This is a genomic window from Streptomyces varsoviensis (genome assembly GCF_000718635.1).
Taxonomy (GTDB): domain Bacteria; phylum Actinomycetota; class Actinomycetes; order Streptomycetales; family Streptomycetaceae; genus Streptomyces; species Streptomyces varsoviensis.
In genome coordinates this window covers 173,015-268,175 of sequence record NZ_JOBF01000016.1, presented here as the reverse complement: position 1 = coordinate 268,175, position 95,161 = coordinate 173,015, and the positions used below count along the sequence as shown (strand labels likewise).

The window sequence follows — 95,161 nt, the reverse complement described above, 5'->3', positions numbered from 1 at the left end:
GGGGGCGGGGGGCGGGGCAGGGGGTGTCGGGGGGTGTCAGGGGTGGGGGCGCGGCTGGGTCTGTCAGGGGTGGGGGCGGTGGAGGTCGAATGGGGCCGCGGAGGGCTGGAGGGGGGTTGGGTGGAGCCTCGATCGGGCTGTACGGAGGTCGGGCGGGGCCCGGGAGGGCTGTACAGGGACCGGTTGAAGCCTCGACCGGGCCGTCCGAAGGCCGTGTCGAGCCCCGACCGGGCCGTACGGGCGCTGGACTGGGCCCGAGGGAGCTGACGGTCGGGCTCGCGGGTGGCGGGCGGGTGCCTCAAGGGTGGGGGGTCAAGACGAGCTTGCCGAAGACGGGGGTTGATTCGAGGCGCTCGTGGGCGCGGCGGGCCTCGGTCAGTGGGATCTGTTCGTCGATGACCGGCCGGAGGGCGCCGGCGGCGGCTTGAGCGAAGAGGCTGGCCGCCGCCGCGCCCGCCGCCTCGGGGGCGACGGACCGGAGGCTGAAGGCGACGAGGGTCGGCGAGCTGTGGTAAGTGGTGAGGAGGCTGCCGAGAGCCGCCGCTTCCGGCGCCCCGCCCGCCGCTCCGCAGAGCACGTACCGGCCGTTGGGCCGCAGCATCTCGATGTAGCGGCCGAGGTCCGGGCCGGCGACCGGGTCGACGATGACGTCGTAGGTGTCCGCGCTGCCGTCCTCGCCCGCCGTGCGGTCATGTACGTGCGCGACGCCGAGGTCCCGCAGGCGTTCTCCGCGCTCGGGCGAGGAGGTGATCGCGGTGACCGTGCCTCCGGACCGGGCGGCGAGCTGAGCGGCCATCAGTCCGATGCCGCCGCCGGCGCCCCTGACCAGGACCCGCTCGCCCTCCTCGACGGCCGCCCGCTTCAGGCCCAGGGCCGCGACCAGGGCGTTCACGCCGAGGGCGACGGCGTCGGCCGCGCTGACGGACTCCGGCAGACGTACGAGGCCGCGGGCGTCGGCGACGACGTACTCGGCGTAGGCGCCGGAGTCGGCCAGTGCGAAGACGCGTCGGCCGATCCAGTGCTCCTCGACGCCCTCGCCGACCGCGACGACGGTGCCCGCGGCCTCCGTACCCGGAACGAAGCCGGGCTCGGACAGCGGCTGGTAGTGGCCGTCGCGCGCCATGACGTCGACGTAGCCGACGCCTGCGGCCTCCACCCGGATGAGGGCCTGGCCCGGTCCGGGCCGGGGCTCGGGGCGGTCGACGACCCGCAGTACTTCGGCGCCTCCGAACGACGGGACGATGACAGCCTTCATGGCCACTCCTCTTCGTAAAAAACGCCACTGAGTGCCAAAAGCCTATCAGTGGCTCACTCGCTGGTAGAGTGACCGCATGCCCCACCCCTCCGCGCCGCCCGCGGGCCGGCAGCCCACCGCCGCCTCGCTGCGAGAACGCAAGAAGCAGCGGACCCGGGACGCTCTCATCGACGCCGCCCTGCGCCTTTTCCAGGAGCGGGGGTTCGCCGAGACGACGCTGGACGAGGTGTGCGCCGAGGTCGAGGTCTCCAAGCGGACGTTCTTCCGCTATTTCGCCGGCAAGGAGGAGGCCGCGCTGGCGCCCAGCCATGAGCTGTGGCTGGTCTTCCTGGGCGAGGTCGCGTCCCTCACGCCGGGCGGCGGCACCGTCTTCGCGGCTCTGCGGGAAGCCCTGTTCGCCGCGTTGGAGCGGATGACGGCGCCGGGCTGGGCGGAACGGGCCGCCGCGGGCCGGCGGCTCGCCGAGACCTCGCCCTCGGTCGCCGCGTACAGCCTCAGCTTCTGCGACCGGATCAGCGACGAGAGCCGGCGGACGCTCGCCGTCCGGCTCGACCTCGACGATCCGGAGGACTTGCGGCCGCGCCTGGCCCAGGACTTGCTCGTGGCCGCGTTTCATGCCGCCATGGAGCGGTGGGCGCGGCAGCCCGGCCCGAAGACCGTCTCCGGTGGGCCTGCTCGCGCCGGTGAGGGCCGCTCACGCCGGCCGGGCCTGCTCGCGCCGGTGAGGGCCGCTCACGCCGGCCGGGCCTGCTCGCGCCGGTCAGGGCCGCTCACGCCTGCTGGGGTTGTTCGCGCCGGTCAGGGCAGCCCGCACCGGTCGAGGTCGCTCGCACCGGTCGGGACCGCTCACGCGGGCCAGGGCGGGTGGCAGGGCGGTGTGGTCAGGGCGCTGACAGCCGGGCGGCGATGCCGTCCAGGACGTATGTGAGACCGGTGTCGAAGACGGTGTCGGCATCGCGGGCAGCGGCGTCCACGACGGCCTCGGAGAGGGTGGGGTAGCGGCCGGTCGCCAGCATGCGGCCGATGTACGGGCCCGCGGCGGCCTGCCATTGCTGCTCGTCCGGGCCGGTGGTCCGCTCGGCCCGCGCCTCGGCGACCTCCTTCCTGACCGCCCCGACCAGGTAGGCGTCCACCGCGTCGACGGCGGCCAGGACCGTGTCGATGCCCTCGAACCCGGGGGCGCGGCGCAGCGCCGCCAAGGACGCCTCGAAGTCGGCCAGCGCGTTCGGCCCGAGGTGCGGCCGGCCGCCGAGCAGATCGGCGAACCACTCGTGCCGGAGGGCCGCCACCCTGCTGCGGTGGGCATGTGAGCGCAGGTCACGGCGCCAGTCCCCGCCGGGCGAGGCGGGCCCGGCCGACGGCTCGGGCGCGATGATCTCGCCGTAGACAGCGTCGACCATCAGGTCGAGCAGTTCCTCTTCGGTGGACAGGTAGCGGTACAGCCGTACCGGCCCCGTGTCGAGCGCGGCGGCGACCTCGCGCAGGGACACCGCGTCCAGCCCGCCGGCGTCCGCCAGCTCGACGGCGGCTCGTACGATCCGGTCCCGGCTCAGCAGGGACGGCTTCGGCCGGCTCCGAGGCTCGGGGCGTTCCCATACGAGCGTGGGCGTGGCGGCCTCGGGCGAGTCGGGCGCAGGGGCTTCGGCGGCTGGGGCCTCGGCTGCGGGCGTCTCGGCCTCGGCCTCGGGGGAGTCGGCCATGGGCACCCCGGCCTCGGGCCGCTCGGGTGCGGTCCGCCGTCGTGCCCTCATCACGCCTCGTCCTCCGCCTGGTCGTCCTCCGCCGGGCTCCGGCTGCTGCGGCTGCTGCGGCTGTCCTGTCGTCCCGCCGGCCTGCTCTCCTGCTCTCCTGCTCGCGATTGTCCGGTGGCGACGATACAGCGCGACTGTTCGACGCGCGGTCCGGCGGTCGTTACGCCGCCGGGGTGCCCTCCGGCCAGCTATAGCGGTGTTCGGGGCGGCCTGTTTCGCCGTAGCGCAGGGTGAGATGCAGCCTTCCCGAGCACTCCAGTTGTTTGAGGTAGCGCTGGGCCGTGGAGCGGCTGAGGCCGGTGCGCTCGGCGACCTCGTGTGCCGACAGGGGGAGGGAGGCGTCCGAGAGGGCCCGGCGGATCAGTTCGGCGGTGGGTGCGGAGTGGCCCTTCGGCAGCGGGGTGCTGGCCGCGGCGGCGCGCAGGGTGCCGAAGATACGGTCGACTTGATCCTGGCCCGCCTCCTGGGCGCCGTCGAGGGCGCGGCGGAGCTGGGCGTACGCGTCGAGCTTGACGCGGAGCCCGGCGAAGGTGAACGGCTTGACGATGTACTGGAGCGCCCCGAAGCGCATGGCCGTCCGCACCGTGGCCACATCGCGGGCCGCCGTCACCATGATCACGTCGGCGGGGTGTCCGGACTGCCGGAGCCGGCGGACCAGCGACAGGCCCGTCTCGTCCGGCAGATAGTGGTCGAGCAGCACCAGGTCGACGCCGCCGCCCTCCAGCACGGCCAGCGCCTGGGCCGCGTTGTGCGCCGTGCCCCGGACATGGAAGCCGGGCACCTTGGCCACGTACGCGGCGTTGACGCGGGCGACGCGGAAGTCGTCGTCCACGACCAGGACCTCGATCATCGGTTCGCTCCTTCGAGTACGCGCAGCGCCTCCGGCAACTCCACCGTGAACACCGCGCCGCCGCCCTCGCGGCAGGTCACCTCCGCCGTACCGCCGTACCGTTCCGCGAGCCGCCGCACCAGGGCGAGGCCGAGCCCCCGCCGCCGGTGGGAGGGCGGTTCCTTGGTGGACCAGCCGTCGGTGAAGACCAGCTCCCGCGCCGCCGCCGGGACGCCGGGGCCGTTGTCGGCGACGCGCAGGCACAGCGTGGCCCCCTCGGCCCGCAGCTCCACTTCGACGAAGGGGCCCTCGCCCTCGCCTTCGCCGTCGCCCTCGTTCTCGTCCTCGCTCACCTTCCGCCGTACGCGCGCCCCGGCCGCGTCCAGCGCGTTGTCGACCAGGTTCCCGAGGACGGTGACCAGGTCGCGCGGGTCGACCACCCGGTCCGGCAGATCGGTGGCCGGCGAGATCCGCAGCGCGGCGCCGCGCTCCGCCGCGATCGCGCTCTTGCCCACCAGCAATGCGCTGACCAGCGGTTCCCGTACGCGCTCGGTCACCTGCTCGGCGGTCGCGCGGTGCGCGCCCGCCACCTCGGCGACGAACTCCGCGGCCTCCTCGTACAGCTCCAGCTCCAGCAGCCCCACGATGGTGTGCAGCCGGTTGGCGTGCTCGTGGTCCTGGGCCCGCAGCGCCTCCGTGAGGCCGCGGGTGCCGTCCAGCTCCCGCCCCAACTGCTCCAGTTCGGTACGGTCGCGCAGCGTCGCGACCGTACCGCCGTCCGCCGTGTCCATCCGGTTGGCGACCAGGACCCGGCCGCCGCACACCGTGAGCAGGTCCGTACCCGCCACCCGGCCCGCCAGGACCTCCGTCGTACGGCCCGGCGGCAGCACCTCGTCGAGGGGGCGGCCGGTGACGCGGGCGCCCGGCGCCAGGCCGAGCAGCCGCTGCGCCTCGTCGTTGACGAGCCGGACCCGGCCCCGCCGGTCGAGCGCGACGACCCCCTCGCGGATGCCGTGCAGCATCGCCTCCCGCTCGTCGAGGAGCGCCGAGATCTCCGACAGCTCGATGCCGTGAGTGCGCCGTCGCAGCCGCCGGGAGGCGACGAGGGCGGCCAGCGCCCCGACGCCCAGGGCCGCGCCCGCGTATTCGAGGACGCCGGGGACGCTGTGCAGGAGCAGGGCGCGCACGCTGTCGTAGGCGATGCCGACCGAGACCGCGCCGACGACGGCGCCCGTGGAGTCGCGCAGCGGGACCTTGCCGCGCGCGGAGCGGCCGAGCGTGCCGCGGTCGATGCCGGTCCACTCGTGCCCGGCCAGCGCCTCGCCCGGGTCCGTGGAGACCGGGCGGCCGATCTCGGCGGGGGTGGTGTGGGAGTAGCGGATGCCGTGCGCGTCGACGATGACCACGTAACTGGCGCCGGTCGCGCGCCGCACGCGCTCGGCCGCGCCCTGCACCGGGCCGTCCACGGCGGGCCGGGTGGTGAGCATGGCCCGGGCGATGCCCGGCTGGGCGGCGGTGGTCTGGGCGATCGCCAGGGCGCGCCGCGCCGCCTGCGCGTCGAGCTGGTCGCCGAGCGGGGCGAGGAAGAGGCCGGCCGCGAGGACGGTGACGCCCGTCGTGATCAGGAGCTGTACGAGCAGCACTTGGGCGAACACGCGGCGGGGCCACCGGATGCGCATGCGTGCCCCTTCCTTGCTCTTCCCTGCCGTTCCTTGCCGGGCCCTGCCGTGTCCGGTTCCTTGCCGGCCCTGCTGTGTCCGTCGTCCCCTGCCGTGTCCGCCGTTCCCTGCCGTGTCCGCCGCTCTCGACGTTCCCGCCGTTTTCTGCCCTTCCCCGGCGGCCCGAGGCCGCAAGTGCTGTTGTAGCGCGAGCAAAACGAGCAGAACAGGGTTTGCGCGCTCAAGCCGCACAGTGCTCACAAGACTCCCGCCGCGCCGCGGGTCCCGCCTAGCCTCCAGCCCCAGTCGCCCCGCACGGGACCGCGGGGCAGGGAGGTGGGCGATGACCACGCACAGCGACCCGGGCCCCGGCGCCGCCCCGGCCATCGAACTGCGCGGCGCGAGCAAGGTGTTCCGTACGCCCTCGGGCGCCGGGCACACGGCCGTACGGGATCTCGGACTGACCGTGCGGCAGGGCGAGTTCGTGGCCGTGGTCGGCCCGACCGGCTGCGGCAAGTCGACCACGCTCACGCTGGTGAGCGGCCTGGAGGAGCCGACCGAGGGACAGGTGCTGATCGGCGGCGAACCCGTCACCGGCATCCGGCCGGAGGTCGGCTTCGTCTTCCAGCAGGACGCCGTCTTCCCCTGGCGCACGGTGCTCTCCAACGTCATGGCGGGGCCGCGGTTCCGCGGCGTGCCCAAGGCGGCGGCCAAAGAGCGGGCCCGGGACTGGCTCGGCCGGGTCGGCCTCGCCGCCTTCGAGGACCGCTATCCGCACCAGCTCTCCGGCGGCCAGCGCAAGCGCGTCGCGCTGGCCCAGACCTTCGTGGGCGAGCCGCGGATTCTCCTCATGGACGAGCCGTTCTCGGCGCTCGACGTGCAGACGCGGGCGCTGATGTCCGACGAACTGCTGGAGCTGTGGGGCGGCGCCTCGGCGCCGGACACCGCCGCCTCGGTCGTCTTCGTCACCCACGACCTGGAGGAGGCGATCGCGCTGGCCGACCGCGTCGTGGTGATGACGGCGGGCCCCGCCACGGTCAAGGAGGTCTTCGCGGTCGATCTGCCACGACCGCGCCAGGTCGAATCGGTGCGCCTGGAGCCGCGGTTCATCGAGATCTACCGGGAGATCTGGTCCTCGCTCGGCGAAGAGGTCCGCATCACCCGGGAACGGGGGGCCGGCCATGCCGCGTGAGCCGCTGGAAGATTCGCTCGCCGCGTCCTCCGCGCCGGGGCCCGAACCCGCTGTTGTCCCGGAGCGCGAGCGGGAGCGGGAGCAGAAGCCGGAGACGCAGCAGAAGCCGGAGCCGGAGCCGCAGCAGAAGCCGGAGCCGCAGCCGAAGCCGAAGTCGGAGAAGGGCAGTACGGGCCGTGGCGACGGCATGAGCAGCGGTACGGGCCGTACGGAGGCCAGGGCGCGCGCCGCCCGTACCCGCCGGCTGCTCGTCCATACGGCGCGTGCGCTGCTGCTCGTCGCGGTGGTCGCCGCCTGGGAGCTCATGGCCCGCACGAACGTCATCGACCCCTTCAACTTCTCGATGCCGTCGAAGATCTGGGCGCAGATCGTCCAGTGGGTGCAGCACGGCACCGCGCAGGGCTCGCTGGGGGAGCAGATCTGGTACACGCTCTACGAGGCGCTGCTCGGCTGGCTCATCGGCGTCGCCGCGGGCGTGCTGCTGGGGATCGCGCTCGGCCGGATCTCCTTCCTCGCCGATGTGCTCGGCCCGTACATCAAGGTGCTCAACGCGCTGCCGCGGATCGTGCTCGCGCCGATCTTCCTCATCTGGTTCGGCCTCGGCCCGGCCTCCAAGGTGGCCTCGGCCGTGGTGCTGGTCTTCTTCCCCGTCTTCTTCAACGCCTTCCAGGGGGCGCGCGAAGTGGACCGCAACCTGGTCGCCAACGCCCGCGTGCTGGGCGCGAGCAACCGGCGGGTCACGCTCCACGTGGTGGTCCCGTCCGCGACCTCTTGGATCTTCACGAGTCTGCATGTCAGCTTCGGCTTCGCGCTGATCGGCGCGATCGTCGGCGAGTACATCGGCGCGACGAAGGGGATCGGGCTGCTGGTCTCCGCCTCCCAGGGCACGTTCAACGCGGCCGGGGTCTACGCGGCGATGGTCATCCTCGCCGTCGTCGCGCTGCTCGCCGAGGGGCTGCTGACCTTCGCGGAGAAGCGGCTGTTCCGGTGGAAGGCGGGCGGCGGCTCCGGCGCTGACGGCTGACGGCCGGCCCAGGGGCGCGGAGCCCGGGAGCCGCCGAGTCCGGCCCTCGGTCTCCGCTCTCCATGCCCCCGGTCTCCACTCTCCATGCCCCCGGTCTCCGCTCTCCCCAGCAACTCCCCCCTCATGGTTCACACCCCAAGGACACGATGATGCGCACTCTCAGCAGGATCTCCGCGGCCGCCGTCGCCGGCGCGCTGTGCCTCGCCCTCGCCGCGTGCGCCAACGACGCGCAGGTGGGCGGCGGTTCGGGCGGCGGCTCCGGTGGCGGGTCGGGCGGCGCCGACCAGGTCAAGATCATGGTCGGCGGCCTGGACAAGATCATCTATCTGCCGGCCATGCTCACCCAGAAGCTCGGCTACTTCAAGGCCGAGGGCGTGGACGTCCAACTGCTCACCGAGCCCGCCGGTGTGCAGGCCACCACCTCGCTGGTCGCCGGGGACGTACAGGGCGTCGTCGGCTTCTACGACCACACGCTCGACCTCCAGGTGAAGGGCAAACACGTGGAGTCGGTCGTCCAGTTCGCGCGGACGCCCGGCGAGGTGGAGGTGGTCTCCAAGAAGGCCGCGTCCAGCCTCGGCTCCCCGAAGGACTTCAAGGGCAAGAAGCTCGGGGTGACCGGCCTCGGTTCGTCCACCGATTTCCTCACCAAGTACTTGGCCGTCAGAAACGGCGTCGACGTCAGCGAGATCACGCCGGTCGCCGTCGGGGCGGGCCAGACCTTCATCTCCGCGCTCCAGCAGGGCTCGATCGACGGCGGCATGACCACCGACCCGACCGTCGCGCAGGTGCTGGCCAAGGACGTCGGCACGGTACTCGTCGACATGCGCACCCCCGAGGGCTCCCGGGCCGCGCTCGGCGGCCTCTACCCCGCCGCGAGCCTCTATATGAACACCGAATGGGTCGACGGCCACAAGGCGACCGTGCAGAAGCTCGCCAACGCCTTCGTCAAGACGCTGAAGTGGATGCGGGCGCACACGCCCGAGGAGATCGCGGCCAAGATGCCCGCCGACTACGCGCAGGGCGGCAAGGAGCTGTACGTACGGGCGATCAAGAGCACCCTGCCGATGTTCACGGAGGACGGGGTGATGCCCGCCGACGGCCCGAGGACCGTGCACGAGGTGCTCAAGGCGTTCAACCCGACCCTGAAGAACGCGTCGGTGGACCTGGAGAAGACCTACACCACGGAGTTCGTCAAGAAGGCCGGCTGAGGACCGCCGTTGCGGCACACCTCGTCCCGGACCCGCTCCGGGCGTTCGGCGGCGACCTCGTACACGCCCGTCACATCCATCCGGGCCGGGGTGCCGAGCGGGCTGCCGCAGCTCTCGGGCCGGGGCGGGTCCGCCGCGCCGCGCTCGACCGCGACCCACCACTGGCGGCCGTCGAGATGGCCGACCGTCACGGTCCACGAGGGCGCCGCCCCCTCGGTCCGCAGGACCATGAGCGCGTCGGCGCCCTTCTCGCCGGTCAGTTCCCGCACCGCCAGCTCGGCGGCCTGCGCCGGGCGCTCCCACGCGGACCGGCCGCGGCAGCCGTCGGTGACGATCCTGCCCTCGCGCACCCCCTCGACGGCCTCCCGTACGGCGGTCGCGGTGGCCCGCCCGTACGCGTACCCGTACGGCAGCACGACGAGCGTCGGCGAGAAGCGGTGGCCGCCGATGTGGGTGATCTCCCAGACCGCGGCCGCGTCCGAGGCCGCCAGCTCGGCGGCGAGCGGCCGGCCCAGCAGGGCGCAGCAGCGGTCCCGCTTGCCGTTGGTGCAGACGAGTACGAGCGGGTCGCCGAGGTACGGGCGCCAGTCGTACGGGCCGCGCAGCCCGCGCTCGTCGCCGGCCCCGAGCGCCGCGAAGTCCAGCCCTGTCAGGTGCGCGGGGTCGGTGATCTCGGCCGTACGGATCCAGGAGCCGCCCGGCAGGGTGTGGGCCGCGAAGACCCGGCGGGCGGCCGGTTCGCGGCAGTCGGCCGTACGGGCGGGGCGGCGGATGAGCGCGACGCGCACCCCGTGGGGTTCGGCGGCCTTCTCCAGGGCGCGGCCGAGGGCCGGTTCGAGGCGGCTGGAGGTGAGGGCGTCGGCGCCCCAGGGGCCGGGCTGTTCGATCAGCAGCCAGGTCCGAGCGGTGGCGGCGGTGCCGGCCAGCGGCTCGGACAGGTCACGGGAAGCGGTCGCGCACGTGCTCACGTAGGTAAGCCTAACCTGATCTGGCGGGCGGGGCTTACCACTTGGCGAGGGGCGCGCGGGGCGTATGAGGCGCGTCGGGGGCATGGTCGCCATGGGCCGGGGCGGGAGGCTCACGGGCCGGGGTGTGCCACCGCGCCCTCCGGCGCCCCCGCCGCCACGCCCTTCCCGCGCCCTTCACCACGCCGCCCTCGGTGCGCCGGCGGCTCTCACGGCAGCGGCCGGGGCTCTCACGGCAGCGGCTGCGGCGGGCGCGGCCCGCGGTACTGCCCGCTGGGGCGCATGCGCATGGGGCGCTCCTCGTACTCCTCCAGGGCGTGCGCGATCCAGCCCGCCGTACGGGCGACGGCGAAGATCGTCTCGCCCGCCTCCACCGGCATCCCCGTCGCGACCGACAGCACGCTCAGCGCGAGGTCGACATTGGCGTGCAGCGAGGCGTGCCGGGCCGTGGCCGCCACCACGTCCTGCGCGGCCGCCAGCGCCTCGGCGGCCCTCGGCACCCGCGCCAGCATGTCGAACAGCGCCCGCGCGCGAGGATCTTCGCCCGGGTAGAGGCGGTGGCCGAGCCCCGGCACCCGGCGGCCCGCGCGCAGATGGTCGGCGACGACGGCCGCCGCGCTGCCGCGCTCCAGCACCTCGGCGAGCATGCGGTGCGCGAGCCCGCTGGCGGCTCCGTGGAACGGGCCGTCGAGCGCGCCGAAGCCCGCCGACACGACGGCGTACGGGTGCGCCCGCGCGGAGGCGGCGACGCGCGCGGCGAGCGTGGAGGCGGCCAGGTCATGGTCGATCAGCAGCACCAGCGCCGCCTCCAGAACCCGTAACGACGGCTCGTCATATGGCCGCGCGGTCAGCCGCAGCCACAACCGCTCCACGAACCGGCCGCCTTCCCCGCCCGCCGCCGTCCCGACGAACCGGCCGCCTTCCCCGTCGGCGGCCGTCTCGACGGGCCGGCCGCCTTCCCCGCCCGCCGGCGTCCCGACGAGCCGGTCGCCTTCCCCGTCGGCCGCTGTCCCGACGAGCCGGCCGCCTTCCCCGTCGGCCGTTGCTCCGGCGACCCGGCCGTCCTCACCGTCGGCCGCCGCTCCGACGCGCCAGTCGGGCTCACGTGACTCGCGGGCCTCGCGGGTCTCACGGGACCCCAGTGCCGTGGCGCCCCGCTCCCCGGAGCCCCCGCCCGCTTCGCCCACGGGGCGCCCCGCGGCCGGCAGCGCGTCGACCAGGGTCGGGATCAGGCCGCGGGCCGCGTCCAGTACCGCGTCGGGGGAGAGGTCGAAGCGCAGCGGATCGGCCGCGGCGGCGGCGATGGCCGCGACCCGCAGCCGGTCCATCGGCCCGCTGTGCGCGGGCAGCGCCGCCACCGAGCGACGCGCCGCCGCCAGCGCTTCGGCGGGGGCCGTGAACCGGGTGCCGGGGCGCATCCGGCCGGTCCACAGCCAGTCGGCGACCTCCTCGTAGGAGTAGCGCGCGGCGAGTTCCGTGGCGTCCACGCCGCGGAAGTAGCAGCGGTCGGCGTCGATGAGCGTGATGCCCGTACGGACCACCAGATCGCCCCCGGAGGGGGCCGCCGCCTCGCGCCGGCCGCCGCGCCGTATGAGCGCGTCGACCTCCTTCGCGTCGAAGGTGGAGCCGCGCCCGCCGGGGCGGCGGTGGCTGGTGAGCTGGCCGCGGCTGACATACGCGTAGACCGTCTCGGGCTTCACGCCGAGGCGTTCGGCGGCTTCCCGTGTGGTCAGCCGCTCTTCGCCCGGCGCCGCGTCGGCCCTGCCGACCCCGACAGGCCCGACTGGCCCGACAGGCCCGGCAGACCCGACAGACCCGTCAGGACTGGCAGCGCCATCTGCCCCGTCCATCTCTTGCTCCACCATGCGTTACACCGTATCGACAGCGATTGGCCATTGATTCAATCAACATTGACAGTGAATGAGTCAAGCATAGACAGTCAGATCAAGAGACGAAACAGAAGAAGCAGAGGAAGCAGACAAGGAGATCCACCATGCCGACCACCGCGGCCGACCCGGCCAACTCGGCGGCCGACCCGGCCAACGGGGCCACCGGGACCAACGGGGCCAACAGGACCAACCCGGCCAACGGGGCCAACGCGCCGATCGACGTACCCCGCGGCCTCGCGGGCGTCGTCGTCACCGAGACCGCGCTGGGCGACGTACGAGGGCGCGAGGGCTTCTACCACTACCGCCAGTACTCGGCGATCGAACTCGCCGAGAACCGCGGCTTCGAGGACGTCTGGCACCTGATGTGCCACGGCTCCCTCCCCGACGCCGAGCAGCGCGCCGCGTTCGCCGCCGAGACCGCCGCCCTGCGCCACCTGCCCGCCGACGTCCGTGACGCGCTGCCCGCGATCGCCCGGTCCTGCGCGCTCACCGGCCCGCTCGCGGGACTGCGCACCGCGCTCTCGCTGCTCGGCGCCGCCTCCGGCGGCCGCCCGCTGTACGACATCGACGCCGACCGCCGCCGCGCCGACGCCCTCGCCGCGTGCGCGGCCGTGCCCACCCTGCTCACCGCGCTGCACCGGCTGGGCCAGGGGCTCGCGCCCGTCGAACCGCGCGACGACCTGTCGTACGCGGCCAACTACCTGTACATGATGACCGGTACGGAACCGGAGCCGGAGCGCGTACGGGCCATCGAGCAGTACCTCGTCTCCACCGTGGACCACGGCTTCAACGCCTCCACCTTCACCGCCCGCGTCATCGCCTCCACCGGCGCCGACCTCGCCGCCTGCCTCGTCGGCGCCGTCGGCGCGCTCTCCGGCCCTCTCCACGGCGGCGCGCCCAGCCGCGCCCTGGACACCCTCGACGCCATCGGCACCCCGGACCGCGTGGACCCCTGGATCCGCGAACGCGTCCTGGCGGGGGAGCGGATCATGGGGTTCGGGCACCCCGTCTACCGCACCGAGGACCCGCGCTCCCGCATGCTGCGCGGTGTCGCCGAGCGGTTCGGCGGCCCCCTGGTCGAATTCGCCGTGCACGTCGAGCGGCGCGTCCTGGAGATCCTGGCGGAGCTGAAGCCGGGCCGGGAACTGCACACCAATGTGGAGTTCTACGCCGGCGTCGTCATGGAGCTGTGCGGCGTGCCGCGCTCGATGTTCACCCCGACGTTCGCGGCCGCCCGGGTCGTCGGCTGGAGCGCCAATATCCTGGAGCAGGCGGAGGACTCGAAGATCATCCGCCCGGCGGCCCGCTACGCCGGCCCGCCGCCGCCCCAGCCGGTGCCCGCCGTGCGCTGACGACGATGGAGACGCCCCCTTGGCCAAGCGACAGATCCCGGTCATCGTGCTCGCCGGATTCCTCGGGTCCGGCAAGACGACCCTCCTCAACCACCTGCTCCGCAGGGCCGGGGGCAGCCGGATCGGCGCGGTCGTCAACGACTTCGGGAGCGTCGAGATCGACGCGATGACCGTCGCCGGGCAGGTCGACTCGATGGTCTCGCTCGGCAACGGCTGCCTGTGCTGCGCCGTCGACACCAGCGAACTGGACGACTACCTCGACCGGCTGGCCCGCCCGGCGGCGCGCATCGACGTCATCGTCATCGAGGCGAGCGGCCTCGCGGAGCCCCAGGAACTCATCCGCATGATCCTGGCCAGCGAGAACCAGCACATCGTCTACGGCGGGCTGGTCGAGGTCGTCGACGCCGCCGAGTTCGCCCGCACCCGCGCCGCCCACCCCGAACTCGACCGCCACCTCGGCCTCGCCGACCTCGTGGTCCTCAACAAGGCGGACCGCGTCGCGGAAGCGGAGCGTACGGACCTGCTCGCCACGCTGGCCGGGCTCGCCCCCGGCAGACCCGTCCTCCCGGCCTCGTACGGGCGCGTCGACCCGGAGCTGCTCTTCGACCGCCGCCCCCGGGAGGACCGTCTGGAGGCGGTGCGGCAGCTCTCCTTCGAGGACCTGGTGGCCGACGACGGCGATGACGACCACGCCCACGACCACGAGCACGCGGACCACAGCGGCCACCTGCACGCCGCGTACGACAGCCTCTCCTTCGTCGCCGACGCCCCCATGAACCCGCGCCGCCTGCTGGACTTCCTCGACAGCAGGCCGCCCGGCCTCTACCGCATCAAGGGCTTCGTCCGCTTCGACGTGCCCGGCAGCCGGCAGAAGTTCACCCTGCACGCGGTCGGCGACTTCCTGCGCTTCTACCCGTCCCCCTGGGCACGCGACGAGGAACGGCTGACCCAGCTCGTACTCATCGGCTCCGGCATCGACACCGAAGCCCTCCGCAAGGAACTGGAAGCCTGCCGGGACACGGAGGCCGCCGCCCAGGCAGCGGGCGAGGAGACCATGTGGGGCGTACTGCGGTACGTACAGGACCCCGAGGAGCAAGGCGACCCCCAGGAGCACCACGAACCCGCCCCCGGCGCCCACGACGATCTGGGCGAACGGGCGGACGTCTGGCCGTAAGGGGTCGGGGCGTCGCCCGGCCCCACGGCACGGCGGCCGGGCCTCCCGCACAGAGAGCCCGGCCGCCTGCTGTCAGAGCGCTGCTTACCGCCCGCCTTCTGCCCGACGCGCCCCTACACCGGTCCGGCGACCGCCGCGACCGCCTTGGGGATCGGGACGCCGGAGCCGTCGCGGCGCGGGTCGATCTCCGGGAGCTCCACCGGGGCGCCGTTCGCGGCCGCGGCCCGCGCGGGTGTCGCCCCCGCCCAGGCGGTGACCAGGCAGTCCTCGCCCTTGAGGAACCGCTGGCAGCGGACGCCGCCGGTCGCCCGCCCCTTGCGCGGGTACTGGTCGAACGGCGTCAGCTTCGCGCTCTGCATCGAGTCGACCAGCGTGCCGTGCGAGCCCGCGACCGTGAAGACCACCGCGTCCGCGGCCGGGTCGATCGCCGTGAAGGAGAGGACCTTCGCGCCCGCGCTCAGCTTGATGCCCGCCATGCCGCCGGCCGGCCGGCCCTGCGGCCGCACCTGGCCCGCCGGGTAGCGCAGGAGCTGCGCGTCGTCCGTGATGAAGACCAGGTCCTCCTCGCCGGTGCGCAGCTCCACCGCGCCGACGATCCGGTCGCCCTCCTTGAGGCCGATGACCTCCAACTCGTCCTTGTTCGCCGGATAGTCGGGGACCACGCGCTTGACGACGCCCTGCTCCGTGCCGATCGCGAGGCCCGGCGAGGACTCGTCCAGGGTGGTGAGGCAGACCAGCCGCTCGTCGTCCGTGAGGGACAGGAACTCCGCGATGGGCGCGCCGCCCGAGAGGTTCGGCGCGGCGGCCGTGTCCGGGAGCTGCGGCAGGTCGATCACCGGCAGCCGCAGCAGCCGGCCCGCGGAAGTCACCGCGCCCACGTCGCCCCGCGCCGTCGCGGGCACCGCCGAGACGATCGCGTCGTGCTTGACGCGCTTGGCATCCTCGTCGAACGACAGCTCGCCGTTGGCCGTACGGGCCAGCAGCCCCGTCGAGGAGAGCAGCACCCGGCACGGGTCGTCCGCGACCTCCAGCGGCACCGCCGCCACCGGCGCGCCTGCCGAGGCCAGCAGCACCGTGCGCCGGTCGGTGCCGAACTTCTTGGCGACGTCGGCCAGTTCCGAGGAGACCAGCTTGCGCAGCTCCGCGTCGGATTCGAGGATCGCGGTGAGCTTCTCGATCTCGCTGTTGAGCCGGTCGCGCTCCGACTCCAGCTCGACCCGGTCGAACTTCGTCAGCCGCCGCAGCGGGGTGTCCAGGATGTACTGCGTCTGGACCTCGGACAGCGAGAACCGCGCCATCAGGGTCTCCTTGGCCTTCGCCGCGTTCTCGCTGGAGCGGATGAGGCGGATGACCTCGTCGATGTCGATGAGCGCGACCAGCAGCCCCTCGACCAGGTGCAGCCGGTCGCGCCGCTTGGTGCGCCGGAACTCGCTGCGCCGCCGGACGACCTCGAAGCGGTGGTCGACATAGACCTCCAGCAGCTCCTTGAGGCCCAGCGTCAGGGGCTGGCCGTCCACCAGCGCGACGTTGTTGATGCCGAAGGACTCCTCCATCGGCGTCAGCTTGTAGAGCTGCTCCAGGACGGCCTCCGGGTTGAAGCCGTTCTTGATCTCGATGACCAGCCGCAGGCCGTGCTCGCGGTCGGTGAGGTCCTTGACGTCCGCGATGCCCTGGAGCTTCTTCGCCCCGACCAGGTCCTTGATCTTCGAGATGACCTTCTCGGGGCCGACCGAGAACGGCAGCTCCGTGACGACCAGGCCCTTGCGGCGGGCCGTCACATTGTCGACCGCGACCGTGGCGCGGATCTTGAAGCTGCCGCGCCCCGTCTCGTACGCGTCCCGGACCCCGGACAGGCCCACGATCCGGCCGCCGGTGGGCAGGTCCGGCCCCGGCACGTACTTCATCAGCGTGTCGAGGTCGGCGCCCGGGTGCTTGATCAGATGCCGGGCGGCGGCGATGACCTCGCCCAGATTGTGCGGCGGCATGTTCGTCGCCATGCCGACCGCGATCCCCGACGCCCCGTTGACGAGCAGGTTCGGGTAGGCGGCGGGGAGGGTGAGCGGCTCCTGCTCGCTGCCGTCGTAGTTCGGCGCGAAGTCGACGGTGTCCTCGTCGATCGAGTCCGTCATCAGCGACGACGCCGCCGCCATCTTCGCCTCGGTGTACCGCATGGCGGCCGGCGGGTCGTCGTTGCCGAGCGAGCCGAAGTTGCCGTGCCCGTCGACCAGCGGCACGCGCATCGTGAACGGCTGCGCCATGCGCACGAGCGCGTCGTAGATCGAGGCGTCGCCGTGCGGGTGCAGCTTTCCCATCACCTCGCCGACGACGCGGGCGCACTTCACATGCGCGCGCTCCGGGCGCAGGCCCATCTCGTTCATCTGGAAGAGGATGCGGCGGTGCACCGGCTTCAGCCCGTCGCGCGCGTCGGGCAGGGCGCGCGAGTAGATGACGGAGTAGGCGTACTCAAGGTAGGAGCCCTGCATCTCGTCGACGACGTCGATGTCGAGGATGCGCTCCTCGAAGTCGTCCGGCGGCGGGGTCTTCGTGCTGCGGCGGGCCATCGCGGCTGCGGCTCCTTCTTGTAACCGGTACGGGGTGGTGACGCCGACCATTGTGGACCGCCCCACTGACAACCCCGACCGCGACCCGTCCGTAAGGGCGGTCCTCGGCGGGAACTTCGCCAGATGTCAGCGCGCTTGCATACAGTGACAGGACCGATTTGAACGCGGGACATCACGCGGGTCATCACGCAGCGAAGGGACGTACATGCCCATGGGTCACACGGCCACGCAACAGGCCGGTACCAGCGGCCTGACAGCGACCGAGCACCGCCTGGCCAATGGCCTGAGGGTGGTCCTCTCCGAGGACCACCTGACCCCGGTCGCCGCGGTCTGCCTCTGGTACGACGTCGGTTCCCGCCACGAGGTCAAGGGCCGTACGGGCCTGGCTCACCTCTTCGAGCACCTGATGTTCCAGGGCTCCGCGCAGGTCAAGGGGAACGGCCACTTCGAGCTGGTGCAGGGCGCCGGCGGCTCCCTCAACGGCACCACGAGCTTCGAGCGCACCAACTACTTCGAGACCATGCCGGCCCATCAGCTGGAGCTCGCCCTCTGGCTGGAGGCCGACCGGATGGGGTCGCTGCTCACCGCGCTCGACGAAGAGTCCATGGACAACCAGCGGGACGTCGTCAAGAACGAGCGCCGCCAGCGCTACGACAACGTGCCCTACGGCACGGCGTTCGAGAAGCTGACGGCCATGGTCTACCCCGAGGGCCACCCCTACCACCACACGCCCATCGGGTCCATGGCCGACCTGGACGCCGCCTCCCTGGAGGACGCCCGGGCCTTCTTCCGTACGTACTACGCACCCGGCAACGCGGTCCTCTCGGTCGTCGGCGACATCGACCCCGAGCAGACCCTCGCCTGGATCGAGAAGTACTTCGGCACCATCCCCCCGCACGACGGCAAGCAGCCGCCCCGCGACGGGACCCTGCCCGACACCATCGGCACGGAGCTGCGCCAGGTCGTCGAGGCGGAGGTGCCCGCCCGCGCCCTGATGTCCGCCTACCGCCTGCCGCACGACGGCACGCGCGAGGCGGACGCCGCCGACCTCGCCCTGACCGTCCTCGGCGGCGGCGAGTCCTCCCGGCTCCACAACCGCCTCGTCCGCCGGGACCGCACCGCCGTCGCCGCCGGCTTCGGGATGCTGCGGCTGGCGGGCGCGCCCTCCCTCGGCTGGCTGGACGTCAAGACGTCCGGCGGGGTCGAGGTGGCGGACATCGAGACCGCGGTCGACGAGGAGCTGGCCCGGTTCGCCGCCGAGGGGCCGACCCCGGAGGAGATGGAGCGGGCCCAGGCCCAGTTGGAGCGCGAGTGGCTGGACCGGCTTGCCACGGTCGGCGGGCGCGCCGACGAACTGGCCCGGTTCGCCGTGCTGTTCGGCGACCCGCAGCTCGCCCTGACGGCCGTGGGCCGCGTCCTGGACATCACCGCGGCGGAGGTGCGGGCCGTCGCCGCGGCCCGGCTGCGCCCCGACAACCGCGCGGTCCTCGTCTACGAGCCGACCGACCAGGCGGAGCCCGGAGAGCCCGCGGAGGCCGGACCGGCGGACCCGGAGCAGGCCGACGAGACCACCGTGAAGAACACAGCAGAGCAGGAGGCGGGCCAGTGAGCGACGCCGTGGCCACCACCACCATGCATTTCCACCCGCAGCCGCGGCCCGGCGCCGCCACCCCGTGGGCCTTCCCGGCCCCCGAGCGCGACCAGCTCCCCAACGGCCTCACGCTGCTGCACTGCCACCGCCCCGGCCAGCAGGTCGTCGCCGTGGAGGTCAACCTCCAGGCGCCGCTGGAGGCCGAGCCGGCCGGGCTCGACGGCGTCGCCACGATCATGGCGCGCGCCCTTTCCGAGGGCACCGACAAGCACTCCGCCGAGGAGTTCGCCGCCGAGCTGGAGCGGTGCGGCGCCACCCTCGACGCGCACGCCGACCACCCGGGCGTCCGCGTCTCGCTGGAGGTCCCGGCCTCCCGGCTGCCCAAGGCGCTCGCCCTGCTCGCCGACGCCCTGCGCGCGCCGGCCTTCGCGGACAGCGAGATCGAGCGGCTCGTGGGCAACCGCCTCGACGAGATCCCGCACGAGCTGGCCAACCCGGCCCGCCGGGCCGCCATGGCGCTCTCCAAGCAGCTCTTCCCCGCGGACGCGCGCATGTCCCGGCCCCGCCAGGGCACCGAGGAGACCGTCCGGAACATCGACGCCGCGGCCGTACGGGCCTTCTACGAGGCGCATGTACGGCCCGCCACCGCGACCGCCGTGGTCGTCGGCGACTTCACCGGCGTCGACCTGGCCCAGGACCTCGCCGACACGCTCGGCGCGTGGACCGGCGGCACCGCCGAGCCGTACCCCGTGACGCCCATCACCGCCGACGACACCGGTCGGGTGGTGATCGTGGACCGCCCCGGCGCCGTGCAGACCCAGCTCCTCATCGGCCGGATCGGCCCCGACCGGCACGACCGCGTCTGGCCCGCCCAGGTGCTCGGCGCGTACTGCCTCGGCGGCACCCTCACCTCGCGCCTGGACCGCGTGCTGCGCGAGGAGAAGGGCTACACCTACGGCGTGCGCTCGTACGCCCAGGTGCTGCGCTCCTCCGAGCCGTCGGCCCTCCAGGGGGCCACCGGCGCCTCCCTGCTGGCCATCAGCGGCTCGGTGGACACCGAGTCCACCGGGCCGGCGCTCGCGGACCTGTGGGCCGTGCTGCGGACGCTGGCCGCCGAGGGGCTGACGGACGCCGAGCGCGATGTCGCCGTGCAGAACCTCGTCGGCGTCGCCCCCCTGAAGTACGAGACGGCCGCCGCCGTCGCCGGGACGCTGGCCGACCAGGTCGAGCAGCACCTCCCGGACGACTTCCAGGCCCAGCTCTACGCGCGCCTCGCGGAGACCGGCACGGTGGAGGCGACCGCGGCCGTCGTCAGCGCCTTCCCGGCCGACCGGCTCGTCACGGTCCTCGTCGGCGACGCCGCGCAGATCCAGGAGCCGGTCGAGGCGCTCGGCATCGGAGAGGTGACGGTCGTCTCCGGCTGAGCGCGCCGAAGGCCGGCCGACTGGAACGAGCGGGGCCGGGCGGGCCGACTAGAACCGGCCAGGACGGCTCCGGGACGGCCGGGGCTCATAACGGGACAAGGAGCGTTCCATAGCGGGACGAGTGGGGCGCGAGGGACCTTCGGGACCCTCGCGCCCCGCTGTATGTCCGGTTTATAGGAGTGGTTGCACGTCTGCCGTGTGGCGTGGGCCACAAAATCGCGCTTCTGTTTGCCGATTGAAAGAAGCCCCGTTTAGCGTCATGGCGGTTGTCCGTCACCCATGAGTCGCAGCCGCGGCCCCGGGCAGCCATCGCCGAGTCCCCAATGGCGCGAGCCAGGGGAGCCGGGGACCCATACGTCCCTGGGGTGAATCGGGCCCCTTCCCGGAGGGACCCGTAGGAGACCTTCCTGCTCCGAACCCGTCAGCTAACCCGGTAGGCGAGAAGGAAGGAAAGGATCAGCCTTACCTATGGCGTTCACCCGTGCCACCGGGAAACACCGTCGTCCCAGCCGCGCCGTGCGCGTCGGCGCCAACGCGGCGGGCGTCGCGACCCTGGCCGCGACCGGCGTCGTCGCCGGCCTCGCCTCCCCGGCCCTCGCCTCCGGCGGCGACCACGCCGCCCCCTCGGTCGAGGACACCGGCCTCATCCAGGCCGTCGTCATGAGCAACGACGTGGCCGACAACATCGGCGCCCAGGCCCAGACCCAGGAGCACGCCGCCGCCCAGGCGGCCGCCAAGGCGAAGGCGGAGGCCGAGGCCAAGGCGCAGGCCGCCAAGGCCAAGAAGCGCGCGGAGGAGGCCAAGCGGAAGGCCGACGCGGAGCGCGCCGCCAAGGAGAAGGCCGCCCGGGACGAGGAGCGCCGTCGGCTCAACACCTTCGTCTCGCCGATCGACGGCTCGTACGTCTCCACCGCCTACAAGGCGTCCAGCGGACTGTGGTCCTCCGGCAGCCACACCGGCGTCGACTTCCACGCCGGAGAGGGCACCTCCGTGCACTCCGTGGGCGCGGGAACCGTCGTCGAGGCCGGCTGGGGCGGCGCCTACGGCAACAACATCGTCATCAAGATGAACGACGGCACGTACACGCAGTACGGCCACCTCTCCTCCATCGGCGTCTCCGTCGGCCAGACGGTCACCCCGGGGCAGCAGATAGCCCTCTCGGGCTCCACCGGCAACGTGACCGGCCCGCACCTGCACTTCGAGGCCCGTACGTCGCCCCAGTACGGCTCGGACATCGACCCCGTCGGGTATCTGCGCGCGCACGGCGTCAGCCTCTGAGCGGCGGCCTCCGCGTACGGGAGGACCATATCCGGACTCCGCCGAAGGCCCCGGCCCCACCCGGCCGGGGCCTTCGGCGTGCCCGTAGGGCGGCCGGGAAACGGGGCCCGGGTGCACAGAGACACAGAGACATGGAGACACAGAAGGGCCGCGGCGACCGTGTTCGGTCACCGCGGCCCGTCGCGCGGCGGCGCCGCGCCCGCGAAGGCGGATCAGACGGTCTCCGGAAGCTCCTCAAGCCCCTCGGCGACCAGCTTCGCGAGGCGGTCGAGCGCGGCCTCGGCGTCGTCGGCCTCCGAGGCGAGAACGATCTCCTCGCCGCCCTGGGCGCCCAGGCCCAGCACCGCGAGCATGGAGGCGGCGTTGACCGGGTTGCCGTCGGCCTTGGCGATCGTCACGGGGACGCCCGAGGCGGTCGCGGCGCGGACGAAGATCGACGCGGGGCGGGCGTGCAGCCCCTCGGCCCAGCCGACGGTGACGCGGCGCTCAACCATGGTGTTGCCCTTCAAGTCGTATTGGTTGTCTAGACCAGTCTCTCACGGTGTCGACGCCCCTCCGCTGGTGACGTCGGGCACCCTGCCGCCCCCACTGCCATCCTCCATTGTGCCGCCCTGCCCGCCCTTGCTTCCTTTCACCCTCTTCCGGCCTCTTTCATCGGCTTTCACTTATTTCATCCCTCCTCGCCTGCCGCGCCCCGCCCCCGCGGCACCCGCCGCCCGCCTCGCCCCGCCCCGCCGGCGTACGCGAGCGGGGCCTTGTCAGTGCCCGGTCGTACGCTGGCCCCATGCACACGCCGTCGGAGCAGGCCGCGTACCCGACCCACTGGGAAGCCGATGTCGTGCTGCGCGACGGCGGCACGGCGCAGATCCGGCCGATCACCGAGGCCGACGCGCAGCGCCTGACCAGCTTCTACGAGCAGGTCTCGGACGAGTCGAAGTACTACCGCTTCTTCGCCCCCTACCCGCGCCTGTCCGACCGCGACGTCCACCGCTTCACCCACCACGACTACGTGGACCGCGTCGGGCTCGCCGCCACGGTCGGAGACGAGTTCATCGCCACCGTTCGCTACGACCGCATCGACGCGCGCGGCATGGCCGCCACCGCGCCCGCCGACGAGGCCGAGGTGGCCTTCCTCGTCCAGGACGCGCACCAGGGCCGCGGCGTCGCCTCCGCCCTCCTGGAGCACATCGCGGCCGTCGCCCGCGAGCGCTCGATCCGCCGGTTCGCCGCGGAGGTGCTGCCCGCCAACACCAAAATGATCAAGGTCTTCACGGACGCCGGGTACACCCAGAAGCGCTCCTTCGAGGACGGCGTCGTCCGGCTCGAATTCGACCTGGAACCCACCGACCAGTCCCTCGCCGTCCAGCGCGCCCGCGAACAGCGCGCCGAGGCCCGCTCGGTGCGGCGGCTCCTCGCCCCCGGCTCGGTCGCCGTCGTCGGCACGGGCCGCGAGCCCGGCGGCGTCGGCCGAACCGCCCTGCGCAACATCCTGGAGGGCGGCTTCACCGGCCGCGCGTACGCGGTCAACCGGGCCTTCCCGGAAGGGGCCTCGCGGCTGCGGCCCGAGGACGTGCCCGCCTACCGCTCGGTCGGCGAGATCGAGGAGACCGTCGACCTGGCCGTTGTCGCGGTCCCCGCCGACCAGGTGCCCGCCGCCGTCGCCGACTGCGGGGAGCACGGCGTCCAGGGCCTCGTCGTCCTCTCCGCCGGATACGCCGAGAGCGGCCCCGAGGGCCGTGACCGCCAGCGCGAGCTGGTCCGCCAGGCCCGCTCGTACGGCATGCGCGTCATCGGCCCCAACGCGTTCGGCCTCATCAACACCGCGCCCGGAGTCCGGCTCAACGCCTCGCTGTCGCCCGAGATGCCGGCCGCCGGGCAGGTGGGGCTGTTCTCCCAGTCCGGGGCCATCGGCATCGCCCTGCTCTCCGGGCTGCACCGGCGCGCCGCCTCGCTCGCGGGGGTCTCCACCTTCGTCTCCGCCGGCAACCGCGCCGACGTCTCCGGCAACGACTTCCTCCAGTACTGGCACGACGACCCGGAGACCGCCGTCGTCGTCATGTACCTCGAATCCATCGGGGACCCCCGCAAGTTCACCCGGCTCGCCAAGCGCACCGCCGCGGTCAAACCGGTCGTCGTCGTCAAGGGCGCCCGGCACGGCGGCACCGCGCCCAGCGGCCACGCCGTGCCCGCGACGCGCATCCCCGACGCCACGGTCTCCGACCTGCTCCGGCAGGCCGGCGTCATCCGCGTGGACACCGTCACCGAACTCGCCGACACCGGGCTGCTGCTCGCCTCCCAGCCGCTGCCGGGCGGCCCCCGGGTCGCCATCCTCGGCAATTCGGACTCCCTCGCCCTCCTCACCTACGACGCCTGCCTCACCGAGCGGCTCCGCCCGCTCCCGCCGCGCGACCTCACCACGTCCGCCGGACCGGACGACTTCCGCGCGGCGCTCGCCGACGCCCTCGCCGACGACCTGTGCGACGCCGTCGTCGTCACCGCCATCCCTTGGGTCGGCGACGCCTCGGCCGCGCAGCTCGCGTCGGCCCTGCGCGAGACGGTGGCCGCCGCCCCGGCGGCGAAGCCGGTGGCCGTCGTCCACCTCGAAATACCGGGCCTGGCCGACGCGCTGGCCACCCCGCGGGACGACCCGCAGGCCGCGCCGGGCGCCGCGGCCCCGGGCGGCATCCCCTCCTTCCCCGCCGCCGAACGGGCCGTACGGGCGCTCGCCCAGGCCGCGCGGTACGCGCAGTGGCGCAAGGGGACGGCCTCTCCCGGGCGCGTCCCTGAGTACGACGACATCGACGAGGCCGGCGCCGCGGCCGACATCGACGTGCTGCTCGCCGCGCACGGGGCGGCCACCCACGGCGGTACCGCGCGCGGCGAGACCGCGGACGGCAAGACCGCCCGAGGCGAGGCCGCGGACGCAGAGGCCGCGTACGGGCGCACGGCGCGGCCGACCGGCGCCGCCGCCCCCGCACTCGGCGCGGCCCCCGCCGCCCCCCGCTCCGTGCAGCTCTCCGCGGCGGACACCCAGCGCCTGCTGGCCCGGTACGGCATCCCGGTGCTGCCCGCCCTGCCCGCGCCCGGCCCCGACGAGGCCGTACGGGCCGCCGGCCGGCTCGGCTACCCCGTCGCCCTCAAGCCCACCGCGCCCCATCTGCGCCACCGCGCGGACCTCGGCGGGGTCCGCCTCGACCTCGGCGGCGAGAACGAACTGCGCCGCGCCTACGCCGAGCTGACCGAACTGCTCGGCAAGCCGGAGGAGCTGCGGCTGGTGGTGCAGTCGATGGCCCCGCGCGGCGTGGACACCGTCATCCGGGCCACCATCGACCCCGCCGTCGGCGCGGTGCTCTCCTTCGGGCTGGCCGGCGCCCCCTCCCTGCTGCTCGGCGACACCGCGCACCGGCTCGTACCGGCCACCGACCGGGACGCCGCCGAGCTGATCCGGTCCATCCGGACGGCCCCGCTCCTCTTCGGCTGGCGCGGCACCACCCCCGTGGACACCAAGGCGCTCGAAGAACTCCTGCTGCGCGTCTCCCGCCTCGTCGACGACCACCCCGAGGTCGTCGCCGTCGACCTCGAACCCGTGGTCGTCGCCCCGCACGGGCTCCAGGTGCTGGGCGCGACCCTGCGCCTCGCGCCCCCGCCCGTCCGCACCGACCTCGGCCCCCGCCGCCTGCCCGCCTACTGAGACCCACACGCCCCGTAGGATGGGCGTATGGCGAAGACCGGTACGACGACCCAAGGGCTGCGCGCGGCGATCGAGCGCAGCGGCTACTACCCGGCCCTCGTGGCCGAGGCGGTGGAGGCCGCCGTGGGCGGTGAGCCGGTCGTGTCCTACCTGGTTCACCAGGAGACGACCTTCGACTCCAACGAAGTCCGCCGGCACGTCACGGTCCTCGTGCTGACCGGCACCCGCTTCATCGTGAGCCACACCGACGAGCAGGCGGCGGACGGCACGTCCCCGTCGCCCTACGCCACGACCTCCACCGAGTCCGTCAAGCTCGGCCGGATCTCCTCGGTGGTGCTCAGCCGCGTCGTGGCCAACCCCGAGTCGTACACCCCCGGCACGCTGCCCCGCGAGGTGGTGCTGACCATCGGCTGGGGCGCGGTCTCCCGCCTCGACCTGGAGCCCGCCGCCTGCGGCGACCCCAACTGCGAGGCCGACCACGGCTATACCGGCTCCTCCACCGCCGACGACCTGAGCCTGCGCGTCAGCGAGGCGGGGGACGGGCCCGACACGGTGCGGCAGACGCTGGCGTTCGCGCAGTCCCTGTCCGAGGCGACGGCGGCGACCGGCCGCTGATGACTGGTTACGCCTCCGGCCCCGCCACCTCCTGGCAGGACCCGACCCCGCTCGACCCCCGCACCGCCCCCCTGCCGCGCTACGGCGCCGGCGCCCTGTCCGACCTGCTGCCCGCCGTCGCCGCGGGCCTGGAGGTCCCCGGCCTCACCTCCGGGCTCCAGCTCGAACCGGCCGACCGCGTCTGCGTCTTCCTGATCGACGGCCTCGGCTGGGAGCTGCTGAAGGCCCACCCCGCCGAGGCCCCGTTCCTGCACTCGCTGCTCGGCAGCTCCATGAACGGCACCGGGCAGCCGATGACCGCGGGCTTCCCCTCCACCACGGCGACCTCGCTGGCCTCCGTCGGCACCGGGCTGCCGCCGGGCGCGCACGGCCTCCCCGGCTACACGGTCCGCGATCCGGCCGCCGGCCAGTTGATGAACCAGCTCCGCTGGCGCCCCTGGACCGACCCGTACGCGTGGCAGCCGTACCCCACGATCTTCCAGCTCGCCGACGCCGCGGGCGTGCACACCTGCCAGGTGTCCGCCCCCGACTTCCAGCACACTCCGCTGACCAAGATCGCGCTCAGCGGCGGCACCTTCCACGGCCGGGAGCTCGGCGAGGACCGCATGGACCTCGCCGCCGACCGGCTCGGGGCAGCGGGCCGCTCGCTCGTCTACACCTACTACAGCGAGGTCGACGGCAACGGCCACCGCTTCGGCGTCGACTCGGACGAATGGCGCGGCCAGCTCATGTACGTCGACCGGCTCGCGCAGCGCCTAGCCGAACAACTGCCGCCCCGCTCGGCCCTGTACGTCACCGCCGACCACGGCATGATCGACATCCCCTTCGACCCCGAGTCGCGCGTCGACTTCGACGAGGACTGGGAGCTCGGCGCCGGCGTCGCGCTCCTCGGCGGCGAGGGACGCGCCCGCCATGTGTACGCGGTACCGGGCGCCGCCGGTGACGTACTGGCCTGCTGGCGCGAGGTGCTCGGCGAGCAGATGTGGGTGGCGGGCCGCGACGAGGCCATCGAGGCCGGCTGGTTCGGGCGGCCCGGCGACGGCGTGGACGAGCGGGTGCGCGGCCGGATCGGCGACGTCGTCGCCGCCGCCCGCGACGACATCGCCATCGTCGCCTCCCGGACCGAGCCGAACGAGTCCGCGATGGTCGGGCTGCACGGCTCGATGACCCCCGTCGAACAGCTCGTACCCCTCCTCGAAGTCCGCACCTGAGCCCCGCCCCCGCCCCGCCGCCGGACGGGGCGCCCGCACGCCTCCGCACGACCGAAAGGCCCTCGCCCCCTCATGCCCGAGCTGGTGTTCTTCAGCGGAACGATGGACTGCGGCAAGAGCACGCTCGCGCTGCAGATCGAGCACAACCGCTCGGCCCGCGGCCTGCAAGGGATGATCTTCACCCGTGACGACCGGGCGGGGGAGGGCAAGCTCTCCTCCCGGCTCGGCCTGGTTACCGAGGCCGTCGAGGCCGCGGACGGCTTCGACTTCTACGCCTACGTCGTCGCCCACCTCTCGGCGGGCGGCCGGGCCGACTACGTCATCGCCGACGAGGCCCAGTTCCTCGCCCCCGAGCAGATAGACCAGCTCGCGCGCGTCGTCGACGACCTCGCGCTCGACGTCTTCGCGTTCGGCATCACCACCGACTTCCGCACCAAGCTCTTCCCCGGCTCCCAGCGGCTCGTCGAACTCGCCGACCGGATCGAGGTGCTCCAGGTCGAGGCGTTGTGCTGGTGCGGGGCCCGGGCCACGCACAACGCCCGCACCGTGGCCGGCCAGATGGTCGTCGAGGGCGCGCAGGTCGTCGTCGGCGACGTGGCCGGGGCGCAGGACACCGTGGGGTACGAGGTGCTGTGCCGCCGCCACCACATCCGCCGGATGACGGCGGCGGCCGCCGGGGCGGGTGCGCTGTCGCCGGACGTCCTGCCGGTGGACGCCGAGGCGCGCGGACCGTACGCGCCGGAGCACGCCTGACCCCGCGCATACCTGAGCGCGCCGCCGCACGGGGCGGGGGCGCGCCTCGTGCCCGTACGGCGTCATTGCTCCTACGAGGCCCCGTGGCCGTACGGACGCCTCGTGCCCGTACGCACGTCTGTTTCGCGCCCGTACAGCGGCCCGCGCCCGTCCGGCGCCCTGCCCGTCCCGTACTGCCCTCTCCCGTCCCGTGCGGTGCCGTACGGCCCTTCCCGCTCCGGGGCCGCTCAGCCGGCCTGCGGGGCGGGGATGTCGCTGCGGAGCAGGGAGAAGACCGCGCCCTCCGGGTCCGCGACCGTGGCGAGCCGCCCGAGGGGGGAGTCGCGGGGCGGGGCCAGGACCTGGCCGCCCAGCTCGGTGACGCGACGGGCCGCCGCGTCCGCGTCCGCCGTCTCGAAGTACGTCATCCAGCGCGGCCCCTGGTCGCGCGGCAGGGCGTTGCCGACGCCGTGGATCGCGGCGGCCGGCGCGCCGTTCACCTTCAGGGCCAGGTAGTCGAAGTCCGCCGCCACCACGGCCTCGGTGTCGTAGCCGAAGACGGACTCGTAGAACTTGGCGATCATCGTGGTCTCGGCGGTCAGCAGCTCGTGCCAGACGGGCGTGCCGGGCACGCCCGCCCCCTGCGCGCCGAGGTGGCGGCGCCCCTCCCAGACGCCGAACGTCGCGCCGGACGGGTCCATGGCGATCACCAGCCGGCCCTCCTCCTCCGCTTCGAGGGGACCGACGCCCACCGTGCCGCCGCAGCACCTGATCCGCTCGGCCGTGAGGTCGGCGTCGTCGCTGGCGAGGTAGGTCGTCCAGGAGACCGGCAACTGCCGGTCGGGCGGCAGCTCGCCGATGCCGGCGACGGGGCGGCCGTCCTGCTCGGCGCGTACGTACGGCCCGAGCTGCCCCGGGCCCGAGTGGTACGTCCAGCCGAACAGGCCGCTGTAGAACTCCTGTGTCGCGGCCAGGCTGTGCACCATGAGGCTGGTCCAGCATGGCGTTCCAGGGGTGCGCCGAGTCGCTTCCTCGGTCATCGTCACTCTCTCCTCGGACCATCGTGGTGGCCGTGTCACCCGGGCCGGTCTGCGGCGCGGGGGTGGTACGGGGACGGGGCCAGTCCAGATGTTCGCACCGCTTGTCATGGCGGGCGCCCCGGCCGCGCCGGATTTGGCGGGTTCCCCCCGGAGCCTGCCCGAATCGGCATGGCGCATCCGTTACGGCGCCGTTGCCGTCCGGTATCGGTCTCCATCGCCGTCATAGGACCGGACCGCCGGACAGGGGCGCCGGTCGCTGCGCGAGGATGGGCCTTATGAATGCCATCATCACCGCAACCGAACTCGCGAGCGAGTTGGCGGCCGGCCGCCCGCCGGTCCTTCTGGACGTCCGCTGGCAGCATGGCGGCCCGCCCGGCCGCCCGGAGTACGAGGCCGGGCACCTCCCCGGCGCCGTCTACGTCGACCTCGACGGCGAACTGGCGGGCCCGGCGGGGGAGCGGGGCCGCCACCCGCTGCCGGATACCGCGGCCTTCGGCGCCGCGATGCGCCGCGCCGGCGTCTCGGCCGACCGGGCCGTGGTCGTCTACGACGGCGGCCAGGGCTGGGGCGCGGCCCGCGGCTGGTGGCTGCTGCGCTGGACGGGGCATACGGACGTACGCGTCCTGGACGGCGGCCTGGCGGCCTGGACGGCCTTCGGCGGCGCCCTCACCACCGAGGTGCCGGCCCCCGAGCCGGGCGACTTCGAGCCGCAGCCGGGGGCGGCCGGGCTGCTCGACGCCGACGGCGCGGCGGCCCTGGCCCGCCGGGGCGTCCTGCTCGACGCCCGGGCGGGGGAGCGCTACCGGGGCGAGGTCGAACCCATCGACCGCGTCGCCGGCCACATCCCCGGTGCGCTCTCCGCCCCCACGATGGAGAACGTGGCGGAAAACGGCCGGTTCCGCCCGGCCGAGGAACTGGCGGCCCGCTTCGCCTCCCTGGGCGCCACCCCCGGCAGCGAAGTCGGCGTCTACTGCGGCTCCGGCGTCTCCGCCGCCCACGAGGTCCTGGCCCTGGCCGTAGCGGGCGTGCCCGCGGCCCTCTACGTCGGCTCCTGGAGCGAATGGACCGCCGACACCGCCCGCCCGGTGGCCACGGGCGCCGACCCGGGCTGAGCGGCCCGCTTGCCCGGCCGTTGCCCCCCTGTTCGTAAGTACGTACGGGCCATCGGCCGGGCCGGCCGCACTTCGGGCGGTTCCGGGGTTTGTACGGCCCCCGGGGCGTGCTGAGCCCGCCCGTACCGGGCAGGGGAGCCGCGCCGCAGTCCGGATGCACGGGGACGCGGGGTGCCGCATGAGGAGCCCCGGGCCGGATCGGCGACGCTCGTTCCGGCGAGGCCCGGTTCGTACGGCTTTCTGGCCCGGAGCAACTGACTCCGGGCCGGGCGCGGTCCGTCGCCGTCCGCGTCGCTACCGGGCCCTCCGACGTATGCGAGCCCTCGGGCCGGGCGCGGTCCGCTGTCAACCACCGCGCCCTGCGAACACACGCGCCGGCGAACGCGGCGGCCCCTGCTGCCGCAACGATTCCGCACCTGGCGAGCCGAAGCGCGGTGGGCCGTTACTCCTGCTTCTTGCGGCTGGTGCCGAAGACGATCTCGTCCCAGCTCGGGACGGCGGCGCGGCGGCCGGGGCGGACGCCGTCGGCTTCCGCCTGCCGGTCGGTGGTGCCGGTGAGGCGGTCGCGGTGGCCCGCCACCGAGCGCGGCATCAGCACGTCGGCGTAGGCCGAACCGGCGCTGGCGGCCGGGGCGGGCGGTTCGACCGCCTCCGGCTCCTCCTCGTCCGGCTCCTCCGGCGTGTCGCCGGTGGGCTGCTCCGGCACGATCATGTCGCCCCGGAAGCTGGGCACGGCCTCCAGCAGGCTGGTCAGGGAGTCCCGCTCGCGCGGCGCCTCCTCGGCGGGCGGCTCCGGCTCGTCCTCCGCGGCGGACGACGGCGACTGCCGGTCCAGGGCGCGGTCGAGCGGCCGGTCGCGCGGCAGCCGGGCGATGCGCGGCACGAAGGGGAAGCTCGGCTCGGGCGTGTCGTCGCTCTCGCCGATCAGGACGCGGGCCTCGTCGTCCATGGCCTGAACGATCCGCCGCGGCGGGTCGTACGTCCAGCTCGCGGAGCGCATCTCGCCCGCGACGCGGTAGACGAGGAGGACTTCCCAGGTGCCGTCCTCGCGCCGCCAGGAGTCCCACTGGGCGGTCTCCTTCTCGGCGCCGCGCAGCAGCAGCCGCTCCGCCACGGCCTCGCCGAGCTGCGGTCCGGTGTTCTCGCCGGGGCGCCGTACGGGCGTCTTGCGGGCCCGCTCGGCCATGAAGGCGCGCTCCGCGAGGACGGGGCCCTCGAAGCGGCGGACACGGTCGACGGGGATGCCCGCCATCTGCGCGACTTCCTCGGCGGAGGCTCCGGCCCGTATGCGGGCCTGGATGTCGCGCGGGCGCAGGTGGCTCTCGACCTCGATCTCGATCTGGCCGAGGCGGGCGCGGTCGTTGCGCACGGCGGCGCGCAGCCGCTCATCGATCGGAAGCGTGTACTCCGTGCTGTCCGCAGCCTTGAGCACCAGCCGTGTGCCGTCGTTTGAGACGGCCACGACACGCAGTTCGGGCATGGGGACCTCCCGGGTGGTGCCTGCCGACGTCACGTGCGTCGCTGCTTCCGCTAGTCGAGTGTGGCCTGCCCGGGTGCAGCCTGCCACAACATTGCCGAGTTGACCGGCGTGTCGGGTCGGGGACCCGATCCGCCGTTATGGCACGGTTACCGGTTCGCCACTCTCGGTGATCGTGCCATTTGCCCTGAACAGCCGCTACCCGCACCGGTCGGCGTCCTCCGGAGGAGCGCCTTCCGGGGCCCTCTCCCGTCAGTCCGGGCAGCCGGACGGGATACCGGGCCAGGGCTCGCCACAGTACTCCATTCGGGCCACCTGGGTGGATCGGCGCGCCATGGAACCTCTCGCGGGGCAAGGGAGTTGATCGCCCGCCCATTCACCCCTGGGGGTGGTGTGAGTGGCGAGGTTCACACAATCACCTAAATCGGAACTGATCGCCTCGCCCATAAGTCCCTTCTCTGTGCAGGGTGGAGCGAATGGGCAAGCAGAGGCTGGAGATGCAGGTAAAGGACGAAAGCGAGGAAAAACCGCAAGGTAAGCGGTTGGATCTCAGCATCGCCCAGGTGGCCGGCAGTGGCCTGGCCGCCGTGATCGCCGCGCTCCTCGCGGGCAAGCTCGGCGTCTACGGAACGATCATCGGTGCGGGTGTGGTCAGTGTGGTGGCCACCACCGGCGGCACGATTTTTCAGCATCTCTTCCGTCGTACGGGTGAACAGATCCGCGACGTGACCGTGCTCGCGAAGCCGAAGGCGCGCCAGGTGCCCGTCACGGACACGGACCGTGACCGCTGGCCCGGCGCCCCGGCGGGGGACGAGCAGCCGACCACGATGCTCCCGGCGGTCGGCCCGGGCGAGGACCCCGGCACCCCCGACAACCCCGCCGACCCCGACGCCGATCCGGACCGTACGCAACTGCTCAAGCGGGCCGAGGCCACCCAGATGCTGCCGCGCGTCGAGGCGACGCAGATGCTGCCGCGCGCCGAGGACCCCACCCGGCTGCTGCGGCGGGCCGAGGGGGGCGGCCAGGCGTCCGGCCCGGCGGGCCTCTCCGACGAGTTCACCCCGGCCACCACGCACGGCACCCGGCTGCGGCGCTGGAAGAGCCCGCTGCTCCACGCCGTCGTGATCTTCGTGCTCGCGATGGTCACCGTCACCGTCGTCGAACTGGCCACCGGCTCCACGCCGGACGGCAAGAGCGGCACCACCTTCCAGCAGCTCTTCCGCTCGAACGACTCCGGGAACCACGCCCCGTCGTCGCCCTCCGGCACCCCCGGCACCGGCCACTCCTCCGAGGACGGCACCTCCGGCGACGGCTCGACGCACTCCTCGGACGGCGACAGCGACAGCGACCAGCAGGGCGGCGGCAGCGGGAAGGGCGATGAGCCGACCCCGGACGCGACGCCCACGCCCCCCGCGGGCGGCGGCGACTCGACGCCCAGCGGGCAGCCGACCGCCACCCCCACCCAGTCGCAGGGCGGCGGCACCGACCAGGGCGGCACGCACGACGGCACCGGCCCCGGCAAGGGCGGCACGGGCAAGGACAAGGGCGACGGCGGCCAGAACGACGGCAAGTCCGGCGGCGGGAACGGGCAGCCCGACGCCGGCGCGCCGCAGAACGACGCCGCGGCGGCCGGAGCCCAGGGCGCCGGTTCGGGTTCGTAACGCCCTGGCCGCCGATGCTCGGGGTCGTAGGCCCGGCCGCCGGCGCTCGGGTTCGTACGCCCGGCCGCCGGCGCTTGGGCTCGTACGCCCGGCCGCCCGTGCTCGGGCTCGTAACGCCTGACCGCCGACTCGGGTGCGTAATGTCCGGCCGCCGGTTCAGGCTCCCAGGACGCGCCGGAGGTAGTCGTTGCCGAAGAGGCGCTGCGGGTCCAGCCGGTCCCGCAGCGCCCGGAATTCGTCGAAGCGCGGATAGACCCCGGCCAGATATCCGGCGTCGCGGCTGTGCAGCTTCCCCCAGTGCGGCCGCCCGCCGTGCGCCGTCATGATCTGTTCGGCGGCGGAGAAGTAGGCGTGGTGCGAGGTGCCCCGGTACTGGTGCATCGCGAGGTAGGCCGTGTCGCGGCCGGCGGCCGTGGAGAGCGGGATGTCGTCGGCCGGGGCGGTCCGCACCTCCACCGGGAAGCTGATCCGCAGCCGCGAGCGCTCGATCATCGCCCGCAGTTCGCGCAGCGCCGCGACGGCCGCCTCGCGCGGCAGCGCGTACTCCATCTCCAGGAAGCGGACCCGGCGGGGGCTGGTGAAGACCTTGTACGGGATGTCGGTGTACGTACGGGCCGACAGCGCCCGGCTGGAGATCTTGGCGACGGGGGGTATGGTCGCGGGCGCCGTCCGGCCCAGCGCGCACAGGGCCCGGAAGAGGGTGTTGGAGAGGAGCTCGTCCTCGATCCAGGCGCTCAGCGGCGAGGGCGGCGCGGCCGGGCCCGGGCTGCGGTTGTTGCGCTTGGTGTTGCAGTTGCCGGTGTGCGGAAACCAGTAGAACTCGAAGTGCTCGTTCTCCGCCGCGAGCTGATCGAACTCGGCCGTGACCCGGTCGAAGGGCATCGGCTCCTCGCGGGCCGTCAGCCAGAACTCCGGCTCCACGGCGAAGGTGACTGCCGTGATCACCCCGAGCGCGCCGAGCCCCACCCGGGCCGCCGCGAACACCTCCGGGTTCTCCTTCTCGGAGCACGCCAGCACCGAGCCGTCCGCGGTCACCAGCTCAAGACCCCTGATCTGGGCGGCGATCGACGCCGAGTCGCGGCCCGTGCCGTGCGTTCCGGTGCTGATCGCGCCGGAGACCGTCTGCTCCGTGATGTCGCCCATGTTGGTCAGCGACAGCCCATGGGCGCTCAGCGTCTCGTTCAGGCGCTTGAGCGGGGTGCCCGCCGCGACCGTGACCGTCCCGGCCGTACGGTCGATCTCCCGGACCCCGGTGAGGCGTTCGGGCCGGATGAGGAGCCCGTCGGTGGCCGCCGCGGCGGTGAAGGAGTGCCCCGTGCCCACCGCCTTCACCCGCAGGCCGTCGGCCGCCGCCCGCCGGACCGCCGCCGCCAGTTCCTCGGCGCTGTTCGGGGCCACCGTCCGGGCCGGCCGGACCACGACGTTCCCCGCCCAGTTACGCCACGCGCTGCTCGTTTCGGTCATCTGTGCCAGACCCCTCCCGATGCGGCGCCGGCCGCAGCCGGCGGTACCCGAGGAACGCGACCGCGGCCGCGACCGCCCCCGCCACGCCGGGCACCGCGTACCCCGTCTCCGGCCCGGACGCGTCGACCACCCAGCCGGCGATCGACGAGCCGAGCGCGAATCCGACCGCGAGCCCGGTGCTCGTCCATGTCATGCCCTCGGTCAGCTTCGCGCGCGGTACGTGCTGCTCGACGAGGGCCATGGTGGTGACCATCGTCGGCGCGATGGACAGGCCCGCGACAAAGAGCGCCACGGCCAAGAACGTCAGGTTCCCGACCAGTTGGAGGGGGATCATACTCACGGCCATAGCACAGACGCCCAGGAGCCAGCGGCGGGAGGCCTCGCTCTTGAAGTGCACCAGCCCGTAGACCGCGCCGGCCAGACAGGAGCCCAGCGCGCACACCGCCAGCACCAGGCTCGCGGCGGACTTGTGGCCCTCGTGTGCGGCGAACGCCACCGTCACCACGTCGAGCGAGCCGAAGATGACGCCCGTCGACACGAACGCCGCCACCAGCACCTGGAGCCCCCGGGAGCGCATCGCGGTCCCCCCGGAGTGCTCGCCGCGCGGGTGCGGCGCGGGCTCCGTGGCGCGCTGCGCGGTCAGCGCGAAGACGCCGCACACCAGGAAGCAGCCCGCCAGCAGCGGACCCGCCTCCGGGAACCAGGAGGTGGACAGGCCGATGGAGAGGATCGGCCCGAAGATGAAGCACACCTCGTCGACCACGGACTCGGCGCTGTAGGCGGTGTGCAGCAGGCGCGGCGAGTCCACGTAGATCGCCGCCCAGCGGGCCCGGACCATCGCGCCGATGTTCGGCACGCAGCCGACGCCCGCGGAGAAGACGAACAGCGTCCAGTCCGGCCACCGCTGCTGGGCGCTGACCAGCAGCCCGGCGAGGGCCGCCGCGGTGATCAGCGTCGCCGGGCGCAGCACCCGGCGCTGCCCGTACCGGTCCACGAGCCGGGAGATCTGCGGCCCGGCCACCGCGTCGGCGACCGCCGTCGTCGCGGACAGCGCGCCGGCCAGCCCGTACCGGCCGGTGAGCTGGGAGACCATCGTGACGATGCCGATGCTCATCATCGACAGCGTCATCCGGCCGAAGAAGCCGGCGGTCGAGAAGGCCTTCGCGCCGGGTGCTACGAAGATCGCGCGGTAGGGACTGGGCAAGGGGCGGGCTCCACCGGTAAGGGATGTTCGTGGCCGATACAGGTTACGGGGGTCCGCGATCGGCCGCACCGGTATTTTCCGCCCGGTGACGGGGGGTGGCAGGGGCGGGCTGTCAGTGGGGGGTGGCAGGATCGGACGTATGTCGGATCAGCCAGCCCCCGCCCCGTATGACGCCCTCCTCCTGCTCTCCTTCGGCGGACCGGAAGGCCCGGACGATGTCGTGCCGTTCCTGGAGAACGTCACACGCGGCCGCGGCATCCCCCGCGAGCGCCTCAAAGAGGTCGGTCAGCACTACTTCCTCTTCGGCGGCGTCAGCCCGATCAACGCGCAGAACCGCGAGCTGCTCCAGGCGATCCGCAAGGACTTCGCGGAGAACGGCCTCGACCTCCCGGTCTACTGGGGCAACCGCAACTGGGCGCCGTATCTGACCGACACCCTGCGGCAGATCGCCGCCGATGGCCACCGCCGCGTCCTCACCCTGGCCACCAGCGCGTACGCCTCGTACTCCGGCTGCCGCCAGTACCGCGAGAACCTTGCCGACGCCATCGCCGCGCTGACGGCGGAAGGCATCGAGCCGCCGCGCGTCGACAAGCTGCGGCACTACTTCAACCACCCCGGCTTCGTACGGCCCATGGTCGACGCGACCCTCGCCGCCCTCGCCGAACTGCCCGAGGGCCTGCGGGCCGGCGCGCACCTCGCCTTCACCACGCACTCCATCCCGACCGCCGCCGCCGACACCTCCGGCCCGGTGCCCGCGCACGGCGACGGCGGGGCGTACGTCGCCGAACACCTCGACGTCGCCCGCGTCATCGCCGACGCGGTCCGCGAGGAGACCGGCGCCGAGCACCCCTGGCAGCTCGTCTACCAGTCCCGCAGCGGCGCCCCGCACATCCCCTGGCTGGAACCCGACATCTGCGACCACCTGGAGGCCCTGCACACCGAGGGCGTGCCGGCCGTCGTCATGGTCCCCATCGGCTTCGTCTCGGACCACATGGAGGTCAAGTACGACCTCGACACCGAGGCCGCCGCGAAGGCCCAGGAGCTGGGCCTGCCCGTCACCCGCGCCGCCACGGTCGGCGCGGACCCGCGGTTCGCCGCGGCCGTGCGGGACCTGGTGCTGGAGCGGGCCGCGACCGAGCGCGGCGCCGCACCGGAGCGCTGCGCCCTCGGCGCGCTCGGCCCCAGCCACGACGTCTGCCCGGTGGGCTGCTGCCCCGCGCGCACCCCGCGCCCAGCCGCCGCCGGCGCCGACGAGTGACCAGCGCACCCCGCCGCACCACCCGCTCTGGAACCGCACGACCTAGGAGTGCCGTGACCGACCGCCCCCTCAAGGACGAGCTTCTCGCCGTCGCGCTCGAAGCGGCCCGCCGGGCCGGCGAGCTGCTGCGCGACGGCCGCCCCGCCGACCTCGGCGTGGCCGCCACGAAGACCAGCTCCATCGACGTCGTCACCGAGATGGACATCGCCGCCGAGAAGCTGATCACCGACTTCCTCGCCGAGGAGCGCCCCGATGACGGGCTGCTGGGCGAGGAGGGCGCCAGTACGGCCGGCAGCAGCGGCGTGCGCTGGGTCATCGACCCGATCGACGGCACCGTGAACTACCTGTACGGCCTGCCCTCCTGGTCCGTCTCCATCGCCGCCGAGCTGCACGGCGAGGCGGTGGTCGGCGTCGTCGCGGCCCCGATGCGCGGCGAGACCTACCACGCGGTCCTCGACGAGGGCGCGTACGCCGCCGGCGAGCGGGTCCGCTGCCGCCCCGCCCCCGCCTTCGACCAGGCCCTGATCGGCACGGGCTTCGGCTACCTCACCGAGCGCCGGGCCGCCCAGGCCGAGGTGGTCCGCGCCCTGCTGCCGCGGGTGCGCGACATCCGGCGCGCCGGTTCGGCCGCCATCGACCTGTGCGACGTGGCCTGCGGCCGCCTCGACGGCTATTACGAGCGCGGCCTGAACCCCTGGGACTTCGCGGCCGGCGCCCTCATAGCCCGCGAAGCGGGCGCCCGCACCGGCGGCCGCCCCGGCGACCCCCTCTCCGGAGAACTCGCCGTCGCCGCCCCGCCCGGCCTCTTCGAACCCCTCCAGGAACTCCTCGACAATTTGGGCGCCTGGCACGACTGACACCACCCCCGCCGCAGCGGCCTCCACACGGCGTACGAGCCGCCTCACGCCCCGCGGAGCCTCCACCGCCCCCGGGGGGCCGACCGCTGCCCGGCAGGGCGGCGTATGGCCGTATGGACGCCCGTATGGCCGTACGGGGGGCGGGACGGACAGCGAAGCACCCCCGCACCGAATCCGGTGCGGGGGCGCTTCGTGGTGTGGGCGGTGCCGGGCGAGCCGGGCCCTGTGGCAGGGCGGTGGCTCAGGCGGCGGTGACCTCGACGCCGTGCTCGGCGGCCAGGCGGCGCAGGTCGTCCAGTTCTGCCAGCTCGACCTCGACGAGGAAGTCGTCGCCTGCTTCGCGGGCCTGGTCGAGATCGGTCTGAGTGCTCTCTATACGCTGCAGAATTCCAGCGGTAAACGCGTCCATGATGCGCCCCCTCGGCATGGGTCGATGGCACGGGGGTGTGCCGACGGTTCGATCACGTGCGTGGCCCCTGAGCGGCGACAGGTGTGGCGCGCCACAGTCAGGGCGTGATCGCGGGTGTGTGAAGTCGTCCTCCCCAACCCCGCTCGAAGGGAAACCTCGGGGGGCTCGTTGAATCCAGGCATCTTCGAGGACGCGTCGAGGACACACCGCGGACGCGTCGCGGCGGCGTCGGGGAGGCGTCGCGCGGACGGCGCGCGGGCGTCGCGGAGGCGGCGGGCCCCGGAACCACCGGACGTGAACGCCCGCTCGCCCCCCTTACAGCCGGTTTATCGGGCTTGGGGGCAGGATGGAGTGGCCAACAGCCTGGCAGCCTGCCCAAAAAGGGGCCGAACGGAAGGACAGCGCCGTGCGCGTACTCGTCGTCGAGGACGAGCAACTGCTCGCCGATGCGGTAGCCACCGGATTGCGCCGGGAGGCCATGGCCGTCGACGTCGTGTACGACGGTGCCGCGGCCCTGGAGCGCATCGCCGTCAACGACTACGACGTCGTGGTCCTCGACCGCGACCTCCCCGTCGTCCACGGCGACGACGTCTGCCGCAAGATCGTCGAGCTGGGCATGCCCACCCGGGTGCTCATGCTGACCGCCTCCGGCGACGTCAGCGACCGGGTGGAGGGCCTGGAGATCGGGGCGGACGACTATCTGCCCAAGCCGTTCGCGTTCAGCGAGCTGACCGCGCGCGTACGGGCGCTGGGGCGCCGTACGACCGTCGCGCTGCCGCCGGTCCTGGAGCGGGCGGGGATCAAGCTCGACCCGAACCGCCGCGAGGTCTTCCGGGACGGCAAGGAGGTGCAGCTCGCGCCGAAGGAGTTCGCGGTCCTGGAGGTGCTGATGCGCAGCGAGGGAGCCGTGGTCTCGGCCGAGCAGCTCCTGGAGAAGGCCTGGGACGAGAACACCGACCCGTTCACCAACGTCGTCCGGGTGACGGTCATGACGCTCCGCCGCAAGCTCGGCGAGCCCGCCGTGATCGTCACCGTGCCCGGCTCCGGATACCGGATCTGACCCCGCATGGCCTCGACCCCAGCCCCGCCCACGGCGCCGCCGAAACCCGCGTGGGACCCGCGGCAGCCCGTCGTGCGCCCCTTCCCGTGGTTCCGCCCGACCATCCGGATACGGCTCACCCTGCTCTACGGCGGGATGTTCCTGATGGCCGGCATCGTGCTGCTCACGATCATCTACCTGCTGGCGGCCCAGGCCCTGCACGTCGGCAACGAGCTGCCGTTCAAGCTGCTGGGCGGCAGCGTGCAGTCGACCAACGACACCTGCCCGGGCATCTCCGGCAACCTCAAGACGGACCAGTTCAACGAGGTCCTCTACAACTGCATGCAGGACCAGCGCCGGCTCGCCCTCAACGGCCTGCTGCGCCGCTCCCTGCTGGCCCTGCTGGGGCTGAGCGTGGTCGCGTTCGCCTTCGGCTACGCGATGGCCGGCCGGGTGCTCTCCCCGCTGGGCAAGATGACCCGCACGGCCCGCCGAGTGGCCGGTACGGACCTGAGCCGGCGCATCGAACTGGGCGGCCCGGACGACGAGTTGAAGGAGCTGTCCGACACCTTCGACGAGATGCTCGACCGCCTGGAGCGGTCCTTCACCGCGCAGCAGCGCTTCGTGGCGAACGCCTCCCACGAACTGCGCACCCCGCTGGCGATCAACCGCACGCTGCTGGAGGTGCACCTCTCCGACCCGGGGGCCTCCCCGGAGCTCCAGCAGCTCGGCAAGACGCTGCTGGCGACCAATGAGCGCAGCGAACAGCTCGTGGAGGGGCTGCTGCTCCTCGCGCGCAGCGACAACGAGCTGGTGGACCGCAAGCCCGTGGACCTCGCCGAGGTGGCCACCCAGGCCGTCGATCAGACCCGGGCGGAGGCCCAGGCCAAGGGCGTGGAGCTGACGGGCGAGCGGCAGCCCGCCGTCGTCCAGGGCAACGGGGTGCTGCTGGAGCGGATCGCGCTGAACCTGGTGCAGAACGCGGTGCGCTACAACACCCCTGACGGCTGGGTGCGGGTCACCACCGAGAGCCAGCGCGGCCAGGCCGTACTGGTCGTGGAGAACACCGGGCCGGTCGTCCCGGCGTACGAGGTGGACAACATCTTCGAGCCCTTCAGGCGGCTCCGTACGGAGCGCACGGGCAGCGACAAGGGCGTCGGCCTCGGCCTCTCCATCGTGCGCTCGGTGGCCCGCGCGCACGGCGGCCGGATCACCGCGGAGCCCCGGGAAGGCGGTGGTCTCGTGATGCGCGTCGTGCTCCCGGCCTGAGAGCCTGTGTCACAGGCTCTGAGACCTTCTCGCAGGAGTTCGCTTTGGGCGGAATTTTCACGGTCCGCCGACGCCGTGATCATGTGTGATCGATCACATGGGCAAACTTCTGGCCATCCACTCTCCGTGATCGGAAAAGCCGCTGGAAGGCCGGGATAATCCGGGTTTCCAGGGGTCTTGATCACGGGAAGTACTCGTGATGGCGCGTGACAGTGCGACTTTCGGACCGTGTACGGTCCCGATCGCCACCCAACCCGATCACCTCTTCAGGGGTGCGGTTGGGTGTCGATTGAGTAACAGACCTTGATGTGAGGCAAAATCTCCGCCTCAGGTCGGGCACAAGTCCGGCCTCTCACGCGTTACGTGCGCTGAGACACCGCAGACACCCAGAGGGGGAGAGCGACATGGCAACGGATTACGACACCCCACGCAAGACCGACGATGACGTCAACGAGGACAGCATCGAGGAACTGAAGGCCCGGCGGAACGACAAGTCGGCGTCCACCGTCGACGTCGACGAATTCGACCAGGCCGAGGGCCTCGAACTGCCCGGCGCGGACCTCTCCAACGAGGAGCTGTCCGTCCGGGTGCTGCCCCGGCAGGCCGACGAGTTCACCTGCATGGAGTGCTTCCTCGTGCACCACCGCAGCCAGCTCGCCGCGGAGAAGAACGGCCAGCCGATCTGCCGCGACTGCGCGGCCTGAGGGACGGGTCTGCGATGGCAGGCTCGTCCCCGTTCCGGAAGCGGCGCTCCCGGCAGCCCGACCTGACCCCCGAGCTGACCGAGGACGCCGCCTTGCAGCGCGTCATGGCCCAGAACGACGAGCACGACGAGCGAGGCCGCACGGCCTCGCTCGCGGCCGCCGTGGGCCGCGGCGCGAAGATCGGCGCCAAGCGGGGCGGACAGGGCGCCAAGGCGGGCCTGACCGCCATCGCCGACCGCATCATCAACAACGCCCCGCGCATCCCGGTGCGCGACCTCGCCACGCTGCGCGCGCAGTTCCCGGGCCTCGGCCCGGAGCAGCTCGCGGACAAACTGGTGGCCGGCGCGGCGAACGGCACCTCCACCGTCGGCGCCGGCATCGGCGCGGCGGCCATGCTGCCCGTGCCGCCCGCGATGCCCGCCGAGCTGGCGACCGAGATCGTCGGCGTCGCCGCCGTCGAGTTCAAACTGATCGCCGAGCTGCACGAGGTCTACGGCCTGCGGGCCCCCGGCACCGCCCGGCAGCGGGCCGTCGCCTACCTCGGCGCCTGGGCCGACGAGCGCGGCATCGACATCACGGCCCCCACCACCGTCAACGCCGCGCTGGGCGGACAGCTCAAGCGCGAGCTGCGGCAGCAGATCCTCAAGCGCACGTTCCGCAATCTGCCGAACCTCGCGCCCTTCATGGTCGGCGCGGCCGTCGGCGCCGTGCTCAACCGGCGCGACACCCGCAAGCTCGCCGCGAAGGTCCGCAAGGACCTGCGGAGCAAGCAGATCCCCTGGGACGCGCTCCCGCCCTCCGAGGCCGGCCGCGAACTGCCGCCGCCCCCCGGCCACGACACCGGCCGCGAGCTGCCGCCCGGCCCCCGCGCCTGAGAGGCCGCGCCCCCGCTTCGGCGGCGCCGCGATCGGCAGTCCCGCGTCGAAGGAATGGGCCCAGGACGCACGTACGGCCGCCCGGGCCGGGAATCGGGCCTAAGACGCGCGTACGGCCGCGAGAGCCGCCGCCAGGCGCTCCGGTGAGCGCGTGGAGAGGTAGACGTACGGCGTCGGATCGGCCGGGTCGGTGACCTCGACCCGCAGCGCCGTCGGGATGTAGCTGCGCAGCAGCATGAACGCGCGCGGATCGGCCTTGTACGAACGCCAGGCGCGCGCCTCCTCGGCGTCCAGCGGCTCGGGCGTGCCCAGCGCCGTCAGCGGGATCTTCGCGTCCCCCGCCACCAGCGAGCCCGCCACCACCCTGATGCGCGCCGAGCCGTACGAGCTCACCACCACGCCCGCCACCACCGCGCCGCCGATCAGACCGCCGAGGATCGGCAGCGTGCCGAACGGCACCATGATCAGCGCCATCGCGATGCCGACGAGGACCGCGATGAACCACCAGGAGCGCGGCGCGGTCAGCCGCTCTTCGTAAGGCTGCATGCGCTCCAGCTTGGCACGGCAGCGTCCGGCCGCCGCGCGCGCGGGTAAGGTCAGCCCCTGTGAGTGGACGAACGACAGCGCTGACGCCGCCGGCCGACGCCGTGAAGCCGGAGCGGCACCCCGACGCGCCCGCGCCCGGCGAGATCATAGGCACGCACTACGACCGCTGCTTCGGCTGCGGCGACGGGGCGCCGCACGGACTGCACCTGGTGACGCGGGCCGGTGAGGGCGTGCGGGTCACCGCCGAGTTCACCGTCCAGGAGGCCCACCAGGGCGCCCCCGGCCTCGCCCACGGCGGCGTGCTGGCCAGCGCGCTGGACGAGACGCTCGGCACGCTGAACTGGCTGCTGCGGGTGATCGCGGTGACGGGGCGGCTGGAGACCGACTTCGTCCGGCCCGTGCCCGTGGGAACCGTGCTGCACCTCGAAGCCGAGGCCGTGGCCGTGGCCGACCGCAAGATCTACTCCACGGCGACCGGCCGGATCGGCGGCCCGGACGGGCCCGTCGCGGTGCGCGCCGACGCCCTCTTCATCGAGGTGAAGGTGGACCACTTCATGGACAACGGCCGCCCCGCCGAGATCGACGCCGCCCTCGCCGACCCCGACCAGTTGAAGGTCGCGCGCGCTTTCGAGGTGAACCCGTGACCCATGACCCGCTCGATGTGCTGATCCGCCGGGTGGACCCCGCGGTCCCGGTGCCCGCGTACGAGCACCCCGGCGACGCCGGGTGCGATCTCGTCACCACCGAGGCCGCCGTGCTGGCCCCCGGCGAGCGCGCCGTGCTGCCCACCGGAGTGTCGGTCGCGCTGCCCGACGGGTACGCGGCCTTCGTGCACCCCCGCTCGGGCCTGGCGGCCCGCTGCGGGGTCTCCATGGTGAACGCCCCGGGGACCATTGATGCCGGGTACCGTGGAGAGATCAAAGTGATCGTGGTCAATCTGGACCCGCGCGAGAGCGTGCGGTTCGAGCGGCTCGACCGGGTCGCCCAACTGGTCGTCCAGCGGGTCGAGAAGGTGCGCTTCCACGAGGTGGCGGAGCTTCCCGGCTCGGCGCGGGCCGAGGGCGGCCTGGGGTCCACCGGCGGCCATGCCGCCGTGGGCGGTGCAACGGGTGGGAATGGATTCGCTTCGGTCGTAGCCGACCGGGAAGGACAGTGACGTGTTCGGTCGTCGCCGCAAGGGCAGCGAGGAGACCGTCGACCAGCTCGACGACGGCGTGACCCCCGAGGAGCAGGACGGGGAGTCCGGTACGGACGCCCAGGGCGCCTCGGCCGAGGCCCCGGCCGGTCTGCCGCCGGGGCCGCGCCCCGACGGTCCCTGGGACATCAGCGAGGTCCGGGACCCCGGCGAGGGCCGGGTGGACCTGGGCGGCATCTTCGTGCCCGGGGTCGAGGGCATGGAGCTGCGGGTCGAGGTCGCGGGCGACGCCATCGTCGCCGCGACGCTGGTGCTGCGGGACAGCGCGGTGCAGCTCCAGGCGTTCGCCGCCCCCAAGCGCGAGGGCATCTGGCGCGAGGTGCGGGACGAGATCGCGAGCGGCATCACGCAGCAGGGCGGCGTCGTCGACGAGGTCGAGGGGCCGCTCGGCTGGGAGCTGCGCGCCCAGGTGCCCGTACAACTCCCGGACGGCACCAACGGCGTGCAGCTCGTACGGTTCGTCGGCGTCGACGGGCCGCGCTGGTTCCTGCGCGGGGTGATCTCGGGCCAGGGCGCGGTCCAGCCCGAGACGGCGGGGCTGCTGGAGCAGATCTTCCAGGACACGGTCGTGGTGCGCGGCGACGCCCCGATGGCGCCGCGGGACCCGATCGTCCTGAAGCTCCCGGACGACGCCCAGATGATGCCCGACGGCGTGCAGCAGGAGGAGGCCGAGGGCTCGCGCTTCGCGGGCGGGGTGGACCGCCTCCAGCGCGGTCCGGAGATCACCGAGGTGCGCTGACGGGTCCGGGGCGGCGCCGCTCGCGCGTGCGCTGACGGGCTCGGGCCGCGCTGCTCGCGACCGCGCCGACGGGCGGTCGCGTACGGGCGGTTCACCGACCGTTCGGCAGCCGTTCCGCGGCCGGATTTGAACGTTCCGATGGGCCGGATTCCCTTTCGAGGGGTCCGGCCCATCGGCGTTTTCGCAGGTCTGGGACGGCTGCGTATGAATTACGTCAACGAGGCGCTAATGGCCGTAAGGGAGGCGTCAACGGGTCATTCGGGTGCCCGAAACGGAGGTTTCCTCTAGAGGTCCGTTCATATCCGAACCTCTAGGAGCACACGATGGCCGACGTGGCCTTCGTCGTCACCACGATCGCGGTCTTCGCGCTGGTGGCCCTCGTCGCCAAGGGGGTGACGAAGCTGTGACCGCCGAGAACATCGTCGGCCTCGTCGTCGCCGTCGCCCTGCTGGGCTACCTCGTCATAGCCCTCGTCTTCCCGGAGAGGTTCTGAGCACAGATATGAGCCCCGTCCTCGCCGGAGTCCTCCAACTGCTCGCGTTGTTCGTGGCGCTGGCTCTGGTCTACCGTCCGCTCGGCGACTACATGGCCGCCGTCTACAGCTCCACCAAGCACCTGCGCGTAGAGAAGTGGATCTACCGCTGCATCGGCGCGAACCCGACGGCCGAAATGCGCTGGCCCGCGTATCTGCGCGGGGTGCTCGCCTTCTCCGCCGTCGGCCTGCTCCTCCTCTACCTGCTCCAGCGGGCCCAGGGCGTCCTGCCCAAGGGCCTCTCGCTCGGCTTCCACGCGATCAGCCCGGACCAGGCGTTCAACACCGCGGCGTCGTTCGTCGCCAACACCAACTGGCAGTCGTACTCGGGCGAGCAGGCCATGGGCCACGCCGTCCAGACGCTCGGCCTCGCGGTGCAGAACTTCGTCTCCGCGGCCGTCGGCATCGCCGTCGCCATCGCGCTCGTACGGGGCTTCGCCCGCTCCCGCACCGGGAACCTCGGCAACTTCTGGGCCGACCTGGTGCGCGGCACCGTCCGTATCCTGATCCCCATCGCGGTCATCGGCGCGCTCGTCCTCGTCGCGTGCGGCGCCATCCAGAACTTCGCCGGAATCCATGAGATCGGGCAGCTCACCGGCGGTACCCAGCAGGTCAACGGCGGCGCCGTGGCCTCGCAGGAGGTCATCAAGGAGCTGGGCACCAACGGCGGCGGCTACTTCAACGCCAACTCCGCCCACCCCTTCGAGAACCCCAACGGCCTCTCGAACCTCTTCGAGCCGTTCCTGATCCTGGTCATCCCGTTCGCGCTGACCCGCACCTTCGGCAAGCTCGTCGGCAACGTCCGGCAGGGGTACGCGATCCTCGCCACCATGGGCCTGATCTGGCTCGGCTTCACGGCGCTGATGATGTGGACCGAGTTCCACCACGGCGGCCCGGCCCTGCAGGCCGCGGGCGGCGCGATGGAGGGCAAGGAGCAGCGGTTCGGCGTCGGCGGCTCGTCTATCTTCGCGGTCGCCACCACGCTCACGTCCACCGGCGCGGTGGACTCCTTCCACTCCTCGTACACCGGCTTCGGCGGCGGCATCACGCTGCTCGGCATGATGCTCGGCGAGATCGCGCCCGGCGGCGTCGGCTCCGGCCTGTACGGCATGCTCGTGATGGCGATCATCGCGGTCTTCATCGCGGGGCTGATGGTCGGCCGCACCCCCGAATACCTCGGCAAGAAGATCGGCACCCGCGAGATCAAGCTGGCCGCGTGCTACATCCTCATCACGCCGACCCTGGTGCTGGGCTTCACGGCACTGTCGATGGCGCTCGCCGGACCGCCGGACTCGATCCTGAACACCGCGGCGAACTCGGTCCGCGACAGCGGCGCGCACGGCTTCTCCGAGGTGCTGTACGCCTTCACCTCCGGCGCCAACAACAACGGCTCCGCCTTCGCCGGCCTCAACGCCAACACCCCTTGGTACAACACCACGATCGGCCTCGCGATGCTGCTCGGCCGCTTCCTGCCGATGGTGTTCGTGCTGGCCCTGGCCGGCTCGCTCGCCGAGCAGCGGCCGGTGCCCGAGACGGCCGGCACGCTGCGCACGCACAAGCCGCTCTTCGCGGGGCTGCTGGTCGGCGTGATCCTGATCATCACCGGTCTCACCTACTTCCCGGCGCTGGCCCTCGGGCCGATGGCGGAGGGACTGTCATGAGCCCCGTAGACACTTCTGTTGAGGACCCCATGTCCACTTCGACACCCGTACGCACGCCCGAAGGGGGCGCGCCGCCCCACTCGGCGGAGGCGGAGCAGGGCCGCGTCGCCGGCGGCATCTTCGACCCGAAGGCGCTGCTGAAGTCGTTCCCGGACGCGTGCCGCAAGCTCGATCCGCGGGTGATGATCAAGTCCCCGGTGATGTTCGTGGTCGAGGTGGGCTCGGTGATCACCACCGCCCTCGCCCTCACCGACCCCGGCGACTGGTTCGGCTGGGCGATCACCGTCTGGCTGTGGCTGACCGTGCTCTTCGCCAACCTGGCGGAGGCCGTCGCCGAGGGCCGCGGCAAGGCGCAGGCGGACACCCTGCGCAAGGCCAAGACGGACACCGTCGCGCGCCGTCTGAACGGCTCCGCCGAGGAGCAGGTGCCCGGCACCGACCTGCGGATCGGCGACCTCGTCGTCTGCGAGGCGGGCGACATCATCCCCGGCGACGGCGATGTCGTCGAGGGCGTCGCGTCCGTCGACGAGTCCGCCATCACGGGCGAGTCGGCGCCGGTCATCCGCGAGTCCGGCGGCGACCGGTCCGCGGTCACCGGCGGCACCAAGGTCCTCTCCGACCGCGTGGTCATCAAGATCACCACGAAGCCGGGCGAGACCTTCATCGACCGCATGATCAACCTGGTCGAGGGCGCGGCCCGGCAGAAGACGCCGAACGAGATCGCGCTCAACATCCTGCTCGCCTCGCTCACCATCGTCTTCCTGCTCGCCGTCGTCACCCTCCAGCCCTTCGCGATCTACGCCAAGGCCGAGCAGACGATGATCGTGCTCGCCGCCCTGCTGGTCTGCCTCATCCCGACCACCATCGGCGCGCTGCTCTCCGCGATCGGCATCGCGGGCATGGACCGCCTCGTGCAGCGCAACGTCCTGGCGATGTCCGGGCGCGCCGTCGAGGCCGCGGGCGACGTCTCCACGCTGCTGCTCGACAAGACCGGCACCATCACCCTCGGCAACCGCCAGGCCGCCGAGTTCGTACCGGTCAAGGGCGCCACGGCGGCCGAGGTCGCGGACGCCGCCCAGCTCTCCTCGCTCGCCGACGAGACGCCGGAGGGCCGCTCGATCGTCGTACTCGCCAAGGAGGAGTACGGGCTCCGGGAGCGCCACGAGGGCGAGCTGGAGCACGCCGAGTGGGTGCCGTTCACGGCTCAGACCCGGATGTCCGGCGTCGACCTCGAAGAGAACGGGGTGGCCCGCAAGGTCCGCAAGGGCGCCTCCGGTTCGATCATCGCGTGGGTACGGGAGCGCGGCGGCACCGTCGCCGAGGACGCCCAGCGGCTCACCGAGACGATCTCCGAGGCGGGCGGCACGCCGCTGCTGGTCGCCCTCGAAGACGCGGTCGGGGCGCGCGTCCTGGGCGTCATCCACCTCAAGGACGTCGTCAAGGAGGGCATGCGGGAGCGGTTCGACGAACTGCGCCGGATGGGCATCAAGACCGTCATGATCACGGGCGACAACCCGCTGACGGCCAAGGCGATCGCCGAGGAGGCGGGCGTCGACGACTTCCTCGCCGAGGCCACGCCCGAGGACAAGATGGCGCTGATCAAGCGGGAGCAGGCGGGCGGCAAGCTCGTCGCGATGACCGGCGACGGCACCAACGACGCCCCCGCGCTGGCCCAGGCCGACGTCGGCGTGGCCATGAACACCGGCACCTCGGCCGCCAAGGAGGCCGGGAACATGGTGGACCTGGACTCCAACCCCACCAAGCTCATCGAGATCGTCGAGATCGGCAAGCAGCTCCTGATCACCCGCGGCGCGCTGACGACGTTCTCGATCGCCAACGATGTCGCGAAGTACTTCGCGATCATCCCGGCGATGTTCGCGGTGGCCTACCCGGGCCTCGACAAGCTCAACATCATGAGCCTGCACTCACCGCAGTCCGCGATCCTCTCGGCGGTCATCTTCAACGCCCTGATCATCGTGGCCCTGGTGCCGCTCGCCCTCAAGGGCGTCCGCTACCGGCCGATGAGCGCCGACTCCATGCTCCGCCGCAACCTCGGCCTGTACGGGCTCGGCGGGCTCGTCGCCCCGTTCATCGGCATCAAGATCATCGACCTGCTCATCTCCCTCATCCCTGGCATCGGGTGACGTCATGAACAACTCCCTACGCGGCACGGTCCGGCTCCTGGGCGCCGGCCTGCGCGCCATGCTCGTGCTCACCCTGGTCTGCGGCGTGATCTACCCGCTGGTCGTCACCGGCATCGCGCAGACGGCCTTCCACGACAAGGCCAACGGCTCCGAGGTGAAGGCCGCCGGCAGGCCCGCCGGCTCCTCGCTCCTGGGCCAGACCTACACCCTCGACAAGAAGGACAAGGACGGGAACCCGCTGCCCGACCCGAAGTACTTCCAGCCCCGCCCCTCCGCGGCCGGCCCCAACACCGAGAACACCCAGTACAGCCTCACCGTCTCGGGCGCCTCCAACCTGGCCGCCGACAGCAAGGTCCTCCTCGCCTCGGTGGAGCAACGCCGCAAGGACGTCGCCGAGTTCAACGGCGTCTCCCCGGCCGCGGTCCCCCCGGACGCCCTCACCGCCTCCGCCTCCGGCGTCGACCCGGACATCTCCCCGGCCTACGCCAAGCTCCAGACCGAGCGCGTCGCCAAGGCCAACCACCTCCCCGAGGACAAGGTCGCCGACCTGGTCGCCGACCACACCGAGGGCCGCATCGCGGGCTTCCTCGGCGACCCCCGTGTCAACGTCCTCGAACTCAACATCGCCCTCCAGAAGCTCACCAAGAACTGAGCCCTCGGACGGCCCGAGCCCCCGCGGCCCCGAGCGGCGCGGGGGCTCGCACGGCACTCTTGACGTGCCCCCACTGGACCGCGTCGTGCTCGCCGCTACCCGTCAGGGCCTCGCGGGCCTGCTGGGCCGCCGCGACCGCGGCCCGCGCCCGGCTCCGGTGGGGGAGCGCTGAAGCCCCGGCCCCGCGGCCGTACCGCCCCGGCCATCGGCGGCGGCAGCCCCGCTACCAGGCGTCCCCCGAGCGCCAGTCGCACGCCAGGTCGCCGTCGAACGTCAGCTCCGCGGACAGGGGCAGGACGAAGACGCCGCCCTCCTCGTCCGGCAGCCGCTCGATGCCCCGGGGCCCGACGACCGAGGTGGTGCCGGGCCAGAGCCGCCAGCCGCGGGCGGCGTAGAAGCCGACGGCGTCGTCGGAGGCGGAGAGCGCGCCCAGCTCGAAGCCGCCGCGCAGCAGCCGTTCCGCCTCGTCCATCACCGCGGAGCCGTGGCCCCGGCCGCGCTTGTCGGCCCGTACGCCCACGCCCTCCACGTAGCCGGCCCGCACGGCCCGGCCGGCGTGCAGGAACTGGCGGCGTACGACCGCGCCGTGCCCGATCAGTTCGCCGTCCTCCCACAGCAGCACATGTGCCCCGCCGAGCGTGTGGTCCCAGTCCTCGTCCGACATGTCGCCGTCGAAGGCGTCGTCGAGCAGTGCCCGTACGGCCTTCAGGGTCGCCGGGTCCAGATCCGCCGTATGCGCGGTACGTACGTCAGCCATACGGGGCATCCTGGCAGCGCCGGGCGGCAGGGGCAGCCGAATTACGTGCGGCCGGGCCACCCCGGGCAGCGCCCGGTCAGACACCGGGGCCGAGCTCCGGCGGGCCCCCGGCAGAGCCGCGGCCGGAGGCGCGGCACACCCCCGGTGCGCGCCCGTGGCCGTACCCCGGCCGTACCCCGGCCGGACGTGCGGCACGACCCCGGTGCGCCCCCGTGGCCGTACCCCCGCCGCGCCCCGCGGCCTCGGCGTCAGAGCTGCGTCAATACCCGGCCGCACACCGTCCCCCAGGGCATTTGTCCGAATCCTTGGCCGTAAGGTCGACAGTGCGTGGAGATAAACAGGGCGCAGAGTCGGCCCGGGACAGAAAATGGGGCCATGGGACGCGGCAAGCTTCGGATCTATCTGGGGGCGGCACCGGGGGTCGGCAAGACGTACTCGATGCTGTCGGAGGCCCACCGCCGCGTGGAGCGCGGCACCGACGTCGTCGTCGGCTTCGTGGAGTGCCATGACCGCCCGCGCACCGAGGTCATGCTGCACGGCCTGGAGGAGGTGCCCCGCCGCGAGCTCGAATACCGGGGGACCGTCTTCCCCGAGATGGACGTCGACGCCGTCATCGCCCGCCGCCCCGCCGTCGCCCTCGTCGACGAGCTCGCGCACACCAACGTCCCCGGCTCCCGCAACACCAAGCGCTGGCAGGACGTGGAGGAACTGCTCCAGGCGGGCATCGACGTGATCTCCGCCGTCAACATCCAGCACCTCGAATCGCTCGGCGACGTCGTCGAGTCCATCACGGGCGTCCGCCAGCGCGAGGCCGTGCCCGACGAGGTCGTGCGCCGCGCGGACCAGATCGAGCTGGTCGACATGTCGCCGCAGGCGCTGCGCCGCCGCATGGCGCACGGCAACATATACAAGTCCGCCAAGGTGGACGCCGCCCTCTCCAACTACTTCCGGCCCGGCAACCTCACCGCGCTGCGCGAGCTGGCCCTGCTGTGGACCGCCGACCGCGTGGACGAGTACCTGCGCCAGTACCGCACCGAGCACAGCGTCTCCACCATCTGGCAGGCCCGCGAGCGCATCGTCGTCGGCCTCACCGGCGGGCCCGAGGGCCGCACCCTCATCCGGCGCGCCGCCCGGATGGCCGCCAAGGGCTCCGGCAGCGAGGTCCTCGCCGTCTACATCGCCCGCAGCGACGGGCTGACCTCCGCCTCGCCGAAGGAGCTGGCCGTCCAGCGCACCCTGGTCGAGGACCTCGGCGGCACGTTCCACCACGTCATCGGGGACGACATACCCAGCTCGCTGCTGGAGTTCGCGCGCGGCGTCAACGCCACCCAGATCGTGCTCGGCTCCAGCCGGCGCAAGAACTGGCAGTACATCTTCGGGCCCGGCGTCGGCCAGACCGTCGCCCGCGACTCCGGCCCCGACCTCGACGTGCACATCGTCACCCACGAGGAGGCCGCCAAGGGCCGCGGCCTGCCGGTGTCCCGCGGCACCCGGCTCGGCCGCCCGCGCATCGTCGCGGGCTGGTGCGCCGGCGTCATCGCCCCGATCCTGCTCTCGCTCTTCCTCACCCAGTTGGAGGACGACGGCCCGGGGCTCGCCAACGACGTGCTGCTCTTCCTCTTCCTGACCGTGCTCGCCGCGATACTCGGCGGACTGCTGCCCTCCCTCGCCTCCGCCGCCGTCGGCTCACTGCTGCTGAACTTCTACTTCACCCCGCCGACGCACAACCTCACCGTCCAGGACCCGCAGAACATCGTCGCCATCGTGATCTTCTTCGCGGTGGCCGTGTCGGTGGCCTCCGTCGTGGACGTCGCCGCCCGCCGTACGCACCAGGCCGCCCGGCTGCGCGCCGAGTCCGAGATCCTCTCCTTCCTCGCGGGCAGCGTGCTGCGTGGCGAGACCAGCCTCGACGCGCTCCTGGAGCGGGTCCGCGAGACCTTCGCGATGGAGTCCGTGGCGCTGCTGGAGCGGGCCGGCGACGTCGAGCCGTGGACCTGCGCGGGCAGCGTCGGCCCCCGGACGCTGACCCGCCCCGAGGAGGCCGACGTCGACATGCCCGTCGGCGACCACATGGCGCTCGCCCTCTCCGGTCGGGTGCTGCCCGCCGAGGACCGCCGGGTGCTCGCCGCCTTCGCCGCCCAGGCCGCGGTCGTACTCGACCGGCAGCGCCTGGTCGGCGAGGCCGAACGGGCCCAGGAGCTCGCCGAGGGCAACCGCATCCGCACCGCCCTGCTCGCCGCCGTCAGCCACGACCTGCGCACCCCGCTGGCCGGCATCAAGGCCGCCGTCACCTCGCTCCGCTCCGACGACGTCGCCTGGTCCGAGGAGGACGAGGCGGAGCTGCTCGCGGGCATCGAGGACGGCGCCGACCGCCTCGACCACCTCGTCGGCAACCTCCTGGACATGTCCCGGCTCCAGACCGGCACCGTCACCCCGCTGATCCGCGAGATCGACCTCGACGAGGTGGTGCCGATGGCGCTCGGCGGCGTACCGGAGGGCAGCGTCACCCTCGACATCCCCGAGACGCTGCCCATGGTCGCCGTCGACCCCGGGCTGCTGGAGCGCAGCGTCGCCAACCTCGTCGAGAACGCCGTCAAGTACAGCCCCGACGACGCGCCCGTACTGGTGTCCGCCAGCGCGCTCGGCGTACGGGTCGAGGTGCGCGTCGCCGACCGCGGCCCCGGCGTCCCGGACAGCGCCAAGGACCGCATCTTCGAGCCGTTCCAGCGCTATGGTGACGCACCGCGCGGTGCGGGCGTCGGCCTCGGCCTCGCGGTCGCCCGCGGCTTCGCCGAGGCCATGGGCGGCACCCTCACCGCGGAGGACACCCCCGGCGGGGGCATGACCATGGTGCTCACCCTGCGGGCCGCGCCCGGCCGCCCGCCCGTACGCCCGGACCTCCCGGCCCAGGCCGTCTCATGATCCCTCTCACCGACAGGTGAACCCCATCACCGACAGGACAACCCCAGAAAGGCGGGCCACCGAATGAACCGGGTGCTCGTGGTGGATGACGAGCCGCAGATCGTCCGCGCCCTCGTGATCAATCTGAAGGCACGGAAGTACGACGTGGACGCGGCCCCCGACGGCGCGACCGCCCTCCAGCTCGCCGCCGCCCGCCACCCCGACGTGATCATCCTCGATCTCGGCCTGCCCGACATGGACGGCGTCGAGGTCATCCGGGGCCTGCGCGGCTGGACCCGCGTCCCCATCCTGGTCCTCTCCGCCCGCCAGACCTCCGACGAGAAGGTGGAGGCGCTGGACGCCGGGGCCGACGACTACGTCACCAAGCCCTTCGGCATGGACGAACTGCTCGCCCGGCTGCGCGCCGCCGTACGCCGCGCCGAGCCGGTCGGCACCCCCGGCGACGCCGTCGTCGTGGAGACCGAGGGCTTCACCGTCGACCTGGCCGCCAAGAAGGTCAACCGCGGCGGCCGGGACGTACGCCTCACGCCCACCGAGTGGCACCTGCTGGAGGTCCTGGTCCGCAACACCGGCCGGCTGGTCAGCCAGAAGCAGCTCCTCCAGGAGGTCTGGGGCCCCTCCTACGGCACCGAGACCAACTATCTGCGGGTCTACATGGCCCAGCTCCGCCGCAAGCTGGAGGCCGATCCGTCGCACCCCAAGCACTTCGTCACCGAGCCCGGCATGGGATACCGCTTCGAGCAGTGACACGGGGCGATCGCGCGGGCCGCCCCCGGTACGCTGGCTGTATGAGTGCCGTACCCCGAACCGAGAAGCCGACCGGCCGCTTCCGCCGGATGCTCGACCGGCTGTCCACCTCCCAGGAGGAGCTGCACTCCGCCGAGCTCCAGCAGGACACCCAGTCCACCGGCTGCACCCGGATCTGCGACTGCGACGACCGCCAGATAGTCAAGGTCACGGGCACTCTCCGCACGGTCACGCTGCGGCCCCGGGCCGGCGTGCCCGCGCTGGAGGCCGAGCTGTTCGACGGGTCCGCCGCGCTCGACGTGGTGTGGCTGGGCCGCCGCTCCATCGTCGGGATCGAACCCGGCCGCAAGCTGATCGCCTCCGGCCGCATCTCCATGAGCCACGGACGCCGGGTGCTCTTCAACCCCAAATACGAACTCCGACCGCTCGGACAGGAGTAGCCGGTGCCGTCTTCCGACAAGCCGACCACCACCGATGAGGACCCCGGCGCGCACGATCGGGCGGCGCCCGGCAAGGCGGCGGCCGACACGGCGCTGCTGGAGGCGTTCGGCGGCGTGTGGGGCATGGTGGACACCACCGTGCCCGGCCTGGTCTTCGTCCTGATCTACACGATCAACCGGGACATCCACTCCGCCGCCATCGCGTCCCTGGCGCTCACCGCGGTGCTCGCGGCGGCCCGCCTGGTGCGCCGGCAGACCCTCAAGCACGCGCTCAGCGGCGTCTTCGGGGTCGCCTTCGGCGCGATCTTCGCGATGATGTCCGGCGACGCCAAGAACTTCTACCTGCCGGGCATGCTCTACACGCTGGGCCTGGCCGTCGCGTACATCGTCTCGGCGCTGGCCCGCTTCCCGCTCATCGGGGTGCTGCTCGGCCCGGTGCTCAAGGAGAACCTTTCCTGGCGCACCCGCAACCCGGGCCGCTTCCGCGCGTACACCAAGTCCACCTGGGCGTGGGGGCTGATCCTCTTCGCCAAGTCGGCGATCCTCTTCCCGCTGTACTGGTGGAGCGACGCCACGCACCTGGGCTGGGTCAAGGTCGCGCTCGGCATCCCGCCGTTCCTGCTCTGCGTCTACCTGACGTGGATCTTCCTGGCCAAGGCGCCGCCGCCGATCGATGTGATCGCGGAGATGGAATCCGCAGAGAAGGCGGAGGCCGCCGGGCGCACCGCCCCCGCCGCCGACGGTGCCCCCTCCGCCGCCGACGGTGCCGCTCCCGACGCCGTCGTCGCGACCGGCGCCGAGCCCCGGCCCCGCGGCCAGGCGCGCCACCGGCGCTGAGGCCCGTACGGCTCGCAGACGACGTGTGCCCCCGGAAACCGACCGGTTTCCGGGGGCACACGCGTTGGTACGGGCACGGGCGCGCGTACGGGCGTACGGGCGCCGGCGCGGGCCCTCAGGCCGACGCGTCCTCGCGGCGGACCGACAGCAGGTCCTCCAACTGCTCCTCGCGCGCGGGCGCGGCCACGAAGAGCAGTTCGTCGCCGGCCTCCAGGGCGTCCTCCTGGCTCGGCGTGAGCACCCGGTTGCCGCGGATGATGGTGACCAGGGAGGTGTCCTCCGGCCAGTCCACGTCGCCGACGCGGGTGCCGGCCAGGGCCGCCTCCGGCGGCAGCGTCAGCTCGACGAGGTTGGCGTCGCCCTGGCTGAAGCGCATCAGCCGCACCAGGTCGCCGACGCTCACGGCCTCCTCGACCAGCGCGGACATCAGCCGCGGCGTGGAGACGGCGACATCGACGCCCCAGGACTCGTTGAACAGCCACTCGTTCTTCGGGTTGTTCACGCGGGCCACGACCCGCGGCACGCCGTACTCCGTCTTGGCGAGCAGCGAGACGACGAGGTTCACCTTGTCGTCGCCCGTCGCCGCGATCACCACGTTGCAGCGCTGCAACGCCGCCTCGTCCAGCGAGGTGATCTCGCAGGCGTCGGCCAGCAGCCACTCCGCCTGCGGCACCCGCTCCACCGAGATGGCGGTGGGCGTCTTGTCGATGAGCAGCACCTCGTGCCCGTTCTCCAGCAGCTCGCCCGCGATGGAGCGGCCCACCGCTCCGGCACCGGCAATAGCGACCCTCACAGCACCTCTCCGTTCGCTTGTGGGCACGCCCGGCGCTGGCCCGCGCCGGCGGCCTGCGGCCCGGCGGCCGCGTCGTGCGCGGCGTTCACCGGTGGCCCTCCTCGGGCCCGTCCGAGAACGCCGCCTCGACCTGACCGACCTCGTCGGTGCGCATCATCACGTGCACCAGGTCGCCCTCCTGGAGGACCGTCTGCGAGGTCGGCAGGATCGCCTCGCCCAGCCGGGTGATGAACGCGACGCGCACCCCGGTCTCCTCCTGGAGCCTGCTGACCTTGTGGCCGACCCACGCGTCGGAGGTGGGCACCTCGGCGAGCTGCACTCCGCCGCTGGGGTCCCGCCACAGCGGCTCCGCGCCGGACGGCAGCAGCCGGCGCAGCATCTGGTCGGCGGTCCACCGCACTGTGGCCACGGTCGGGATGCCCAGGCGCTGGTAGACCTCGGCGCGCCGGGGGTCGTAGATGCGGGCCGCGACATTCTCGACGGAGAACATCTCGCGCGCCACCCGGGCCGCGATGATGTTGGAGTTGTCGCCGCTGGAGACCGCGGCGAAGGCGCCGGCCTCCTCGATGCCCGCCTCGCGCAGGGTGTCCTGGTCGAAGCCGACGCCGGTCACCCGACGGCCGCCGAAGCCGGCGCCGAGCCGCCGGAACGCCGTCGGGTCCTGGTCGACGACCGCGACGGTGTGGCCCTGCTGCTCAAGGGTCTGTGCGAGGGCGGATCCCACGCGGCCGCAGCCCATGATGACGATGTGCATACGCCCTTACCTCGCACCTTCCCTGAGTGCTGTGATGTGGGCAGCCATCGTTCATCATCCTTCCGAGCCCCTGCCGGGGCCACCACGGGGCAGTGCCGGTCGGCCGTGCCGTTTCGGCGACCACGCTACCTGGGATCGCGGCCACTGCCTCCATCCATACGTTGTGACGAGACTCGGACACACGGTCACGGGGGTGGTTAGGATGATCATCGCGTTCCGTCCGCGGGCGGACGCCGGGACGCCGACCTGTCTCCCCCCATGCTCATGTCCCCTTTGCTCCTGAGGAATTGATGACTGATCACATACCGGCGGCGGTGGTCTGGTGCCTGGCGGCCGCTCTGGTGGTGACCCTCGTCCTGCTGGTCCGGCAACGGCAGATCACCGCGGGCGTCCGCAAGCGCGCCGCCGCTCTGGAGAGCAGCCTGCGGGCCCGGGACGAGGAACTGCACCACCTGGCCACGGTCCGGCTCCGGGCGGTCGAGGACTCCGCCAACCAGCCGGTCCCCCCACCCGGCCTGCTCGACCAGCGGCTCACCGGCACCCCGTACGCGCACAGCCTGCAGACCGTGCTGGACCTCTTCCGGCAGGCCGGGGACAAGGCCAAGGCGCGCGCCGAGCAGTCGGCCAAGGCGGCCCTGAAGGCGTCGATGCGCGCCCTCCAGGGGCTCGCCCACGAACAGCAGCTCTCCATCTCCGACATGCAGGACCGGCACGACAACCCCGACGTGCTCCGCGACCTGCTGGAGATCGACCACGCCAACTCGCAGTTCGGCCGCCGCGCCCAGGCCATCGCCGTGCTCTGCGGCTCCTGGCCCGGCCGCCAGCGCGCCGCGTCCGCCCTGACCGACGTGGTGCGCGGCGCGAAGTCCCGCATCCGCGACTACCGCCGCGTCCAGGTCCACAGCCAGGCCGACATCGCCGTCGTCAGCCGCGCCGTGGAGCCCGTCGTGCTGGCCGTCGCCGAACTCCTCGACAACGCGGCCCGCCACTCGCAGCCCAACACCACCGTCGAGGTCGGCCTCCAGCCGGTGCACAACGGCGCGTGCGTCGTCATCGACGACGCCGGCGTCGGCATGGACGGCCAGGAGGTCCAGCAGGCCACGGCGCTGCTCAGCGGCGAGCGCGTCCCCGACGTGTCGCGGCTCGGCGACCCGCCGCAGTTCGGCTTCGCCGTCATCGGCGTCCTCGCCGCCCGCTACGGCTTCAGCGTCTCCGTCGACACCCGCTCGCCCTACGGCGGCGTCCGGGCGGTGCTCTTCCTGCCCAGCGCCCTGCTCACCCACCTCGACGCCGACGCGCCGGCCGCCGCGGCCCCGCCGCCCGAGCGGCCGCGCCCCTCCCGGCGCGTACCGGCCCCGGCGCCCGCGGCGGACCCGCTCGGCGCCCCGGCGGCGCCTCAGGGCCCGTATGAGAGCCCGGCGGCGTCCCAGGATTCGTACGAGAGCCCGGCGGCCCCCCAGGGTTCGTACGAGAGCCCGGCACGGCTCCAGGGCCCGTACGAGACCCAGGCACCGCCCCCGGGCCCGTACGCCTCGCACGCGGACCGGCCCGGCGCGGTGCACGGCGCCACCGCGGGCGGCCTGCCCAAGCGGCGCCGCAGGCAGGCCGCGCCACAGCGGCAGGACGGACCCGCCGCCGGATACGGCCAGCACAGCCCGTACAGCGAGCACGGCCGGCACAGCGAGCCCGGCCAGTACGACGAGTCCGGCCACCAGGCGCCCGTCGCGGAGCCCCCGCGGGAGAGGACCGCGGAGGAGACCGCCCGCCGCATGGGCGCGTTCGCCCGCGGCACGAGGTCCGGCCGCAGCGCCGCCGACGCCACCGAAGACGAAGGGAACCCCCACGCGTGAACGACCACATGAACAACGAGCTGGGCTGGATGCTCGACGAGGTCGTGAAGATGCCGGAGGCCCGGCACGCGATCCTGCTCTCCGCGGACGGCATGCTCCGCGCCCACTCCCAGGGCATCGGCCGCGACGAGGCCGAGCGGCAGGCCGCCGGCCTCTCCGGACTCCAGTCGATCAGCCGCTCCACCAGCGAGTTCTGCGCGCGCGAGGAGAGCCCCTGGCGGCAGACGCTCGTCGAGTTCGCGCACGGCTACGTCTTCCTGATCGCCGCCGGCCCCGGCGCGTACCTCGCCGTGTCCGCCGGCGACGAGGTCGACATGGAGGCCGTCACCTACCGCATGCAGAAACTCGTCGACCGGCTCGGCAAGGAACTCACCAGTCCGCCCCGGCAGGACGCCCCCTGGCTGGGTACCGGCAGCCCGGCATGACCCCGCCCCGGCGCGACCCCGGACGCGACAGGGGACTCGTGCGGCCGTACGTCGTCACGGACGGCCGCGCCTACCCCACCCGCAACACCTTCGACCTCGTCACGCTGGTCATGGCGCACGGCGACCGGCCGCTCGGCGGCCTCAGCCCCGAGAAGCGCAGGCTCATGGACCTCTGCCTCGGCGGCGCCCTGTCCGTCGCCGAGGTCTCCGGCCACCTGATGCTGCCCGTCAGCGTCGTCAAGGTGCTGCTCGGTGACCTCGTGGACAGCGGGCATATCACCACCAGGTCCCCCATCCCCTCGGCCCAGCTCCCCGAGGCCCAGCTCCTTCAGGAGGTGCTCGATGGACTCCGCGCTCGCCTCTGACGGAGCCGTCTACCTGCGGCACAGCGTCCGCACCGCCGCGAAACTCCTGGTCGTGGGCCACTTCGCGGTCGGCAAGACCACCTTCGTCGGCACCCTCTCCGAGATCCGGCCGCTGCGCACCGAGGAGACGATGACGCAGGCCGGCGCGCACCTCGACGACCTCGCCGGCACCGAGTCCAAGACCACCACCACGGTCGCCATGGACTTCGGCCGCCTCACGCTCAGCGACAGCCTCGTCCTCTACCTGTTCGGCGCGCCCGGGCAGAAACGCTTCACCCGGCTCTGGCAGGACATGACCCGCGGCGCCCTCGGCGCGCTCGTCCTCGCCGACACCCGCCGCCTGGAGCAGTCCTTCGACGTCATGGGGCTGCTGGAAGAGCACGGCCTGCCCTACGCCGTGGCCGTGAACCACTTCGACGGCGCGCCCGTGCACCCCGAGGAGGAGATCCGCGAGGCCCTCGACCTGCTCCCGGAGACCCCGCTGGTCACCTGCGACGCCCGGGACCGGGTCTCCTCCACCCGCGCGCTGATCTCCCTCGTCGAATACCTCCAGACCCGTACCGCCCAGGAGTACGCGTGACCTACAGCCCCGAGACCGGCGCCACCCCGCCGCCGGGCTGCCCCGCCCATACCGGCGCCGGCCCGCTCCCCGGGCTCGCCCAGCCGCGCCCCACCCCGATGTACGGGCCCGACTTCGCCGCCGACCCGTCCGCCGTCTACGAGCGGCTGCGCCGGTACGGGCCGACCGCCCCCGTGGAGCTGTCGCCCGGGGTGCACGCCACCCTCGTCACCGACTACCGCGCCGCCCTCGAAGTCCTGCGCAGCCCCGAGAAGTTCGCCAAGGACGCCCGCCGCTGGCGCGCCCTCGCCGACGGCCGGGTCGCCCCCGACAACCCCGTCGTGCCGATGATGGGCTACCGGCCGAACTGCCTCTTCTCCGACGGCGAGGCCCACCGGCGGCTCCGCCAGGCCGTCACCGACAGCCTCGGCCGCGTCGACCCCGCCGCCCTGCGCGGCTACGTCGAGCGCAGCGCCGACACGCTCATCGACCGGTTCGCCCCGTACGGGGAGGCCGACCTCCTCGGCTCGTACGCCAAGGTCCTGCCGCTGCTCGTCTTCAACCAGCTCTTCGGCTGCCCGCCCGCCCTCGGCGAGCGGCTTGTCGGCGCCATGTCCGCGATCTTCGACGGCGTCGACGCCGAGCGCGCCAACGCCCAGGCCACCCAGAGCTTCATCGAACTCATCGGCCTCAAGCGCGAGCAGCCCGGCGCGGACGTCACCTCCTGGCTGCTGGCCCACCCCGCCAACCTCGGCGACGAGGAGATGATCCACCAGCTCGTCGTGCTGATGGGCGCGGGCACCGAGCCGCAGCAGAACCTCATCGCCAACGCGCTGCGGCTGCTGCTCTCCGACGACCGGTTCGCGGGCGACCTCTCCGGCGGCGCCATGCCCGTGGAGGACGCCCTCGACGAGGTGCTCTGGCTCGACCCGCCGATGGCCAACTACGGCGTCCACTACCCCGTGCACGACCTCGACTTCGGCGGCGTCCGGCTGCGCGCGGGCGAGCCCGTCGTGATCAGCTACGCCGCCGCCAACAACGACCCGGCCCTCGTCTCCGAGCAGCGCGGCGGCAACCGCGCCCACCTCGCGTGGAGCGCCGGCCCGCACACCTGCCCGGCCAAGGACTCCGCCCGGCTGATCGCCGCCGTCGCCGTCGAGAAGCTTCTCGACCGCGTCCCCGACCTCGAACTCGCCGTCCCCGCCGACCGGCTCGTCTGGCGGCCCGGCCCCTTCCACCGCGCCCTCACCGCGCTCCCCGCCCGCTTTCCCCCGGTACCGGCGCCGATGCCCGCCCCGGTACGCGACCAGTTCGACGAGACACCTGGAGATACCCGATGGAACGTCAGACCTGCCCAGTCGCAATCGACCCCGCCGGCCGCGACATCCACGCCGAGGCCGCCCGAATCCGCGAGCAGGGGCCCGCGGCGCGTGTGGAGCTCCCTGACGGCGTGGTGGCGTGGGCGGTGAGCAGCCCCGCCGTGCTCAAGCAGCTCCTCACCGACCCGCGGATCTCCAAGGACCCCCGGCAGCACTGGCCCGCGTGGATCAACGGTGAGATATCCCCCGAGTGGCCGCTGTTCACCTGGGTCGCGGTGCGGAACATGTTCACCGCCTACGGCAGCGACCACCGGCGGCTGCGCGGCCTGATCGCCAAGGCGTTCACCGCCCGCCGCATGGCCGCCCTGCGCCCCCGCGTCGAGGAGATCGCCGGCGGCCTCCTCGACCGCCTCGCCGCGGCCCCGCACGGCGAGACCGTGGACCTCCGCGAGGGCTACGCCTACCCCATCCCGATCCAGGTGATCTGCGACCTCTTCGGCATCGAGGACGAGGCCACCCGCGACGGCCTGCGCGAGTGCGTCGACTCCATCTTCCACACCTCCGCCGACGCGGCCGAGGTCACCGCCACGTACGCCCGTATCTACGAGATCCTCGGCGCCCTCGTGGCCCACAAGCGCGAGCACCCCGGCGAGGACATGACGAGCGTGCTGATCTCCGCGCGCGACGAGAACGACGGCGCGGGCCTCAGCGAGCAGGAGCTCGTCGACACCCTGTTGCTCGTCGTCGGCGCCGGCCACGAGACCACCGTCAACCTCCTCGACAACGCCATCCACCTGCTGCTCACCCACCCCGACCAGCTCGCCCTCGTCCGCGACGGCAAGGCCGACTGGGGCGACGTGATCGAGGAGGCGCTGCGCGTCGAGGCGCCCGTCGCCAACCTGCCGCTGCGCTACGCCGTCGAGGACATCGAACTCGACGGCGGCATCACCCTCCGCAAGGGCGACGCGATCATCGCCGCCTACGCCGCGGCCGGCCGCGACCCCGGGCAGCACGGCGCGGACGCCGACCGCTTCGACCTCACCCGCGCCGACAAGGACCACCTCGCCTTCGGCCACGGCGTCCACTTCTGCCTCGGCGCGCCGCTCGCCCGGCTGGAGGCCGAGGTCGCGCTGCCCGCGCTCTTCGAGCGCTTCCCGGACCTCGCCCTCGCCACCCCGCCGGAGGGGCTGCGCCCGGTGGAGTCGTTCATCTCCAACGGCCACCGCACCCTGCCGGCGCGCTTGCACGCGACGGTGGCCGCCTGAGCCTCGGCGATCGTACGTACGGGCCTGGCCAGGGGGGCCGGGCCCGTACGGGGAGTGCGCGTCGGGGGCGTACGAGCGAAGGCGCGTCCGGGGTGTACGGGTGGGGGACTCGCGGGCGTACGGGCAGGGGCGCACCCAGGGCGTACGGGGCGCGCGAGAGGCCCACGAGCGCTCCCCGGGGGGCTCCCGGGGGTCATCGCCCGGTTCCCCGAGCGACCCCGTGCTGCCACCGGAAGCGAACCGGGCCGGATGGCCCATGGGTGGCGGGTGGGCGACCGTAATCGCCAGCGCTTACGATCCTCTGCGTGTCCAAACTGACCGACGTGCCGAAACGGATCCTCATCGGCCGAGCGCTGCGCAGCGACAAGCTGGGGGAGACGCTCCTCCCCAAGCGCGTCGCGCTCCCCGTCTTCGCCTCCGACCCGCTGTCCTCCGTGGCGTACGCGCCGGGCGAAGTGCTCCTCGTGCTCTCCGTGGCCGGCGTCTCGGCCTACCACTTCAGCCCGTGGATCGCCGTCGCGGTCGTGGTGCTGATGTTCACGGTGGTGGCCTCGTACCGGCAGAACGTGCACGCCTACCCGAGCGGCGGCGGCGACTACGAGGTCGCCACCACCAACCTCGGGGCCAAGGCCGGACTCACCGTCGCCAGCGCCCTGCTCGTCGACTACGTGCTGACCGTCGCGGTCTCCATCGCCTCCGGCATCGAGAACCTCGGCTCCGCCATCCCCTTCGTCGCCGAGCACAAGACGCTCTGCGCGATCACCGTCATCGTGCTGCTCACGGTGATGAACCTGCGCGGCGTCAAGGAGTCCGGGAAGCTCTTCGCCATCCCCACGTACGTCTTCGTGGGCGGCGTCTTCCTCATGATCCTGTGGGGCGTCGTCCGCGGCCTCGTCTTCGGCGACACCATGAAGGCCCCCACCGCCGACTACACCATCCACGCCGAGCACCAGGGCCTGGCCGGGGTCGCCCTGATCTTCCTGCTGCTGCGGGCCTTCTCCTCGGGGTGCGCGGCGCTCACCGGCGTCGAGGCGATCAGCAACGGCGTGCCCGCCTTCCGCAAGCCGAAGAGCAAGAACGCGGCGACCACGCTCGCGCTGATGGGCGGCCTCGCCGTCACGATGTTCTGCGGCATCATCGCGCTGGCCATGGTCACCAAGGTGCGGATGGCCGAGAACCCCGCCACCGACCTGCTGCACAACGGGAAGCCGCTGGGCTCCGGCTATACCCAGAACCCCGTGATCTCGCAGGTGGCGGAGGCGGTCTTCGGCCACGGCTCGCTGCTGTTCATCATCCTGGCCGCGGCCACGGCGCTCGTGCTGTTCCTGGCCGCCAACACCGCGTACAACGGCTTTCCGCTGCTCGGCTCGATCCTCGCCCAGGACCGCTACCTGCCGCGCCAACTGCACACGCGGGGCGACCGCCTCGCGTTCTCCAACGGCATCGTGCTGCTGGCGGGCGCGGCCGCCGTGCTCACCTACATCTACGGCGCGGACTCGACGCGGCTGATCCAGCTCTACATCGTCGGCGTCTTCGTGTCCTTCACCCTCAGCCAGATCGGCATGGTGCGGCACTGGAACCGCCACCTGCGGACCGAGGCCGATCCCGCCAAGCGCCGCCACATGGTCCGCTCCCGCGCGATCAACACCTTCGGCGCGTTCCTGACCGGCCTGGTCCTGGTCGTGGTGCTGCTGACGAAGTTCACGCACGGCGCGTGGGTGGCGCTGCTCGGAATGGTGATCTTCTACGCGACGATGACCGCGATCCGCAAGCACTACGACCGGGTCGCCGAGGAGATCGCGGTCGAGGACGACCCGGACGACGAGACGGTCCGCCCCTCTCGCGTGCACTCCATCGTCCTCGTGTCCAAGGTCCACAAGCCGACGCTGCGCGCCCTCGCGTACGCCAAGCTCATGCGCTCCGACACCCTCGAAGCGCTGAGCATCAGCGTCGACGCCGCCGAGACGAAGGCGCTCCAGGAGGAGTGGTCGCGGCGCGGCATGGACGTACCGCTCAAGGTCCTCGACTCGCCCTACCGCGAGATCACCCGGCCGATCATCGACTACGTCAAGAGCCTCCGCAAGGAGAGCCCGCGCGACGCGGTCAGCGTCTACATCCCGGAGTACGTGGTCGGCCACTGGTACGAGCACCTGCTGCACAACCAGAGCGCGCTGCGCCTCAAGGGGCGGCTGCTCTTCACTCCCGGCGTGATGGTCACCTCGGTGCCCTGGCAGCTCGACTCCTCGGAGGCGGCGAAGCGCCGGGCCCGCAAGCGCGCCGAATGGAACGCGCCGGGGTCCGTGCGGCGCGGGCCGGTGGTGCATCCGAGGCGGGAGAAGACGGGGACGCGGAAGTAGCGGCGGTGCGGCAAGTAGACTGACGGGCTGCACCCCCTCACCCCAGCTCAGGAGCGCTCCGCCATGCCGCAAGAGACCGAAGCATCATCGCTGGTAGGCGAGGAGTACGAGGTCGAGGTGGGCCCGGTCGCGCACGGCGGGCACTGCGTGGCGCGTACGGGCGGGGGCCGGGTGCTGTTCGTACGGCACGCGCTGCCGGGGGAGCGGGTGGTCGCGCGGGTGACCGAGGGCGAGGAGACGTCCCGCTTCCTGCGCGCGGACGCCGTGGAGATCATCGAGGCGTCGAAGGACCGGGTGCCGGCCCCCTGCCCGTTCTCCGGCCCGGGGAAGTGCGGCGGCTGCGACTGGCAGCACGCCAAGCCGGGCGCGCAGCGCCGCCTCAAGGGCGAGGTGATCGCCGAGCAACTGCTGCGCCTCGCGGGCCTGACCCCCGAGGAGGCGGGCTGGGACGGCACGGTCATGCCGGCGGAGGGCGACAAGCTGCCGGCGGGGGAGGTCCCGGCGTGGCGGACGCGGGTGCAGTACGCGGTGGACGCCGAGGGCCGCGCGGGCCTGCGCAAGCACCGCTCGCACGAGGTCGAGATCATCGACCGCTGCCTCATCGCGGCGCCCGCCGTCACGGAGCTGGGCATCGAGAAGCGCGAATGGCCCCAGATCGCCTCGGTGGAGGCCATCGCGGCCACCGGCTCCGGCGACCGCCAGGTCATCCTCACCCCGAAGCCCGGCGGCCGCCTCCCCATCGTGGAACTCGACAAGCCGGTGTCGGTCCTGCGCGTCGGCGAACGCGACAAGGCCGTCCACCGCGTCCACGGCCGCCCCTTCGTCCGCGAACGCGCCGACGGCCGCACCTGCCGCGTCGGCGAGGGCGGCTTCTGGCAGGTCCACCCCCAGGCCGCCGACACCCTCGTCAAGGCCGTCATGCAGGGCCTCATGCCGCGCAAGGGCGACACGGCCCTCGACCTCTACTGCGGCGTCGGCCTCTTCGCGGGCGCCCTCGCCGAACGCGTCGGCGACAAGGGCGCCGTCCTCGGCATCGAATCCACCAAGCGCGCCGTCGAAGACGCCCGCCACAACCTCCAGGACCTCGACCGCGTCCGCATCGAACACGGCAAGGTCGAGCAGGCCCTCCCCCGCACCGGCATCACCGACGCCGACCTCATCGTCCTCGATCCCCCACGCGCCGGCGCCGGCCGCCAAACCATCCGCCACCTCGCCTCCCTCACCCCCCGCCGCATCGCCTACGTAGCCTGCGACCCAGCCGCCCTGGCCCGCGACCTCGCCTACTTCGCCGACGAGGGCTACCGCCCGGCCACCCTGCGGGCCTTCGACCTCTTCCCGATGACGCACCACGTGGAGTGCGTGGCGATCCTGAAGCCGACGGGGAAGGGTGCCTGACCTGCGGGTTCGGGTGAAGTGCAGGAGGTGCGGACGCTCGTCCTCGCACTCTCAGATCAGGCCGGTGCGCAGGGCGTGGGAGACCGCGTGCGCGCGGTTGCGCAGGTTCATGCGTTTCATCAGGCCGTAGAGCACGTACTTCACGGTGCGTTCGGAGTAGGCGAGCTTCTCGGCGACTTCCGGCAGCTCCAGGCCCTCCGCGAGGAGGCGCAGGACCTCCACCTCGCGGGGGCTGACTCCTGAGGCGGTCAGGCCGCGGGGGGCGAGGACCTCGCGGTGGGTCCACTGCACCTGCCGCATGAGGGTGCCCTGGAGGTCGGGGGGAAAGCTGCCGCCGCCGCGGGCGACGGTCAGCAGCGTCTGCGAGAAGGCCGCCGGGGTGAAGCTGTCGCGGCAGAGCACGGCGCGGACCCCGCGGTCGACCGCGGCGAAGATGTCGGCCTGCCACTGCCGTCCGACCAGCAGCACGAACCGGGGGCTGGAGGTCTCCGAGAGCGTGTGCAGCAGGCTGAGGGTGGAGGCGTCCGCGGTGTCCACCGCGACCACGGTCACATCGGCCGGGCCCGCTCGGTCCGTCCGGTCCGCGGGCGTCTCGGAGAAGCGACGGTCCTGCCGCAGGAGGCTGGCCAAGCCGATGCGCGTGAGGGTGTCCGAGGCGTGTATCGCCACTGCCACTCTCTGCGGGGGCGTTTGCTGAGGCATGGCACCTTCCGCGGACGAGGGGGCGTACGTCGATCCATCAAGACACCGATCGTGTCATGTACGGCTCCGACCACCGCCGGGCGCGGACCGCGGGTCACCAAAGGCAGGGAAATCTGGCATCAGCGTCGGCCGGTACGAGGGCAATCAGCCGCAAAACGGATTTGAAATCATGGTCTCGGCCCTGGAGCAGGCCGGCGCCGTGCCGCGGACCGTGACCCCGGTCCCCGCCGGCCGCGTTCGGAGTGAGGAGTCGTCGATGCAGCAGCGTGATCCTTCCCTGCCGGGCAGGGAAGGCGACGTGAGCTTGGTCGCCAGCGCTTTGGGCGCCACTGGCACGGCACGGACCGTGCTGGTCACCGGCCCGCCCGGGGTGGGGAAGACCGCCGTCGTGGAGTCCGGCCGCCTGGCGGCGGTGCGGGGCGGCGCGAAGGTGCTCCCCCTCGGCCTGCGGACGGCCGAGGGGGAGCCGGGCACGGCGGCGCTGGTCGACGCGGTCTGTCGGCTGCTGGCCAGGATCAACGACGGCCGGCTTCCGGCGCGCGTCACCGCGATCCGGCGTGTGGAGCTGCGGACAGCCGGGCGCGACGGGGGGCTGGCCCTGCTGTCCACGATCGGCGAGACGCTCGCCGACGCGGCGGATCACATGCCGTTCGCCATGGTGGTGGACGGCGTCGACGCCGTGCCGCCGGCCACCGTCTCCGCCCTGGGGCTGATGCTGCGTGTCTTCCGGCCCGCGGGCCTGCCGGTGGTGCTGACGTCCCGGCCGACCGCGTCGACGGAGTGCGGCGGGGACCTGGCGCTGGCCGCGGACACCGTGCTCACACTGGGGCCGCTGGCACGGGACGACGTGCGGGAACTGCTCTCGCGTCGGCTCGGCCGCCCCGTCGATCCCGACCTGGTGACGGCGGTGACCCGTTCCCTCGGCCCCCTGGGGGGCAACCCCGGCGCCCTGCTCTCGGTGCTCGCCGGCGTCGAACGGGACGGCGCGCTCGTGGAGTTGGACGGCCGGGTCGCCGTCAGCGAACCGGCGGGCGGCCTGCGCTTCGCCGCGGAGGCGGAGGAACTGTCCGATCTCGGGTGGCCGGGCCTCCCCGTGCCCTACGGGCGCGTCCGGAGCGCGGCCGTACTGGCTCATCTGGTCGAGGCGGCCGAGCTGCGCCTGGAGGACCTGTACCGCGCGGCGGAGCCGGGCCGGCCGGCCGGCTGCGACGTCGCCGAGGCCGCGGACCAGTTGCTGGTCCAAGGCGTGCTGAGCGCCGACCACGAGGGGCGGCTGGCGTTCACCGTGCCGGCGCTGGCGGCGGCGTTGCGGACGCTGCCCGTCACCCGCGAGGTGCGGGAGCTGCGCGCGCGCATGGTGCGTTCGCTCCTCGACCGGCTGGACCCGGTCGCCGCGGGCACCGGCCGCCCGTGGCTGGCCGGTCACGCGGCCGCCATGGGGCCGGAGCTGGCGGACGAGATCGCGGTGCCGCTGGTGCTGGCGGCGGCCCGTAGACGCGCGCGGTTCGCCGTGCCCCGGACGGTCGATGTCTACGGAGCGGCGCTGGCGCGCATGCGACGGGGGCCGGAGGCGTCCGGCGTGCTGCGCCAGGCGCTGGAACTGGGCCTGCGCCAGGCCGACCACGCCGGGGCGCTGGCGCTGGCGGCGCCGCTGTTCGCCGGCCTGGACGCCGCGCCGGCGGACGCGGGAACGGACCTGGACTTCAGCGCCCGCGCCTGGTCCGTGGCGGCGCTGCACGAACACGCCGAGGCGGCCGTCGACCGGCGCTGGGCCGCGCTGCGGCGCATACCGGCGGCGGCCGGGCTGTCGGCGCTGGGCGGGCGGTACGGGATCGGTCCGCTGCTCCCCGCGGCGCCGGACGACACGCCCGAGGCGGGCGGGCCCCCTCGCGGCCCGCTGCCCACACCGGCGGAGACCCGGCTGCTGGCGGCGGCGGTGGGCGGGCGGGCCGAGAGCGACCGGGCCCGGCGCGATCTTCCGGGGGCGGTGGAGGGCGCGGCCTGGGACCGGCTGCGTGGCGCCGCCGCCTACGGCGACCTGGCCGGTGCGCTGGAAGCGGTGCTGGCGGATCGGTACACCAAGGCCGGCGACAGCACCGCGGTGAGGTATCACGCGGTGGTCCGCGACTACCTCGCGGGCCGGTGGGACGAGGCGCTCGACGGGATCCGCCGGATCGAACTGCGCGGCCGGGCCCGGGAGCCCTCCGGTGTCGCACAGCTCGCCCGGGCACTGGCGGGCGAGATCCACTGGATGCGCGGCGACATCGAGCGGGCCCGCACCTGGCTGGATCTCATCTCCGAGGCCGTCCCCCACCCCCTGGTCGGGCGGGTGCGGATGGGGGTCCGCTCCGCGGAGGGCCGGCCGGACGAGGCGTTCGAGCGGGGGTGGCGGGACGTCCGGCGGGCGCGCGAGAACGGCATGCTCGCGGGCCTGGACCGGCTGCTGCTGCGGCTGCTCTCGTACGGTTCGCGGGAAGGCCGTGAGGGCGACCGCGTGCGAGCGCAGGAGGAACTGGAGGCGCTGCACGCCGAGGTGGGCTCCCCGATGACGCGGGAGTCGATGCTCCTGGGACGGGCCATGTTGCACGGCGATGTCAAGAGTGCGCGGAGCGCCTTCTCCCTGGTGCGGCGGCGTGGCGACCGGCAGTTGCTGCTGCTCGCCCGGGAGTGCCTGGTCGCGCTGGTCGACGATCCTCAGAACTGGCTGGACGAGGCGGTGCGCGAGGCGCAGACGCTCGGGGCGGCGACGTTCCTGCGCACGATGCTCGCCGTCCGGGCGCGGTGGCAGGGCCTGAAGCTGAACGTGCCCAGACAGCGGGCGGCGCCGAACCGGCTGAGCGAGAGCGATGTGCGTCTGATCGACCTGGTGAGCGACGGCGAGACCAACCGGCGGATAGCCGCCCGCATGGCGTGCAGCGAGAAGACGGTGGAGCAGCGCCTTACCAGGCTCTTCCAACGCACCGGCTGCCGGTCCCGCGCGGAGCTGGCCGCGTCCCGGCTGGACGGGACCCTGGCCCGGCTGGGGCTGCTGCCCGACTGCCCGGCGCCGGGCGAGGCAGGCGGCTCCGCGGTGTCGCCCTCCCACATGGAACCGTTGCTCTGAGGGCGCTGTGACGGCGGAGGGCCGCCGGGCTTGCGAAGCCGGGCGGCCCTCGTGCGTCGCCGGGAGTTCGGGGGACCCTGGAGCGCTTTCGCGGATTTACCAGGACCAGTCGGTGTCGGCCGTCCCGCAGGAGCGCAGTTCGAGGCGGGCGTCCAGGCCGGCGCCCGGCCCCCCGCTGACGCCCAGGCACCGGCCGCCGCTCTCGGCGTTACGGATCTGGTAGTGGTTGCCCTGTCCGGGCCAGATGTACCAGGTCTGGTTGTCCCGGGCGCTTCCGTCGCACGGGTACTCGGAGACCTTGGTGCCCACCGGCTTGCCCCCGTAGCCCGGCAGGTCCATGCACAGGCCGTCCTTGGTGTTCTGGATGACGAACAGATTCGCCTCCCCGGGCCCCTTGCGGTCCACCGGCGCCAGGACCCACCTCTGGTTGTCGCTGTCACCGGCCCGGCAGTGGTACTCGTTGACGGGCCCGTCGACCGACCCCTTACCGTAGCCCGGCAGGTCGGCGCAGAGCCCGGTGGCGCGGTTGTGCAGCAGCACCAGCGCGGCGCCCCTGAACATCCGGGAGGCCGCCGGGGCCGGCGGGTGATCCGACTGCGCGCTCTTCTCGGGGGAGTTCTTCGACGGGGCGGAGCCGTGTCCGGCGCCTTGGCCGGCGGCGGCCGACGGCTTTGCGGTGGCGTGGTTCGCGGAGGGAGAGGGGGAGTTCTTCGACGGGGCGGAGCCGTGTCCGGCGCCTTGGCCGGCGGCGGCCGACGGCTTCGTGGCGGGGTGGTTCGCGGAGGGGGAGGGGGAGTGGTCGGGCGAGGGGGAAGACCGCAGGCTTGCGGGCACGGAGGCTCTCGGGACGTCGGCCACGGTGACCTGGTGGTTCTCCGGCTTGTGGCGTGAGCCCGAGGCCAGGAGCACCGCCCCCACCGCCAGTACGGCCGTGCCGGCGGCCACCGCGGTGAGCAGGTTCCTGCGGGGGTGGCGCTCGCGCGGCGCCGGCGACGCGGTATCCGCGTCCGGGGCCGCCGGTTTCGCGGAGGTCGCCGCTGCCCGCGGTTTCGGCGCGGCCGGCACGGTGGGCACGGCCCGTGCCCGCGCTGACACCGAGGGCGGGGCGCCGGGCGTCGGCGCCGGTGGCGATGGAGGGGAATCGGTGTCCGCGGCCGGCGCGTCGTCGGCGCCGGGACGCGGTGCGTTCGCGTGGCCGGTGCCGCGGTCCCAGAGCGCGGGCGAGCCGTCGGCCAGAGCCGGTAGGCGCGCCGCGGACCGTATGCGCCGCACCAGTCGTCCGCGCAGCCGGGGTTCGGTGGGACCGCTCGGGTCGGATGTCGGTGATGGGGAGCCGGCGGCACCGGGCCCCGGGTGCTCCGCGGCGTGGGGCTCCCGTCCGGAGGAGCGGGCGGACTGCGTAGCCAGGGTGTGCCTCCTTGACGGAGCGGCTGGGTGGGAGGGGGCCGGCGACGGCCGACCGCGCCTGCCGGAGGATCGTAATTCCTCTTCCCGGACGAGGGGTTCGCCGTCCGTGCCGGGCTCCGGACCGGTATGCCGACGCGCTACGGTCTTGGCGCGGTCGTGGACGATCGTCATCGGCACCCCTCCGAAGTGCGCGAACGCCTGTCGGCGGCAGTCGAAGAAGGTCTCTCCGGACCCTGGTTCGCGGTGCGGCGGCAGAACGGATCGCGGGGGTGCGCGAGGGCCAATTTGAATGAATGGACCATTCTGCTGTCCATATGTACAACGATCTTGCCCTTGTCGCCCCGGCCGACGTGCGACGGGGCTCAGGGGGTCGCCTCGAACCGGCGGTGCGGGCCCGTCTCCCGGACGGCATGCCTCGCCGCGTCGACACCTGTCTGTATTCGTCAGCGATTCGTCAGCGATTCGTCAGCAATTCGTCCGCAACGCATCCGCAGGAAGCTGGGGATATGTGACTGTGCACGCTGATACCGCCGCCTATGGCGCGGACGTACACAGGATGGACGGACGAACGGGTAGCGCCCCGCGAGCGACCGGCGCGGGGCGCTCCGTGGAGAGAACGTAGCCTCTGTGCAGTGACACGTGAGAACACCAGGCCCGTCCCGCACGGCGAGCAGCCCCACGGTCGGCCCGTCAGGCGGCGCGGTGGGAGCCCTCTGCCGGCAAAGGCGTGGGACGAGCGAAGCGGGCCGGCCGCGGACGGCTTCGCCGCGACGCCGTCGCCCGCGGGCCCGGCGCCCGGCGCGGACCGGGACCCGGCGCACCTGCCCGGTCGCGAGCGGGTCCTGGCGCAGGCCCGGCAGCGCCTCTTCGCCTCCGACGGGCCGAACCTGCTGGTCGTCGAGGGGGAACGGGGCGCCGGCCGGTCCACGTTCGCGCACGCCCTCGCCGCCGCGGCACAGGCGGAGGGCAGCGGGGTCTCGTTCCTGATCTGCGGCGTCGAGGACGGACGGCGTCCGCTGCTGCTGGCGCTGCGACTGATCAAGGAGCTCGAACGGCACCGGCGGATCCCGCCCACGCCGCGGCGGGCCGGCGGCGGAGCGGCGGACGCGCTGGCCGCCGTCGAATTCGGCGACCGGGCCGCCGTGGCCCAGGCGCTGACGGCCTCCCTGGCCCGGTCCGCCCCTCTGACCATCGTGGTCGACGACGCCCAGTACGCCGACGCCGAGTCGCTGGACCTGCTCGGCGGCGTCGACCTGGAGAGGGTGGCGCCCGACGTGCGGCTGGTCGTGTCGGCGGTCCGGCACGGCGAGGCCGGGCGGCGCGCACCGGGGGACGGCGCGGTGGAGCGTCTCGCTCACCGCCGTGGCGCGCACCGCGCCGTCCTGTCGCGTCTGGAGCGGGCGGAGGTCGCCGCGGTGGTGAGCCGGCGGCTGAACGCGCTCGCGGACCCCGAACTGGTCCGGGCGGTGCACGAGGCGAGCGGTGGCGTGCCGGCGGCCGTCGATGTGCTGCTCACGGCGTGGTTACGGACCGGCGCGATCCGGGCGCTCGACGGCCACGTCCTGCTCGTCCCGGGGACGCGGCCGCCTCAACTGCCGGACGACGACCGTTTCGTCGCGGCGCTGCGTGTGCTGGGCGAGCCGGGCCGCACGGTGGCGGAGGGGCTGAGCGTCCTGTGGCCGCTGGGCCGGATGGCCGCGACGCTCACGGCGGAGGTGACCGGGCTCTCCGCGGCGGCCGTGGACGACGGCCTGCGCGCTCTGATCGGTGCGGGGATCGTGGTGGAACTGCCCGGCCCCGACGGAGGAGCCGCCGCGCCACGCGGCTGGGCGTTCTCCCCTCCGCTGCTGGAGCACACGGTCCGTCACCGGCTGGGCCCGCTGGAACGCGCCCGGCTGTCGTCCGCCGCGGTGGAGGTGGTCCTGAAGGCGATGGACGACATGCGGACCGGGTCGCCGGGCGCGGCGACGGAACTGCCGGCCGAGACCGACCTCGACGCGTATCTGGCGGACCAGATCACCGAGCTGAACCTCAGCCGGTACTGCCCGCGCGCGGTGGACGAGTTGGTGGCGGCAGCCGACCGGCTGCACCCCGACGCGGACCGGCGCGGGATGCTGCGGTGGCTGCGGGCCGCCGTGCGCTTCGCCGACGGGCCGACGGAGCGGGACGACCTGACCCGGCGGTACGTGGGGATGGCCTACACCGCGGGCGAGTACGAGGCCGTCCGCCCCGCCGCCGTGTCGATACTGCGCGATCCCGAGGGCTTCGATGTGGCGGCGCTCCAGGAGGCCGCGGCCCTGCTGGCGGGCTCCGCGGCCGCCGTCGGCGACCCGCTGTGGCTGGACCGGCTGACCTTGAGCCACTGGTGGCAGGCGGGGGGCCTGCCCGCCGCGGTGGAGGCGACCGGGCGGGCCCTGGCGCTGTGCGGGCAGGGCCGGTGGACGCAGGGCCTCGCGCTGCTCGCGGAGACCGAGTGGGAGTGGGACGACGGCGGGGCCGCCGCGGCGATCCCGGCACTGCTGCGCGCCGGGGCCGAACTGGTCTGCGGTGAGCCGGAGCGGTTCGTCCGGTCGCTGGCCGGCCCGGAGGTGGACGAGCTGTCCCGCTGGGGGCGGCAGGCGGCGACGGTGTACCAGGTGGACTATCTCCTCGGCGCCGGCGAACTGCTGGAGGCCGGGGCGGTGCTGGAGCGCCGGGGGATGACCGAGCGGTCGCTCCCCCCGTACAGCCTGTTTCTCCGGCGCCAGTTGGAGGGGCGCTGGGACGAGGCGCTGGCGGTGGCCCGGCGGTTGCTGGCGCGCGGGCAGGCCGGCGCCGCCACCGGGCACCATCTGCTGCCCGAGCGGATGGCGACCGTCCTGCTCGCCCGCGGCCACACCCGCGAGGCCCGGCATCTCCTCGATGACGCGTGCGGACAGGTCACCGGGCCCGCCGACGTGCTGCTGGACCGGGCCGAGGCGGAACTGGCGCGGACGTTCGGCGACCTCTTCGGCGCGGAGCAGGCGCTGCGGCGCGGGCTGATGGCCGCGGAGAGGGGCGGCTACGTCTACGGCACCGACGAACTGTGGGCCGCCCTGGCGGAGGTGTGCCTGGACACCGGCCAGGCATCCCAGGCGCGGGAGTGCCTGCGGTGGCTGGAGCGGGTGGCGCGGCAGACCGGCGGGGACCGCGCGCGCCTGCTCCACCTGCGCGCCGCGGTCCGGCTCCCCGGGCAGGACGCGGCCACGGTCCGGAGCCTGCTGCGGGAGGCGGTGGACCTCGCCCGGTCCCGTAGCCAGCCGTTCGAGACCGCTGTGACGCTGCTGTCCGTCGCACCGTCCAGCGACGATCCCCCAGCTCTGTTCTACGAGGCGTACCGGCTGTTCGGCGAGGTCGGCGCGTCGCTGTGGCGGTTCCGCACCCGCGTCGCCATCCGGGAGAGCGGCAATGCGGTCCCTGGACGCAAGGAAGCCGTGGCGGAGAACGAACGGCTGCTGGCCGTGCTCGTGGCCGAGGGGTTGTCCAACCGTCAGATATCCAGTGTCCTGGGCCTCAGCGGGGACGCGGTGGCCAACCGGCTGACCCGGCTCTTCGCCCACGCCGGGGTGCGGTCCCGCGCGGAGATCGTGTCCGGGGTGCGTACCGGACTCCTGGAGCAGTGAGAAGGCGGCAAAGCGCCCCAATCCATACGGATATGACAGCCGCCATGTTTCCCCATGTCTTGCACAGCGGGGTCATAGAAAGCGGTAGGGCGCCTTCCGCTCGTGTCACGATCGCTCCGTTCGATCCTCCGCACATATCCCAGGGGAGTGCGCGCATGCCATTACAGACACTCGTCGACGCCACGCGTGTCGCGATACACGCGCCGGAAAGCATCGTCCGCGCCGGCCTGGTCAGTTACCTCCAGCACGATCGCGAACTGAGAGAGGTACCCGTCGGCGATGTGCGCGACGGCGACGTCGTGGTGGTGGCCCCCGATGTCGCGGACGGCTCCATGCTGGAGGACCTGCGCGGGCTCAGCGGCGTCGCCGACATCTCCTTCGTCCTCGTCGTAGCCAGGGGACAGTGGCGCGCCGACATCTCCTCGGCCGTCGACCACGGCGTGCGCGCGGTGCTGTGGCGGGACTCCTTCACCCCGGACGACTTCACCCGAATCCTGCTCATCGTCGCGCGGGGCGGCGGCAGTTTCCCCGTGTCCCTCCAGGGGGCGCTGATGGAGCAGGTCCAGTTCACGCAGCGTGAGGTCCTGGTGCCCCGGGGGCTCGCGACCTCCGGGATCAGCTTCCGCGAGGCGGACGTGCTGCGGCTCGTCGCCGAGGGGCAGGAGCTGTCGCAGATCGCCGCGAAGCTGTCCTATTCGGAGAGCACCATCAAGTACGTGCTGTACGGCGTGATGAAGCGGCTTCAGTTGCGCAACCGCGCGCACGCCGTCTCCTACGCCATCCGCTCCGGCCTCATCTGAGGCCGCGTCACTGAGGCCGCGTCACTGACGTCCCGCCATTGAGTCGCGCGCCATCGACGTCACCCCACGGACGTCACCCCACTGCCGTCGTCCCACGGACGTCACCCCACGGACGTCGCCCCACTGCCGTCGCACCATCCTGCCGAACCCCCACCGGGCCGCCGGAACAGGCCCCGCACCGCCGAGCGGCGCATCTCGCTGTGCGACGCGCTCCTCGCGCCCCGGCCCAGGCCGCCGATGAACTCGTAGACAGAGTTCCGCTGTCCGGACGGACAGTGTTCGCCCGCCGGATCACGCCACCGCGCCACCCCGGCCTAGTGTGAAAACGGCAGCCGTGCTGCCACGCCGCGGCTCCGCCCGGCCCGCCACCATCTTGAAGGACTGACCGATGAGCACCGTGGTCGTCAAACGATCACCTCGTGTCTCCGGCCCCGAGGCCCCGGAGCAGCAGGTCGAGCTCGCCGAGCCCCCCGCCCTCGGCGAGCCGGTGACCGCGGACTTCACCTCGGCACTGGTCTACCTGCCGATGCTGCTGGGCGTGGGCGCCATGGCCATGATGTTCACCCTCGGCGCCAGTTCGCCCACGACATTCCTGATGTCCGGGATGATGGGCACGGCCATGCTGAGCATGGCGATCACCCAGCTCGGCCGCCGCGGCGCCGAGCGCAAGCGCAAGATGCGCGCCGAGCGCCGCGACTACCTGCGCTACCTGGCCCAACTGCGCCGCCAGGTGCGGGACGCGGCGGCCGAGCAGCGTGCCGCCGCCTACTGGAACAACCCGCGCCCGCAGGACCTGTGGGCGGTGGCTTCCGGTGAGCGCCTGTGGGAGCGCAGGGGCGGGCACGAGGACTACGCCGAGGTGCGCGTCGGGCTGGGCTCGCGCAGAGCGGGACTGTTCCTGCTGCCGCCGGAGACCAAGCCGGTGGAGGACCTCGAACCGCTCTCGGCGATCTCGCTGCGCCGCTTCACCAAGGCGTACCAGAACGTCACCCACCTGCCGGTGACGGTGCCGCTGCGCCGGTTCACCAGCGTGGAACTGGCCGGCGACGGCGAGGCGGCGCTCGGCCTGCTGCGCGCCCTGGTGGGCCAGCTCGCGGTGGCGCACGCGCCGGACGAGATGCGCATCGCGCTGCTCACCGACGCGGTGGGCCGCGCCGAGTGGGACTGGCTGAAGTGGCTGCCCCACAACGCCCACCCGCTCCTGGAGGACGAGGCCGGCCCGCTGCGGCTGGTCGCGGACGACCACGACGCGCTGATGGACCTCCTCGGACCCGAGGTGGCCGAGCGCGGCGAGCACGACCCCGGCTCGCCGCCCCGGCCCGCCGAGCCCTTCATCGTCGTGCTCGCCTACCGGGTGTACATCCCCGAGGCGTCCCGGCTGCTGGCCGGCGTGCGCAACGTCGTGCTCCTGGACGCCACCGGCGCGATGACCGGCGGCCCCGACACGCTGCGGCTGACCGTGCGCGACGGCGAGGTGGAGTACCCCTCGGGGGACACCGTGGTCACCGCGAGCGCCGACTCGCTGTCCCCGAGGGCCGCCGAGGAACTCGCCCGCGTCCTGGCGCCGATGCGCACCACCGGCGGCGGCATCGAGACCGTCGAACAACCGCTGGAGACCGACTTCGACCTCGCCACGCTGCTCGGCATCCGCGACCCCCGCGCCTTCGACGTGGCCGCCCTGTGGCGCACCCGGACCGCGCAGAGTTCGCGGCTGCGGGTGCCGATCGGCATCACCGAGGACAACGAGGTCATGGAGCTGGACATCAAGGAGTCCGCCCAGTCCGGCATGGGCCCGCACGGACTGCTGATCGGCGCGACCGGTTCCGGCAAGAGCGAACTGGTGCGCACCCTGGTCATCGGGCTCGCCGCGACGCACTCCTCGGACGTCCTCAATTTCGTGCTGGTGGACTTCAAGGGCGGTGCCACCTTCCTCAACATGGACCGGCTGCCGCACACCTCCGCGGTCATCACCAACCTGGCCGACGAACTCCACCTCGTGGACCGGATGCGGGACTCGCTCCAGGGCGAGATGACGCGCCGGCAGGAACTGCTGCGGGAGAGCGGTCACTCCTCGCTGTACGACTATGAGAAGGCCCGGCTCGGCGGAGCGCCGCTGACGCCCCTGCCCTCGCTGGTGATCGTCGTCGACGAGTTCTCCGAACTGCTCGCCAACAAGCCGGAGTTCGTCGATCTCTTCGTCTCCATCGGACGCCTCGGCCGGTCGCTCGGCGTGCACCTGCTGCTGGCCTCCCAGCGCCTGGACGAGGGCCGCATCCACCGCGTCGAGGGCCACCTCTCCTACCGGATCGCGCTGCGCACCTTCTCCTCGATGGAGTCCCGCAGCGTCATCGGCGTCGGCTCCGCCTACGAACTGCCGTCCGCACCGGGCAACGGCTATCTGAAGGTGGACACCACCAACCTGGCCCGGTTCAAGGCCGCCTACGTCTCCGGCGCCGCCCCCGCCCCGCAGAGCGCGTCCCGTCCGGCCGAACTGGCCGGCGGTTCGCAGGAGATCGTCGCCTTCGGCATGGAGCAGTCCGCCCCGGCGCCGCGGGAACAGGAAGAGGCGGAGGCGGCCCGGGAGCCGGCCGCGCAGCCCGCCGAACCGGCGGCGGAGGACGAGGAGAGTCTGCTGGACGTCCTGGTCGGCCGGCTGGAGGGCGCCGGCCCGCCCGCGCGCCAGGTGTGGCTGCCGCCGCTCGACTTCTCGCCCAGCCTCGACCAACTGCTGCCCGGCATCGTCCCCGACCCCGAGCGCGGCATGAGCGCGGCCGACTACCCGGAGCTCGGCCGGCTGCGCGTGCCGCTCGGCATGGTCGACCGGCCCTACGAACAACTGCGCGAGCTGCTGGTCGCCGACCTCTCCGGCGCCGACGGCCACCTGGCCGTCGCCGGCGCGCCGCAGAGCGGCAAGTCCACGACGCTGCGCACCCTGATGCTCTCCCTCGCCCTCACCCACACACCGCGCGAGGTGCAGTTCTACTGCCTCGACTTCGGCGGCGGCGGTCTCCAGTCCACCGCGGGCCTGCCGCACGTCGGCTCGATCGCCACCCGCATGGAGCGGGACCGCGTGACGCGCACCGTGGAGGAGCTCACCCAACTGCTGGAGGCGCGCGAGCGACGCTTCACCGAGCGGGGCCTGGAGTCGATGCCGGCCTACCGGCAGCTTCGCGACGCCGGCGAGATCGACGACCCCTACGGTGACGTCTTCCTCGTCATCGACAACTGGGGAACCCTCAAACAGGACTTCGAGGACCTCGAACCGCGCATCACCGACCTGGCGGCCCGGGGACTGTCCTTCGGCCTGCACGTGGTGGTCTCCGCGGTGCGCTGGTCGGAGATCCGGCCCCGCGCCCGCGACCTGTTCGGCAGCAAGCTCGAACTCCGCCTCGGCGACACCGTGGAGTCCGAGCTCGGCTCCAAGCTCGCCGCGAGCGTGCCCCAGCAGCCGGGCCGCGGCCTGACCAAGTCCAAGTTCCACTTCCTGTCCGCTCTGCCCCGGCTGGACAGCTCCTCCGAGTCCGCGGACCTCACCGCGGCGACCAGGTCGGCCGTCGCCGAGATCGACACGTTCTGGACCGGACGGCAGGCCCCCGGCGTGCGGATGCTGCCCGCCAAGCTGCCGCTGGACAAGCTCCCGGCGCCCGAGGGCGATCTGCGGGTCGCCCTGGGCTGGGACGAGCAGCGCCTCGCCCCGGTGTGGCACGACTTCGGCGTCGCCCCGCACCTGATGGTCTTCGGCGACGCCGAGACCGGCAAGACCAACGTCCTGCGCCTGACGATCGACGCCATCACCCGCCGCTACCAGCCGGACGAGGCGCGCATCCTGCTCGCCGACACCCGACGCGACCTGCTCGGCATGGTCCCCGAGGAGTACCGGGTGGGTTTCGCCGTGGACGGCGAGAGCCTCACCCAACTCGCGGGCAGCGCGGCGGTGTCGGTCGGCAAGCGCGTTCCCGGCCCCGACATCGCCCCCGAGCGGCTGCCCCGGCGCGACTGGTGGACCGGTCCGCGGCTCTTCATGCTCATCGACGACTACGACCTCTACGCCGGCGGGCCGGGCAGCGGCTCGCCCCTCAACCCGCTCGCCCCGATGCTCGCCCACTCCGTCAACATCGGCCTGCACCTGGTGATCTCGCGATCCACCTCGGGAGCGATGCGCGCCATGATGGACCCGGTGCTGCGCCGGATCTGGGAGCTGGGCAGCCCGGCGCTGCTGCACTCCTATCCCAAGGAGGAAGGCAAGTTCATCGGTGAGGCCAGGCCGCGGACCCTGCCCGCCGGCCGTGCGCAGCTCGTCACCCGCCGCGGCGTGCGGCTGATGCAGATCGGCTACGCGGGCCCCTGACGCCAGGCCCGCCCCGACCGCCAGGCCGCCGTGAACCCCGCCCCCAGGAGCACCATGACCACCGCCATACCCGCCGCCCGCACCCCGGGAGCGGTCAGCACCGAGGTGTGCCGGCTGACCATCGCCGGGCCGGCCGGCCGCGCGGACCTGGCCGTACCCGTCACCACCCCCGTCTCCGCGCTGCTGCCACGCCTGCTGCGGAGCGTCTCCGCCGACCCCGCCAGGCCGGCCCAGACCTGGACCCTGCAACGCCTGGGCGAGGCGCCGCTGGACCTGGACGACTCGCCGGAGAGCGCGGGGCTCGTCCACGGCGACGTCCTCTACCTGCGGCCCGCCGACGACCCGATGCCTGAACTGGAGTACGACGATGTCTCCGACGGCGTGGGGCGGGCCGTGGGCGCGCACACCAACCGGTGGCGTCCGGAGCTGACCCGCCGGCTCTTCCTCGGCCTCGCCTGCCTCGTGCTGGTCACGCTGGCCACGGCCGTCCCGGTGCTCGGGCACGGGGTGCTGGTCCCCGTGGTCTACGCGCTGTCCACCCTGGTGCTCGGCGTGGGCTGCGCGTTGGACCGGCAGTGGTCCGACGACCGCGGGATCGCGCTGGTGACCGGCCTCGGCGCGTGCGCCAACGCGGCGCTGGCCGGCCTGACCTCCGTCCACTCGGCCGCCGCGCTCACCTCACCGGCCCCCGGCGACCTCCTGCTCGGCGGCGCGGCCGCCGCCCTGGTGGCCGCCGTCGTGCTGCTGCCCGTCGCCCGGATTCCGGTCGCGGTCACCGGCGCCGTTCTCGCCACGGCGGTGCTCGTCACCCTCACCGCGGGCGCCGGCCTCCTCCTCGACTGGGACGCGCCGCGCAGCGCCGGTACGGTCGCGGTCGTCGCGTTCTTCTTCGGCCACCTCGCGCCCCGCGCGTCGCTGCGGCTGGCCCGGCTGCGGGTGCCGCAACTGCCGCACAACGCCGCGGAGCTCCAGGAGGACACCGACCCCATCTCCGAGAGCCAGGTCAAGCGCAGGGCGGCCATCGCCGACGCGTTCCTGACGATGGTCACCGCCGCCACCGCCGCCCTGTGCTCCGGCGCCTTCGTGCTGACGGCCCGCGCCGACGGGTGGATCGGCTGGGTCTTCCCGCTGGTGTTCGCCACCGCGATGCTGCTGCGCTCCAAGCACCTGATCACGACCTGGCAGCGGGTTCCGGCCGTGCTGTGCGGCGTGATCGGCCTGCTCGCCGGGGTGCTCGGCTGGGCCGCGTCGCTCACCTCCCCCGCCGGGCGCTGCGCGCTGCTGGTCGGATTGCTGCTCGGCGCGCTGCTGGTGCTGGTCGGCGCGTGGCGGCTGCCCACCGCGCGCCTGCTGCCGGTGTGGGGGCGTACGGCGGACATCCTGGAGATGCTGACGGCGCTCGCCCTGGTGCCGCTGCTGCTGCAACTCCTCCACGTCTACGCGCACGTGCGCGTCGCCGCCGGCTGAGGGGACTCCGTGCAAACCCGTCGCGACCACCTCCACGCCTACCAGTTCGCCACCGGACGGCTGGCCTCCGCGCTGGTCTCCGGTGACGCCGGCAACGGCGAGGCGCCCATGCGCAACGCCGGGCTCGGCGCCATGTTCGGCGCCATCCTCGCCGTGCTGCTCGTGCTCGGCTCCGCCGTCTTCGGCCTCCTCATGCCGGCCGCGGCCGAGGACACCTCCTGGCAGCACGACGGTGCCCTGGTCGTGCAGAAGGAGACCGGCACCCGCTACCTCTACGCCAAGGGCGAGCTGCACCCGACCCTGAACTACTCCTCCGCGCTCCTGGCCGCCGGCAGCGGCACCCAGGTCACCGAGGCGTCCCGGAAGGCGCTGTCCGACGTGCGGCGCGGCCCGACCATCGGCATCGCCGGGGCCCCCGACGACGTCGCGAAGCCGGACTCCCTGGTGACCGGGGCCTGGACCGACTGCCTGCTGCCCGGTGAGCAGCCCGTCGAACGGCTGGACTTCGCGCCGACGTCCGCCCGGGCCGTCCCGGACGACACCAGGGTGCTGGTGTCGGGCGCGCACGGCAGCCGCTACGTGATCTGGAACGACACCAAGTACCTCATCAAGGGCCACACCTCGCTGTTGGCCCTCGGCCTCGACGCCGAGCGGCCGATCCCGGCCACCGAGACGTGGCTGGACGCGCTGCCCACCGGTCCCGCCGCCGGCCCCGCCACGATCCCCGGGGCCGGCCACGGCGGTCGCACGGTCGCCGGCACCGCACAGCCCGTGGGCGCCCTCTTCCGTACCGTCGTCGGCAGCACCAGCCACTACTACGTGCTCCGCGCCGACGGCATGGCCCCGGCCAACCAGACCGAGGCCGCGCTCCTCGCCGCCCAGCCGGGCGGCCGGGAGCCGGTGCGGGTGAGCCCCACGGACATCGCCGCCGTCCCGGCCTCCTCCGACACCACCCTGCTGCACCGCCTCCCCGATCTGCTCGCGGCCAAGGACACCACCTCCGACGACAAGAGCGCGCTGTGCCTGAGGCGGACCGACGACGCGGCACACCCCACCGTGGTGCGGGAGAGCGGCCGGATCATGACCTCTCGGACGGCGGTCCTGATCCCCACGGACCACGCGGTGCTCGCCGCGCCGCCCAAGCGGTCCGGCGCCACCCGCGCCCCGGACCCCTACCTGATCACTGATCAGGGCGTGAAGTACGAACTGCTCGGCGAGGCCCGACAGGCCCTCGGGTTCGGCGGCGTCACCCCCCGGACGCTGCCGAAGACGACGCTCGACCAGATCGCCGCCGGCCCGCGGCTCAGCCGCTCGCGCGCCGTCGACGTGGCGAAAACGGAGTGAGGATGGCACCCGCCTTCGACGAGGAGAACCCCCCGCCCCGCCGCGATCACCGCCACCGGATCTCCGCCCGGCTGGCGAAGGCCGCGCTGCGCGCCGTCGGCCCGACGCTGGAGGCCAGGAACATCGGCAACGCGCTCCTGGTCCATCCGCGCGGCTTCGTCGACAACCGCGCGCTGGCCTTCTCCGAGCGCCTGGCCGCCGACCCGCAGCACACCCTCGTCGTCCTCGACCTGCCCGCGCGTCCGGAGGACGACGTGTGGGAGACCGTGGCCCGCGCCCTGGACCGCAAGGGCCACAGTTTCCGTCTCGTCCCCGGCCGGGGCACCCGCGAGGACGTCCAACGCGCCGCCCAGTGGCTCGCCAACCGCCTGGACCGCGTCATCCTGGCGCCCGACGGGGCGCTGGTCCCCGCGGCCGGCGGCGCGCTGTTCGTACCCGCTCACCACGGTCTGGGCTGGCTGCGCTACCGGCCCAACAAGACCTTCGCCCCGGATTCGCGCCGGTTCCCCAAGCCCCAGTGGGAGTACTCCGTCCCCGACCAGCCGTGGCACATCGGCACCGGCGGCACCGCCGAACCGCTGCCCGGCGGCGTGTGGATACGGGGCTCCTGGGAGGACGCCGGCACCGAAGAAAACCGGCGGCGCCTGGTCGACCTGCTCGCCGGCGACCCCGACCTGCTCGGCGTCGCGCTCGGCAGCCCGGGAGCCCTGGACGCGCTGCCGCTGGAGGAGGTCGCCGCGTTCTGGGAGACCCTGCCCAGCAGCGCCCGCCACCTCGTGCGGTTCGTCGCCTACGGCCCGGTGGCCGTACCCGACGGCGCCCCGCTGGGGCAGGCGCTCGCCGACCTGCTCGGCCAGCGCGTCGCCGTGTACGCGGGCCTGCCCTCGGCCGGCGCGGGGAGCGAGGCCCGGGAGGTCCGTACGCTCCAGGCCGACGGAACCCTGGGCTGGCGCCCGTACGCCGAGGAGTTCGGCTACACGCCGCGCGGGCCGAACGGCGAACCGGCGCCGCCCCCCGTGCCGTTGAACGCGCGGGTACCGGCCGGCGCCACCGCCACGTCCGTGCCCGGCGTCTACCAGCACACGTCCGACGTGCTCGTGGAGGTCGTGCAGAGCGGCCTGTGGGTGCGGTCGAGGAACGAGCCGCACGACGGCGACACGGTCCGCTCCGCCCCCGCCGACCCCTCGCACCCGGCCCTCCTGTACGACCAGACCGACCCGCTCCTCGCCGACCACCTGCGGTCCGTCGCCTATGAGCTGCTGCCCGCGCTGGAACCGGGATTCCGCGACACCACCCGGGTGCTGCCCGCCAGCGAGGCGGGCAAGGCGCTCCCGGCCGGTTACCGGCCGCCGGCGATCGAGATGTCGCGGGTGGAGGCGGAGCGCGCGTCCACCGCCACCTCCGGACGGTCCGAGGGCTGGATGCTGGGGGGCGGTTCGGACGCCCAGGCGTCACGGCCCGCCCCACGGCAGCCCGCCGACTGGACCGGCCAGGGGCTCGCGACCGAACCCGGCGCGGTGCGCCGGCCGGCCGCCTCCGACGTGGACGCCGCCGTACAGCGCCCCACCGCACCGCCGTTGCCCGGGCGCCTGGACGCCGGCCCGGCGCAGGCGGGGCTGCCCGCGCCGCCGGCCACGCGCCCGGTGGCGGCCCCGGAGCAGTCCGGCCCGCCCGCGGCGCCCGTGGAGGAGACGGAGGCCGCCGGCACGGGCCCGGCGACCCCGGCCACGCCCGTGCCCCCGACGCCCGCGGCAGGGCCCGCGGCCCCGCCGGTTCCGTCCGCCCCGCCGGTTCCGCCTGCCCCGGCGGCCACCCCGGAATGGACGGAGGATGAGGAGCCCGGCCCCACACCCTCCGCCGGTCCGCCGTCCCCCGGAAGTCCCTCCGAGCCCGCCGCGCCCGAGCCCGCCGCGCCCGAAAACCTGCCGGCCCCCGCCGCACCCGGGCCGAGCATGCCCAGCATCCGCCTGGAGTCCTCGCCCTCGCAGCCGCCCACCGCGCCGCCGCCGCAGACCCCCGCCCGGGACGACACACCGCCACCGGCCCCGCAGCCCCCGACGCCCGAACCGACGCCGGCCGCCGGGCCGACGCCGCCCGTCGCGGACCCCGGACCGGTACGGGACGCCGACGCGCCCGCCCGGCCACCGCTCGCCGACGCGGAGCCGGGCACGGTCCGCGCCCAGCCCGTCCCCTCGGCCGCCGCGAGCGTGCAGCCGTCCCCGAAGGGCGTCGAGAAGGAACGCGACTGGGTGCGCCGCAGCCTCGGCGGCCGGTACGACAACGCGGCGGCGGTGGTCGCCCGCGTGCTCTCGCAGTCGCCCGGACTGGCCGGCGGCCCGCCCGGCTCCGCCGGCGAGGCGCTCACCGACCTCGCGGCCATGCGGCTGTACCTCTCCGGCGCCACCCCGGACATCGACGCGGCCATCAGGTCCGCCAGTTCCGGACCGCACGTGCCGCTCGCGCGCTGCGCCACGGCCGGTATGCGCCGGCTGCCGTCCTACCGGGGCGCCGCGATCCTGCGGGCCACGCTCAGCGACGCCGAACGCGCCTGGTACGAGGAGGGAAAGCCGGTCACGGAGTACTCGTTCCTGTCCGCCCTGTCCTCCGCCCGCCGGGGCCTGAGCGGCAACACCGACATCGTGCTCTGGTCGCTGACGGCCCGGCGGACCGGGCTGCTGGCGCCCGAAGTCCCCGACCGCCTGGTGTTCATGCCCGGCACCCGGTTCAAGGTGCTGCGCGTGGTGGCCGGTGACCGCCCCGCCGTGCTGCTGCGAGAGCTGGCCGCGCCCGAGGTCGACGAGGCCGGCGACCTGCGCGAAGAGCGCGTTCCGCTCGACGAGATCGCCCTGACCGGCCTCGACCAGCTCCACGCCCTGTGGAAGCAGGCCGAGTCGGACACCGGGACCCCGGTGGGCGATCCGCTTCCCGACGAGTACGCGGACGCCTTCCGTTCCGCTCCCGGGCTGTTGCAGTCCCGCCCGGGCACGACAGCCGGGCCGCGGCCGCCCGCTGCCTCGAACACAGCGCCGCAGAGAGGGCGGAACCAGTGAACCGTCAGGTCTTGAAGGTCTCGGCGACCGAGAGCGGCGCCTATCGAACGGTCTCCCAGGCGCTGGCGGCGGCGGGCGACGGCGCCCTCATCGCCATCGCGCCGGGCACCTACACCGAGGCGCTCACCCTCAACCGGGCGGTGACGCTCTCCGCCGAGGGCGATCCGGGCACCGTACGGCTGGAGTCACCGGTCGGCAGCACGGTCGTGGTGGACGCCGACGTGGTGCGGCTCGCCGGACTCACCCTCGGCGGCTCCGACGCCAACGCGGCCGTGCTGGACGTACGCCGCGGCCAGGCGGCGCTCGACGGCTGCACGGTGACCGGAAGCCAGGCATGGGCCGCGCTGCTGTGCTGGCAGGCCGGGCAGCTCGCGGCGCGGGACTGCCGGGTGACCAACCCCGGCGGCGCCGGCATCGTGGTGACCGCCGACAGCGACAACACCGTGGAAAGCACCACCGTCACCGACCTCGGCTCCTCCGCCGTCGTCGTCGCCGACAAGGGCCGTCTGACGATCCGCGACTGCGTACTGGAACGCGTCGGCGGCAACGGCATCTGCGTGAACGGGCAGGGCGGCGTCACCGTCGAGACCACCACCGTGACCGGCAGCCAGAAGCCGGCCCTCGTAGTGGAGCAGCAGGCCAGGGCCGAACTCATGCGGGTCACCGTCACCGAGTCCGCCGGCCTCGACGCCTACCTGACCAGCACCGGCCTCACCACCCTCACCGACTGCACCCTGAGCGGGGCGGGCGAACAGTCCGTGCACGTGAGCGGGGGAGCCGCCCCGCTGCTGCGCGGCTGCCACCTCACCTCGGCGAAGGTCAGCGGCCTCCAGTCCACCGGGGGCTCCTCCCCTCGGCTGGAGGACTGCCGGATCAGCGGCGCGCCGATGGCCCTCCTCATCGAGGAGGCCGGCACGGCGGAGTTCCACCGGCTGCGCGTACAGGGCGCCAAGCGGACCACGCTCCAGCTTCGCGGCGAGTCCCGCGCCGAGTTCCGGGACCTGTCGGTCACGGAGGACTGCGCCGGGCTGCGGGTGTCGGGCTCCTCCCGCGTCGAGCTGCGCCACGCGGACCTCGTCATCGACCACGGCGTCGGCGTCGAACTGTCCGAGAGCGCCACCGCCGTGTTCGAGGACGTCCGGCTGCGCGCGGCGGGCGAGTGGGGCGTCGCGGTGTCCGGCGGGGCGCGCGCCGAGGTGGATTCCTCCACCGTCGACGGCGCCGGCGTGCTGGTGGGAACGGACGGCGAGGCCGTGCTGCGCGGCAGCGAACTGACCCGCTCCGCCGGCGACGGCGCGCGGGTCCTGGGCGGCGGCGCGCTCACCGCGACCGGCTGCCGGGTCCACGACGCGGGGGGCAACGGCGTCAACGTCCAGGCGTCCGGCCGGGCCGACATCAGCGACTGCATCATCACCGGCAACGTCGGCGACGGCGTCCGCAGCAACTCCGAGGAACCCGTCACCGTCCAGCGCTGCGAGGTCACCGACAACGGCGGCACCGGCTTCAACCGCCTGCGCGGCGACGAGGACGAGCGGCGGCCCAAGCAGGTGGCGAGCGAACCGGCCTGGGCCGGGGCGGGCGCCGATATGCGCGACAAGAAGGACGGCGCCCGGACCGGCAGGGAGGAGAGCGCTGCCGCGGGAATCGGCAACGGGCCGCTGGCCGAGCTTGAGGCCCTGGTCGGCCTGGACAGCGTCAAGCGCGAGGTCACCGGCCTGATCAACGTCAACAAGATGGCCCAGCGGCGCCTGGAGTTGGGCCTGCCCATGCCGCCCATGAGCCGCCACCTCGTCTTCGCCGGCCCGCCCGGCACCGGCAAGACCACCGTCGCCCGGCTCTACGGCGCGGTCCTCGCCGAACTCGGCATCCTCAGACAGGGCCACATCGTCGAGGTCTCCCGGTCGGGGCTGGTGGCACAGATCATCGGCGGTACGGCGATCAAGACCGCCGAGGTCTTCGAGAAGGCGCTCGGCGGTGTCCTGTTCATCGACGAGGCGTATACCCTCACCAATCAGTCGGGCGGCAGCGGACCGGACTTCGGCCAGGAGGCCGTCGAGACGCTGATGAAGCTCATGGAGGACCACCGCGACGAGATCGTGGTGATCGTGGCCGGGTACTCCGAGCAGATGGAGCAGTTCCTGGAGTCCAACCCCGGCATGGCCTCCCGCTTCTCCCGCACCGTGGAGTTCCCCAACTACGAGGTCGATGAGCTCGTCACCATCGTGCAGGGGCTGTGCGCCAAGCACTACTACGAGCTTGAGGATTCCGGACTTGAGGCGCTGACCAGGTACTTCGTGGACATCCCCAAGGGGCCCACGTTCGGTAACGGCCGTGTCGCCCGGTCGATCTTCGAGACCATGATCAGCAATCAGGCGTCCCGGCTGGCCACCTCCTCCGGTGACGACGGGACGCTGAACCGGCTGGTGGCCGAGGACGTCGGCCCGCTGCCGGAGCTTGAGGACGAAGAGGACGAAGGGAAGGAGCAGCCTCAGCCGGAGCCGCCTCATGACGTCCCTCACGCCCAGGAGCCGGCGCCCGGTCCGGAACCCGCGCAGGCCCCGGTGGCCGCCCCCAAGGCTCCGGCCGAACCGCCGCCCGCCATGCGGCGGCTGGCCGCGCTGTGCGGCCTGCGCGACGTGCGCGCGGTCCTGCTCAGGCGCACCAACGAGCTGGTGTCCTCGGTGCAGCGGGGCGAGACGCCGGCGCCGGCGGCGAACGTCGTGCTCGCCGGGGAGCCGGGCAGCGGACGCCGGGCGGTTGCCACGCTGTACGCGAAGTGCCTCGCCGAGACCGGGGTGTTGCGCAACGGCGCGTCGCACCGGGTGGCGTTGTCGCAGGTGCACGCCGGGCGCCCGGAGGAGGCTCGCGCCTTCGCGGCCTGGCTGTTCGGCGAGGCGGACGGTGGTGTGCTGGACCTCGAACTCGACGCGGCCTTCGCCGCGCGGCCCCAGGCGGAGCGCGGCGCGGTGTGGGAGGCCGTGGTGGGGTCGGCGGTCCGCAACCCGCAGACCGTGCTGGTGCTGCGCGGCGCCCACACCAGACTCGGCGAGGCGTTGAACGAACGGCCGGACGTGGCACGGTGCTTCTCCGAGTACGTGCGCTTTCCCGCTTACACGGCGGAGGAACTGGCCCAATTGATGTGCCGGCGGCTCGCCGCCCGCGGCCACGCCGTCGACGAGGCGACGCACACCGCGCTGAGCGGGCGTATCGCCGGCCAGATGCCCAGCGACGGCGCGCGCGGCGCCCACCGGCTCGCGGATCGCATCGCGGAAAGGGCGCGGACCACGACGCGCACGGTTCCAGAACCGGCCGGGGTTTCGCACAACTAGACAACGGCGCCTGTAGAGGCAGGCAATAACCGTCGCTCGCGGTTCCTCGCGGGCGAGGGCCCGCGGAAGGATGGAGAGCGTCACGGTGCCACGGCTGATGGCACGACGGAATGACCCGAGCGAAGGGACAGCCCATGGCCGGCAACGGGCAGCAGAATGTCGATATCGCGGGAATGCGGGCGGCGCAGCCGCATTTCGAGAACGCCCTGAGCGAAACCTCGCAGGCCCACAGCAATATGCAGGAGCAGGCCGTCACTCTGGAGGGCGGCTGGACCGGTGACGCGGCCAGGTCGTTCACCAACGCCCTGCACCAGTGGCTGGAGAACTGCAACATCGTCAAGCAGCAGCTCCAGGTCGTCACCGACAAGCTCGCCGCCAACACCGGCAGCTACCAGAACGTCCACAGCGCCACCCAGGACGAGGCATCCACGCTGAACAGCGCGATCGGCGCCGGGCTGCCCGGATTCTGAACCACGTTCGCGCGGACGCTCCGTTCCGCGCGTTTCCGTCGACGGTCCGGCGACGGGCGCCGGATACCTGCCAAGAGAGGGCGATATGACGACTTACCAGGTAAGCCTTCAGCAGATGGAGTTCGTGGGCGGCGAGATGGCCGCCATCTCCAAGCAGATCCAGCAGACGCTGGCCGATCTGGACGACGGCGCGAAGCAGAACCTCGCCCAGTGGTCCAGCGACGCCCGCCAGGCGTACGACGTGGCGAAGGCCAAGTGGGACGCGGCCGCCGCGGCCATGCAGCAGCAGTCGGTACAGGCCACCCGGTCGCTCGGCAACATCGGCGAGTCCTACACCAGCGGTGAGAAGTACGGCGTCAATCTCTGGGATCAGTGAGCGATACCGTGAGCAATTCAGTTCGGACGAGGGCGAGGGGGAGGTGACGAGCGGTGGTCAGCGCCGGTGACACGAATTACGGCATGAACAACAATTCGTCGTCCCATTCGTCCAGTTCGTCTTCCGGTGATCCGCAGCATTACGGCGGCGGAGGCTACTCGGACTCCAGCACGGGCACGGTCGACACCGGTCAGTCGCTCCCGATTATGCCGACGGTCCCGGCGACTTCCTCGGACGCGAGCGGCGATGTCTCCGTCGACACCAAGGCGCTCAAGCAGTTCGCCGACAACCTGGAGACCATCTCGGAGACGGTCGGATCGGCCCGGGAACGTGTGGTCGGCCTGAAGCCGATCGCGCCCGGGACCTTCCCCGAGGCGACCGCGCTGAAAGCGAAGATCAGCGGCGGTGACGGCGGCGGGGGGCTGCAGGACGGCCTCGCCGTGTCGATGCACGACCTGCGCCAGGCCCTGATGGACATCGCCGACAAGATCCGGACGATGGCCAACAAGTACTCGACGATGGAAGAGGTCAACGAGAAGGCGGGCTCCGAACTGCATCAGCTCATGCAGTCGGCGCAGTCCGATCTCCAGAGCTTCCAGCAGCACAGCGCGGCGGTGGGCCAGGCCGCCGGGGCCGACTCGCCGCCGACGTCGGGCAGCACCACTGTGCAGGCGTCACGACGGCCGTCATGACGGCCGGCCCGGCCCGATTCGGGCACCACCGCCGGAGCGGATGAGAACGCCAAGACCGCGATGGTCCGGCAGCAGCCCGGGCCACGCGGTCTTGCGGTTGGCCGCGGTGGTTCGGCAGGGAGGGCGAAGGCGGCGAAGGGGACGAGGAAGGCGCAACGCCGATGGCGGGCGGTGCACCTTGTGAGCACGGGGCGAAGGGCCTACCAGCAATGACCGAGAGCAGTACCTCCTACGACACCGACGGCGGCGGGTACACCTACGAAGCCGTCCCGGCGGGCTACGGGGCCGGGGCCGGGCATCCCCTGGGCGGCGTCGAGGCCGTTCCGGAGGGCTACACCAACGGATACCGAACCGGCTCCTACGGTCTGGACCCCAGCGCCTACGGCGGCACTCCCGGCTCGGGTACCTATGGGACGGACATCGGTTACGGGACGCTGGCTTCGACTGGTTATGACACGGGTTATGGCTCGGGTGGTTACGGGGCGCCGATGGGCCCGACCGGTTATGACACGGGTTACGGGACGACGACCCCGACCACGACGACGACCACCACTCCGACCACGACGTCGGCTGTCCCGACCACGACGACCACCCCGACCACAACCACGGACCCCGGCTCCGAGGCGGACTCCGGGTCGACCACTGGCTCGGCCTCCGAGACGAGTTCCAAGACGGGCTCCGAGACGAGTTCCAAGACGAACTCCAACACGGACCCCGACTCGAACTTCGACAGCACCGGTGACTACAGCAGTTGGACCTGGAAGCAGGTCATGGCGCACGTCACCGGGTACGACCCCGACGACACCAGCGTGAACGGCAGTCTGACCTCCAGCCCCCAGTCGATGCAGGACGCCGCCGACGCCCTGTGGTACACGGGGCAGGTGCTGAAGGAGGCCGGCGACAACCTCGACGCCCAGACCGAGTCCCTGGCGGGTGAGCACGGTTCGTGGCGGGGCCCGGCGGCCCAGAGCTTCTACAGCGTGATGAAGAACCTGTCCCAGCAGGTCTCGAACCTGACCGGCGTGCTGACCGGCGGCATCACCGGTGACAACAACGTCCCCCAGCAACTGGCGGACAACAGTCAGCATCTGCGGGAAGCGATCAACAAGTTGATGGACATCGACAACTGGTACGCCCAGCAGGCCATCAACTACTACAACGATCACCGTGGCAAGTTCTCCGACGACATCGTCATGGACAACGGCCAGATCGCGGTGAGCCAGGTCAAGGCCATTCCCCCGATGATGGACAGCGACATGCGCCAGGTGCTCATCACCCTCGCGGGGCACTACAAGGTCACCATCGACCAGGTCCCCAAGGCCGCCTTCTCCAACCCGATGACCGGCAGCGGCGGCGGCCTCCCGTCGGACCCGCTGAGTACGAGTCAGAACGGGCTGAGCACGCCGCTTCAGCCGCCGGGGACGCCGGCCGCTTCGCCGTACGGCGGGGTGACGCCCGGGATCGTGGGCGGGGTGACCCCCGCGGCCATGGGCGGGACGACGTCGGAGCCCATGTCCGGCATGTCGCCGTACGGCTCTCGCCTCCTGCCGAGTCCGAGGGCGTGCCGGTGTCGGGTGGGGAGCCGGAGCCGAGGAGGTTGCTGCCGATGTCCGAGGGCGTGCCGGTGTCGGGTGGGGAGCGGGAGCCGAGGAGATTGCTGCCGATGACCCCGGCCGAACCGGTGACGCCGCACGAGGCTCCCACGGTTCAGACGCAGGGGATAGAGCAGCCGCTGGGGATAATAGGGCAGCCGATGGGGAACAACGTGCCGGCGCAGGAACTGTCGGACCGCACTGAGCCTGTGCCGGCGGGGGATACCCCGCAGTACCGCGAGCTGACGGAGCAGGTTCCGCAGGTGCCCGCGCAGGGCGGCGAGCAGGCCGGGCTGCCCGGATTCTGATCCACTGAGGCCGGGTGCCGCGCCGCGGTGCGCGGACCACGCGCGGCGACAAGGGGCCGCGTCATCGACGTTCGGGGGAGGAGGGGAGAAGAGGCGGCATGTCCGACGACTGGAATGATCAGGGGGACTACTCCACGTGGGGCTGGAAAGCGGTCGTCAAAGCCGTCACCGGCCGGGACCCGGATCACCCCGAGAACAACGTCAACGCCAAGTCCTTGGTCGATCCGCAGACCGTCCAGGACACGGCCGACACCTTCTGGTACGCGGAACAGGTGATCCAGCAGAGCGCCCAGGCCATCAAGGAGCAGTCGGACGCGCTGGCCGGCGAGAACGGACCGTGGAAGGGCGCCGCGGCACGGGCGCTCCACGGGGTGATGGGCACTCTGGCCCAGCAGGTGCAGAAGCTGGGCGACACGCTCTCGGGCGGCGCGACCGGGGACTACGACATCCCGCAGCAACTGGCGAACAACGCGGCACATCTGCGTGAGGCCGGCAACAAGATCATGGACATCGACCACTTCTATGCCCAGCAGGCGTTGGCGCAGGACCCGGGCCTGATGATGGACAACGGCTCGGTGCACATCGGCGCCAAACCCAAGCTCGTCGCCATGATGTCCTCGGACATGGCGCAGGTCATGAACGTCCTGGGTTCGCACTACAAGATCACCGAGGACAATGTCGTCCAGCCGACCTCGCCCCACAACCCGGCGGCGGGCGGCGCCATGCATGCCAACTTCGGCTCGGGCGTGCCCAATCCGTACAACCGCTACGGCGGGTACTCGCCGAACCTGCCCGGCAACGGGTCGGGGGCACCGTCGTACACCTCGCCCGGCACCAGGGTCTACCACCCCATCGGCCCTCGCGGCGCGGGCGACCACGCGCCGGACCCGTACCGGAGCGGCGACACGGAGGCGATGCCGGACCTGCGCACCGACGGGGGACCGGGCGCCGGCAAGGTCCCCGACTACACCTCGTCTCCGGACCTCAGCACCGGCGCACCGGACATCGGCAGCCTCACCGCTTACCCGGACACCGGCCTGAGCGGCACCGACGCCCCCAACGGGTCCGCGAGCCCCGCCTCCTACGGCGACACCTCGCTCGGGGGCGGCGACGGGCAGGTCAGCCCCTACTCGGCCAAGAGCCCGCTCCTCCCCGACAGCGGCGACATCAGCCCCACCTCTTACCCGGACACCGGCCTGAGCGGTCTGGGCGGTCTGGGCGGCAGCACCATGCCCGGCTCCGGCGCCGCCGACCCGGCCATGGACGCGGCCCTGAACCCGGCCATGACGATGCCGAAGGTGGGCACTCCCCCGGGCCTGGGGCTGGGCGGTACGTCCACGAGGAACGCGCCCCAGAGCTCCAAGGGGAACTTCACGCCCAAGCCGTACACGGGCGACCTCGGTCTGCGCGACGCCGGGAACCTCGGAGGCGGCACGGGCACGGGCCCCGGCACCGGCGGCGCCACCCCGCACTCGCCGGCGAGCCTGCCCCACCTGAACACCTCAGGGATCAACGCACCCGACTTCAGCGGGGTCTCCCGCTACCCGGACACCGGTTTGTCCGCTGGTTCTCCGGGCGGGGTGTCTGCCGCTTCGTATCCGCACACGGGGCTGTCCGCCGGCTCTCCGGGCGGGAAGCCCATCTCTTCGTATCCGGACACCGGGTTGTCCGCTGGTTCTCCTGATGGGAAGCCCGTCTCCTCGTATCCGCACACCGGTTTGTCCGCCGGTTCTCCGGGCGGGGTGTCTGCCGCTTCGTATCCGCACACCGGGCTGTCCGCCGGCTCTCCCGGCGGGATGCCTGTCTCCTCCTATCCGGACACCGGCCTGTCCGCCGGCTCCCCTGGCGGGACCACCGGCTCCTCCTCTCCGGACACTGGCCTGGGTTCCGCCGGCCCCGGGGCGGCCTCGATGCCGCTGGGGGCCAGTGGGGGGACCAGCGGGACGAACGTCCCGGGCCACGCCGGCGGTCCGGGTATGCCGATGATGCCGATGGGAGGCATGGGAGCAGGCGGGGCCGGCGGGGCCGGCTCGGGAGGCGGGCCTTCCGACGCCTCCGGTCTCCTGCGGGGCGACGCGGCACCCTGGCGCGGTTCGACGCAGCCGGACGACATCGGGCAGATGGGCGGCGGCACCGCGTCCGGCGGCGAGGGGCTGGACTTCTCGCCGCGCGGTCTGCCCGAGGACGGACTGACGCTGGACGGCTTCGGTGACGGCCTGTCACCCAGCGGACTGTCATCCGAGGGCCTGTCCCCCGATGGCCTGCCTGCCGACGGCCTGTCGCTGGACAGCGCCGGAAGCCACTCGGACTCCGGCCTGTCCTCCAGCGCCCCGAACGGACCGGAAGCGGCGCGGCAGCGCGGCGTGGGCATGCCGATGATGCCGATGGGTGGTATGGGCGGTATGGGCGCCGGTGCCGCAGGCCGCGACGCCGGCAGCGAGCCCTCGGACGCCTCCGGGCTGCTGCACGGTTCCACCGAGGGCTGGTTGGACGCCGCCGCGCAGGGCGA

The 95,161-nt window shown here is 73.1% G+C and carries 73 protein-coding genes and 1 riboswitch (1 of these 74 only partly in view); of the genes, 54 read left to right on the top strand and 19 right to left on the bottom strand.

Annotated features, from left to right (window positions below):
* Positions 1-298: 298 nt before the first annotated feature.
* On the bottom strand, positions 299-1,255 hold the full coding sequence (locus tag IF55_RS23785; RefSeq protein WP_030884396.1) for a quinone oxidoreductase family protein: 957 nt from the start codon (positions 1,253-1,255) through the stop codon (positions 299-301).
* A gap of 76 nt (positions 1,256-1,331) precedes the next feature.
* Between IF55_RS23785 and IF55_RS23780 the strand changes: the two genes are divergently transcribed.
* A complete protein-coding gene (locus IF55_RS23780) occupies positions 1,332-2,183 on the top strand; it encodes a TetR family transcriptional regulator (RefSeq protein ID WP_052405175.1) in 852 nt (283 codons plus the stop codon).
* Here the strand turns inward: IF55_RS23780 and IF55_RS23775 are convergent.
* From IF55_RS23775 to IF55_RS23765, 3 genes are all read right to left on the bottom strand, one after another.
* A complete protein-coding gene (locus tag IF55_RS23775; protein ID WP_342668331.1) occupies positions 2,137-3,006 on the bottom strand; it encodes a TetR/AcrR family transcriptional regulator in 870 nt (289 codons plus the stop codon). The two genes, IF55_RS23780 and IF55_RS23775, sit on opposite strands and share 47 nt — an antisense overlap.
* 160 nt (positions 3,007-3,166) lie before the next feature.
* The gene (locus IF55_RS23770) at positions 3,167-3,856 is read right to left on the bottom strand and encodes a response regulator (protein ID WP_030884386.1); all 690 of its coding nucleotides are present in this window, start codon (positions 3,854-3,856) and stop codon (positions 3,167-3,169) included.
* Complete coding sequence (locus tag IF55_RS23765; protein ID WP_037965500.1) at positions 3,853-5,514, bottom strand: sensor histidine kinase; 1,662 nt, start codon at positions 5,512-5,514, stop codon at positions 3,853-3,855. Before IF55_RS23765 ends, IF55_RS23770 begins: the two co-directional genes overlap by 4 nt.
* Before the next feature lie 322 nt (positions 5,515-5,836).
* Between IF55_RS23765 and IF55_RS23760 the strand changes: the two genes are divergently transcribed.
* The 3 genes from IF55_RS23760 (at position 5,837) to IF55_RS23750 (ending at position 8,917) form a co-directional block, all read left to right on the top strand.
* Positions 5,837-6,685: an ABC transporter ATP-binding protein gene (locus IF55_RS23760; RefSeq protein ID WP_030884380.1), complete on the top strand. Its 849-nt coding sequence runs from the start codon at positions 5,837-5,839 to the stop codon at positions 6,683-6,685.
* Positions 6,686-6,872: 187 nt separating this feature from the next.
* The gene (locus IF55_RS23755; protein ID WP_048832374.1) at positions 6,873-7,709 is read left to right on the top strand and encodes an ABC transporter permease; all 837 of its coding nucleotides are present in this window, start codon (positions 6,873-6,875) and stop codon (positions 7,707-7,709) included.
* 149 nt (positions 7,710-7,858) lie between these two features.
* Complete coding sequence (locus tag IF55_RS23750) at positions 7,859-8,917, top strand: ABC transporter substrate-binding protein (protein WP_030884374.1); 1,059 nt, start codon at positions 7,859-7,861, stop codon at positions 8,915-8,917.
* Here IF55_RS23750 and IF55_RS23745 read toward each other — a convergent pair.
* A complete protein-coding gene (locus tag IF55_RS23745; RefSeq protein WP_078645067.1) occupies positions 8,884-9,885 on the bottom strand; it encodes a ferredoxin family protein in 1,002 nt (333 codons plus the stop codon). The two genes, IF55_RS23750 and IF55_RS23745, sit on opposite strands and share 34 nt — an antisense overlap.
* Before the next feature lie 227 nt (positions 9,886-10,112).
* Entirely contained in the window at positions 10,113-11,615 is a 1,503-nt protein-coding gene (locus tag IF55_RS37560) for a citrate synthase (protein ID WP_048832373.1), read from the bottom strand.
* Positions 11,616-11,875: 260 nt separating this feature from the next.
* Here IF55_RS37560 and IF55_RS23735 point away from each other — a divergent pair, with 260 nt between their 5' ends.
* Both IF55_RS23735 and IF55_RS23730 read left to right on the top strand, forming a co-directional pair.
* Complete coding sequence (locus IF55_RS23735) at positions 11,876-13,123, top strand: citrate synthase/methylcitrate synthase (RefSeq protein WP_078645064.1); 1,248 nt, start codon at positions 11,876-11,878, stop codon at positions 13,121-13,123.
* Positions 13,124-13,142: 19 nt separating this feature from the next.
* Complete coding sequence (locus IF55_RS23730; protein ID WP_048832356.1) at positions 13,143-14,297, top strand: CobW family GTP-binding protein; 1,155 nt, start codon at positions 13,143-13,145, stop codon at positions 14,295-14,297.
* A gap of 113 nt (positions 14,298-14,410) precedes the next feature.
* Here the strand turns inward: IF55_RS23730 and IF55_RS23725 are convergent, their stop codons facing one another.
* Positions 14,411-16,858 (bottom strand): DNA gyrase/topoisomerase IV subunit A, encoded by a 2,448-nt coding sequence (locus IF55_RS23725; RefSeq protein WP_030884363.1) that lies wholly within the window; start codon positions 16,856-16,858, stop codon positions 14,411-14,413.
* A 211-nt stretch (positions 16,859-17,069) separates the two neighbouring features.
* Here IF55_RS23725 and IF55_RS23720 point away from each other — a divergent pair, with 211 nt between their 5' ends.
* The 3 genes from IF55_RS23720 (at position 17,070) to IF55_RS23710 (ending at position 21,151) form a co-directional block, all read left to right on the top strand.
* Complete coding sequence (locus IF55_RS23720) at positions 17,070-18,467, top strand: M16 family metallopeptidase (protein WP_048832372.1); 1,398 nt, start codon at positions 17,070-17,072, stop codon at positions 18,465-18,467.
* A 23-nt stretch (positions 18,468-18,490) separates the two neighbouring features.
* The gene (locus IF55_RS23715) at positions 18,491-19,873 is read left to right on the top strand and encodes a M16 family metallopeptidase (RefSeq protein WP_048832371.1); all 1,383 of its coding nucleotides are present in this window, start codon (positions 18,491-18,493) and stop codon (positions 19,871-19,873) included.
* Positions 19,874-20,173: 300 nt separating this feature from the next.
* A riboswitch (cyclic di-AMP (ydaO/yuaA leader) is annotated at positions 20,174-20,327 on the top strand.
* 14 nt (positions 20,328-20,341) lie between these two features.
* Positions 20,342-21,151, top strand: coding sequence for a M23 family metallopeptidase (locus IF55_RS23710; protein ID WP_030884357.1), 810 nt, complete (start codon positions 20,342-20,344; stop codon positions 21,149-21,151).
* Between the two features lie 212 nt (positions 21,152-21,363).
* On the opposite strand, the gene IF55_RS23705 is transcribed toward IF55_RS23710, so the two are convergent.
* Positions 21,364-21,645 carry an HPr family phosphocarrier protein gene (locus tag IF55_RS23705; protein WP_030884355.1) on the bottom strand — a complete coding sequence of 94 codons (282 nt, stop codon included), beginning with the start codon at positions 21,643-21,645 and terminating at the stop codon, positions 21,364-21,366.
* A 290-nt stretch (positions 21,646-21,935) separates the two neighbouring features.
* Here IF55_RS23705 and IF55_RS23700 point away from each other — a divergent pair, with 290 nt between their 5' ends.
* The 4 genes from IF55_RS23700 (at position 21,936) to IF55_RS23685 (ending at position 27,421) form a co-directional block, all read left to right on the top strand.
* Entirely contained in the window at positions 21,936-24,842 is a 2,907-nt protein-coding gene (locus IF55_RS23700; RefSeq protein ID WP_030884352.1) for a bifunctional acetate--CoA ligase family protein/GNAT family N-acetyltransferase, read from the top strand.
* Positions 24,843-24,869: 27 nt separating this feature from the next.
* Positions 24,870-25,457 carry a DUF5998 family protein gene (locus tag IF55_RS23695; protein WP_030884349.1) on the top strand — a complete coding sequence of 196 codons (588 nt, stop codon included), beginning with the start codon at positions 24,870-24,872 and terminating at the stop codon, positions 25,455-25,457.
* Positions 25,457-26,668, top strand: a complete 1,212-nt coding sequence (locus tag IF55_RS23690; RefSeq protein WP_030884346.1) for an alkaline phosphatase family protein — start codon at positions 25,457-25,459, stop codon at positions 26,666-26,668. Before IF55_RS23695 ends, IF55_RS23690 begins: the two co-directional genes overlap by 1 nt.
* A 72-nt stretch (positions 26,669-26,740) precedes the next feature.
* On the top strand, positions 26,741-27,421 hold the full coding sequence (locus tag IF55_RS23685) for a thymidine kinase (protein ID WP_030884343.1): 681 nt from the start codon (positions 26,741-26,743) through the stop codon (positions 27,419-27,421).
* 227 nt (positions 27,422-27,648) lie between these two features.
* Here IF55_RS23685 and IF55_RS23680 read toward each other — a convergent pair whose 3' ends face one another.
* Positions 27,649-28,440, bottom strand: a complete 792-nt coding sequence (locus tag IF55_RS23680) for a VOC family protein (RefSeq protein ID WP_030884339.1) — start codon at positions 28,438-28,440, stop codon at positions 27,649-27,651.
* A gap of 275 nt (positions 28,441-28,715) precedes the next feature.
* On the opposite strand from IF55_RS23680, the gene IF55_RS23675 reads away from it, so the two are divergent.
* Positions 28,716-29,552, top strand: a complete 837-nt coding sequence (locus IF55_RS23675) for a sulfurtransferase (RefSeq protein WP_030884336.1) — start codon at positions 28,716-28,718, stop codon at positions 29,550-29,552.
* 442 nt (positions 29,553-29,994) lie between these two features.
* Here IF55_RS23675 and sepH read toward each other — a convergent pair whose 3' ends face one another.
* A complete protein-coding gene (gene sepH, locus IF55_RS23670; RefSeq protein WP_048832355.1) occupies positions 29,995-31,065 on the bottom strand; it encodes a septation protein SepH in 1,071 nt (356 codons plus the stop codon).
* Between the two features lie 506 nt (positions 31,066-31,571).
* On the opposite strand from sepH, the gene IF55_RS23665 reads away from it, so the two are divergent.
* Complete coding sequence (locus IF55_RS23665) at positions 31,572-32,690, top strand: hypothetical protein (protein WP_048832354.1); 1,119 nt, start codon at positions 31,572-31,574, stop codon at positions 32,688-32,690.
* 156 nt (positions 32,691-32,846) lie between these two features.
* Here the strand turns inward: IF55_RS23665 and IF55_RS23660 are convergent, their stop codons facing one another.
* Together IF55_RS23660 and IF55_RS23655 are read right to left on the bottom strand one after the other, a co-directional pair.
* Positions 32,847-34,154 carry a D-arabinono-1,4-lactone oxidase gene (locus IF55_RS23660; RefSeq protein WP_030884326.1) on the bottom strand — a complete coding sequence of 436 codons (1,308 nt, stop codon included), beginning with the start codon at positions 34,152-34,154 and terminating at the stop codon, positions 32,847-32,849.
* Positions 34,126-35,358: an MFS transporter gene (locus IF55_RS23655; protein ID WP_030884324.1), complete on the bottom strand. Its 1,233-nt coding sequence runs from the start codon at positions 35,356-35,358 to the stop codon at positions 34,126-34,128. The genes IF55_RS23660 and IF55_RS23655 overlap by 29 nt, the downstream gene beginning before the upstream one ends.
* Before the next feature lie 139 nt (positions 35,359-35,497).
* Here IF55_RS23655 and IF55_RS23650 point away from each other — a divergent pair, with 139 nt between their 5' ends.
* Complete coding sequence (locus tag IF55_RS23650; protein WP_030884321.1) at positions 35,498-36,616, top strand: ferrochelatase; 1,119 nt, start codon at positions 35,498-35,500, stop codon at positions 36,614-36,616.
* Between the two features lie 53 nt (positions 36,617-36,669).
* Positions 36,670-37,473 carry an inositol monophosphatase family protein gene (locus tag IF55_RS23645; RefSeq protein WP_030884316.1) on the top strand — a complete coding sequence of 268 codons (804 nt, stop codon included), beginning with the start codon at positions 36,670-36,672 and terminating at the stop codon, positions 37,471-37,473.
* Positions 37,474-37,714: 241 nt separating this feature from the next.
* Here IF55_RS23645 and IF55_RS39830 read toward each other — a convergent pair whose 3' ends face one another.
* Positions 37,715-37,882 (bottom strand): hypothetical protein, encoded by a 168-nt coding sequence (locus IF55_RS39830; protein WP_169767256.1) that lies wholly within the window; start codon positions 37,880-37,882, stop codon positions 37,715-37,717.
* A 406-nt stretch (positions 37,883-38,288) separates the two neighbouring features.
* Here IF55_RS39830 and IF55_RS23635 point away from each other — a divergent pair, with 406 nt between their 5' ends.
* The 4 genes from IF55_RS23635 (at position 38,289) to IF55_RS23620 (ending at position 41,769) form a co-directional block, all read left to right on the top strand.
* Positions 38,289-38,942 (top strand): response regulator transcription factor, encoded by a 654-nt coding sequence (locus IF55_RS23635; RefSeq protein ID WP_030884315.1) that lies wholly within the window; start codon positions 38,289-38,291, stop codon positions 38,940-38,942.
* Between the two features lie 6 nt (positions 38,943-38,948).
* Entirely contained in the window at positions 38,949-40,190 is a 1,242-nt protein-coding gene (locus IF55_RS23630; RefSeq protein ID WP_030884313.1) for a sensor histidine kinase, read from the top strand.
* Positions 40,191-40,594: 404 nt separating this feature from the next.
* A complete protein-coding gene (locus tag IF55_RS23625) occupies positions 40,595-40,894 on the top strand; it encodes a DUF4193 domain-containing protein (RefSeq protein ID WP_030884311.1) in 300 nt (99 codons plus the stop codon).
* Positions 40,895-40,908: 14 nt separating this feature from the next.
* Entirely contained in the window at positions 40,909-41,769 is an 861-nt protein-coding gene (locus IF55_RS23620) for a hypothetical protein (RefSeq protein ID WP_037965493.1), read from the top strand.
* A 99-nt stretch (positions 41,770-41,868) separates the two neighbouring features.
* Here the strand turns inward: IF55_RS23620 and IF55_RS23615 are convergent, their stop codons facing one another.
* Positions 41,869-42,315 carry a DUF3093 domain-containing protein gene (locus IF55_RS23615; protein WP_030884307.1) on the bottom strand — a complete coding sequence of 149 codons (447 nt, stop codon included), beginning with the start codon at positions 42,313-42,315 and terminating at the stop codon, positions 41,869-41,871.
* Between the two features lie 59 nt (positions 42,316-42,374).
* Between IF55_RS23615 and IF55_RS23610 the strand changes: the two genes are divergently transcribed.
* From IF55_RS23610 to kdpC, 7 genes are all read left to right on the top strand, one after another.
* The gene (locus IF55_RS23610; protein WP_030884304.1) at positions 42,375-42,959 is read left to right on the top strand and encodes a PaaI family thioesterase; all 585 of its coding nucleotides are present in this window, start codon (positions 42,375-42,377) and stop codon (positions 42,957-42,959) included.
* On the top strand, positions 42,956-43,471 hold the full coding sequence (gene dut / locus IF55_RS23605) for a dUTP diphosphatase (RefSeq protein ID WP_030884303.1): 516 nt from the start codon (positions 42,956-42,958) through the stop codon (positions 43,469-43,471). The genes IF55_RS23610 and dut overlap by 4 nt, the downstream gene beginning before the upstream one ends.
* Position 43,472: 1 nt before the next feature.
* Positions 43,473-44,249, top strand: coding sequence for a DUF3710 domain-containing protein (locus IF55_RS23600; protein WP_030884301.1), 777 nt, complete (start codon positions 43,473-43,475; stop codon positions 44,247-44,249).
* A 403-nt stretch (positions 44,250-44,652) separates the two neighbouring features.
* Positions 44,653-44,742: a K(+)-transporting ATPase subunit F gene (gene kdpF / locus IF55_RS36405; protein ID WP_037965490.1), complete on the top strand. Its 90-nt coding sequence runs from the start codon at positions 44,653-44,655 to the stop codon at positions 44,740-44,742.
* 8 nt (positions 44,743-44,750) lie between these two features.
* The gene (gene kdpA, locus IF55_RS23590) at positions 44,751-46,442 is read left to right on the top strand and encodes a potassium-transporting ATPase subunit KdpA (RefSeq protein WP_030884299.1); all 1,692 of its coding nucleotides are present in this window, start codon (positions 44,751-44,753) and stop codon (positions 46,440-46,442) included.
* Positions 46,443-46,471: 29 nt separating this feature from the next.
* The gene (gene kdpB / locus IF55_RS23585; protein WP_030884296.1) at positions 46,472-48,586 is read left to right on the top strand and encodes a potassium-transporting ATPase subunit KdpB; all 2,115 of its coding nucleotides are present in this window, start codon (positions 46,472-46,474) and stop codon (positions 48,584-48,586) included.
* A gap of 4 nt (positions 48,587-48,590) precedes the next feature.
* Positions 48,591-49,238, top strand: a complete 648-nt coding sequence (kdpC, locus tag IF55_RS23580) for a potassium-transporting ATPase subunit KdpC (RefSeq protein ID WP_030884294.1) — start codon at positions 48,591-48,593, stop codon at positions 49,236-49,238.
* A 223-nt stretch (positions 49,239-49,461) separates the two neighbouring features.
* Here kdpC and IF55_RS23575 read toward each other — a convergent pair whose 3' ends face one another.
* A complete protein-coding gene (locus tag IF55_RS23575; protein WP_063764026.1) occupies positions 49,462-50,004 on the bottom strand; it encodes a GNAT family N-acetyltransferase in 543 nt (180 codons plus the stop codon).
* 366 nt (positions 50,005-50,370) lie between these two features.
* On the opposite strand from IF55_RS23575, the gene IF55_RS23570 reads away from it, so the two are divergent.
* The 4 genes from IF55_RS23570 to IF55_RS23555 all read left to right on the top strand — a co-directional run bounded on the left by IF55_RS23570 (position 50,371) and on the right by IF55_RS23555 (position 54,941).
* Positions 50,371-52,917 carry a sensor histidine kinase gene (locus IF55_RS23570; RefSeq protein WP_030884288.1) on the top strand — a complete coding sequence of 849 codons (2,547 nt, stop codon included), beginning with the start codon at positions 50,371-50,373 and terminating at the stop codon, positions 52,915-52,917.
* A 63-nt stretch (positions 52,918-52,980) separates the two neighbouring features.
* Positions 52,981-53,664 (top strand): response regulator, encoded by a 684-nt coding sequence (locus IF55_RS23565; RefSeq protein ID WP_030884285.1) that lies wholly within the window; start codon positions 52,981-52,983, stop codon positions 53,662-53,664.
* 41 nt (positions 53,665-53,705) lie between these two features.
* Positions 53,706-54,104 (top strand): OB-fold nucleic acid binding domain-containing protein, encoded by a 399-nt coding sequence (locus tag IF55_RS23560; RefSeq protein ID WP_078645062.1) that lies wholly within the window; start codon positions 53,706-53,708, stop codon positions 54,102-54,104.
* Positions 54,105-54,107: 3 nt separating this feature from the next.
* The gene (locus IF55_RS23555) at positions 54,108-54,941 is read left to right on the top strand and encodes a DUF3159 domain-containing protein (protein WP_078645060.1); all 834 of its coding nucleotides are present in this window, start codon (positions 54,108-54,110) and stop codon (positions 54,939-54,941) included.
* 115 nt (positions 54,942-55,056) lie between these two features.
* On the opposite strand, the gene IF55_RS23550 is transcribed toward IF55_RS23555, so the two are convergent.
* Both IF55_RS23550 and IF55_RS23545 read right to left on the bottom strand, forming a co-directional pair.
* Positions 55,057-55,734 (bottom strand): potassium channel family protein, encoded by a 678-nt coding sequence (locus tag IF55_RS23550; protein ID WP_030884277.1) that lies wholly within the window; start codon positions 55,732-55,734, stop codon positions 55,057-55,059.
* Between the two features lie 85 nt (positions 55,735-55,819).
* Positions 55,820-56,488, bottom strand: a complete 669-nt coding sequence (locus IF55_RS23545) for a potassium channel family protein (protein WP_030884274.1) — start codon at positions 56,486-56,488, stop codon at positions 55,820-55,822.
* 290 nt (positions 56,489-56,778) lie between these two features.
* On the opposite strand from IF55_RS23545, the gene IF55_RS23540 reads away from it, so the two are divergent.
* From IF55_RS23540 to IF55_RS23505, 8 genes are all read left to right on the top strand, one after another.
* Positions 56,779-58,338, top strand: a complete 1,560-nt coding sequence (locus tag IF55_RS23540; protein ID WP_030884270.1) for an ATP-binding protein — start codon at positions 56,779-56,781, stop codon at positions 58,336-58,338.
* A complete protein-coding gene (locus IF55_RS23535) occupies positions 58,335-58,763 on the top strand; it encodes a roadblock/LC7 domain-containing protein (RefSeq protein ID WP_030884267.1) in 429 nt (142 codons plus the stop codon). Before IF55_RS23540 ends, IF55_RS23535 begins: the two co-directional genes overlap by 4 nt.
* On the top strand, positions 58,760-59,128 hold the full coding sequence (locus IF55_RS23530; protein ID WP_030884265.1) for a DUF742 domain-containing protein: 369 nt from the start codon (positions 58,760-58,762) through the stop codon (positions 59,126-59,128). The genes IF55_RS23535 and IF55_RS23530 overlap by 4 nt, the downstream gene beginning before the upstream one ends.
* Positions 59,106-59,708 carry a GTP-binding protein gene (locus tag IF55_RS23525; protein ID WP_030884262.1) on the top strand — a complete coding sequence of 201 codons (603 nt, stop codon included), beginning with the start codon at positions 59,106-59,108 and terminating at the stop codon, positions 59,706-59,708. Before IF55_RS23530 ends, IF55_RS23525 begins: the two co-directional genes overlap by 23 nt.
* 98 nt (positions 59,709-59,806) lie before the next feature.
* Positions 59,807-61,156 carry a cytochrome P450 gene (locus IF55_RS38760; RefSeq protein ID WP_037965582.1) on the top strand — a complete coding sequence of 450 codons (1,350 nt, stop codon included), beginning with the start codon at positions 59,807-59,809 and terminating at the stop codon, positions 61,154-61,156.
* Positions 61,120-62,271, top strand: coding sequence for a cytochrome P450 family protein (locus tag IF55_RS23515; protein ID WP_245661355.1), 1,152 nt, complete (start codon positions 61,120-61,122; stop codon positions 62,269-62,271). The genes IF55_RS38760 and IF55_RS23515 overlap by 37 nt, the downstream gene beginning before the upstream one ends.
* A 305-nt stretch (positions 62,272-62,576) precedes the next feature.
* Positions 62,577-64,628: an APC family permease gene (locus tag IF55_RS23510; protein ID WP_030884254.1), complete on the top strand. Its 2,052-nt coding sequence runs from the start codon at positions 62,577-62,579 to the stop codon at positions 64,626-64,628.
* A 63-nt stretch (positions 64,629-64,691) separates the two neighbouring features.
* On the top strand, positions 64,692-66,023 hold the full coding sequence (locus IF55_RS23505) for a class I SAM-dependent RNA methyltransferase (RefSeq protein WP_030884251.1): 1,332 nt from the start codon (positions 64,692-64,694) through the stop codon (positions 66,021-66,023).
* 51 nt (positions 66,024-66,074) lie between these two features.
* Here IF55_RS23505 and IF55_RS23500 read toward each other — a convergent pair whose 3' ends face one another.
* The gene (locus IF55_RS23500; protein ID WP_245661353.1) at positions 66,075-66,692 is read right to left on the bottom strand and encodes a response regulator transcription factor; all 618 of its coding nucleotides are present in this window, start codon (positions 66,690-66,692) and stop codon (positions 66,075-66,077) included.
* Between the two features lie 31 nt (positions 66,693-66,723).
* Here IF55_RS23500 and IF55_RS23495 point away from each other — a divergent pair, with 31 nt between their 5' ends.
* Positions 66,724-69,828, top strand: coding sequence for an AAA family ATPase (locus IF55_RS23495; protein WP_078645058.1), 3,105 nt, complete (start codon positions 66,724-66,726; stop codon positions 69,826-69,828).
* 96 nt (positions 69,829-69,924) lie between these two features.
* On the opposite strand, the gene IF55_RS36065 is transcribed toward IF55_RS23495, so the two are convergent.
* Complete coding sequence (locus tag IF55_RS36065) at positions 69,925-70,902, bottom strand: RICIN domain-containing protein (protein WP_157854404.1); 978 nt, start codon at positions 70,900-70,902, stop codon at positions 69,925-69,927.
* 965 nt (positions 70,903-71,867) lie between these two features.
* Here IF55_RS36065 and IF55_RS23485 point away from each other — a divergent pair.
* The 13 genes from IF55_RS23485 to IF55_RS36060 all read left to right on the top strand — a co-directional run.
* On the top strand, positions 71,868-74,876 hold the full coding sequence (locus IF55_RS23485) for an AAA family ATPase (RefSeq protein ID WP_048832353.1): 3,009 nt from the start codon (positions 71,868-71,870) through the stop codon (positions 74,874-74,876).
* A gap of 155 nt (positions 74,877-75,031) precedes the next feature.
* The gene (locus tag IF55_RS23480; RefSeq protein WP_030884237.1) at positions 75,032-75,676 is read left to right on the top strand and encodes a helix-turn-helix transcriptional regulator; all 645 of its coding nucleotides are present in this window, start codon (positions 75,032-75,034) and stop codon (positions 75,674-75,676) included.
* 388 nt (positions 75,677-76,064) lie between these two features.
* Positions 76,065-80,024: a type VII secretion protein EccC gene (locus IF55_RS23475; RefSeq protein ID WP_030884235.1), complete on the top strand. Its 3,960-nt coding sequence runs from the start codon at positions 76,065-76,067 to the stop codon at positions 80,022-80,024.
* A gap of 54 nt (positions 80,025-80,078) precedes the next feature.
* Positions 80,079-81,491, top strand: a complete 1,413-nt coding sequence (eccD, locus tag IF55_RS23470) for a type VII secretion integral membrane protein EccD (protein ID WP_030884232.1) — start codon at positions 80,079-80,081, stop codon at positions 81,489-81,491.
* A 9-nt stretch (positions 81,492-81,500) separates the two neighbouring features.
* On the top strand, positions 81,501-82,835 hold the full coding sequence (gene eccB, locus IF55_RS23465; protein WP_030884229.1) for a type VII secretion protein EccB: 1,335 nt from the start codon (positions 81,501-81,503) through the stop codon (positions 82,833-82,835).
* Between the two features lie 2 nt (positions 82,836-82,837).
* Entirely contained in the window at positions 82,838-85,885 is a 3,048-nt protein-coding gene (locus IF55_RS23460; RefSeq protein ID WP_048832352.1) for a hypothetical protein, read from the top strand.
* Between the two features lie 11 nt (positions 85,886-85,896).
* Positions 85,897-89,214, top strand: coding sequence for a right-handed parallel beta-helix repeat-containing protein (locus IF55_RS23455; RefSeq protein WP_245661350.1), 3,318 nt, complete (start codon positions 85,897-85,899; stop codon positions 89,212-89,214).
* A 134-nt stretch (positions 89,215-89,348) separates the two neighbouring features.
* Entirely contained in the window at positions 89,349-89,684 is a 336-nt protein-coding gene (locus tag IF55_RS23450) for a WXG100 family type VII secretion target (protein ID WP_078645053.1), read from the top strand.
* Positions 89,685-89,769: 85 nt separating this feature from the next.
* Entirely contained in the window at positions 89,770-90,060 is a 291-nt protein-coding gene (locus IF55_RS23445; protein ID WP_030884221.1) for a WXG100 family type VII secretion target, read from the top strand.
* A gap of 53 nt (positions 90,061-90,113) precedes the next feature.
* The gene (locus IF55_RS23440) at positions 90,114-90,752 is read left to right on the top strand and encodes a hypothetical protein (RefSeq protein WP_157854401.1); all 639 of its coding nucleotides are present in this window, start codon (positions 90,114-90,116) and stop codon (positions 90,750-90,752) included.
* A gap of 209 nt (positions 90,753-90,961) precedes the next feature.
* Positions 90,962-92,419 (top strand): WXG100 family type VII secretion target, encoded by a 1,458-nt coding sequence (locus IF55_RS39510; RefSeq protein WP_157857237.1) that lies wholly within the window; start codon positions 90,962-90,964, stop codon positions 92,417-92,419.
* Positions 92,416-92,652: a hypothetical protein gene (locus tag IF55_RS23425; RefSeq protein ID WP_048832348.1), complete on the top strand. Its 237-nt coding sequence runs from the start codon at positions 92,416-92,418 to the stop codon at positions 92,650-92,652. The genes IF55_RS39510 and IF55_RS23425 overlap by 4 nt, the downstream gene beginning before the upstream one ends.
* 98 nt (positions 92,653-92,750) lie before the next feature.
* Positions 92,751-95,161, top strand: the 5' portion of a protein-coding gene (locus IF55_RS36060; RefSeq protein ID WP_030884214.1) for a hypothetical protein. Its footprint extends 1,411 nt past the window's final position; only the first 2,411 of its 3,822 coding nucleotides appear in the window; the start codon lies at positions 92,751-92,753; its stop codon lies beyond the right edge, outside the window.

Excerpts from the sequence above, each read along its gene's own strand:
- IF55_RS23785 (WP_030884396.1), bottom strand. The coding sequence starts at position 1,255 with ATGAAGGCTGTCATCGTCCCGTCGTTCGGAGGCGCCGAAGTACTGCGG.
- IF55_RS23780 (WP_052405175.1), top strand. The coding sequence starts at position 1,332 with ATGCCCCACCCCTCCGCGCCGCCCGCGGGCCGGCAGCCCACCGCCGCC.
- IF55_RS23775 (WP_342668331.1), bottom strand. The coding sequence starts at position 3,006 with ATGAGGGCACGACGGCGGACCGCACCCGAGCGGCCCGAGGCCGGGGTG.
- IF55_RS23770 (WP_030884386.1), bottom strand. The coding sequence starts at position 3,856 with ATGATCGAGGTCCTGGTCGTGGACGACGACTTCCGCGTCGCCCGCGTC.
- IF55_RS23765 (WP_037965500.1), bottom strand. The coding sequence starts at position 5,514 with ATGCGCATCCGGTGGCCCCGCCGCGTGTTCGCCCAAGTGCTGCTCGTA.
- IF55_RS23760 (WP_030884380.1), top strand. The coding sequence starts at position 5,837 with ATGACCACGCACAGCGACCCGGGCCCCGGCGCCGCCCCGGCCATCGAA.
- IF55_RS23755 (WP_048832374.1), top strand. The coding sequence starts at position 6,873 with ATGAGCAGCGGTACGGGCCGTACGGAGGCCAGGGCGCGCGCCGCCCGT.
- IF55_RS23750 (WP_030884374.1), top strand. The coding sequence starts at position 7,859 with ATGCGCACTCTCAGCAGGATCTCCGCGGCCGCCGTCGCCGGCGCGCTG.
- IF55_RS23735 (WP_078645064.1), top strand. The coding sequence starts at position 11,876 with ATGCCGACCACCGCGGCCGACCCGGCCAACTCGGCGGCCGACCCGGCC.
- IF55_RS23725 (WP_030884363.1), bottom strand. The coding sequence starts at position 16,858 with ATGGCCCGCCGCAGCACGAAGACCCCGCCGCCGGACGACTTCGAGGAG.
- IF55_RS23720 (WP_048832372.1), top strand. The coding sequence starts at position 17,070 with ATGGGTCACACGGCCACGCAACAGGCCGGTACCAGCGGCCTGACAGCG.
- IF55_RS23715 (WP_048832371.1), top strand. The coding sequence starts at position 18,491 with ATGCATTTCCACCCGCAGCCGCGGCCCGGCGCCGCCACCCCGTGGGCC.
- IF55_RS23710 (WP_030884357.1), top strand. The coding sequence starts at position 20,342 with ATGGCGTTCACCCGTGCCACCGGGAAACACCGTCGTCCCAGCCGCGCC.
- IF55_RS23705 (WP_030884355.1), bottom strand. The coding sequence starts at position 21,645 with ATGGTTGAGCGCCGCGTCACCGTCGGCTGGGCCGAGGGGCTGCACGCC.
- IF55_RS23700 (WP_030884352.1), top strand. The coding sequence starts at position 21,936 with ATGCACACGCCGTCGGAGCAGGCCGCGTACCCGACCCACTGGGAAGCC.
- IF55_RS23695 (WP_030884349.1), top strand. The coding sequence starts at position 24,870 with ATGGCGAAGACCGGTACGACGACCCAAGGGCTGCGCGCGGCGATCGAG.
- IF55_RS23690 (WP_030884346.1), top strand. The coding sequence starts at position 25,457 with ATGACTGGTTACGCCTCCGGCCCCGCCACCTCCTGGCAGGACCCGACC.
- IF55_RS23685 (WP_030884343.1), top strand. The coding sequence starts at position 26,741 with ATGCCCGAGCTGGTGTTCTTCAGCGGAACGATGGACTGCGGCAAGAGC.
- IF55_RS23680 (WP_030884339.1), bottom strand. The coding sequence starts at position 28,440 with ATGACCGAGGAAGCGACTCGGCGCACCCCTGGAACGCCATGCTGGACC.
- IF55_RS23675 (WP_030884336.1), top strand. The coding sequence starts at position 28,716 with ATGAATGCCATCATCACCGCAACCGAACTCGCGAGCGAGTTGGCGGCC.
- IF55_RS23660 (WP_030884326.1), bottom strand. The coding sequence starts at position 34,154 with ATGACCGAAACGAGCAGCGCGTGGCGTAACTGGGCGGGGAACGTCGTG.
- IF55_RS23650 (WP_030884321.1), top strand. The coding sequence starts at position 35,498 with ATGTCGGATCAGCCAGCCCCCGCCCCGTATGACGCCCTCCTCCTGCTC.
- IF55_RS39830 (WP_169767256.1), bottom strand. The coding sequence starts at position 37,882 with ATGGACGCGTTTACCGCTGGAATTCTGCAGCGTATAGAGAGCACTCAG.
- IF55_RS23630 (WP_030884313.1), top strand. The coding sequence starts at position 38,949 with ATGGCCTCGACCCCAGCCCCGCCCACGGCGCCGCCGAAACCCGCGTGG.
- IF55_RS23625 (WP_030884311.1), top strand. The coding sequence starts at position 40,595 with ATGGCAACGGATTACGACACCCCACGCAAGACCGACGATGACGTCAAC.
- IF55_RS23620 (WP_037965493.1), top strand. The coding sequence starts at position 40,909 with ATGGCAGGCTCGTCCCCGTTCCGGAAGCGGCGCTCCCGGCAGCCCGAC.
- IF55_RS23615 (WP_030884307.1), bottom strand. The coding sequence starts at position 42,315 with ATGCAGCCTTACGAAGAGCGGCTGACCGCGCCGCGCTCCTGGTGGTTC.
- kdpA (WP_030884299.1), top strand. The coding sequence starts at position 44,751 with ATGAGCCCCGTCCTCGCCGGAGTCCTCCAACTGCTCGCGTTGTTCGTG.
- kdpB (WP_030884296.1), top strand. The coding sequence starts at position 46,472 with ATGTCCACTTCGACACCCGTACGCACGCCCGAAGGGGGCGCGCCGCCC.
- kdpC (WP_030884294.1), top strand. The coding sequence starts at position 48,591 with ATGAACAACTCCCTACGCGGCACGGTCCGGCTCCTGGGCGCCGGCCTG.
- IF55_RS23575 (WP_063764026.1), bottom strand. The coding sequence starts at position 50,004 with ATGCCCCGTATGGCTGACGTACGTACCGCGCATACGGCGGATCTGGAC.
- IF55_RS23570 (WP_030884288.1), top strand. The coding sequence starts at position 50,371 with ATGGGACGCGGCAAGCTTCGGATCTATCTGGGGGCGGCACCGGGGGTC.
- IF55_RS23565 (WP_030884285.1), top strand. The coding sequence starts at position 52,981 with ATGAACCGGGTGCTCGTGGTGGATGACGAGCCGCAGATCGTCCGCGCC.
- IF55_RS23560 (WP_078645062.1), top strand. The coding sequence starts at position 53,706 with ATGAGTGCCGTACCCCGAACCGAGAAGCCGACCGGCCGCTTCCGCCGG.
- IF55_RS23545 (WP_030884274.1), bottom strand. The coding sequence starts at position 56,488 with ATGCACATCGTCATCATGGGCTGCGGCCGCGTGGGATCCGCCCTCGCA.
- IF55_RS23540 (WP_030884270.1), top strand. The coding sequence starts at position 56,779 with ATGACTGATCACATACCGGCGGCGGTGGTCTGGTGCCTGGCGGCCGCT.
- IF55_RS23530 (WP_030884265.1), top strand. The coding sequence starts at position 58,760 with ATGACCCCGCCCCGGCGCGACCCCGGACGCGACAGGGGACTCGTGCGG.
- IF55_RS23525 (WP_030884262.1), top strand. The coding sequence starts at position 59,106 with ATGGACTCCGCGCTCGCCTCTGACGGAGCCGTCTACCTGCGGCACAGC.
- IF55_RS38760 (WP_037965582.1), top strand. The coding sequence starts at position 59,807 with ATGTACGGGCCCGACTTCGCCGCCGACCCGTCCGCCGTCTACGAGCGG.
- IF55_RS23505 (WP_030884251.1), top strand. The coding sequence starts at position 64,692 with ATGCCGCAAGAGACCGAAGCATCATCGCTGGTAGGCGAGGAGTACGAG.
- IF55_RS23495 (WP_078645058.1), top strand. The coding sequence starts at position 66,724 with ATGGCACCTTCCGCGGACGAGGGGGCGTACGTCGATCCATCAAGACAC.
- IF55_RS23480 (WP_030884237.1), top strand. The coding sequence starts at position 75,032 with ATGCCATTACAGACACTCGTCGACGCCACGCGTGTCGCGATACACGCG.
- IF55_RS23475 (WP_030884235.1), top strand. The coding sequence starts at position 76,065 with ATGAGCACCGTGGTCGTCAAACGATCACCTCGTGTCTCCGGCCCCGAG.
- eccD (WP_030884232.1), top strand. The coding sequence starts at position 80,079 with ATGACCACCGCCATACCCGCCGCCCGCACCCCGGGAGCGGTCAGCACC.
- IF55_RS23460 (WP_048832352.1), top strand. The coding sequence starts at position 82,838 with ATGGCACCCGCCTTCGACGAGGAGAACCCCCCGCCCCGCCGCGATCAC.
- IF55_RS23450 (WP_078645053.1), top strand. The coding sequence starts at position 89,349 with ATGGCCGGCAACGGGCAGCAGAATGTCGATATCGCGGGAATGCGGGCG.
- IF55_RS23445 (WP_030884221.1), top strand. The coding sequence starts at position 89,770 with ATGACGACTTACCAGGTAAGCCTTCAGCAGATGGAGTTCGTGGGCGGC.
- IF55_RS39510 (WP_157857237.1), top strand. The coding sequence starts at position 90,962 with ATGACCGAGAGCAGTACCTCCTACGACACCGACGGCGGCGGGTACACC.
- IF55_RS23425 (WP_048832348.1), top strand. The coding sequence starts at position 92,416 with ATGACCCCGGCCGAACCGGTGACGCCGCACGAGGCTCCCACGGTTCAG.